This is a genomic window from Hirschia maritima DSM 19733, from assembly GCF_000378345.1.
Taxonomy (GTDB): domain Bacteria; phylum Pseudomonadota; class Alphaproteobacteria; order Caulobacterales; family Hyphomonadaceae; genus Hirschia; species Hirschia maritima.
In genome coordinates this window covers 922,745-1,038,087 of the sequence record NZ_KB899544.1, presented here as the reverse complement: position 1 = coordinate 1,038,087, position 115,343 = coordinate 922,745, and the positions used below count along the sequence as shown (strand labels likewise).

106 protein-coding genes and 2 tRNA genes (2 of these 108 running past the window's edge) are annotated in these 115,343 nt (G+C 44.7%); 41 read left to right on the top strand and 67 right to left on the bottom strand.

Translation table 11 applies throughout. The features are described 5' to 3' along the window. Nucleotides 1-1,050: the 3' portion of an ATP-dependent DNA helicase RecG gene (gene recG, locus F551_RS0104895; protein WP_018996372.1), read on the top strand. Its footprint begins 1,014 nt before the window's first position; only the last 1,050 of its 2,064 coding nucleotides appear in the window; the start codon falls outside the window, past its left edge; it ends in the stop codon at nucleotides 1,048-1,050. Here recG and F551_RS0104890 read toward each other — a convergent pair. Then, nucleotides 1,047-1,844 (bottom strand): DUF502 domain-containing protein, encoded by a 798-nt coding sequence (locus F551_RS0104890; RefSeq protein WP_018996371.1) that lies wholly within the window; start codon nucleotides 1,842-1,844, stop codon nucleotides 1,047-1,049. The two genes, recG and F551_RS0104890, sit on opposite strands and share 4 nt — an antisense overlap. 334 nt (nucleotides 1,845-2,178) lie before the next feature. Between F551_RS0104890 and F551_RS0104885 the strand changes: the two genes are divergently transcribed. Beyond that, the gene (locus F551_RS0104885) at nucleotides 2,179-3,441 is read left to right on the top strand and encodes a DUF3089 domain-containing protein (protein WP_018996370.1); all 1,263 of its coding nucleotides are present in this window, start codon (nucleotides 2,179-2,181) and stop codon (nucleotides 3,439-3,441) included. A gap of 73 nt (nucleotides 3,442-3,514) precedes the next feature. Beyond that, complete coding sequence (locus F551_RS0104880; protein ID WP_018996369.1) at nucleotides 3,515-4,306, top strand: glycosyltransferase family 2 protein; 792 nt, start codon at nucleotides 3,515-3,517, stop codon at nucleotides 4,304-4,306. 1 nt (nucleotide 4,307) lies between these two features. Here F551_RS0104880 and F551_RS0104875 read toward each other — a convergent pair whose 3' ends face one another. From F551_RS0104875 to folK, 9 genes are all read right to left on the bottom strand, one after another. Then, nucleotides 4,308-4,694 (bottom strand): hypothetical protein, encoded by a 387-nt coding sequence (locus F551_RS0104875; RefSeq protein WP_018996368.1) that lies wholly within the window; start codon nucleotides 4,692-4,694, stop codon nucleotides 4,308-4,310. Nucleotides 4,695-4,778: 84 nt separating this feature from the next. Further along, on the bottom strand, nucleotides 4,779-5,762 hold the full coding sequence (gene era / locus F551_RS0104870) for a GTPase Era (protein WP_018996367.1): 984 nt from the start codon (nucleotides 5,760-5,762) through the stop codon (nucleotides 4,779-4,781). Next, nucleotides 5,759-6,526, bottom strand: coding sequence for a ribonuclease III (gene rnc / locus F551_RS0104865; RefSeq protein ID WP_018996366.1), 768 nt, complete (start codon nucleotides 6,524-6,526; stop codon nucleotides 5,759-5,761). Before rnc ends, era begins: the two co-directional genes overlap by 4 nt. A 9-nt stretch (nucleotides 6,527-6,535) precedes the next feature. After that, a complete protein-coding gene (acpS, locus tag F551_RS0104860; protein ID WP_018996365.1) occupies nucleotides 6,536-6,937 on the bottom strand; it encodes a holo-ACP synthase in 402 nt (133 codons plus the stop codon). Further along, nucleotides 6,934-7,683 carry a pyridoxine 5'-phosphate synthase gene (locus tag F551_RS0104855; RefSeq protein ID WP_018996364.1) on the bottom strand — a complete coding sequence of 250 codons (750 nt, stop codon included), beginning with the start codon at nucleotides 7,681-7,683 and terminating at the stop codon, nucleotides 6,934-6,936. Before F551_RS0104855 ends, acpS begins: the two co-directional genes overlap by 4 nt. 1 nt (nucleotide 7,684) lies before the next feature. Continuing rightward, entirely contained in the window at nucleotides 7,685-8,266 is a 582-nt protein-coding gene (gene pyrE / locus F551_RS0104850; protein WP_018996363.1) for an orotate phosphoribosyltransferase, read from the bottom strand. A gap of 20 nt (nucleotides 8,267-8,286) precedes the next feature. Then, nucleotides 8,287-10,533, bottom strand: coding sequence for a RelA/SpoT family protein (locus F551_RS0104845; RefSeq protein ID WP_018996362.1), 2,247 nt, complete (start codon nucleotides 10,531-10,533; stop codon nucleotides 8,287-8,289). A gap of 19 nt (nucleotides 10,534-10,552) precedes the next feature. Continuing rightward, nucleotides 10,553-10,903 carry a DNA-directed RNA polymerase subunit omega gene (gene rpoZ, locus F551_RS17625; RefSeq protein ID WP_018996361.1) on the bottom strand — a complete coding sequence of 117 codons (351 nt, stop codon included), beginning with the start codon at nucleotides 10,901-10,903 and terminating at the stop codon, nucleotides 10,553-10,555. 118 nt (nucleotides 10,904-11,021) lie between these two features. After that, nucleotides 11,022-11,606 carry a 2-amino-4-hydroxy-6-hydroxymethyldihydropteridine diphosphokinase gene (gene folK, locus F551_RS0104835; protein WP_018996360.1) on the bottom strand — a complete coding sequence of 195 codons (585 nt, stop codon included), beginning with the start codon at nucleotides 11,604-11,606 and terminating at the stop codon, nucleotides 11,022-11,024. Nucleotides 11,607-11,612: 6 nt separating this feature from the next. Here folK and F551_RS0104830 point away from each other — a divergent pair, with 6 nt between their 5' ends. Both F551_RS0104830 and F551_RS0104825 read left to right on the top strand, forming a co-directional pair. Further along, on the top strand, nucleotides 11,613-12,170 hold the full coding sequence (locus F551_RS0104830) for a LabA-like NYN domain-containing protein (RefSeq protein ID WP_018996359.1): 558 nt from the start codon (nucleotides 11,613-11,615) through the stop codon (nucleotides 12,168-12,170). A 72-nt stretch (nucleotides 12,171-12,242) separates the two neighbouring features. Continuing rightward, nucleotides 12,243-12,911, top strand: coding sequence for a uracil-DNA glycosylase (locus F551_RS0104825; protein ID WP_018996358.1), 669 nt, complete (start codon nucleotides 12,243-12,245; stop codon nucleotides 12,909-12,911). A gap of 52 nt (nucleotides 12,912-12,963) precedes the next feature. Here F551_RS0104825 and kdsA read toward each other — a convergent pair whose 3' ends face one another. Next, the gene (kdsA, locus tag F551_RS0104820) at nucleotides 12,964-13,824 is read right to left on the bottom strand and encodes a 3-deoxy-8-phosphooctulonate synthase (RefSeq protein ID WP_018996357.1); all 861 of its coding nucleotides are present in this window, start codon (nucleotides 13,822-13,824) and stop codon (nucleotides 12,964-12,966) included. A gap of 159 nt (nucleotides 13,825-13,983) precedes the next feature. On the opposite strand from kdsA, the gene F551_RS0104815 reads away from it, so the two are divergent. From F551_RS0104815 to astD, 4 genes are read left to right on the top strand one after another with little or no spacing between them, the layout of a single operon-like run. Next, nucleotides 13,984-15,000, top strand: coding sequence for an arginine N-succinyltransferase (locus F551_RS0104815; RefSeq protein ID WP_018996356.1), 1,017 nt, complete (start codon nucleotides 13,984-13,986; stop codon nucleotides 14,998-15,000). Between the two features lie 12 nt (nucleotides 15,001-15,012). Then, the gene (astB, locus tag F551_RS0104810) at nucleotides 15,013-16,365 is read left to right on the top strand and encodes an N-succinylarginine dihydrolase (protein ID WP_018996355.1); all 1,353 of its coding nucleotides are present in this window, start codon (nucleotides 15,013-15,015) and stop codon (nucleotides 16,363-16,365) included. Beyond that, on the top strand, nucleotides 16,362-17,648 hold the full coding sequence (locus F551_RS0104805; RefSeq protein WP_018996354.1) for a hydrolase: 1,287 nt from the start codon (nucleotides 16,362-16,364) through the stop codon (nucleotides 17,646-17,648). Before astB ends, F551_RS0104805 begins: the two co-directional genes overlap by 4 nt. Next, the gene (astD, locus tag F551_RS0104800; protein ID WP_018996353.1) at nucleotides 17,648-19,063 is read left to right on the top strand and encodes a succinylglutamate-semialdehyde dehydrogenase; all 1,416 of its coding nucleotides are present in this window, start codon (nucleotides 17,648-17,650) and stop codon (nucleotides 19,061-19,063) included. The genes F551_RS0104805 and astD overlap by 1 nt, the downstream gene beginning before the upstream one ends. Before the next feature lie 80 nt (nucleotides 19,064-19,143). On the opposite strand, the gene hglS is transcribed toward astD, so the two are convergent. The 3 genes from hglS to F551_RS0104785 are packed head-to-tail and all read right to left on the bottom strand — an operon-like array spanning nucleotide 19,144 to nucleotide 22,831. After that, nucleotides 19,144-20,532, bottom strand: coding sequence for a 2-oxoadipate dioxygenase/decarboxylase HglS (gene hglS / locus F551_RS0104795; RefSeq protein ID WP_018996352.1), 1,389 nt, complete (start codon nucleotides 20,530-20,532; stop codon nucleotides 19,144-19,146). After that, nucleotides 20,532-21,626 (bottom strand): arginine N-succinyltransferase, encoded by a 1,095-nt coding sequence (locus F551_RS0104790; RefSeq protein WP_018996351.1) that lies wholly within the window; start codon nucleotides 21,624-21,626, stop codon nucleotides 20,532-20,534. The genes hglS and F551_RS0104790 overlap by 1 nt, the downstream gene beginning before the upstream one ends. Then, nucleotides 21,626-22,831, bottom strand: a complete 1,206-nt coding sequence (locus F551_RS0104785; protein ID WP_018996350.1) for an aspartate aminotransferase family protein — start codon at nucleotides 22,829-22,831, stop codon at nucleotides 21,626-21,628. Before F551_RS0104785 ends, F551_RS0104790 begins: the two co-directional genes overlap by 1 nt. A gap of 132 nt (nucleotides 22,832-22,963) precedes the next feature. Between F551_RS0104785 and F551_RS0104780 the strand changes: the two genes are divergently transcribed. Next, a complete protein-coding gene (locus tag F551_RS0104780) occupies nucleotides 22,964-23,395 on the top strand; it encodes an Lrp/AsnC family transcriptional regulator (protein ID WP_018996349.1) in 432 nt (143 codons plus the stop codon). Here the strand turns inward: F551_RS0104780 and F551_RS16275 are convergent. The 4 genes from F551_RS16275 to F551_RS0104760 all read right to left on the bottom strand — a co-directional run bounded on the left by F551_RS16275 (nucleotide 23,392) and on the right by F551_RS0104760 (nucleotide 28,165). After that, nucleotides 23,392-24,141, bottom strand: coding sequence for a 3'(2'),5'-bisphosphate nucleotidase CysQ (locus F551_RS16275; RefSeq protein WP_018996348.1), 750 nt, complete (start codon nucleotides 24,139-24,141; stop codon nucleotides 23,392-23,394). The genes F551_RS0104780 and F551_RS16275 overlap by 4 nt on opposite strands. Beyond that, complete coding sequence (cysN, locus tag F551_RS0104770) at nucleotides 24,138-26,063, bottom strand: sulfate adenylyltransferase subunit CysN (protein ID WP_018996347.1); 1,926 nt, start codon at nucleotides 26,061-26,063, stop codon at nucleotides 24,138-24,140. The genes F551_RS16275 and cysN overlap by 4 nt, the downstream gene beginning before the upstream one ends. A gap of 1 nt (nucleotide 26,064) precedes the next feature. Next, nucleotides 26,065-26,985, bottom strand: a complete 921-nt coding sequence (gene cysD / locus F551_RS0104765) for a sulfate adenylyltransferase subunit CysD (RefSeq protein ID WP_026296653.1) — start codon at nucleotides 26,983-26,985, stop codon at nucleotides 26,065-26,067. Between the two features lie 226 nt (nucleotides 26,986-27,211). Then, nucleotides 27,212-28,165: an ABC transporter ATP-binding protein gene (locus F551_RS0104760; protein WP_018996345.1), complete on the bottom strand. Its 954-nt coding sequence runs from the start codon at nucleotides 28,163-28,165 to the stop codon at nucleotides 27,212-27,214. Nucleotides 28,166-28,367: 202 nt separating this feature from the next. On the opposite strand from F551_RS0104760, the gene F551_RS0104755 reads away from it, so the two are divergent. The 3 genes from F551_RS0104755 to F551_RS0104745 all read left to right on the top strand — a co-directional run bounded on the left by F551_RS0104755 (nucleotide 28,368) and on the right by F551_RS0104745 (nucleotide 30,781). Beyond that, on the top strand, nucleotides 28,368-29,015 hold the full coding sequence (locus F551_RS0104755) for a chromophore lyase CpcT/CpeT (RefSeq protein ID WP_018996344.1): 648 nt from the start codon (nucleotides 28,368-28,370) through the stop codon (nucleotides 29,013-29,015). A 118-nt stretch (nucleotides 29,016-29,133) separates the two neighbouring features. Beyond that, nucleotides 29,134-30,483, top strand: a complete 1,350-nt coding sequence (gene glmM / locus F551_RS0104750; RefSeq protein ID WP_018996343.1) for a phosphoglucosamine mutase — start codon at nucleotides 29,134-29,136, stop codon at nucleotides 30,481-30,483. 100 nt (nucleotides 30,484-30,583) lie between these two features. Beyond that, on the top strand, nucleotides 30,584-30,781 hold the full coding sequence (locus tag F551_RS0104745) for a zinc-finger domain-containing protein (RefSeq protein WP_018996342.1): 198 nt from the start codon (nucleotides 30,584-30,586) through the stop codon (nucleotides 30,779-30,781). Between the two features lie 71 nt (nucleotides 30,782-30,852). Here F551_RS0104745 and F551_RS0104740 read toward each other — a convergent pair whose 3' ends face one another. Beyond that, nucleotides 30,853-31,767: a TraB/GumN family protein gene (locus F551_RS0104740; RefSeq protein WP_018996341.1), complete on the bottom strand. Its 915-nt coding sequence runs from the start codon at nucleotides 31,765-31,767 to the stop codon at nucleotides 30,853-30,855. Nucleotides 31,768-32,069: 302 nt separating this feature from the next. Here F551_RS0104740 and F551_RS0104735 point away from each other — a divergent pair, with 302 nt between their 5' ends. After that, nucleotides 32,070-33,080, top strand: coding sequence for an NAD-dependent epimerase/dehydratase family protein (locus F551_RS0104735; RefSeq protein ID WP_018996340.1), 1,011 nt, complete (start codon nucleotides 32,070-32,072; stop codon nucleotides 33,078-33,080). A 24-nt stretch (nucleotides 33,081-33,104) separates the two neighbouring features. Here F551_RS0104735 and F551_RS0104730 read toward each other — a convergent pair whose 3' ends face one another. Genes F551_RS0104730 through F551_RS0104720 form a run of 3 tightly spaced genes read right to left on the bottom strand, consistent with a single transcriptional unit; the run spans nucleotide 33,105 to nucleotide 36,714 of the window. After that, nucleotides 33,105-33,974 (bottom strand): DUF1295 domain-containing protein, encoded by an 870-nt coding sequence (locus F551_RS0104730; protein WP_018996339.1) that lies wholly within the window; start codon nucleotides 33,972-33,974, stop codon nucleotides 33,105-33,107. Between the two features lie 4 nt (nucleotides 33,975-33,978). After that, complete coding sequence (locus tag F551_RS0104725) at nucleotides 33,979-35,445, bottom strand: carotenoid oxygenase family protein (protein ID WP_018996338.1); 1,467 nt, start codon at nucleotides 35,443-35,445, stop codon at nucleotides 33,979-33,981. Nucleotides 35,446-35,487: 42 nt separating this feature from the next. After that, the gene (locus F551_RS0104720) at nucleotides 35,488-36,714 is read right to left on the bottom strand and encodes an acetyl-CoA C-acyltransferase (RefSeq protein WP_018996337.1); all 1,227 of its coding nucleotides are present in this window, start codon (nucleotides 36,712-36,714) and stop codon (nucleotides 35,488-35,490) included. A 109-nt stretch (nucleotides 36,715-36,823) separates the two neighbouring features. On the opposite strand from F551_RS0104720, the gene F551_RS0104715 reads away from it, so the two are divergent. Beyond that, on the top strand, nucleotides 36,824-38,701 hold the full coding sequence (locus F551_RS0104715) for an acyl-CoA synthetase (protein WP_018996336.1): 1,878 nt from the start codon (nucleotides 36,824-36,826) through the stop codon (nucleotides 38,699-38,701). A gap of 100 nt (nucleotides 38,702-38,801) precedes the next feature. On the opposite strand, the gene F551_RS16270 is transcribed toward F551_RS0104715, so the two are convergent. Continuing rightward, nucleotides 38,802-41,222, bottom strand: a complete 2,421-nt coding sequence (locus F551_RS16270) for a TonB-dependent receptor (RefSeq protein ID WP_018996335.1) — start codon at nucleotides 41,220-41,222, stop codon at nucleotides 38,802-38,804. A 390-nt stretch (nucleotides 41,223-41,612) separates the two neighbouring features. Between F551_RS16270 and F551_RS0104705 the strand changes: the two genes are divergently transcribed. Further along, a complete protein-coding gene (locus F551_RS0104705) occupies nucleotides 41,613-42,584 on the top strand; it encodes a winged helix-turn-helix transcriptional regulator (RefSeq protein WP_018996334.1) in 972 nt (323 codons plus the stop codon). Nucleotides 42,585-42,722: 138 nt separating this feature from the next. Here the strand turns inward: F551_RS0104705 and F551_RS17270 are convergent, their stop codons facing one another. Then, nucleotides 42,723-42,911: a membrane dipeptidase gene (locus tag F551_RS17270; protein WP_267878872.1), complete on the bottom strand. Its 189-nt coding sequence runs from the start codon at nucleotides 42,909-42,911 to the stop codon at nucleotides 42,723-42,725. Between the two features lie 298 nt (nucleotides 42,912-43,209). On the opposite strand from F551_RS17270, the gene F551_RS17085 reads away from it, so the two are divergent. Continuing rightward, the gene (locus F551_RS17085; RefSeq protein WP_018996331.1) at nucleotides 43,210-44,337 is read left to right on the top strand and encodes an alpha/beta fold hydrolase; all 1,128 of its coding nucleotides are present in this window, start codon (nucleotides 43,210-43,212) and stop codon (nucleotides 44,335-44,337) included. An 88-nt stretch (nucleotides 44,338-44,425) separates the two neighbouring features. On the opposite strand, the gene F551_RS0104685 is transcribed toward F551_RS17085, so the two are convergent. Further along, nucleotides 44,426-46,711: a PQQ-dependent dehydrogenase, methanol/ethanol family gene (locus F551_RS0104685; RefSeq protein ID WP_155825763.1), complete on the bottom strand. Its 2,286-nt coding sequence runs from the start codon at nucleotides 46,709-46,711 to the stop codon at nucleotides 44,426-44,428. Between the two features lie 634 nt (nucleotides 46,712-47,345). On the opposite strand from F551_RS0104685, the gene F551_RS16260 reads away from it, so the two are divergent. Next, a complete protein-coding gene (locus F551_RS16260) occupies nucleotides 47,346-48,878 on the top strand; it encodes an alkaline phosphatase D family protein (RefSeq protein WP_033404391.1) in 1,533 nt (510 codons plus the stop codon). 441 nt (nucleotides 48,879-49,319) lie between these two features. Beyond that, nucleotides 49,320-50,378 carry a helix-turn-helix domain-containing protein gene (locus tag F551_RS17080; RefSeq protein ID WP_051089136.1) on the top strand — a complete coding sequence of 353 codons (1,059 nt, stop codon included), beginning with the start codon at nucleotides 49,320-49,322 and terminating at the stop codon, nucleotides 50,376-50,378. Here F551_RS17080 and F551_RS0104665 read toward each other — a convergent pair. Both F551_RS0104665 and F551_RS0104660 read right to left on the bottom strand, forming a co-directional pair. Beyond that, on the bottom strand, nucleotides 50,375-51,454 hold the full coding sequence (locus F551_RS0104665; RefSeq protein ID WP_018996326.1) for a DUF2817 domain-containing protein: 1,080 nt from the start codon (nucleotides 51,452-51,454) through the stop codon (nucleotides 50,375-50,377). The genes F551_RS17080 and F551_RS0104665 overlap by 4 nt on opposite strands. A gap of 47 nt (nucleotides 51,455-51,501) precedes the next feature. Next, entirely contained in the window at nucleotides 51,502-52,899 is a 1,398-nt protein-coding gene (locus F551_RS0104660) for an aldehyde dehydrogenase family protein (protein ID WP_018996325.1), read from the bottom strand. A gap of 317 nt (nucleotides 52,900-53,216) precedes the next feature. Between F551_RS0104660 and F551_RS0104655 the strand changes: the two genes are divergently transcribed. Next, nucleotides 53,217-54,293 carry a winged helix-turn-helix domain-containing protein gene (locus F551_RS0104655; protein ID WP_018996324.1) on the top strand — a complete coding sequence of 359 codons (1,077 nt, stop codon included), beginning with the start codon at nucleotides 53,217-53,219 and terminating at the stop codon, nucleotides 54,291-54,293. Between the two features lie 175 nt (nucleotides 54,294-54,468). On the opposite strand, the gene F551_RS0104650 is transcribed toward F551_RS0104655, so the two are convergent. From F551_RS0104650 to F551_RS0104620, 7 genes are all read right to left on the bottom strand, one after another. After that, nucleotides 54,469-54,544 (bottom strand) — tRNA-Val (locus F551_RS0104650). 156 nt (nucleotides 54,545-54,700) lie between these two features. Next, nucleotides 54,701-57,112 carry an endopeptidase La gene (gene lon, locus F551_RS0104645; RefSeq protein WP_018996323.1) on the bottom strand — a complete coding sequence of 804 codons (2,412 nt, stop codon included), beginning with the start codon at nucleotides 57,110-57,112 and terminating at the stop codon, nucleotides 54,701-54,703. Between the two features lie 204 nt (nucleotides 57,113-57,316). Continuing rightward, a complete protein-coding gene (gene clpX / locus F551_RS0104640; RefSeq protein ID WP_018996322.1) occupies nucleotides 57,317-58,588 on the bottom strand; it encodes an ATP-dependent Clp protease ATP-binding subunit ClpX in 1,272 nt (423 codons plus the stop codon). A 202-nt stretch (nucleotides 58,589-58,790) separates the two neighbouring features. Next, the gene (locus F551_RS0104635) at nucleotides 58,791-59,411 is read right to left on the bottom strand and encodes an ATP-dependent Clp protease proteolytic subunit (protein WP_026296650.1); all 621 of its coding nucleotides are present in this window, start codon (nucleotides 59,409-59,411) and stop codon (nucleotides 58,791-58,793) included. A gap of 269 nt (nucleotides 59,412-59,680) precedes the next feature. Then, on the bottom strand, nucleotides 59,681-61,021 hold the full coding sequence (gene tig, locus F551_RS0104630; protein ID WP_018996320.1) for a trigger factor: 1,341 nt from the start codon (nucleotides 61,019-61,021) through the stop codon (nucleotides 59,681-59,683). A gap of 339 nt (nucleotides 61,022-61,360) precedes the next feature. Then, nucleotides 61,361-61,444: transfer RNA gene (locus F551_RS0104625), tRNA-Leu, on the bottom strand. A 44-nt stretch (nucleotides 61,445-61,488) separates the two neighbouring features. After that, the gene (locus tag F551_RS0104620; protein ID WP_018996319.1) at nucleotides 61,489-63,021 is read right to left on the bottom strand and encodes a bifunctional ADP-dependent NAD(P)H-hydrate dehydratase/NAD(P)H-hydrate epimerase; all 1,533 of its coding nucleotides are present in this window, start codon (nucleotides 63,019-63,021) and stop codon (nucleotides 61,489-61,491) included. 284 nt (nucleotides 63,022-63,305) lie between these two features. On the opposite strand from F551_RS0104620, the gene F551_RS0104615 reads away from it, so the two are divergent. The 4 genes from F551_RS0104615 (at nucleotide 63,306) to parE (ending at nucleotide 67,988) form a co-directional block, all read left to right on the top strand. Then, the gene (locus F551_RS0104615; protein WP_018996318.1) at nucleotides 63,306-63,644 is read left to right on the top strand and encodes a P-II family nitrogen regulator; all 339 of its coding nucleotides are present in this window, start codon (nucleotides 63,306-63,308) and stop codon (nucleotides 63,642-63,644) included. An 84-nt stretch (nucleotides 63,645-63,728) separates the two neighbouring features. Continuing rightward, entirely contained in the window at nucleotides 63,729-65,132 is a 1,404-nt protein-coding gene (gene glnA / locus F551_RS0104610; RefSeq protein ID WP_018996317.1) for a type I glutamate--ammonia ligase, read from the top strand. A gap of 151 nt (nucleotides 65,133-65,283) precedes the next feature. Continuing rightward, entirely contained in the window at nucleotides 65,284-65,892 is a 609-nt protein-coding gene (locus tag F551_RS0104605; RefSeq protein ID WP_026296649.1) for a transglycosylase SLT domain-containing protein, read from the top strand. Between the two features lie 134 nt (nucleotides 65,893-66,026). After that, nucleotides 66,027-67,988, top strand: a complete 1,962-nt coding sequence (gene parE, locus F551_RS0104600; protein ID WP_018996315.1) for a DNA topoisomerase IV subunit B — start codon at nucleotides 66,027-66,029, stop codon at nucleotides 67,986-67,988. A 111-nt stretch (nucleotides 67,989-68,099) separates the two neighbouring features. Here the strand turns inward: parE and F551_RS0104595 are convergent, their stop codons facing one another. From F551_RS0104595 to F551_RS0104565, 7 genes are read right to left on the bottom strand one after another with little or no spacing between them, the layout of a single operon-like run. Continuing rightward, on the bottom strand, nucleotides 68,100-69,800 hold the full coding sequence (locus F551_RS0104595; RefSeq protein ID WP_018996314.1) for a GMC oxidoreductase: 1,701 nt from the start codon (nucleotides 69,798-69,800) through the stop codon (nucleotides 68,100-68,102). Between the two features lie 14 nt (nucleotides 69,801-69,814). Continuing rightward, nucleotides 69,815-70,363 (bottom strand): gluconate 2-dehydrogenase subunit 3 family protein, encoded by a 549-nt coding sequence (locus tag F551_RS0104590; RefSeq protein WP_018996313.1) that lies wholly within the window; start codon nucleotides 70,361-70,363, stop codon nucleotides 69,815-69,817. Nucleotides 70,364-70,372: 9 nt separating this feature from the next. Then, nucleotides 70,373-71,260 carry a sugar phosphate isomerase/epimerase family protein gene (locus F551_RS16250; protein ID WP_018996312.1) on the bottom strand — a complete coding sequence of 296 codons (888 nt, stop codon included), beginning with the start codon at nucleotides 71,258-71,260 and terminating at the stop codon, nucleotides 70,373-70,375. 12 nt (nucleotides 71,261-71,272) lie between these two features. Continuing rightward, entirely contained in the window at nucleotides 71,273-72,103 is an 831-nt protein-coding gene (locus F551_RS16245) for a 3-keto-disaccharide hydrolase (RefSeq protein ID WP_018996311.1), read from the bottom strand. 14 nt (nucleotides 72,104-72,117) lie between these two features. Next, nucleotides 72,118-73,344 carry an MFS transporter gene (locus tag F551_RS0104575; RefSeq protein WP_018996310.1) on the bottom strand — a complete coding sequence of 409 codons (1,227 nt, stop codon included), beginning with the start codon at nucleotides 73,342-73,344 and terminating at the stop codon, nucleotides 72,118-72,120. A gap of 41 nt (nucleotides 73,345-73,385) precedes the next feature. Then, the gene (locus tag F551_RS0104570) at nucleotides 73,386-74,438 is read right to left on the bottom strand and encodes a sugar phosphate isomerase/epimerase family protein (RefSeq protein WP_018996309.1); all 1,053 of its coding nucleotides are present in this window, start codon (nucleotides 74,436-74,438) and stop codon (nucleotides 73,386-73,388) included. Between the two features lie 10 nt (nucleotides 74,439-74,448). Continuing rightward, entirely contained in the window at nucleotides 74,449-75,585 is a 1,137-nt protein-coding gene (locus tag F551_RS0104565; protein ID WP_018996308.1) for a Gfo/Idh/MocA family protein, read from the bottom strand. Nucleotides 75,586-75,793: 208 nt separating this feature from the next. Here F551_RS0104565 and F551_RS0104560 point away from each other — a divergent pair, with 208 nt between their 5' ends. Next, nucleotides 75,794-76,801 carry a LacI family DNA-binding transcriptional regulator gene (locus F551_RS0104560; RefSeq protein ID WP_018996307.1) on the top strand — a complete coding sequence of 336 codons (1,008 nt, stop codon included), beginning with the start codon at nucleotides 75,794-75,796 and terminating at the stop codon, nucleotides 76,799-76,801. 40 nt (nucleotides 76,802-76,841) lie between these two features. Here F551_RS0104560 and F551_RS0104555 read toward each other — a convergent pair whose 3' ends face one another. Continuing rightward, nucleotides 76,842-77,465, bottom strand: a complete 624-nt coding sequence (locus tag F551_RS0104555) for a trimeric intracellular cation channel family protein (RefSeq protein WP_033404629.1) — start codon at nucleotides 77,463-77,465, stop codon at nucleotides 76,842-76,844. Between the two features lie 254 nt (nucleotides 77,466-77,719). Continuing rightward, nucleotides 77,720-79,294, bottom strand: a complete 1,575-nt coding sequence (gene guaA / locus F551_RS0104550; RefSeq protein ID WP_033404626.1) for a glutamine-hydrolyzing GMP synthase — start codon at nucleotides 79,292-79,294, stop codon at nucleotides 77,720-77,722. A 95-nt stretch (nucleotides 79,295-79,389) separates the two neighbouring features. Here guaA and F551_RS16240 point away from each other — a divergent pair, with 95 nt between their 5' ends. Continuing rightward, a complete protein-coding gene (locus tag F551_RS16240) occupies nucleotides 79,390-80,553 on the top strand; it encodes an aspartyl/asparaginyl beta-hydroxylase domain-containing protein (protein ID WP_018996304.1) in 1,164 nt (387 codons plus the stop codon). A gap of 7 nt (nucleotides 80,554-80,560) precedes the next feature. On the opposite strand, the gene F551_RS0104540 is transcribed toward F551_RS16240, so the two are convergent. The 11 genes from F551_RS0104540 to F551_RS0104490 all read right to left on the bottom strand — a co-directional run bounded on the left by F551_RS0104540 (nucleotide 80,561) and on the right by F551_RS0104490 (nucleotide 92,809). After that, nucleotides 80,561-81,499 (bottom strand): threonine ammonia-lyase, encoded by a 939-nt coding sequence (locus F551_RS0104540; RefSeq protein ID WP_018996303.1) that lies wholly within the window; start codon nucleotides 81,497-81,499, stop codon nucleotides 80,561-80,563. 36 nt (nucleotides 81,500-81,535) lie between these two features. Beyond that, nucleotides 81,536-82,006, bottom strand: coding sequence for a hypothetical protein (locus F551_RS0104535; protein WP_018996302.1), 471 nt, complete (start codon nucleotides 82,004-82,006; stop codon nucleotides 81,536-81,538). 165 nt (nucleotides 82,007-82,171) lie between these two features. Further along, nucleotides 82,172-83,479, bottom strand: a complete 1,308-nt coding sequence (locus F551_RS0104530) for an RsmB/NOP family class I SAM-dependent RNA methyltransferase (RefSeq protein WP_018996301.1) — start codon at nucleotides 83,477-83,479, stop codon at nucleotides 82,172-82,174. Beyond that, nucleotides 83,472-84,008 carry a hypothetical protein gene (locus F551_RS0104525; RefSeq protein ID WP_018996300.1) on the bottom strand — a complete coding sequence of 179 codons (537 nt, stop codon included), beginning with the start codon at nucleotides 84,006-84,008 and terminating at the stop codon, nucleotides 83,472-83,474. Before F551_RS0104525 ends, F551_RS0104530 begins: the two co-directional genes overlap by 8 nt. A gap of 68 nt (nucleotides 84,009-84,076) precedes the next feature. Next, the gene (locus F551_RS0104520) at nucleotides 84,077-85,177 is read right to left on the bottom strand and encodes a hypothetical protein (RefSeq protein WP_018996299.1); all 1,101 of its coding nucleotides are present in this window, start codon (nucleotides 85,175-85,177) and stop codon (nucleotides 84,077-84,079) included. Nucleotides 85,178-85,422: 245 nt separating this feature from the next. After that, complete coding sequence (locus F551_RS0104515) at nucleotides 85,423-86,655, bottom strand: acetyl-CoA acetyltransferase (protein ID WP_018996298.1); 1,233 nt, start codon at nucleotides 86,653-86,655, stop codon at nucleotides 85,423-85,425. A gap of 193 nt (nucleotides 86,656-86,848) precedes the next feature. After that, nucleotides 86,849-88,315: an IMP dehydrogenase gene (guaB, locus tag F551_RS0104510; RefSeq protein WP_018996296.1), complete on the bottom strand. Its 1,467-nt coding sequence runs from the start codon at nucleotides 88,313-88,315 to the stop codon at nucleotides 86,849-86,851. A gap of 135 nt (nucleotides 88,316-88,450) precedes the next feature. Beyond that, the gene (locus tag F551_RS0104505) at nucleotides 88,451-89,203 is read right to left on the bottom strand and encodes an RlmE family RNA methyltransferase (RefSeq protein WP_018996295.1); all 753 of its coding nucleotides are present in this window, start codon (nucleotides 89,201-89,203) and stop codon (nucleotides 88,451-88,453) included. A gap of 38 nt (nucleotides 89,204-89,241) precedes the next feature. Continuing rightward, nucleotides 89,242-90,402 carry a Ppx/GppA phosphatase family protein gene (locus F551_RS0104500; protein ID WP_018996294.1) on the bottom strand — a complete coding sequence of 387 codons (1,161 nt, stop codon included), beginning with the start codon at nucleotides 90,400-90,402 and terminating at the stop codon, nucleotides 89,242-89,244. A gap of 166 nt (nucleotides 90,403-90,568) precedes the next feature. Next, nucleotides 90,569-91,738 (bottom strand): outer membrane beta-barrel protein, encoded by a 1,170-nt coding sequence (locus F551_RS0104495; RefSeq protein ID WP_018996293.1) that lies wholly within the window; start codon nucleotides 91,736-91,738, stop codon nucleotides 90,569-90,571. Nucleotides 91,739-92,260: 522 nt separating this feature from the next. Next, nucleotides 92,261-92,809, bottom strand: a complete 549-nt coding sequence (locus F551_RS0104490) for a MogA/MoaB family molybdenum cofactor biosynthesis protein (protein WP_018996292.1) — start codon at nucleotides 92,807-92,809, stop codon at nucleotides 92,261-92,263. 261 nt (nucleotides 92,810-93,070) lie between these two features. Here F551_RS0104490 and F551_RS0104485 point away from each other — a divergent pair, with 261 nt between their 5' ends. Then, nucleotides 93,071-93,292, top strand: a complete 222-nt coding sequence (locus tag F551_RS0104485; protein ID WP_018996291.1) for a hypothetical protein — start codon at nucleotides 93,071-93,073, stop codon at nucleotides 93,290-93,292. Between the two features lie 3 nt (nucleotides 93,293-93,295). Here F551_RS0104485 and dinB read toward each other — a convergent pair whose 3' ends face one another. The 3 genes from dinB to F551_RS0104470 form a co-directional block, all read right to left on the bottom strand. Further along, nucleotides 93,296-94,378, bottom strand: coding sequence for a DNA polymerase IV (dinB, locus tag F551_RS0104480; protein WP_018996290.1), 1,083 nt, complete (start codon nucleotides 94,376-94,378; stop codon nucleotides 93,296-93,298). 205 nt (nucleotides 94,379-94,583) lie between these two features. Next, the gene (locus tag F551_RS17075; RefSeq protein ID WP_018996289.1) at nucleotides 94,584-95,297 is read right to left on the bottom strand and encodes a helix-turn-helix transcriptional regulator; all 714 of its coding nucleotides are present in this window, start codon (nucleotides 95,295-95,297) and stop codon (nucleotides 94,584-94,586) included. Nucleotides 95,298-95,389: 92 nt separating this feature from the next. After that, nucleotides 95,390-96,289 carry a polysaccharide lyase family 7 protein gene (locus F551_RS0104470; RefSeq protein ID WP_018996288.1) on the bottom strand — a complete coding sequence of 300 codons (900 nt, stop codon included), beginning with the start codon at nucleotides 96,287-96,289 and terminating at the stop codon, nucleotides 95,390-95,392. 328 nt (nucleotides 96,290-96,617) lie between these two features. Here F551_RS0104470 and F551_RS0104465 point away from each other — a divergent pair, with 328 nt between their 5' ends. Then, entirely contained in the window at nucleotides 96,618-97,361 is a 744-nt protein-coding gene (locus tag F551_RS0104465; protein ID WP_018996287.1) for a hypothetical protein, read from the top strand. Between the two features lie 19 nt (nucleotides 97,362-97,380). Further along, nucleotides 97,381-97,911, top strand: coding sequence for an SRPBCC family protein (locus F551_RS0104460; RefSeq protein ID WP_155825761.1), 531 nt, complete (start codon nucleotides 97,381-97,383; stop codon nucleotides 97,909-97,911). A gap of 1 nt (nucleotide 97,912) precedes the next feature. On the opposite strand, the gene F551_RS0104455 is transcribed toward F551_RS0104460, so the two are convergent. From F551_RS0104455 to F551_RS0104445, 3 genes are all read right to left on the bottom strand, one after another. Further along, nucleotides 97,913-99,262 carry a pyridoxal phosphate-dependent decarboxylase family protein gene (locus F551_RS0104455; RefSeq protein WP_018996285.1) on the bottom strand — a complete coding sequence of 450 codons (1,350 nt, stop codon included), beginning with the start codon at nucleotides 99,260-99,262 and terminating at the stop codon, nucleotides 97,913-97,915. A gap of 11 nt (nucleotides 99,263-99,273) precedes the next feature. Beyond that, the gene (locus tag F551_RS0104450) at nucleotides 99,274-99,582 is read right to left on the bottom strand and encodes an ArsR/SmtB family transcription factor (protein WP_018996284.1); all 309 of its coding nucleotides are present in this window, start codon (nucleotides 99,580-99,582) and stop codon (nucleotides 99,274-99,276) included. 99 nt (nucleotides 99,583-99,681) lie between these two features. Continuing rightward, on the bottom strand, nucleotides 99,682-100,422 hold the full coding sequence (locus tag F551_RS0104445) for a DUF481 domain-containing protein (protein ID WP_018996283.1): 741 nt from the start codon (nucleotides 100,420-100,422) through the stop codon (nucleotides 99,682-99,684). 378 nt (nucleotides 100,423-100,800) lie between these two features. Here F551_RS0104445 and F551_RS0104440 point away from each other — a divergent pair, with 378 nt between their 5' ends. From F551_RS0104440 to F551_RS17070, 4 genes are all read left to right on the top strand, one after another. Further along, nucleotides 100,801-101,376, top strand: coding sequence for an NADPH-dependent FMN reductase (locus tag F551_RS0104440; protein WP_018996282.1), 576 nt, complete (start codon nucleotides 100,801-100,803; stop codon nucleotides 101,374-101,376). Between the two features lie 96 nt (nucleotides 101,377-101,472). Continuing rightward, nucleotides 101,473-101,925 (top strand): group III truncated hemoglobin, encoded by a 453-nt coding sequence (locus F551_RS0104435; RefSeq protein ID WP_018996281.1) that lies wholly within the window; start codon nucleotides 101,473-101,475, stop codon nucleotides 101,923-101,925. Nucleotides 101,926-101,936: 11 nt separating this feature from the next. Next, nucleotides 101,937-102,227 (top strand): DUF1971 domain-containing protein, encoded by a 291-nt coding sequence (locus tag F551_RS0104430; protein ID WP_018996280.1) that lies wholly within the window; start codon nucleotides 101,937-101,939, stop codon nucleotides 102,225-102,227. 18 nt (nucleotides 102,228-102,245) lie between these two features. Further along, entirely contained in the window at nucleotides 102,246-102,695 is a 450-nt protein-coding gene (locus F551_RS17070; protein WP_018996279.1) for a protein-tyrosine phosphatase family protein, read from the top strand. Here the strand turns inward: F551_RS17070 and F551_RS0104420 are convergent. The 3 genes from F551_RS0104420 to F551_RS0104410 form a co-directional block, all read right to left on the bottom strand. After that, the gene (locus F551_RS0104420; protein ID WP_018996278.1) at nucleotides 102,692-103,162 is read right to left on the bottom strand and encodes a DUF1203 domain-containing protein; all 471 of its coding nucleotides are present in this window, start codon (nucleotides 103,160-103,162) and stop codon (nucleotides 102,692-102,694) included. The two genes, F551_RS17070 and F551_RS0104420, sit on opposite strands and share 4 nt — an antisense overlap. A 73-nt stretch (nucleotides 103,163-103,235) precedes the next feature. Continuing rightward, nucleotides 103,236-103,853 carry a dethiobiotin synthase gene (gene bioD / locus F551_RS16225; protein WP_018996277.1) on the bottom strand — a complete coding sequence of 206 codons (618 nt, stop codon included), beginning with the start codon at nucleotides 103,851-103,853 and terminating at the stop codon, nucleotides 103,236-103,238. Nucleotides 103,854-103,866: 13 nt separating this feature from the next. Then, nucleotides 103,867-105,048, bottom strand: coding sequence for an aminotransferase class I/II-fold pyridoxal phosphate-dependent enzyme (locus tag F551_RS0104410; protein ID WP_018996276.1), 1,182 nt, complete (start codon nucleotides 105,046-105,048; stop codon nucleotides 103,867-103,869). Nucleotides 105,049-105,085: 37 nt separating this feature from the next. Here F551_RS0104410 and F551_RS0104405 point away from each other — a divergent pair, with 37 nt between their 5' ends. The 5 genes from F551_RS0104405 (at nucleotide 105,086) to F551_RS0104385 (ending at nucleotide 109,942) form a co-directional block, all read left to right on the top strand. After that, nucleotides 105,086-106,363, top strand: coding sequence for an adenosylmethionine--8-amino-7-oxononanoate transaminase (locus F551_RS0104405; RefSeq protein WP_018996275.1), 1,278 nt, complete (start codon nucleotides 105,086-105,088; stop codon nucleotides 106,361-106,363). 43 nt (nucleotides 106,364-106,406) lie between these two features. After that, nucleotides 106,407-107,153 (top strand): class I SAM-dependent methyltransferase, encoded by a 747-nt coding sequence (locus F551_RS0104400; RefSeq protein ID WP_018996274.1) that lies wholly within the window; start codon nucleotides 106,407-106,409, stop codon nucleotides 107,151-107,153. Between the two features lie 50 nt (nucleotides 107,154-107,203). Beyond that, on the top strand, nucleotides 107,204-108,232 hold the full coding sequence (locus F551_RS0104395) for a TIGR00341 family protein (protein ID WP_018996273.1): 1,029 nt from the start codon (nucleotides 107,204-107,206) through the stop codon (nucleotides 108,230-108,232). A gap of 126 nt (nucleotides 108,233-108,358) precedes the next feature. Beyond that, nucleotides 108,359-108,847, top strand: a complete 489-nt coding sequence (locus F551_RS0104390) for a hypothetical protein (RefSeq protein ID WP_033404604.1) — start codon at nucleotides 108,359-108,361, stop codon at nucleotides 108,845-108,847. Nucleotides 108,848-109,015: 168 nt separating this feature from the next. Next, entirely contained in the window at nucleotides 109,016-109,942 is a 927-nt protein-coding gene (locus F551_RS0104385) for an acyl-homoserine-lactone synthase (protein WP_018996271.1), read from the top strand. A gap of 95 nt (nucleotides 109,943-110,037) precedes the next feature. Here F551_RS0104385 and F551_RS0104380 read toward each other — a convergent pair whose 3' ends face one another. Together F551_RS0104380 and F551_RS0104375 are read right to left on the bottom strand one after the other, a co-directional pair. Continuing rightward, the gene (locus F551_RS0104380; protein ID WP_018996270.1) at nucleotides 110,038-110,286 is read right to left on the bottom strand and encodes a DUF3297 family protein; all 249 of its coding nucleotides are present in this window, start codon (nucleotides 110,284-110,286) and stop codon (nucleotides 110,038-110,040) included. 73 nt (nucleotides 110,287-110,359) lie between these two features. After that, nucleotides 110,360-110,782, bottom strand: coding sequence for a hypothetical protein (locus F551_RS0104375; RefSeq protein ID WP_018996269.1), 423 nt, complete (start codon nucleotides 110,780-110,782; stop codon nucleotides 110,360-110,362). 434 nt (nucleotides 110,783-111,216) lie between these two features. On the opposite strand from F551_RS0104375, the gene F551_RS0104370 reads away from it, so the two are divergent. Further along, nucleotides 111,217-112,131, top strand: coding sequence for a bile acid:sodium symporter family protein (locus F551_RS0104370; RefSeq protein ID WP_018996268.1), 915 nt, complete (start codon nucleotides 111,217-111,219; stop codon nucleotides 112,129-112,131). A gap of 74 nt (nucleotides 112,132-112,205) precedes the next feature. Further along, a complete protein-coding gene (locus F551_RS0104365) occupies nucleotides 112,206-113,759 on the top strand; it encodes a tannase/feruloyl esterase family alpha/beta hydrolase (RefSeq protein ID WP_026296644.1) in 1,554 nt (517 codons plus the stop codon). Nucleotides 113,760-113,834: 75 nt separating this feature from the next. Here the strand turns inward: F551_RS0104365 and F551_RS0104360 are convergent, their stop codons facing one another. Together F551_RS0104360 and F551_RS0104355 are read right to left on the bottom strand one after the other, a co-directional pair. Further along, the gene (locus F551_RS0104360) at nucleotides 113,835-114,305 is read right to left on the bottom strand and encodes a hypothetical protein (RefSeq protein WP_018996266.1); all 471 of its coding nucleotides are present in this window, start codon (nucleotides 114,303-114,305) and stop codon (nucleotides 113,835-113,837) included. A gap of 121 nt (nucleotides 114,306-114,426) precedes the next feature. Beyond that, nucleotides 114,427-115,107, bottom strand: a complete 681-nt coding sequence (locus F551_RS0104355; RefSeq protein WP_033404386.1) for a hypothetical protein — start codon at nucleotides 115,105-115,107, stop codon at nucleotides 114,427-114,429. A gap of 146 nt (nucleotides 115,108-115,253) precedes the next feature. On the opposite strand from F551_RS0104355, the gene F551_RS0104350 reads away from it, so the two are divergent. Further along, nucleotides 115,254-115,343: the 5' portion of an AAA family ATPase gene (locus tag F551_RS0104350; protein ID WP_018996264.1), read on the top strand. The gene runs 1,800 nt beyond the window's last position; 90 of the gene's 1,890 nt are visible here — the first part of the coding sequence; its start codon is at nucleotides 115,254-115,256; the stop codon falls past the right edge of the window.

Genomic DNA, 115,343 nt, shown 5'->3' with positions numbered 1-115,343 from the left:
CCTATTGGGTATCGCTGCGAAGCACTCACTGGCCGCGATAGCAAAAAACGACGACTGGAAATACTTGAAGGAGTCGCTGCAGGCGAAATACACTGCTTGTCTGGTACCCAAGCATTATATCAAGCGGGAGTTGACCTACCTAATTTAGGTTTAGTGATCATTGATGAACAGCATCGATTTGGAGTCGCAGATAGATTAAAGCTCTCGGAAAAAGGAAAAGCACCACATGTCCTGATGATGAGTGCAACTCCTATTCCTCGTACACTCGCGTCAGCTATCAATGGCGATTTGGACACTTCTATTCTGGATGAAAAACCCGCAAACCGGAAACCTATAACTACGCGCATAGCCTCTGAAGACCGAATAGAAGAAGTTATGGGTGCTGTCGCAAATGCCGCTGCACGCGGTGAGCGAGCATTCTGGGTTTGTCCTGCAGTAGATTCAGAAGGGGCTGAAGATGCTGCTGCAACCGTCCGTCAAGAAATCCTGCAGCAGCACGTTACAAGCCCAGTTGCTCTTGTTCATGGGAAGCTACCACCCACCGAAAAAGATGGTGCATTAGAAGCATTCAGAAAAGGTGATGCAAGCGTGCTTGTCGCAACGACTGTTATTGAAGTGGGCGTCGACGTACCTGAAGCAACGATAATGGTAATCGAGCATGCTGAGGGCTTTGGTCTTGCGCAGCTGCATCAATTACGCGGACGCGTTGGCCGTGGCGATAAACCCTCTTCCTGCCTATTGCTTTACAAGCCTCCATTATCAGAAAGTGGTCAGAAACGATTAAATGTATTGCGCGAAACTGAAGATGGATTCGCAATTGCGGAAGCGGATTTTGAACAACGCGGCCCCGGTGATTTACTAGGCTTAAAACAATCCGGGCTACCAGACTTTAAAGTTCTAGATCTTACTAAGCACTCTGATCTTTTTGCTATCGCAAGAGATGATATAAAACTGCTTTCAAACCATTCAGCTGAAAAAGCAAAACCACGCCGCGAAAGCTTAGAGATTTTAAAAGAACTCTTTTCTCAAAATATTGTATCAGAAACTTAGTCTGCTTTTTCCGGTGGTGCGGTCTTAGCATCACTGATTGCATCTTCAGCTAGTTTTAGATTTTCATCACCAGCAATAGATTCAATTGGCGGCTTTGGAGAATTTTGAGTTTTATTGACCTCAGGCACAACCAATCCAGCGGAAATGATCAACTTAGCACCTTCTTCAACACTCATATCCAAGACAACAAGCTCTTCACGTTTGACATAAATCAAGAAGCCAGATGTAGGGTTAGGGGTTGTCGGGACAAACACTCCGACCATGCCAGGCATTTTGCTAGCCATATCACCGCGCACTGATGCCGTTATGAAACCAACCGCCCATGACCCTTTTCTAGGATATTCAAGCATAACAACTTCTTTGAAGTTGTCCGTTTGACTCGCAGCTAACGTTTCGAAGATTTGTTTAATTGCCGTGTAAATATTCCGGACCAAAGGTACACGCCCAATAAGCCCCTCACTCGCCCCAACAAGTGAACGACCAATCAAGTTGGCAGCAACAATACCTACCAGCAAGACACTGATTACAACCACAATCACACCCAATCCTGGAAGTGCAAATTGTGTATAGGTTTCAGGGTTCCAACGGTCTGGAATTAATGGCTTCACCTTATTATCAATAAAGGTAATGGCCCCCCAGATAAGTCCAACTGTGATCGCTATTGGTGCAGTCACGACAACACCAGTAAAAAAGCGCGAGCGCAGCCAAGCAAGCGGCCCTGCTTTTTTCTTTGGCTTCACTTGAAACAAAGTCTCGTCCTTGTTCGATTTCTTCTTTTTTGAATTATTGAACATGTTACGAACTTTTCCTCTGCACACCTAGTCAGGTAATGAATCAAATGGAGATAGAACCTTCTCACTCATATAGTGATTGTTTTCACTTAGTACAGGAACATCTCTACCTTCTGTCTAAAACATCACAAATGCAGCCGAAATAAAGCAAAAACACAAAAATTGCTGATTTTTCATCCGAGTTGCGCCACACATTCTGCATCCCACAAAGGCAGCATACTTAATTACATCAATTTTCATGGATCAAATGACCATTTGGTGTATTAACAGAGGCATTCAAGATTACGTCTATTTAAGCCGAGTAGAATTGTAGATTTAAAGTTTGAGGAAAAACACAATGTCCACGAACACCAGCTCAACTTCCTCAAACATTGCTCATTCGAAGAAAGTTTTTGGGATCCCACTCATTCCTTTTTTGCTTATGCTGATAGCATTCTTTCTGACGTTAATTGGTATTTGGTATGTCATAACCGCTCCAGCAAGATATCACGATGCAATCACTCCTACAGCTTCCTTTGCTTTACCCGTAGGTGACGCACCCAATTATTCTGAGACCTTAAACTGGGCGCTGATCCCGTCTACAAAACCAGAAGGCGCGTGGGAAACACCTTGGGGTGTTGATGTTTTCTTTATTCACGGAACGACTTCCAACTCACCAGACGGTTGGAATTCACAAATAAACAATCCAGATGCAGAGCTGCAACTTCAATCAGCTATGTTACCAAATTACGCCGGACCTTTTCAAAAAATGGCTCCGATATATGCGCCAAAATACAGACAAGTCACCTTACATGGCGAGTACTCTCTAAATGAGAATTCTCAAAAAGCATTCAATCTAGCTTATGAAGATGTCGAGTTGGCATTTCAATCCTACATGCAGGAACACAATCAAGGGCGAGCCATCATCCTTGCTGGTGTTGGACAAGGTGGGATCCTCGCAAAACGATTATTGAGAGATCAATTCAATACCGATCAAATGAAGCGAAGGCTTGCGGTAGCTTATCTGATTGAAACCCCTACCAATGCCAACAATTATATTGGCGACAACAGCCAATTCCAGATCTGCAATCACGATGAACAGATCAACTGTATTGCGTCATGGAACACAATTGGTGAATCCGATGCAAAACGAACTCAGAATATTCTTTCAAGAGCAATAGAGTGGGGTTCAAACAACGCATTAAAATCTTACTCAGGGCAGAAGTTTATTTGTTTCAATCCAAGCATGGGAAACACCACTCAAGAACTGATTTCTGCTAAACTAAATCGAGGTGCCGCAAATGCAACAAACCTCAACATTGCAAGTAAACCAGACATTCTTGAGAATGCTGTATCTAGCCAATGTGTCGATGGATTTCTTGTTGTGAGCAATCCGGATCACAAAACGCTTAAATCGAAAAACAACGAACATTCCCGCATGTTCGCACCAGCCTTTAATCTATTCTATTCCGACATCAGCTTTGACGCCGCTAAGCGAGCAACTATCACGAGTGCTTGGTTAGATAAGCATGGTGCTAAACCCGCTCCTCCATTACCTCCAATGAAAACGATCGAAATTGCTCCGATTACCAAAATTGAAAAAATACTGGGAACGGAATAATCCTAACCAACTTGAGTTCAGCTTTAGTCTGCTCTAGCAGTAACTCATCCATTTTTGATTTCGGGCACATTAGATGAGTAAATTACCTATTTCAGTCTTCATCATCGCAAAAGACGAGGAAGACCGTATTGTGCCGGTTATCCATTCAGTCATTGACTGGGTTCATGAAGTCATCGTCATCGACAGTGGAAGCTCAGATAATACTGTTAAGGTTTCAGAGGCTGCTGGAGCAAAAACAGTATTCAACGAGTGGAATGGGTATGGGCCGCAAAAAGTTTACGGCGAAACACTTTGTTCGCAAAAATGGTTGTTAAACATAGACGCTGATGAAGAAGTTAGCGGTCAACTGCGCTCTGAATTGGAAAGCATGTTCGCAGAAGGAAAAGAACCTAGTTTAGCTGGCTATCAAATTCCCATTTTAATATGTTTTCCATTCGACAAGGGGCCTCGTCCTTTTGCACCGTCCAACGATCCAGTTCGCCTGTACCACCGGGATAAGGCGGGATTCAAACCCGAACTTGTGCATGATTCAGTTGTTTTAAATCAAGGCGAAAGCTCGGGTAAGTTAAAGCATCACATTAATCATCGCTGCTTTAGGTCACATCATCATGCACTTGAAAAAATTAATCGTTATAGCAGCATGCAAGCCGAAGATATGCTCTCCAAAGGACGCAAACCATCGGTTCTACGATTACTTACAGAGCCTATAACTGCTTTTCTAAAATCAATGATTTTGCGTCGCTATGGTCTTTTCGGCGTCAATGGGTTCGTTGAAAGCTGTATATATTCATTTGCACGCTTTATCCGCCTTGCTAAAGCACGCGAAGAGTGGGCAAAGCATGAAGCAGAAAAACGTAAAACTTAAACTATGCTCTAAACGCTAAACTTAGATCACTTGTATCACGCGGTAGATTTCCCCACTCCATTCCGTGAAGGATCCATTCTGCTAGGGACATCACAATGCCCCAACACAATGTTGGGATGGTGATGACCACAACAGCAACCACAATAGATCTAATGAGTGTTGAACCAGCTCCACCAGGGTCTTGACCACCCGCAACTTCCATAGCTCTCAGTAGTTTTTCCCCGAAAAACATGCAAAGCACACCTATGACTGGGAAAATCAGCCCCAATTCATACTGGTTATAATAAGACATTAGAGCAACAGAAAGTGCACACCCTAGAAGGATCAGCATGAACAGCATGGATCCTGACCAAAGTGCTCTGAATAATTGTTTCTCTAACATCTGCATGTGTTTTTCTCCGTTTCAGGAAAAAACCTAACACACAGATGTAAATATTGATTTCAAAGAGATTGTTGAAATTTACCGCTTTTCTTAAACGTCGAAATCCAACCCTATGGCAGAAAAGCGTTCGCGACTTTCAGCCCATTTTTCTGATACTTTCACACGCGTAAACAGGTGAATGTTTGTCTCAAAAATATCCTGTAGGTCTTTACGAGCTTGTTGTCCAATATCTTTAATCGCGCGACCGTTCTTTCCAAGAACAATTTTTCTGTGCCCTTCACGGGCCACATAGATTATTTGATCAACACGAATTGAGCCGTCTTTAAAGCGTTCCCAACTTTCCGTCTCAACAGTCATTTGATAGGGAAGTTCTTCATGTAAGCGCAGCATCAATTTTTCACGCGTTACCTCTGCTGCAAGCAAACGGGACGGCATATCTGCCGCTTGATCCTCAGGAAACAGGTAAGGTCCCACAGGCATACGTTCAGCTATAAAGTCTGCCAATTGTCGAACGCCGCCACCACGCAATCCGGAAATCATAAAGACATCTGAATACACGCCCTCAGCAAATAGCTCTTTAGAGATCGGAATAAGATCTTCTCGATCGAACAGGTCGATCTTATTCAATGCAAGAATAGCTTTGCGACCGGATGTTTTAAGATCATCAATAATTCTCTGATCATCAATGAGTGTTTTCTTGTCAGCACCATCTTCTTTATCGGACATTTTATTCGACCGAGAGGCAGCATCAACAACGTGGATAATTTGATCAGCGCCTTCTGCACCATCCCAAGCTGATTGCACCATCGCACGGTCCAGGCGTCGCTTGGGAGCAAAAATTCCAGGTGTATCAACAAGCACAACTTGCGAATTATCCCGCATCATCACGCCGCGCACCTGAAAGCGTGTCGTCTGCACTTTATGCGTGACAATAGACACCTTTGCGCCCACCAGCCGATTTACCAATGTGGATTTACCCGCATTGGGCGATCCAATAACAGCTACAAAACCAGCCCTAGTCTGCTCTGCTTCAGGTGATGTTTCTTCTTCAAATTCTTCTGGCATATCGCTCAAGAAGTTTCTCCAACTTTGTCTAACATTGCGCTTGCGGCTGCACGTTGCGCATCTTGTTTTGATGGCCCTTCACCACGTGCCGGTTCTTCACCGTCAACACGTACTTCCACCGTAAAAATCGGTGCATGGTCTGGCCCCTTACGACCTACATTCTCATATATTGGCGCAGGTCGTCCATCGCCTTGCGCCCACTCTTGCAAAGCCGACTTAGGGTCTCTAGGCACTTTCACCACGCCCTTGAAATACTCTTTCCAGTATTTGACAATAAACGTCTCAGCCGGTTTCAAGCCTGCTTCAAGATATATCGCCCCGATCAAAGCTTCTGTGACATTCGCCAACAATGATGGCTTAGTCGTTCCGCCCGCTGATGTTTCGGCAGCGTCTAGAATAAGAAATTGCCCTAGATCAAGTTCGGCAGCGATCTTTGCACATGTTTCACGGCTGACCAGTGCATTGAGGCGCGGAGCTAGACCGCCCTCTCGCTCTTTTTCAAATCGCGTAATAAGCTGACTAGCCGCGACTAGCCCCAGCACACGATCTCCTAAAAACTCAAGACGCTCATTGCTCCAGTCTGCAGCTTCACCAGCGACGGCACTAGAATGCGTGAATGCCCGATCCAACAAGCTAATGTCTTTGAATTTGACACCCGCAATCTGCTGTATCGCTTCACGTGATTGCTCACTTAATTTAGGCGGCGTCGAACGGCGCACTCTATCGCGATTGCGGCGACGCTTTCCTGTATGACTAGAATTTGGTCTCGGCATTCAAGCCCCTTAAATGACAATAGCTTCGATAATCACCATTGCTTGGGCATAGGGGTAATCATCTGTAATTGTCAGGTGAATATTCGCCTTCATACCTTCTGGTGTCATATTTTCAAGGAATTGTTTTGCGCCGCCGTTCAATTCCATTGCAGGTCGTCCATTTTCCTGATTGACGACTCCCATATCTTGCCAAGCCACTCCATTGGCCCAGACCCCGCTTCCCAAGGCTTTGGCGCACGCTTCTTTAGCTGCAAACCTTTTAGCGTATGTATCGGCACGTCTTTTACGAGTATCCGCTTTTTCGCGTTCGACTTTTGTGAAAACACGATGCGTAAAACGGTCACCAAACCGCTCCAACGATGCTTCAATTCTCCGGATATCCGTGAGATCTTGACCGATGCCAAGTATCATTCAGAACGCGCCTCATCAATCAAATCACGCATATGACGAACGGCAGCTTCCAATCCAACAAATATCGCTTCACCAACTAGGAAGTGACCAATATTGAATTCCGCAATCTCAGGAATTTGAGCAACTGGTTTTATGGTATCATAGGTTAATCCATGTCCTGCATGGACCTCTATACCACGTCGTTTTCCTTCAGAAGCTGCAAGCTTTAATCGATCCAACTCGAGTGCCGCTTCTTTCTCTTCGCCAGCAATAACATGCTCAACATACTTACCTGTGTGAAGCTCCACAACTGGTGCTCCAATCGCCTCAGCAACAGCAACCTGCACAATGTCAGGCTCTATGAACAATGACACACGCGATCCATTTTCACTTAGGTCACGCACAAATGGCGACACAACATTGTGGAGCCGCGCAACATCGAGCCCACCTTCCGTAGTACGTTCTTCTCTCTTTTCGGGAACGAGACAAACAGCATGCGGTTTAAAATCCATCGCGATTTTAAGCATTTCGTCAGTCGTTGCCATTTCCAAATTAATAGGCAAAGACATCGCGCCGCTAACTGCTTCAAGGTCTCCATCGCGAATGTGACGACGATCTTCGCGCAAATGAATTGTTATCCCATCCGCACCCGCATCTCTTGCTGCCTTAGCAGCACGCGCAGGATCAGGCCAAGCACCACCGCGCGCGTTACGAATAGTCGCAACGTGATCAATATTCACCCCAAGGCGCGCGTAAGGTAGTACCATATTACTTTAGTCCTCGGCTTCCCGGTTTGATTGCTGGTATGTCCTTGAGCTCGGCAGGCAAATCGTCCGGATCAAAGTCTGGAAAATCAACTGCAGCCAATGAAACCAAAGGCAAGCCAACTTCTGCTTCACCATTGGAGCGGTCCACCACGCATGCACCACCAATGACGTCACCATCAAACTTGTTCAATGCCGTGAATGTTTCACGCATGGAAAGCCCTGTTGTCACAATATCTTCAACTACAACAACTCGCTCGCCTTCTTTTATATCAAAGCCACGACGCAGGGTCATTTCACCATCTTGGCGTTCTGTGAAAATAGCGCGGCAACCTAAAGCACGAGCCGTTTCATAACCTGGTATCAAACCGCCAACAGCTGGCCCACACACGACATCGATTTGACCAAATTGGGCTTTCAGTTTTTCCGCTAAAGCCGCACACAATTTTTCTGAAGTTGCAGGATGTGAAAACACAAGCGCTTTTTGAAGAAACACCGGACTTCTACGTCCTGATGATAAAATGAAATGTCCTTCAAGAAGAGCATCTACTTTACGGAATTCACTTAAAACTTCTTCAGTGTTCACTTCACATTTCCTTACAATTTTTATTCTGACGCGATTTTTGACTCACCACGTAATCGCTCAACACTTTCTACTGCGCTCAGCGCTCTTAGAGCTGTCATTATTTGTGTCAGTCTTCGCTTATCTTCAACCTCTAAGTCAAATCGAAAATCTATAAAATCTTCACTTCTGTCCTGAATAGCGACGTTGATGATATTTCCATTCGTTTCTGAAATAGCTTTACACACCGTGGCCAACGACCCGCGCTGATTGGAAATCGTAATATTTAGTCGGCTAATGGCAAAGAAATCGGTAGAAGCAATAGGACGCCAATTTAGGTCCATCCAAGCATCAGGGCGATCATCAAATTCAATCAACCTCTGACAATCTATCGTGTGTACATCAACACCTTTACCCGGCATTTCAACACCAACAATTCGATCTCCAGGAAGAGGAGAACAACACTCAGATAGGTGCAAAGCTACACCCGGCATGAGCTTTTCACCCGACAGTAATGACTGGGTCTCACCATCATCAATTACATGCCGACCTTCAAGAGTTTCGCTATCGATCTGCTCTGGAAATGTTTTTGATAAAATTTCCTTCAGATCAACAAACCCACGACCGAGCTCTTCAAGCAGTTCTTCAGTGGATCCGATACCGTTTTGAGTTGCGATCTCGCGGAATTTGATATCAATAGGATCAAGGCCGATACGACGTAAGCCAAGATTGAGCTTCTGCCGGCCAAGCTTTGTAAACTCTTCCTGCTCTTTATCGCGTGTTAAACGACGAATTGCAGAACGCGCACGTCCAGTAACGACAAGATTACGCCAATTTGCTGGCGGCCCAACACGTTGGCCGCGAATGATCTCTATTGTATCCCCGTTTTGGATGAAGGTTCTCAATGGCCGCTCAATTCCATTAATGCGAACACCCACACATTCATCACCCACTGCCGTGTGAACTGAATAGGCAAAATCAAGCGGCATTGCGCCAACAGGCAATTTTACAAGACGACCACGCGGTGTAAACGCGAACACCGTATCGCGGTACATCTCCATCTTGGCGTGCTCGAGAAATTCTTCTGGATCCGCACCATGATCCAGCATGTCTGCAAAGCTTAACAAACTGTCTTCCGGATCTAGACCGGCTTCACGAGCTCCATCTTTATCAAAGCCATAGCTTTTATTTTTGTACCGCCAATGCGCTGCTATTCCGCGCTCCGCAATTTCATCCATCTGTTTGGTGCGAATTTGCAGTTCGACGCGGCGATTACCCGGCCCTTGAAAAGTCGTGTGGATAGACTGATAGCCATTTGGTTTGGGAACCGAAATATAATCTTTAAAACGGCTAGAAAGCGCTGCCCAATGCTGATGAGAAATGCCCAATGCCCTATAACAATCAGCCACGGATGGAACGATCAATCTAAAAGCAAAAATATCACCTAAGTCTTTAAATGATATGGCTTTATTTTCCAGCTTTCGCCAGATACTGTAGGGACGCTTTAACCGACCACGAATATCGCCATTTATGCCGTTGACGCTCATCAAAACTTCGATGTCAGATTTGATACGCTCAACATCCTCCACAGCATCTGCAGCCATTTCAGCTAGCCGTTTTTCAATAGACTCACGAGCTTCAGGATTCATCACCGAAAAAGCAATATCTTCCAACTCACCAGCAAATATATTCAATCCAGTGCGGCGTGCTAACGGCGCATAAATATCAATTGTCTCTTGAGCAATACGTATGCGGCTTTCAGGCTTCGGCATAAATTGGATCGTCCGCATATTGTGCAGGCGATCTGCCAGTTTCACCAAAAGAACTCGAATATCTTTGGTTGTTGCCAAAATGAATTTTTGAAAATTCTCAGCCTGTTTAGCCGCTCGGCTTGAAGCCTCAAGCTGAGTTAACTTCGTGACGCCATCCACGATATCCGCAATATCTTTGCTGAAGACTTCTTCTATCTCTTCAAGGGTAACATCTGTATCTTCTACAGTGTCGTGAAGAAGGCCAGCGATGATTGTAGAATAATCAAGCTTCAGATCAGTTAGAATGCCTGCAACGGAAACAGGGTGCGCATAATAAGGGTCACCGGAATGCCGCTTTTGGGCACCGTGCCGAACCATAGCGAAAACATAGGCGCGATTCAGAGCGTCTTCATCTGCGTCCGGCTGATAGGCAAGAACACGTTCGACTAATTCAAATTGACGCAGAAAACGCCGGCCTTTGCCTGTTGGAAGGCCGGGTTCGCGCAAGGCAGTATGGAGTTCTGACGTGTCGTCAGCCATTTCGCCTCACTTTCAGTTATTAGTAACGGTCTTCGCGCGCGTTCTCTAGCTCTGCTTGATATGCGCGGATAACATCTTCTTCCGAACGAGTTGGTGCAGCTTGAAGTGCCAGACGGTCTTCTTCTTTTTCCGCTTCCTCGTTTGGACGAACTTCTTGAAGCTCAGACACATAGCTCTCTTTAACAAGATCAAGGTCAACGCCGTCACCAGCAATCTCGCGAAGAGAAACAACTGGGTCTTTATCATCATCACGCTCAACAGTCATTTCTGATCCTGCGCGGATCATGCGAGCGCGGTGACCAGCTAACAAAACAAGTTGAAAGCGGTTTGGGACTTTTTCGATACAATCTTCGACGGTGACGCGTGCCATATATGTGTTCTCCTGCCAAACGACCTAGCTAAGCCAGTTCTCTCATCGACTCAACCCACTTATTTACAATAATTACTAATAAATGCGACACATCCGTGTCTATTTCCAATTTTTAATCTTAAAACTCGCCCAAAACAGTCGCCGGCCATTTTTTTTGGGCAATTGGTTCGAGTTCTTGCACTTTGTTGCTCATAACAGGATGCCCCCACTCGGGTGCAATTTCTTTTAAAGGTGACAACACAAACGAGCGCTCATGCATTCTTGGGTGAGGAAGTATAAGATCGCCATCTTTTTCTGCTTCCATTACCTGCCCACGAAAATCAATCAAATCCAAGTCTAATGTCCGCGAACCGTTCTTTTCGAGCCGCACTCGACCGAAATCATCTTCGATTTCAAGAAGAAATCGCATTAATACTTGCGCATTGTCACAAATAGAGTCTAACTCAACTACAGCATTTTGAAATTCATTAAGAGTCTGGTCTGGCCATGCGGGGGACAACCAAAGACTTGATTTTCGAAGTGTATTAAACCCGGCTCGCTTGAAAACGTGCAGGACTGATCGAAACAAACCCGCGCCTTCAAGCCGTTGACCACTATCATCAACAAACGCGGAATTGCTTCCTAGGGCGACATATATACCGCCCCGTCTGCCTTCTTTTACAGCGTTGTCGTCTACACTAATCCGTGTCGATGGGAGCGACATACTAATATGGCCTTTTACAAAGATGAGCGAATAGCTCTATTTATTGACGGTGCTAATCTATACTCAGCAGCAAAAACATTAAACGTAGAACTTGATTATCGCAGACTTTTAAGTGAATTCCGCAAAAAAGGCCGCCTATTACGGGCCAATTATTACACTGCTTTAGTTGAAAACGAAGAGTATTCTCCAATTCGCCCTCTTGTCGATTGGCTTCAGTACAATGGATACAACGTCGTTACCAAGCCCGCAAAAGAGTTTACCGATTCAGCAGGTCGTCGCCGCGTCAAAGGTGACATGGATGTTGAAATTGCAGTGGACATGCTTACTCTTTCGGAGAGACTCGATCATGTTGTTCTGTTTTCTGGAGATGGAGACCTCACTGTTTTAGTAAAATCACTCCAAGATCGTGGCCTCCGTGTTTCCGTAGTATCTTCAGTTAAAACCCAACCTCCAATGATTTCTGATGATTTACGACGGGCAGCCGATAATTTTATCGACCTCAATGATCTTGTGAAAATTATCGGCAGAGAAAATTCTTCCGATGAAGAATTGTCTGAAATTTAGATACAACTAGACATTCAAAAAACTTAGATTAGTGATTGAACAAATCGATTCCACCGACAATAGGAAGACGGTATGACGGCGCTTGACCAATTTACTTATCCACCTGAAGCACCGTTGGATTGCGACCGCTGCCCAAGATTAGTGGAATACCTCAACGACTGTCGCGCCAAAGAGCCTGATTGGTTCAATGCTCCAGTTCCTTCTTTTGGACCGGAAGACGCTGAACTACTGATCGTTGGTCTAGCCCCAGGTGTAACCGGGGCAAACCGTACAGCTCGGCCATTTACGGGGGATTATGCAGGCGATCTTCTATACGCGACCTTAGAAAAATTTGATTTTTCAAATGGCAAATACGACTCCCGCCCAGATGATGGTTTGGAACTTAAAAACGCAATGATCACTAATGCAGTACGTTGCGTGCCTCCTCAAAACAAACCAATAGGGGCAGAGATCACAAATTGCCGCCCATTCTTAATATCTAGAATGAACAATCTTCCAAATCTCAAGGTGATTTTAGCACTTGGAAAGATAGCACACGACTCAACTGTCAAAACACTCGGTGGAAAATTGGCTGCGCACAAATTTGCTCACGCAGCAGAACATTCTTTTCAATACAATGACCGAGAAATCACATTGGTCGATAGCTATCATTGCTCTCGCTACAACACCAATACGGGTAAACTAACGACTGAAATGTTTGAGAACGTTTTTTCTTTGATTGCAAACCAACTCGACAAATAAAAAGCCGCCCCAGAAACTGAAGCGGCTTAATATCGTTCTTATTCAAGTCTACTTAGAAACTTTTCACCAGCTTATCAATTTGGATCAATTCACTCATCAGTTTTTCAAGCTCAGATAAAACAACCATGTTTGGTCCATCAGATGGTGCTGCATCGGGATCTTGGTGAGTTTCCATAAACACACCAGACACACCAACAGCTACAGCAGCTTTGGCAATCACAGGCACGTATTCACGTTGACCACCTGTGGAGCCACCCTTACCGCCTGGTTGCTGAACCGAGTGAGTCGCGTCAATCACTACAGGAGCCATCGCTGCCATTTCAGGTAAACCACGCATGTCTGTGACGAGTGCGTTGTAGCCAAATGATGAACCACGCTCTGTTAAAAGAACATCCTTAGCGCCCATGGCTTCCAGCTTGTTTACAACATTCTTCATGTCCCAAGGCGCAAGGAATTGCCCTTTCTTGACCTTCACAACAGCACCCGTCTCTGCAGCAGCCTGAAGCATGTCAGTTTGACGGCACAAGAAAGCTGGTATTTGAAGAATATCAACAACCTTTGCGACCTTCTCACACTGCTCAGGTAAATGAACATCAGTGAGCATTGGTAGGCCCGTTTTTTCTTTCACTTCAGCAAAGATGTCTAAAGCCTCGTCCAGCTCCAAACCACGATATCCGGAAATACTTGTACGATTAGCTTTATCAAAAGAGGTTTTGTAAACAACTTGTGCGTTAAGCTTATTTGCAATTTCTAAGATTGCGTTAGACATGAACAAAGCATGTTCACGACCTTCCAAGGCACAAGGCCCAAGAAAAAACGTCAAGGGAGCATCTGGTCCAATTTTGATTCTACCACGTGGACATTCAATTTCGACAGTAGAATTCAGTGAGTTAACACCATTAACGTCGCTCACGGCAGACTCCTCAATTAACAATATTTCTAGTCGCTATGTAGGCACTCTCACATCAAATGGCCAGCGAAACCGACATAATAAGATCAGAAACGCCATAGAAAGCGTTATTCAAATGCCTATCATAAATCATATCCAAGCTTGTTTTAAAGGAATCATTGCGTGAATATTTTCAGATTAGCAAAATCTGCCGATATTGAGGGCTTAGCAGCCCTGACAGCTTCTGTTGGTGCAGGACTGACTACAGTTCCGCGTACCCCTGAAAAAATCGCTGCATATATTGATGAAACAGAACGTTTTTTAAAGGGCGATGAAACAGCAAATCGCCTGTTTTTCGTCGTTGAGATGGACGGCAAGGTTGTGGGAATGTCCGCTATTTTACCGCGACTTGGTAGAGAACGCCCATATTGCAGCTTTAAAATCAGCCGTCACTCGCGCCACTCAACAAATCCGGAATTAAAGACTGCACACGATTCTTTGCAGTTCAGCACCGAATTCGACGGAAACACAGCGCTGGCAACACTTTTCCTGTCTAAAGATGTTCGAGGTGGAGGTGTTGGAAGGTTGCTTTCACTTGGTCGTTTGGCTTTTATCGATCAACATCGAGATCTATTTTCTCAAACTCTTATGGCCGATATTCGTGGGTGGCTCGATGAAAATGGAGAGGCTCCTTTTTGGAACTTCATCGCATCCAAATTTATTAATCTACCATTTAAAGAAGCAGATGAATTAAGTTCAGAAGATGGACGATTTATCGCTGAACTAATTCCCAGCCTTCCGATCCTTTTGAGTTTGTTGCCTCCCGAAACGCAAGACTATATCGGACGCCCGCATAAGCTATCCAGCAAGGCAATGGCATTGCTAATGAACGCAGGTTTTAAACAAACCGATCTCTGCGATGTGTTCGATGGTGGTCCGGCAATCAAATGTGATGTGAGTGATACGTCGATTGCAAGAACCGCTGTCAGAACGCAAACGCTAGCCGATGATGTAGATGGTGATTACGCCATGTTGTTTACAGGCCATAAGCACGACTTCAAAGCAACAATCACGAAAGCGGACATCCGCAATGCGGTTGCACCTGAGAAGGTCGCAAGCTCATTTGAACTAGAAGACAAATCAAAACTATGGATCGCCGCTACGCGTCATACAGACCGTTTAGCCGATCAATTGAAATAAATAGGGACAATCATGACGAGAGAAATCAACATTGATGGTCTTGTTGGACCAACACATAATTACGGCGGAATGTCATTTGGAAATCTAGCTTCTGCAAACAATAAAGGGCAGACTTCCAACCCACGCAGCGCAGCGCTTCAAGGCCTTCAGAAAATGCGTCAACTGATTGATCTGGGTCTTACCCAAGCCGTGATGCCGCCTCAAGAACGTCCGTTTATGTCTGGACTGAAAAAGCTCGGTTTTACTGGCAATGACTCAGATGTATTGCAAGCTGCCTATAAGGTCAGCCCTGCGCTTGTAAGTAATTACTCTTCCGCTTCATGTATGTGGACTGCAAATGCAGCAACCGTGTCACCAAGCCCTGATACCGCCGATGGAAAGGTGCACTTTACGCCCGCTAACCTAACAGCAATGCCTCACAGATCTATTGAAGGGCCGCAGGCTGAAACAATCTTGAAAGCAATCTTTGCTGATGAAAGCGCGTTTACTGTTCACGCACCGCTTCCCGCCAACACCTTGTTTGGTGATGAAGGTGCAGCCAACCATAACCGCCTTAGCGCAACACATGCAGACAAGGCGTTGGAAGTATTTGTTTATGGCCGCGAAGCGCTAAACGCAGACGATAAGCCCTCAAAATTCCCCGGACGTCAGACCTTAGAAGCGAGTCAGATAGTTGCGCGCTCCCACAGACTAAAACCGGACAACACATTATTTGTTCGACAAAGTAATTCGGCCATCAATGCTGGCGCATTCCACAATGACGTTGTGTGTGTCGCTAATGGTCCTGTATTGTTGTTCCATGAGACAGCATTTGACGATTACATCGGACTAGAAGAAACACTAAAACGAGCTGCTGAACCTTTAGGCTTTGTCCCTCAAATGGTGATGGCAAAAAATGCTGAGTTCCCAATCGAAGACGCCATCAAATCATATTTCTTCAATAGTCAACTTTTAACGCTGCCAAATGGTAAAATGGCTTTGGTTCTTCCTGCCGATGCCGAAGAAAATATGGCCTCAAAGCAATTTGCAGATGCATGCGTGTCTGGCGACAATCCAATTGACCAAACCATCTTCATGGACCTACGCCAAAGCATGCGAAACGGTGGCGGCCCCGCTTGTCTTCGCCTTCGTGTTCAACTCACCGATGATGAACTCTCAAAAATGCATCAACCCGTGATCATGTCTCATCAAAAAATTGATCGCTTAGAAGATTGGGTCAAAACGCATTATCGCGACGCACTCATTGTTGAAGACCTTGGAGATCCAAAATTATTGGATGAAGCCCGAAGCGCATTAGATGAACTTACTCAAATTCTGGAACTGGGTTCTATGTACGAATTCCAAAAAGATGGAGCTTCAAATTGAGCCTCTCCCAAAAAGACATTTTAAATATATCTTCCAAAAAACCTGAAGATGAAGCCGCCCTAGCTTTGATCGAAACACGTCGCGACGCAATGATAGAGCAAACTATTGAATGGGCCAAAATCAATACGGGGAGTTGGAATGCAGACGGATTGCAAACATTCGCTCCAATCCTTCAAGAGGCTCTTTCTCAATTGGGTGCAGAAGTCGTGTCTCACCCGACCAAACCAATTGAGAAGATCAATGATCAAGGCGAAAAGACCTATTTCCAATCAGGTCCAGTTTTCACAGTCACTGCAAGACCTGAAGCTCCAGTCAAAATAATTTTCACTGGTCATTACGACACAGTATTCCCGCCCGGAACATTTGAAGAAATCACCGACATTGGTGATGGCAAGTTGAACGGCCCAGGACTTGCCGACATGAAAGGCGGTATCGTCGTCATGTTAGAAGCGATTAAAGCTTTTGAAGCTGGGCCGCATAAAAGTAAACTAGGTTACTCCATCGTACTTAGCCCTGATGAAGAAACTGGGAATTTTGCTAGCGCGCCATTCATTGCAGAAGCCGCAAAAGATGCGCACATTGGCCTAACATTCGAACCTTCAATGGAATCAGGTGCCATGTCTGGGGCGCGTAAAGGTTCAGCGATTTACGACTTCATTTTTAAAGGTCGCGCCTCTCACGCTGGCCGCGCACCTGAAGCCGGTCGCAGCGCTCTCTTGGCCGCCGCCGAATTTGCACTTGGCATTGAAAAGCTCGACGCAGCGATGGATACAGTCACTTTCAATGTTGGTGCAATCGATGGCGGAAACGCAGTCAATATTGTTCCTGATAACGCGGTGCTTCGCCTAGGTATCAGAGCACCAAACCAAACATTGGCTGATCTTGCAGTACGTTCGCTTGAAACACTCATGAAGAAGGTTCTTCAACGTGATGGTATCACTGCTGAAATGGTTGGCAGTTTTTATCGTCCACCCAAACCTCGCAATGCCGCCCAATCCGAACTATTCGAAGCGGCAGCTGCAACAGCCCATGTAATTGGTCAATCTCTCACATTCCAAGATACTGGCGGCGTGTGTGAAGGAAACAACGTCTTCAATGCAGGCACACCTAATATTGATACGCTAGGTGTTCGCGGCGGCAGCATCCACTCTCCAGATGAATTCGTTGTGCTAGACAGCTTTACTGAACGCGCAGGACTAACGGCCCTACTTCTAAACCGCCTTGCTGATGGGCGAATAGATGCTGCGCACATCAAATCACTCATGAAAGAAGATCAGGACTAATGACACAAGACACATATATCAATGGTGTTTGGGACCAAGGAAAAGGTCCTTCTTTCGACAGCATATCGCCTTCTGATGGGAGTATTGTTAATTCCTTTCACGGTGCAGATACAGCCCAAATTGAACAAGCCGTTTCAGCAGCTCACAACGCTTTTGAAAACTGGTCACTGACACCTCAAGATCAGCGCGACACCATCCTGAAGGCATATGCCGATGCATTGGGCAAGCGTAAGCAAGCCATAGCCGATGCAATAAGCAAGGACATGGGTAAACCGGCCTGGGAAGCCCTGACAGAAGCTGGGGCCATGGTGGCGAAAGTTGCAGGCTCCATGACAGCACAAACTGAACGCGCGGGTAGCTGGACTAAAGAAGCGGACTTTGGAGCATTGTCACTGACACACCGCCCATTCGGTGTCATGGCTGTGTTTGGCCCGTTCAACTTCCCCGGACATTTACCCAATGGTCACATTGTTCCAGCGCTTCTTGCTGGAAACACAATTGTGTTCAAACCATCAGAGCTAGCACCTAGTGTTGCAACTTTGATGATAGAAGCATTTGAAGAGGCAGGTTTACCCACTGGTTGTGTGAATGTTGTTCAAGGTGGCCGCGATACTGGACAGGCTCTTTTGAATGCAGACATCAATGGTTTGTTGTTTACAGGATCACACCACACAGGAACCGCCTTCCATCGCCATTTTGCCGGTCGTCCTGATGTTATGTTGGCGCTCGAAATGGGCGGCAACAATCCACTAATCGTACACAAGCCCGAAGATGTAGAACAAGCTGCTGAAGTTATATTCCAATCCGCTTTCATTACCACAGGGCAGCGTTGTACTTGCGCGCGTCGTTTGATCCTTCCCACAGGCGAACAAGGCGATGCGATCCTGAATGCTGTTATAGCCAAAATTGAAGCGGTCAAAATTGGCCCTTGGGATGGCGAGGATGTCTATCTTGGACCTCTAGTTTCCGCTCGTGCCGTAGAGCAAGCAATAGCATTTCAAAACGAACGTGTTGAGCTAGGTGGCAAGCTCATCAAACCACTATCTGATATGGTAGAAGGAACAGGAATTGTCCGTCCGGGTATTATCGACATGACAAATGCCCAAAGACCACCAGATGAAGAATTATTTGGACCATTCTTACAAGTCTACCGCGAAGATGATTTGGACAAGGCGATCCTCATCGCAAACGATACGCGTTTTGGACTTTCTGCCGGAGTAATCACAGGAAATGATGAAGTATGGGAATACACTCAAGCTCGTCTTCGTGTAGGTATTCTCAATAGAAACCGTCCAACAACAGGTGCCTCTGGCGCAATGCCATTTGGAGGCCCAGGTCTATCAGGAAATGCACGTCCGAGCGCATATTATGCTGCGGACTATTGTGCATGGCCACAAGCGCGGCAGATCGGCTAGCACCTCTAATTTAAATACATAAAAGAAGGGCGTTGGAATCACACCAACGCCCATTTAGTTTTCTCTGGGGAGAGTATGAATTATTCTGCCAACACATTCATGAAGCGATCCTGACATTCACGAATTGACGCTAATTGCTGTTTTTCATAAAGCTCAAATGGATCTAAGACGGCCGTTCCAAGGTCTTTTTCAAATTGCTCTTGATTGGAGTCAGATGCGTACAAATCTGAATCATCCGATGACAGGTTTGACCTAAAAATACCTGCTGCACTTACGGGCAAAAAGTCCTGATAAGTTATTGGTTTAGCTTCAATAACACCGTCTGCAATTAGCTGTTTTAAATCAAAAGAAGCACCTGGTTCAATTTTACCTTCACATGATGGAACAACTTTCAGTATGTAGCTGAAGTAAGCCAATTCTTGTTCGCGCAGTTCATCCCAGCCATCTGGAAACTTAGAAAACTCTTCAACAAGCAAATCTTCGTAAAGACCATCACCAGATGACGCCCTGTTTTTTGCATTTGCGAGTAACTCATCGTACAGGCCGCGCCCTTTAGCAGTTAAAGCTACGCCACGCTGCTCGATCTCACCAAATCTCGCAGTGTGTTCCCCCGCATCCGATGCACCTTGTTGATCAGGAAATTCAACTTTCTCAGTCAAAGCCTTAAACGCTGTTTGACGCAACAATATTGCACTTTTTCGGAGCGGCGGTCCCTCAATCGTTTCTTTGGGGTTTAACCCCTTTTCGGGCATCATCGCTTGCGCTGCGTCTATATCTAGAACTCGCGGTGTCAGATGATTGATATGTGGCCCCTTAAAACTCACAATGTCGGCAATCAATGGATGTTGAGATTTTAGTTTCTGATAGGTTTTATGATCGACATTTGCTGTTGAATGCCACCGAAATGTTTCCAACATTTCTGCAACAAACTCTCTAGCATCCGCTCTAGTCAAACCATTTTGTTTTTCAGCCTGCTCTATCAGCTCAACGGCTCGGTCTGAAACTATCTGACGTTCGCTAAGAATTTCCTCTGCTACCGCCCTTAGCTCATCATCTTCTATACGCTCTAAACGAAGAAGTGACGTAAACACTCGAAAAGGATTTTCGGCCAATGCATCCGCTTTGACTGGACGAAACGCTGTTGAGTGTACGGGCAACCCAGCTACAGATAGATCATAATAACCAACGGGAAACATTCCCATAATAGCAAAAGCGCGGCGCAATATATTAAGCTCTTCTGCCTTACCGATGCGAATTGCACCGTGGCGCTCTGCTCTAAGCGTTTCTTGACCACCTTCAGATTCAATTTGGGAAGCTAAATCAAGATTTCCGGCAAGAACTCTGTCGTTTACTTCATCAACCAGATCAACAAGGCCCGCATAAGCAGGAACCTCTTCGCGGTACATGTGTGACATGGCGTCGGTGAAATAACTGCGTACTATGTGTTCACTTACATATTGGGTCGCCATTATTGCAACTCCTCTGCTTTTTTAGAGTCACTCACACGCTTTGTTTTTGAAGAAGATCCGTCGAAATTCTGTTTCGCTGTCCATGACTTAACTTGAGAATCATCTTGCACATTTAGCGCAATGGCCGCCTCAGCAGTCACGGAAACTCTCTCACTTTCTGATTCAAACGAACCAATAACAGCTCGAAAGTTTGATAAACTGTCCACACCAATCATGACCGTATCTGAACTTTGAACTTGTCCTTTTATATTTAAACGACAATCAACACTTTCTCTGATGGTACTGATGTTTTCAAAATCCGACATCAATATAGGTCCGGCATCAAACAAATCTACAACACCAGTTTTTACAAAACCTTCTTTTCGAAGTAGATGATATGCCCCAACGCCACTTCGATGAGGTTGTCCGATACAATCACGTACCTGAGGGGGAAGATTTTCTACGACTATTGGGGACGTTGGAACGACGGACTTCCACGCTTCAGTATCTGCATTCGTAATAAATTCATCTGCTTCTTCAAAGGTCTTTTGAAGCCTATCTCTATGTTGATGAGTGTAGAAAGGTGATTTCCCATCGACATCCTGCATACCACGAAGTTCTGCTATAATTGGGCTGGAAAACACTTCAGGAGAAGTTCCAATAAGCAAATAACGTGACTTCGCCAGATAACGTCCTAAACCGCCCTTTCGATGATCGGGGTGCATGAAAAGTGAGCCGACCTCTGTTGCTCCGTCAAATGTACTCGCAGGGTCCAAGTAGACCGCTTGACGCTCATCATTTACCGGCTCTCCCCGTCCATCTTTCATCACCAAATCAACAAAAGGGGTTTGAGTGCCAATTTTTGTTTTTACGGCTGCACAACCGATAATTTTCCCAGAAGAAACTTCCTCCATCACCAATAGGAATTTCTGAGCCAAATTCACATCTGGATTGGCGAAGCTTTCCCCTGATGCTTGGATGTATTCGCTTAAGTATTTCCGATCAGCTTGCAAACTGGTAAAGCCGGGCCCGGAAATCTCCGCCAACGCAAAGAAACCTTCAAGGTCTGATGCCTCAATGGGCCGAACTACATGAATTTCCGGGCTCGTACTCATTAAGCTGGAGCCTTTTCCGCTTCAGCTTCTTTTACCTCTTGCAACGCCTTTTTAAGACGTGACATTGCTTCGCTCACTTCTTCAGAAGTCACATTTAAAGCTGGTGCGAGACGAACAACATTATCGCCGGCAACACCTATCAATAATCCGAGATCACGCGTGGCATTGCGAACTGCGATATTTGGAACAATTAGTTTGGCTCCAATCAACAATCCTTTTCCGCGAATTTCTTCAATTGTGCCGGGGACTTCTTTTTGAATTGTTTCAAATCCAGCTCGTATTTGGTCAGCAATAACCTTCACATTGTCTAAAAATTCTGGCTTGGAAAGATGATCTAAAACAGCATGTCCAACCGCAACTGCCAAAGCGTTACCGCCATATGTTGTTCCATGTGTTCCAGGAAGCATAAATTGTGCAACTTCTTCTGTCGCAAAACACATTCCTAGTGGAAATCCACCACCAACACCTTTGGCAGTCGCCATCAAGTCTGGTGCTGCGGTTTCAGCCCACTCATGCGCAAACAATTTTCCCGTACGACCGGCACCACACTGGACTTCATCATAAATGAGCAGCGCTCCAACTTCATCACATAACTTGCGTATCAATCTCAAGTTTTCCGACGAAACAGGTCGCAAACCACCTTCACCTTGAACGGGTTCAATGATCACTGCGGCTGTCTTTTTTGAGAGAGTGCTTTTTAACGCATCCATGTCGCCAAATGGTAGTTTGGTATAACCCGGTAGTGCTGGCCCGAAGCCTTTAAGATAGTTTGGATTTCCTGCCGCGTTGATCGTAGCATATGTACGTCCGTGAAACGCACCATCAAATCCAATTATTTCGATGCGGTCAGCATCGCCTTTTTCAAAATGATACCGCCGTGCAGTCTTCAACGCACATTCAACAGCTTCTGCTCCGGAATTGGCAAAGAACACACGGTCAGCAAAGGTCAACTCGCAATACCGGTCTGCCAATTCAGATTGTCCGGGCACATCGAACATATTTGATAAATGCCAGAGCTTTTGTGCCTGATTTTCGAGCGCTTTCACCAAATCTGGATGAGCATGACCTAATGTGTTGACAGAAATACCTGAAATAAAGTCAAAATACTCACGTCCGTCCCGATCCCAAAGGCGAATGCCTTCACCTCGTTCAAATTGGATCGCTGGTGGTGCGTAGGTTGGAAAAATATGATTGCGACGTTCCATGAAAATCTCCCATTTGAATCAATGAGAGCAAATTTCAAAATCGAATTACAGTATACTTTTGATCATTTTAGGGTAGATTTTTAATCTATTTAATGCTTTTAACATTCGTAATGCAAAAAAACGAGGATTCGAATGTCAATTACAGAGAAAGACGATCAGCTCATAAATGTCCTGCGAGAAAACGCACGTATGAGCGTCACGGATATTGCGGCCACTTTGGGTGTTTCTAGATCTACTGCGCAGAAAAGACTAGAAAAAATAGAAGAAGCTGGCGTTATCTCTTCCTATACCGTTGTTTTGTCTGAAGCCTATCAAAAAGCGCGCGTGAGAGCACACATCTCAGTCACACTGGATGCAAAGAAAACTCACAGTGTGATTTCAAAAATTAAAGAAAACTCTTCTGTTGAAGAAATTCACTCTGTTAGCGGTGATTTTGATCTCATCGTAATTGTGTCATCAACAACTGTCGAAATGCTGGACAAAGCCATTGATGCTTTAATCGAAATTGACGGAGTTGAACGTACAAGTACGGCTGTAATTCTTTCAACTAAGCTGAAGCGCTAATCTGCCAAATCAAGTTCATCTATCGCCTTACGAGCTGCTTCGGCTAGCTCGGGGCGGCATATGAGAAGATCTGGCAAGTAAGTGTTATCACAATTATACTTAAACTCTGAGCCATCTAAGCGAGATGTGTGCAGGCCAGCAGCAGCAGCGACTGCGACAGGCGCACAATTGTCCCACTCATATTGGCCGCCTGAGTGGAGGTAGATATCTGCCTCACCACGCACAACTGCCATAGCCTTGGCACCAGCTGACCCCATCGGTAACAATTCCGCGCCCATGGTTTCCGCGACTGCGACTGCTTCTTTTCCGGGACGCGAACGCGATACCAACATTTTGGGTGGATTGTTTATCGGTTTAAGCGCAGGTGGCGTATCCGAACGCAAGACTAAATCCATTCCTGGCAATGCCACTGCCCCAATGGATGGCTTACCGTCAATGGACAATGCAACATGCACTGCCCAATCAGTGCGCCCTTCACCATATTCACGCGTGCCGTCCACAGGGTCGATGATCCAAACGCGGGAGGCATCCAATCTGGATTTATCATCCTTACTCTCTTCAGAGAGGATTGCGTCATCAGGCCTTTGAGCTTGAATAGCTTGCATCAAAAAAGCATTCGATGTCTCATCTCCCGCTTTGCCGAGAGCTTTGCCTTCGACAAGGCCAGATGCACGCACTTCCAGAAGAATTTTACCTGCAGCTTCAGCTAGCTTTGCAGCCAATTCTGCATCACTCAAATCACTCATAGCGCCATCAACTTTTCAACAATTAGATCAGCAGCTTCTTCAGCAGACATTTCCACTGTATTCACACGAATTTCAGCATTTTGTGGCTGTTCATACGGACTATCAATCCCTGTGAAGTTTTTGAGGTCTCCAGCTCGAGCCTTTTTATAAAGCCCTTTGACATCACGCTCTTCAGCTACCTCCAAAGGCGTATCAACAAAGACTTCTATAAACTCACCATCTCCAAACATATCTCTCACCATTTGCCGTTCAGCTTGGAATGGTGAAATAAATGCCGTCATGACGATCAATCCAGCATCTGTCATTAGTTTAGCAACTTCACCAACGCGGCGAATGTTTTCAACGCGGCATGCATCGGTAAATCCAAGGTCTTTATTCAACCCGTGGCGAACATTGTCTCCATCAAGAAGGAAAGTGTGCTTACCTTCGGCAAATAATTTCTTTTCTACTAGGTTTGCAATTGTTGATTTTCCAGACCCTGACAAACCCGTAAACCACAGCAAGCGCGGTGTCTGGTTTTTCTGAGCGGAGTGCGCGTCTTTATCTACGTCAACTGCCTGCCAGTGGATGTTTTGAGATCGGCGCAATGCAAAGTGAATCATGCCTGCGGCTACTGTCGCATTGGTCATCCGGTCAATCAGGATAAAACCACCCATGTCCGGATTGTCCGCATAACATTCAAACGTTACCGGTTTGGATGTTGCAATGTTGCACACACCAATAGAATTCAACTTCAGTGTCTTGGAGGGTAATTTACCCGCCGTATTCACATTCACCTCGTATTTAGGCTCTGTGATTGTGGCTGACACTGTTTGAGAGCCAATTTTAAGAAGATAGGGACGTCCAGACAGCATTTCTTCTTCCGCCATCCAAACAATTGTCGATTCAAACTGATCTGCCACCTCAGGAGGCGCGTCAGAAGTTGCAATAATATCCCCGCGAGAGCAATCTATCTCATCCTCAAATGTAAGTGTGATAGATTGGCCAACGCGCGCCATATCTAAATCACCATCCATTGTGACAATAGACTTCACGGTTGATGTCTTACCTGATGGAAGCACACGGATAGCATCGCCCGGACGCACTGTCCCTGATGTGACTATCCCAGAAAAACCTCGAAAATCCAGATTTGGACGGTTCACCCATTGAACCGACATGCGAAAACCACGGTCCACCATTGAAGAGTCACTCACGGGAGCTTCTTCAAGGTGAGAAAGAAGTGTTGCCCCTTCATACCATGGCGTTGCTTCGCTCTTGTCGACGATATTGTCGCCCTTCAAACCTGATATTGGAATAGCTGTAAAACTCTCCATCCCAATAGAGTCTGCAAACTCTTTATAATCGCTGATAATCTCTTTGAAGCGATCTTCACTATAATCGACCAAATCCATTTTATTGACAGCCAGAACAATGTTCTTAATGCCTAGAAGATTGACCAAATAAGAGTGACGCTTGGTCTGTGTCAGCACCCCCTGACGTGCATCAATCAAGATTACAGCTAGGTCCGCAGTCGATGCGCCTGTCACCATATTACGAGTGTATTGTTCGTGTCCTGGTGTGTCCGCAACGATAAATTTGCGTTTTTCAGTCGCGAAGAAACGGTAGGCAACATCAATCGTTATGCCTTGCTCACGTTCAGCAGCCAAGCCGTCAACGAGAAGCGCAAAATCAATTTCCTGACCTTGAGTTCCAACGGATTTTGAATCATTTTCAAGACTCGCCAATTGATCTTCAAAGATCATTTTTGAATCATAAAGAAGACGCCCGATCAGAGTAGATTTTCCGTCATCCACCGATCCACACGTTATGAAGCGCAGCATGCTTTTATGCTGATGCTTCTCTAGATAGGCATCAATGTCCTGCGCGATCAAAGCTTCTGCTTCATACGCTTTATCAGAATGAGTATTTGTTGAATTTGTCATTTTAGAAATACCCTTCCTGCTTCTTCTTCTCCATAGAGGCCGCCTGATCGTGGTCAATCGCACGCCCTTGGCGCTCTGAAGTTGTCGTTAGAAGCATTTCTTGAATAATTTCCGGTAATGTCTCCGCATCACTCTCAACAGCACCAGTCAACGGATAACACCCCAAGGTTCTAAATCGAATGGAGCGCATCACCGGCTCCTCACCTTCTTTTAAAGGGAAACGATCGTCATCAACCATCAACAACATTCCATCGCGTTCCACAGTTGGACGTTTGGCTGATTTATAAAGCGGCACAATATCGATATTTTCCAAGTGGATGTATTGCCAGATATCTAACTCCGTCCAATTGGAAATCGGGAATACACGAATGCTCTCATCCTTGGCTTTACGCATATTATATTGCTTCCAAAGCTCTGGACGCTGGTTTTTAGGATCCCATCTGTGATTAGATGTTCTAAACGAGAATATACGCTCTTTTGCGCGCGATTTTTCTTCATCACGACGCGCACCACCAAAAGCAGCGTCAAATCCATATTTAGTGAGAGCTTGTTTTAGTCCCTCTGTCTTCCACATATCAGTGTGAAGTGAACCATGATCGAATGGATTAATCCCTTTTTCTTTAGCTTCAGGATTTTGATAGACAATCAACTCCATGCCAGCATCTTTCGCTGCCTTTTCACGCAGCTGGTACATGGCTTGGAATTTCCAAGTTGTATCCACATGCATCAAAGGAAAAGGAGGAGGCGATGGATAAAAAGCCTTTTTCGCCAAGTGCAGCATTACCGCACTATCCTTCCCCACAGAATATAGCATGACCGGCTTTTCAGCTTCCGCTGCCACCTCACGCATAATGTGGATGCTCTCAGCTTCCAGGCGCTGAAGGTGCGTTAGACGAGTCGCTGATAATTCGCTTTTTGACATCAATTCATCAATCTTTTCGGCATGTTGCTTGAAAAAGTTCAAATCAACAATTCAATTTGGGAATAATTCTATAGAGATGAAATAGTCAGTCAAAGAGAGCTTCACAACTAGAATTCACGTGATGCGGCTCATCTGTTCTTTTAGCAGAACTTAACATAAGCAAATTCGAGCTTAATCAAAATCGTATTGAGCTATTTCATGAGGCTCAATACGCCTCATGAAATAGCTAGTTGCTCTCAGATGTCATTGAAACAAACACATCCTCTAGATCAGCTTCCTCAGTCGCAAGATCACGAATTCGAATGCCTGCTTCTCGAATACGATTCAGCAAATCCATTACGCGTGTTTCATTGGCTCTGAAAGTGACAACTAAAGCATCATCGTTACGCACTTCTATATCTAAATCATTGAGTTCTTCAGGAAGTGAACTAATCGATTGCTCTGGATGAACGATCAATTTCTTTTGGTCTAGTCGAGCTAGTAAAGTATCCGTTTCTTCACACGCAATAACCTCACCATGATTAATGATTGCAATCTGATCACACATTTCCTGCGCTTCTTCCAGATAATGCGTCGTTAAAACAATGGTCGTGCCTTGAGCGTTTAGTTCTTTAACATACTCCCACAGCTGACGTCTCAATTCGACATCTACTCCAGCTGTGGGTTCATCAAGAATAAGGATGGGGGGAGTATGAACCATTGCTTTGGCAACCATCAGACGGCGTTTCATTCCGCCGGATAACTGGCGCACGTAGGCATCTTTTTTATCACCCAGCCCCAACGCCTCTAGAATTTCATCGGAATGACGTTCTTTTTCAGGAACCCCATAAAAACCTGCCATCAGCTCCATGCTTTCACGAGGCGTGAAGAACGGGTCCATGTTGATTTCTTGAGGAACGACGCCTAACGCTGCAGCCACTTCACGAGGCTTTTTATCCAGATCATACCCCCAGACATTCACCTGTCCTGAAGTTTTATTCACAAGGCCAGATATTATGTTGATCATGGTCGATTTGCCGGCCCCATTGGGACCTAGCAACCCAAATATTGAACCACGTGGAATTTTTAGATCAACACCCCTTAGTGCTTTCTTTTCTTCAACTTTGCCTTTTGCTCCGTATGTCTTTTTTAAATCTCTAAGTTCAATAGCGAAATCAGGAAGCGTCTTTTGGTCGTTCAATTCGATCTCCACTATGAAATGCACTACAGTGCAGTAGACAAATTTGGTGTTCGCACAAAGTTGGGAACTCTTAAAGGTTTAGAAAAGGGATTTCTACAGATATCTTTTATTCATCTCATCTATCAACTCAGAATATAAACTATAGACAGAACCCCAAAAGATATACCATTATAAACTGACGACAATTTATTGGAGAATAAAGATGAAACAACTAATCGCTGCTACGACATTATCTTTAATAGTTTCATCATGTGCTTCGACTCAAATAAATCAGCAAAATTCTCCAGATGAAAATTTGAATGAATTGTACCAAATGTCATTGAGACAATTTAAAACGCTGCCTGCCGACACCGACACAATAATCACCGATAGACGCGCAGAGGTTACTTCTCCTCATTTGGACGGTAAATGGTTCTACAGCCAATTGAACACTCGAAAAGAGCAAAAGTTATATCGTCAGAGATTAAACAAGTTGGAATTATCTGCCGATGGGAAATCGGTTTTACAGCTAACCTACCTCCTGAAATCCCCCGACGAATTTGAAAACGCATGGGATTTTCCAGATAAATTACAAAACATTACTCAAAACGACATTGAAAAGTTCTTCAATGCTGGTTGTGAACTAGTTTGGACACCAAACAAAGATGCTTCTTGGACAGGGTATGTATCTCCCGAAACCTGCCGTATTTATTCAGGAAAACGAGACACCCACATAAGAATTGAATCTGATGCTTATATGTCTCCAGAAACGTACAAAACAACTGAACGAGGCTTCTCTGACGATATGGAATTTTTATGGGGATCTAAACCCGGAGAATTCATTACGCTAAAACCAATAGCCTCTGAATAATTTTTTTACACAACGAATCAAAATTTTCACTTTCATCCAATCATATGGCTTGTTAGTTGCACATTAGCGGCAAAACCAATGACAATTCCCGTCATTGTACCGAGAAGGGATTTTTTGAGTGACTCGTAAGTATTTCGGAACTGATGGTATTCGCGGCCCAGCAAACACAGGAAACATGACACCTGAAGTCGTTATGCGTCTGGGAATGGCCGCAGCGAGTTATTTTAAAGATGATAGCGACCGCCGCCACACTGTCGTTATAGGAAAAGATACGCGACTATCAGGTTATATGATTGAACCTGCACTGACCGCAGGTTTCACAGCTGCTGGCATGGATGTTGTCCTTTTTGGACCACTGCCGACGCCTGGGGTCGCAATGTTGACGCGCTCTCTACGCGCTGACCTTGGCGTGATGATTTCTGCTTCACACAACGCCTACCAAGATAACGGAATTAAACTATTCGGCCCCAACGGGTTCAAGCTTTCAGACGAAGCAGAAACAGAAATTGAAGCTCTTATGGAGCGTCCAATGGATGCTGATCTTGCAGCCTCCAACAAATTGGGACGCGCAAGCCGTATCGATGATGCGCAATCACGTTATGTCGAAATAGTAAAAGCCACTTTCCCTCGCCGCCAACGCTTGTCCAACTTAAGAATTGTTGTGGATTGTGCAAATGGAGCTGCCTATAAAGTTGCACCCAAAGTACTCTACGAATTGGGAGCGGAAGTTATTTCACTAGGTGTTACTCCAAATGGTTACAACATCAATGAAGAATGCGGTTCCACTGACACACGTGCGCTTTCTGAAGCCGTACTAAAATATCGCGCCGACATCGGAATTTCATTGGATGGTGATGCAGACCGCGTTGTATTGTGTGACGAAAAAGGTGCCGTCATTGATGGCGACCAGGTTTTAGGACTCATAGCGAAAAGTTGGAAAGAAGAAGGCAAGCTTTCAAAGCCCGCTATCTCAGCAACTGTTATGTCAAATCTTGGATTAGAAAATTTCCTAAAATCAATTGATATTGAACTACGTCGTACAAAAGTTGGCGACAGATATGTTGTCCAAGACATGCGAGAAAATGGTGTAAATCTTGGCGGTGAACAATCCGGCCACGTGGTTATGAGCGACTATGCGACAACGGGAGACGGTCTTGTCGCAGCCCTGCAAGTTTTAGCTGTTGTGTGTAAAACAGACAAGCCAGTGTCAGAAGTAGCTCACGTGTTTGATCGCGCACCGCAACGCCTTGATAACATCCGTTATTCAGGAAAAGATCCATTAAACTCCAAGCTCGTAAAAACTGCCATGAAGGAAGTTGAAGCTGAGCTTGGTGACAAAGGTCGCTTGGTCGTTCGCAAATCCGGTACGGAACCATTGATTAGAGTCATGGCAGAAGCTGAAGAAGAAGCCATGATGAACAAGGCTGTCGAAGACGTCGTAGCAGCTGTGAAACAAGCTATCGGCTAAACATTAAACTCAGCGTCATTGAAAACCACCATTGACGCTGACTACCAACCCACCTTAGCAATGTTAGGAAACTTCATTTCTACATTGCGTGGTGTTTGTTATGACAAATTTACAGCATTCTGAAATCCCTCATGACGTTATCGTTATTGAAGGCCATAAAGTATCATGCGATGGCGGTGGAGGCGCATTGGGTCATCCTGTTGTATGGTATGATCTTGTCGAAGACGACGTCGTGCAATGCAAGTATTGCGACAAACGTTTTATTCGCAAGGGCAGCCCAATGGACCCATCAACCTAATCCGCCTTCATGCAACTAAAAAAAGACACACCAATGCGGTGCGCCTTTTTCAATTTCAAAATTTAATCTGTTTATTGAATGCGCTTCACTTCAATCCCTGAATCTTCCAGCATTTTCACAACTGAGTTATCACCGATCAGGTGAGCTGCGCCAACAGCAACAAAGAAAACACCCTGTTCTTGCTCAATAACTTTATTGAGTTCAACTACCCAGTTTTCATTGCGTTTAGTTAGCATCACATCCATCAACTCTTCAGAAGCCATTGACGGGTCGGACATCACAATCTCTTCCAATCCTGCAATGTCGCCAACCACCCAAGCATTATCCATTTTGACGATCATCTGACCTAGCACATCCAATTGACGCGCAGTTTCCATCAACATGTCAATTTGCGTTTCTTCTTTGAGGTTCGCCATAAATGACAATTGTTCTTCAGCAGTCTCAAAATAGCGCATTCTCATCCCTTCAGCCTTTGCTTCAGGCGCTAAGACTTGTTCAACCCCAGCCTCAGGGTCCTGCCCATTTGCTTCAATCGCCCGCATTGTCAAAGCAGTTGCAGCGAGCCAAGGTCTCATTTTAGAAAGAGACGCCGTTGGCATTTCCAAACTAAGAGCGGCCTCTTTAATTTCCTTAGAGCGTTTTTCTCCCAACTCTGAAAAAAGGTCTTTTCCCAATGGCATAAAACCAAGTTGAGCCACCGCTCGCATTAAAGAAGCATCCTGCCCAGAGACATCAGCCTCTAAATACAAAGTATCAGCTTCTTTAAAAGCTGAGTTAAATTTTTCATTGCGCCAAACTAAACTTGCTGGAAGCACATGTACTGTTCCAAAAAGATAAACTTTAGTATCTTCGTCGCCAGTTTCCCAAAGCGCTGGTCCTACAATTTCTGTAGCCCCATTAGATAGCTCAACCTTTTGCTCAGAACATGCAGCTGGAAAAAGAAGTAGGGCCAAAGAAGCACATAGACCCTTCATTTTAATATTCATAATTTTTCCATAACTCCTCAAAAAATTTGTTCTATCCAAACTAATTCAGTATTAACACAACCAGAATCGAATGCGACCATTACTTGAAAAGGTCCACACACAAGTTCACCCTAACGTCTTTTTCTTATTTCTGGCTTTATGAAGTAACGAAATTACTGCAGACTATTCAAATTGGACAAATTATTGTTTATGCATCAATTGCTGTATAGAGCACTTAAGTGGGACCTGACAAAACCAATGAATCCCCCTTCCGCTAGTGTCGTGTCAAAAGAATTTCGATAGAAACTGAGTTGTAATAGAATATGCGCGTTCTTATCACAGGTGCCGCCGGATTTATCGGCTTTCATTTGAGCCAACGATTGCTTCACCGCAATATTGAGGTGGTCGGCTTAGATTGCATCTCAACCTATTACAGCGCTCAATTAAAACGAGATCGATTATCTATCCTTGAATCACTGGATGGTTTTAAATTTTACGAAGAAGACCTTGGAAATGCAGATGCTGTCTCGAAGATTTTCGGTGATGAAAAACCAACTCATGTTGTAAACTTGGCTGCCCAACCCGGGGTGCGATATAGCAAAGAAAACCCACGAGCTTATGCCCATTCAAATATATCTGGATTTTTGAATGTATTGGAGTCTTGTCGAGCGAACCCCGTCGAGCACTTAGTGTTTGCATCAACATCGTCAGTTTATGGGGCGACCCAAGCCCTTCCGTTCACTGAACAGGACGGTACTGAGCATCCACTCACTTTCTATGCAGCATCTAAAAAAGCAAATGAATTGATGGCGCACAATTACGCGCATTTATTTGATATTCCTGCCACGGGTGTTCGTTTCTTCACTGTCTATGGACCTTGGGGACGACCAGATATGGCACTCTTCATTTTCACTAAGGCAATATTGGAAAACAGACCCATTCCACTTTTCAATGGCGGGAAAATGGCCCGAGACTTCACCTATGTGGAAGACATAGCGAGAGGTTTGGAAAGCTTACTGCCATTGCCTCCAAGCAAAGATGACAATTGGAACAGCAAATCTCCTGATCCATCATTCAGCGGTGTAGCACCTTATAAAATATTGAACATCGGCCGCGGCAAATCAGAAGAATTGATGCGCTATGTGTCGGTGCTAGAAGAGAAGCTTGGAAAAAAGGCTATAATAGACAATCAACCATACCCTGAAGGTGATCTTCAAGCGACCTGGGCCGACACTACTGCCCTTGAAAGCCTTACTGGTTTTAAGCCTCAAATCGATATTGAAGAAGGCGTCTCAAACTTTGTCGATTGGTATATGGATTACTTTAAACAATAACAATAGTTTGAGACCAACAGGTATTTAGCGCTTCGGTGGCAGCGGTATGAGTTTAGAGGTACGTCGAGAGTATTCTTGATATGCTTCATCTTCCCCCCATCTTTCCTTTGCTTGCTTGTCCAATAAAGGAATGCCGCTAACTTTCAGAAGCAAAAAAGCAACAAAGAATGGTGAAATGTACGCCAACATAGCGGTTCCACTCAGAATCGGAATCGCGATTACGGCTATACCGCTCCAAAGCAATATCTCTCCAAAATAGTTTGGATGTTGTGACCATGCCCACAATCCAGAATTTATAAACCTTCCTTTGTTCTCTGCTTGAGCTTTGAACGCCAGTTTCTGATTGTCTGCGACGACTTCACAAACAAAACCAATTATCCACATTCCCATACCGATATATGTGAAAAGACCTATTGTTTTTTCTTCTTGGGATACAATGATAGCCAATGCGCAAATGGCAGTTACAACTACCCATACCCCTTGGATTGTCCATGCTCCAAAGAAACGTAATGGATTGTTTCTAATCTCTTTAAAACGTTTGTCTTCACCGTCTCTACTAATGCGTGAAAACAACATGGAACCAAGACGTCCACACCACACAAGCACCATACCCGCAACGATCAATCTAAGCAGATCCATACTGCCCACCATCAACACAGCTGCAAGCGTGACAACACCATAGGTAATAGAACCCGTCAGATCATAGAATTTCTCTGTCTTAGCGATAGCTGAAGGAATAAACGCCAGCCAATTGATTATGATTGCAAGCCCCGCACAAATGAAAAGAACAGGAAGACCACTCCATTGCGCACCATCTTTTCCGGTATACCATGCAAGCGCCAAAGAGAGACAAGCTATAATCTGCACTATAAAAAACCGAACAATACTGGCCATAGAATTATGCCTCACTACTCAGTTCTGACGCCTGCGCCCAAACAGCATGCGTGCCACTACAAATACGATGTGGAAGAATAATCTGGCATACTGGCCCAGCTTCAATGTTCTTTGCATCCAAAATAACACATTCGGATCGATTTAACTTCATATCCGTGATGAAACTAATCAAGTATCCATCATCTTCAGAAGTAGCATCTTTACGCGGAATGAAGGGCGTTTCAGAACCATATCTCTGCTCACCAAACATGTATTTTTGTACCGAACGGTTTTCCAAATCATGTTTGACTAACCCACTAAAAAGGAACCAGCCTTTTTCACCTAGAGCGGAATAAACATATCGGTTTTTTTGAGCATAATATTGCGGATTAATCGTACCAAATTCCACATATTCTTCATCGCACAAACGCTCTTCTTGTGTCTCACCAGTGTCCATGTTGAAACGCCAACGATGCAGATGAGGTTGAAGCGAATGCAAATCCAACCCTGCACCAATAATTTTATATGCATCCGGCATGCTTTCCAAGGGAGCTGGCCATGGCTTTTTCTGGAAGTATCCATCCAGCACCACTTCATCACCATCTTCATAGCAATTTGTGAAGTGCAAGACATATGTTGGATCAGCCTCAAACCACTTTACATCTTCTGTTTTCCCAAATCTTGGAATAATTCCAAAACGAGATTTTTTATCTGGATAATAGATTGGCACATACCTATCCATCTTCAAAAGCTCTTCCGGCCAATACAATGGAAAGTCATTCACCACGGAGAAATTTTTAGAGAAAGCCATGTCATGTGGCAGTCTTAATCCTGGAATATCTATCGGCACATAATGCTTTAGTTTGTTGTCAGCACCGACCACACCATAATGCATGTAGGGCGCATGTTTGGAATAATTGAAAAACAGCAGCTCGCCTGTTTCCAAATCCACTTTTGGGTGAGCCGAGATACCATCATAAGGCACCCACTTTTCAAGCCCCAAGGTATCGAGATCCTTCGCCGACAACCGGTAACCTTCACCACACTGCCAAAAAGTCGATAGTATCTCTCCTGCGTGAACAACAACATCAGTGGAAGAGCTATCCTTCACATGCCCATGCGCACCCCAACCAGCTCTAGTAGATTTTTTTGGGTTTCCGGTGAAACCAATCCACAGGGATTCTTCTGCTTCTTGCTCAGCGTTAAAACCACGTGTCCGGATGAAGCGGTTTTTATAGGATGCTTTTCCGTTTTCAATTTTCATCATGTGCAACATGCCATCACCATCAAAAGGGTGGTATTTGCCTATTGCATCGTGAACTGGGTTCTCTGTGTTTCGAACATATATGCCATCAATATCAGCTGGGATTTCACCAATGACTTCCATGTCGTCAGCATCATATTCTTCGAAATTTGGTGTCCATGCTCCATTAAGGTATGGATGGTCATTTTCCGAAAGCGTTGACTTAACTTTGTTTACTAGCTTTGCCATGTAGAGTTTTCTCCCCGTCTTTTTTTATCTTGAATTCGATGTTTATACGCGACGAATAATGAGGGCCGATCCCACTCCGGTTGCCCCTAAGGTCACAACCATACCCGTTTCTTGATTTCTTCGGATCAGTTCATCCAGCAAGGTGCTAAGCAATACCGCGCCAGTTGCTCCCATCGGATGTCCCATTGCCAAATGCCCACCATTCACGTTCACCTTGTCCATATCCGGCTTGTAAACACGTTCGAAACGAAGCGGCGGAGCAGCAAAAGCCTCCATAAACTCTATTAGGTCTAGATCACTCAATGACATGCCGGCCTTAGAAAGCACTTCTTCCATTGCTTCAAAACCAGCACCAAATTGTAAGATAGAATCCCCGCCTACTTCAGCCTGCGCCACTATCTCAGCTATTGGCTTAAATCCAGTTTTCAAACCTACTTCACGATCACCAAGTAGCGCCAAAGCAGCACCATCAGAATATCCAGGAACATGCCCAGGCGAGTGATTGAATTGAACGCTTTCCAAGTCAGGAAAACGTTCTTTCATCTTGCTTTCTGACAAGCGATTCATTGTGGCATCAGGAAACAATGCAGGAAGCCGCGCCAGTTTTTCTAATGTTAGGTTTGGTCGTATCCATTCGTCTTGTTCGAGAGCAACACTGCCGTCTTCCGCTTGAACCGCAATTAAACTTCGGTCAAAATTACCATTTGCTTGTGCAGCAGCAGCTCGCTGATGAGATCGAAGCACAACTTCATCCAAATCATTTCTGGAATAACCTTCCAATGCCGCAACAAGTTCAGACCCCATAGGAGCTGGCAACCATCCTAATTTCTCACGAGTTTTTGCATCGGTATAAAAATGAGCTTTATCTGCTAAGAAAGGCACCTGAGAGAGCATCTCCACTCCACCAGCAAGGATGAACTTATCTGATTGGCTCTTCGCCCATGCTGCTCCTAAATTCACGGCACTCAATCCACCAGCACAGTAATTGTTGAGCGTAATAGCAGCGGAGTTTTGATTGATCCCTGATGCCAATTTGGACACTAACGATATATGTCCACCTTGAGACCCGACCTGTCCAACGCAGCTCAACATCATCATGCCGATTTGATCGCGTAGATCCGATTTAGAACGTTGCGCCAGCGCACTAACCAACTGACTTATCAATTCTTGCGGTGCAAGTTCACTTAATCCACCACCAGCTACACCATCTGTTGCAGGTACACCTTTACCACGCGGTGTTCGCACAACGTCATAAATGAAAGTTGGCATTTTCTAACCTCACATCATTCTCATTGACCTTTTTATAACCACCAAGTAACTTGCAATACAAGACCTACAATAAAGATGATCGCTTTAAGACGAGATTGACGGGGAGAAAATGGTTAGTTTTTCAGATTACGAGAGTAGAAATGCTATTGAAAATGAATGCAATTTCTTGGATCGAGATATTCCTCAAACAATTTATTCTGGCATTCACAACGCCGCACAAAAATGGCCCGATAGGCCCGCATTTAGCTTTCAAATGGAATCAAAAGAATCTTGCAAAGCCAAAACCCTCAATTGGCGCGAAGTTCACAATCATTCCGTCCAATTGGCCAATTTCTTCCGAAGTGAAGGTCTAACAGAACGAGACGCTGTGGCGTATATTTTGCCCAATTGCAATGAAGCAGTTCTCACCTATTTAGCGGGGATGGTTTCGGGAATTGTCGTTCCCATAAATCCGCTATTGGAAGCCGATAACATTGCATCCATACTTAATGCCACAAACGCAAAAATTGTGGTGACCCTCGGCAAACTTCCCAAAATAGATATAGCCGAGCGCGTTTCCAAAGCCGTTCAAAACACGCCCAGTGTAAAAACAGTGATAGAAGTCGACCTCGTTCAATATCTTCCTTTATTGAAAAAAACAGCAGTAAAAGTCCTGTCCAAGCAAGCTGTTCAATACAAAGACATTAAACAAATATCTTTCAATGACGCTCTGACTTCTCAAACACCGACACTAAATTTTGAAGACATAAAGAATGATAGGGTTGTCGCAAGCTTTCACACAGGTGGAACAACTGGAACTCCTAAAGTTGTCGACCATATGCAAACAGGAGTTTTGTACATTGGCTGGCTAGGAGGAACTTTCCTACTCAACAACAAAAGTGTAGCGATCTGCCCTCTTCCACTTTTTCATGTTTTTGGAAGTCACGGGATGGTTTGCAGCGCCGTCATTTCCGGAGCTCATGTTGTCCTGCCAACTGCTGCTGGTTTCAGAGGGGATGGAGTTTTAGATAACTTTTGGAAACTCATAGAAAGATGGAAAGTTACATTCATTCTTGCTGTTCCTACAGCGATGTCTGCCCTTATGGAACATCCAATAAATGCCGATGTTTCATCTGTTGAGTTACTTCTGTCAGGTTCGGCTCCTCTCCCCGTCGACGTCTTTAACAGATTTGAAAAAACAACGGGCATCGAGGTCGTGGAGGGTTATGGACTAACTGAAGCCACTGCCGTTCTGACAGGCAACCCGATCGGAGGCATGAAGAAAATAGGCTCAGTTGGAATCCCTTTTCCCTACAGCGATGTTCAAATCCGAACTTCTGGCAACGGCCACACAGCACTAGCTCAAGTAGGAGAAGTGGGTGAAATCTGTGCGAAAGGCCCTGGCATTTGCGACACTCAAATTTACAGAAATGCTTCAGATAATGACAGTGTGTACACGGATGATGGGTATCTCAGAACAGGTGATAGAGGGTATGTGGATGAAGACGGTTACATTTGGATAACAGGTCGCGAAAAAGATCTCATCATAAGGGGCGGACACAATATTGATCCCTCAATCATTGAAGAAGCACTTGATAGCCACTCTGATGTTGAATTGGTGGCAGCGATAGGACAGCCAGACAAACACGCTGGTGAAACACCATGCGCATATGTGTCACTGCAAAAAGGCTCTAAAACGACGGCGACTTCACTCATTGAGTACGCAAAAAGCAAGATAAGTGAACAAGCTGCCTGGCCGAAGCACATCGAAATACTGGAACACTTGCCGCTCACTCCTGTTGGCAAAATCTCCAAACTAGACTTGCGGAAAATCGCAATACAGCGCGTCTTCAACGAGACGCTTAAAGCCAATGGAATTGAAGCTCACGTCACCAATATTGAAGACGATAAGCAAAAGGGATTAGTTGCGTCGGTTGCAATCCACTCCCAAGACCAAAAAGAGCGAGTAGCATCGGCACTTAACGGTTTCATTTACGAATGGAAGTAAACGCTAAAAAAAGCTCTAGTCCGATATAAGGACTAGAGCTACAAAAGTTGGGAGACAACTTAACTTCAATATCTCCCTTCCCCAAATTCAAATATATTTCTTAGAAGTGCACTTTGAATTGAGCTGAGACTTTCCGGCCCCGAGTATACAGGCCATAGGTCGTTTTGGATCCGAATGTTGATCCTGCCAACGGTGCGTCTCCATTCAATGTCAATCGTTCATTGTCTGTGAGGTTTTCGCCTAGAACAGCAAATTCCCATTTGCGGTCCACTGGACGGAATGCCAGCCTCAAATCAGCTTCAACATATCCATTCTCTTTTCCAAGAGGATCAAAAGTGATGGAAGCATCATAGTCACTTGCAAAATTCAAAGCAGTAAGCCCCGCAAGCTCATATCTCTCACCGAGAGGAATATCAAAGTCGGCGGTCAAATTTCCTGCAAACTCAGATACCAATTGATTGCTTTTTCCAGTGTAGTCGCACAACCCGTTTGCAAAATCAGGTGTTTGCCCGAAATAACATTGACCATTTTTAAAGTCAGTAAATTCAAAATCTGTGTAAGCAAACGCACCTGATAGACGTAAATGGTCTGTGACCGCCCAACGCCCATCTAATTCCAACCCAAAGATCTCTGATTCAGCTGCATTTCCGACGTTAAAGCCCAATGCACCATCAAATATCGAGATTTGAAGGTCCTCAAACTGTGTGAAGTATGCCGCCGCATTTAACTCAACATTTCCGCCAAATGAGAACTTTCCACCGACTTCATAGTTGGAAGCGATCTCCTCATCAAATACGAAACCCTCCTCAAACGTCGCAGCAGAACCTTTATTGTTTGCCAGGAAATCGAAACCTCCCGCTTTACTCCCACGTGTCCAGCTCGCATACATCATCACGTCATCACTTGGCGTGTAAACTAGCTTCACATCAGGAGAAAAAGACGTTTTTTCAAAAGATGCCGAAACCTGCCCTTCACCTAGAGCACCAACAAATGGCGCACCAAAAGGACCAAGCGCTTCAAGATTGGTAGAAGTGATCTGAAACAAAGCCGCGTATGTTAAGGGTGCCGCTGCAGCTTGAGAGGCAGGTAAATCACCGCCGCCCAGCGCTGTAACGATCATACGTCTAAATCCATCACGTTCATCCCTAGTTACACGTCCACCTAACTGCAATGACCAATCATCATTAAAAAGGACATTTCCTTGGGCAAACACTGAGAGCACTTTTGAATCCGCTGTGGAAAGACGGTCAGTTCCTGTTCCTGCAATACCCAATCCTGCTCCCGGTGATGCAGCTTCTAAAACAGGTACCAAAACAGATGTTGCGGCAATGTTTAGGTCAGCAGCGTATTCATGATCAGAGGATTGGTAATAAGCTCCAAGAATGTAATCAAAGCGATCATTTTTTGGAGATGTTAGTCTAAATTCTTGAGAGAACTGCGAGTATTCTTCACTCTGAAGGCCGGAGAGGACATCAGCACCTGTATAATCCACATCCGCTAATTCATCGTATTCAAAGTTTTGAAAATTCGAAGTCGCTTTAAGCTCAAACCCGTTAAGGTCATAATCCAATACTAATTGATAGTTTTGGCTATCATTGTTGCTGTTGTCACCATTTGAAGAACGAACATCATCTTGAACTACATTTAGCACACTCGGATGCTGATTAAACAAAGGACTGGCGAGTATCTGACCATAATGCAATCCAGCAAAAGGCCCAGCTACTGCAGGCGCGCTATTATCAATTTGAATGTGACGCCCTACACTATCAAAGCGGCTTACCTCAGCTTTGAGGGTTGCCAATAAATTGTCCGTAACATCGAATTCCAAGGTTCCGCGAATGGACAATTCTTCTTTTTGGGGTTCATCCTGATTGAGCGTTGTGTTTTCTAAATAACCGTCCGCATCTTTAAATCTTGCCGCAACGCGCGCTCGAACACGGTCACTGAGTGGCCCAGATACGACTCCCTCAATTAGGCTTTCACCATCTAAAAACTCATATGACCCAAGCATTGATCCTTCAAAACTGTCTGTAGGTTTTGCAGACACGACACTGATTGCACCAGCAACCGAGTTCTTCCCAAACAGAATTGATTGCGGTCCCCGCAACACTTCGATCCGTTCTACATCAAAAAAAGGTGCACGCACCTGCTGTCCACGAGGGAAGTTGATGCCATCAACATACACGCCTACAGACTGCTCAAACCCTTGATTGATGCCAGATCCAATTCCTCTCAGAAAGAAGCTCGTCGCTATTCCTGTTTCTGTATAAGTGAAATTGGGAGCCAAATCAGTCAGATTTTCAACATTCGATAGATTGCGGGCCGAAATAGTTTCTGAATCAACTGCGGACACCGACACAGGGACATCCTGCAAACTCTCTTGTCGAGATTGCGCTGTTACAACAATCGTTTCTAACTTTGGTCCATTATCCGTCTCAGTTTGATCTTGAGCGATTGCCGCTCCGACTGACACCAGTGAACTTGTTCCAAGCAGGACAATTCTTGTCCACAAATTCCTCATAATTTCCTCCCTCAAACGCTGCGACAATTGTCATTTATTATTTTGAACTAAATTCGCGTTGAGTAAAAATCCTGCACCGCCATAGTAGGTATGTCAATGCAAGTTACTATATGATGTCATTGAAATACTTAAAATAGAAACAATATCAGACTTATATTTATTTTTCCCAAATATTTGAAATATAAATCAATTTTAGTGAAACCAAATCGCTTTTTCACGCCTAACCAAAACACGTACATTAGTTTTATTTTGCAAGTTTAATTGAGTTTGTTGTATATTTTGTACATACATAAAGACTAAACTATAGATTTTCTTGAGTCTAAGCATTTGCCTATATACAGTATAACTTCTTAGTCTAAACTTACGTCTCCAAAAGTAATCCGATTTGATATGCAGCCTATACAACCGAACACGCCTCCAGAGACAGCCCAAGACGCTCCTAGGTTAATCAAAACATGCTCTATTTGGCGTGCCCTCAATGATATCGGCGACGTCCCCACTTTACTAATTCTGGAAACAATCTGGTTAGGCGAACGCCAATTCAAGAGCATTCAAACTCGAACAAAATTGCCTAAATCAGTCGTATCAGATCGCCTAAAAAAACTGATCGCAGCAGACATCGTTTTTAAGGAACCCTACAGCCAAAAACCTCTCCGCTATGAATATAGATTCACTCCGAAAGGGTTGGACTTGGAGTGGGTTGCTATGATGTTGCTTCGTTTTGAAAAAAAATGGTCAACTAAGACGACAAAATTCGATGTGCAACTAGTTCACACTGCTTGCGGCTCTCCTACAAACCCTGAACCTATTTGCGGTCATTGCAAGCAAATTATCAAATCCAAAGATTTAGAGTGGAAAGAAGGACCAGGTGTTGGCTTGATGGAAGCCAGTTACATCAGACGCAGACAAAACAGAAGCCGAGACAACCTATCGGAATTGGACCTTTTGTATACGGATTCTGTTGAAATTTTGGGCGACCGATGGGCCAGCTTAATTCTTCGCTCTGTGTTCACGAACATTCGCAGATATGACGATATTTTAAACGATACTGCAATCGCCACAAACATTCTTTCTGAACGCCTCAACTGGCTTGTTGAAAACAACGTTCTAACTGAGGTGTTGTACCAAACACGACCAGACAGGTTTGAATACTGGCTTACTCATAAAGGATATGATTATTACACCGTATTGCTCATGTTGATGCGCTGGGGCGACAAGTATTACGGTTCCACCGAAGGCCCGCCTGTCTTACTTCATCATAAAATCTGTGGGAACGAACTCGACCCAATCGTAGGATGTTCGCACTGTAAAGAACCACTCATCTCTTCGGAACTAAAACAATCACGAACAGATACTAAATAGATCTCAGAAAAATTCGAATTTGAGCTTGAGCTTGAGCTTGAGCTTGAGCTTGAGCTTGAGCTTGAGCTTGAGCTTTCAAGAATAAGTTCAATTTGAACACGATATCGGCCAATATTGAGCCAATATCTTCATAAAAAGTTATGCGCGATAAGTTTCTTTAAACGCCTCAACTTCACGCATCACACGCATCAAATTACCTCCCCAGATTTTGGTAACATCCTCAAAACTATATCCAGCATTCAATAACTCTTGGGTGATTTTGGATACTGATGTCACATCTTTCATGCCATCCACTCCTCCGCCAGCACACCACTGACTTTTGCACACCCCAATAGCGACAAACGTCTTAAAATGTGTCTTGAAGCATAAAACTTGAACCGAACGGACAATTCAATTCGATACCGCAAAGAAAAGCATCATGATATTCTTATTTCATCAGAAAAGGCGTTTATAGAGAATAACCAATTACTCTTTATGCTCTGTATAATTTGGAACAAATCCGAGTATTGAACATCAATTTATTGTTTTGAACGCTCACTTAACTGGTTGGGTAAACTAATACTTTTTTTTCCAAATATTTCAGGCGCGTAATTTCAATCTGCCTTGCAACTGGAGAAGCATTTTCATGATCATTAAACTTAACGCTCGTCAGATACTCATGTCAGCATCAGCAAGCTTATTCTGCCTTTCGGCTTGCGCAACACCACCCAAGCCCGAAGAAGCAACGACATCAGTAGTGCAAACACCTAGCTATCTCAATTTTGCAGATACAACTGAGAATCGCAAAAACTTAGAACTGGCAATTCAAGAATACGAACAGGTTCGCAAAGACCATGGAAAATCAATTACTGTGAACGGAATTGATATGTTCTACCTCGAATGGGGTGAACCTGGAGGAATTCCACTAATCTGGTCACATGGCTATTCAAGTCGCTCATTTGGACTAATGCAAGTGGGAGATGACCTAGCAAAAGCAGGTTTTCATGTGATTGCCTTGGATTCTCGAGGACATGGTGAAACGAAAGTTTCTAACTACGATTTTTCACTTTCTCATCTAGCTGATGATATTCGCGCAGTTATGGATGAACTAGGTATGGAAAAGGCCGTTATAGGCGGGCTCTCACTTGGTGGTTTTATCTCCACCACCTTCTACGATCACTACCCAGAACGCACACTTGCGCTAGTGCTTGAAGATGGGGGATCATACTATGTTCAGGGCCATTTGGAGAAAAATTATCATTTGGTGAAAGACCTAGATTTATCGTACGGCCCTAATAGTGAAAAACTATTTCCAAGCTTTTTTGACGCGTTCAAGGAATTAATAGAACTGTTTCAAATGATGTGGCCGGAGGAGATTGAAGCAAGCAAGTACGCCATGCTAGCGAGTTTAATTGTCGAAACTGAAGAAGGCAAATTTAAATATCGTCACGATGGACTTAAACTTTGGGGAGATGGCACCAAAGCAGCATTTAATCCAGCAGAAGCTCACGTTACTCCTATGCTGCATCAGTCTTGGAGACGTGTGCATCCGTTGATTACTTTCCGCAATCTGCACGTGCCAATGATTGTGATTGATCCAATTGGTGATCACATTCACTTGTCAGATCAAAATGAAAAACTTCGTCAGCTGCACCCAGAACTTATTTCAGTCATCGAATATCCTGGTGCCCCACATTCTGCCCACCAATTCCGTCCTGAATGGTTGGTTAGAGATCTCACCAATTTGCTTGAACAATTAGAACAACAAAAATAGCATCTTAGACAGTTATTCCTAAATAAAAAGCCTCTGACTTTTCGAAAGTCAGAGGCTTTTTTGATAAATTGATCTCTACTTTTATGGATCATTCTGCGTCCGGTTGATGTGGGGCAGGTTGATCTACCTCGCTTTCGTAGTTTTGCCATGCTTTATCAATGAGGAATGTGTGAATAGCTTCTGCTTCATTCTGATCAATTACCCCCTCATACGATCCCATCCCTTTATCTGCTCGTGCTCCCTTCAGAACGATGTCTAGAAACGTCTCATGAGCGACGAGATCCATTTTAGTCAGGTCTGGTGCCGCACCTGCATTGGCATGACAAATTCGACAAGTTCTATCAAAAAGGCCTTCTCCCATTTCGATAGTTTGCGCATCCCCACGCCGAGAAACTGGTGGCATCAAGGTATTAGATTGGGAATGAATTTTTGCTTTTCGCATGGGCACTTCCCCTCCACCAAGCTCCAATGCAACAATTCGACCTTTGTTTCCAAATTCATACGCAGCGGTACCTGGCAAATGTTGTTTTCCAAGCGCCCCGCCTAGCCCAGCCATTATAGCGACGTATTGTTTGTCTCCCAATTGATAGCTCATCGGAGCTGCCATCATGCTTGTGCCTATATTGACTTCATGAAGTTCACGTCCCGATTTGGCATCTAAAATCGCCAATTCACCGGTACCACGCCCCTGAAACACAAGGTCTCCTCCAGTGGTCATAACTCCACCACCATTCCACACAGAAAACAATTGTCCTGTCCAACGCGCAGAAGTATCAACTTCCCAAACAACCTTCTTTTGCACAGGGTCCCAAGCTTTCAATATCCCCTTCACAGTAGGGTCAGGCTGGCCCTCGGATAGTTCAGAAAATGGTGGCAAATCTGATGCTATTTCCGACCCGAACCCCCATGGACCCGGTACAGGGAAAATGTATTTGGCGGCAAAATGAGGTTGCCCTTTTTGGTATGAATACGGAGCATCAACCATCGAAAAAATCGCTGGGGCTTCCATGGCCGGAATATACACCAACCCAGTGCCTGGATTATAAGCCATTGGTTGCCAATTGTGCCCCCCTGCAGGCCCCGGGAAAACAAGTTTAGGTTCTTCGAAATACTCCCCTTGCCCAGTTTCAACGGGACGACCTGTTTCGAGGTCGACATGACTAGCCCAATTGACTTGAACATAAGGGTCTGCAGAGATCAATTCACCCGTTTCTCTATCTATCACATAGAAAAAACCATTCTTGGGAGCTTGCATGATAACTTTCCGGTTTTCACCTTCTATCACCATGTCGGCCAATATCATTTTCTGAGTAGCTGTATAATCCCAATTCTCACCAGGTGTAGATTGATAGTGCCAAACAAGTTTTCCAGTTTTGGGGTTTATTGCCAGAATGGACGCAAGAAACAAATTGTCTCCGCCTGAAGGACTCCTCAATTTTCTGGGATAAGGTGCTGAATTTCCTGTCCCAACATACAGTAGATCCAGCTCAGGATCATAAGCCATACCATCCCAAACGGTGCCCCCCAAACCAGCTTCCCAAAGACTGTTTTCATCCCAAGTTTTTGCTGCCATTTCCAATTCAGGATGCTCAAACCCATTTGAAGGATTGCCCGGTACTGTATAAAATCTCCAGGCCTCTTCACCAGTTTTATAGTCGTATGCGGTTACATAACCTCTCGCGTCGAGCTCTGCTCCGCTATTTCCGATTATAACCAAATCACCGGCCATATAAGGTGAACCTGTAACGGAGTAACCTCTTTCACGGTCAACAATTGTATCGCTTTTCCAAACAATATCTCCTGATTTGGCATCAAGCGCATAAAGGTAACCATCCAAAGATGCTACATACACATTGCCCTTCCAAACGGTTAGACCGCGATTGACCACGCCACAACAAACCTTGCGATAAATTTGGGGATCTATTTCTGGGAGAAATGTCCAAATTTCCTCACCAGTTTCTGCATTCAAAACATACACCGATCCACGAGGGCCACTAGCGTACATCATACCATCGACAACTATTGGCGTTGCTTCAAAACCATCTTCTGAATCAATATCATAAGTCCAAGCGACACCGAGTTGATCGATATTGCCTTCATTGATTTTATCAAGAGGAGAATAATAGGATTGTTGATAGTCGCGACCACCAGTCAACCATTGTTCTGGCTCCGAATGGGCACCCTTCAATCTTTCATTCGTAATGGCACCAGCTTGCGAGAAAGCTAGTTTATTCGCGCTAGATTCAGATGCTTCAGGAGTGGAAATATTTTCTCCGGTACAAGATGCCAATAAGAAGGCTGAACTAGCTAACAATACTGTCCTAATTCGCGACTGCTTAGTCGAAGAACGGGTGGCTAAAACTGTACTGATCATCTAATTCCTCTGACATTCAAAACGCGATGCTTATCGCTGTGGTGACTGTTGTTTGATGTCAAAGTATACGTGAATGGACCGTTGTAAATGATCGCCAATTTGCAAAATTACACCCCAATTCTTCCAAAAATCGAAAAAACCTGCGACATGGGAAAAGAAGATTGCCACATTTAATTCGGCTTGCTCAATGCTTCCATTTAGTCTTGTGGAAATCGATAATCCTTCGTCACTTCAATTCCTACCAAATAGATTTTTTCAACGATAATGTATTTGTCTAAACGTCACAGAAACAATAATATGCTATTGTTTTTATAACTAATTATTTAGCACAACAAAACTACGTTGAATTGAGCAGCGCACGAAAGAAGTACTTCTTCACACCGCTCTAGTTTCAAGCCCCAGCAAATACTACTTCTCCATTATTTCCGTAATCATTTAATGTAAAACAGCTAAGTTTTTAATGGAATTTACCCAATTATATCGGTAGCGCCGTGAGAGCTTGGAGACTAGTTTTACTACCTCACGGGCAATTTTTTCTTACCAACAAACATGGTTGTTACAAATATGGTTGGGCAATATCACTCGGCGGAATGAATTGTGATAATGGAACACTGGCTGATTTAGAGAGATAATCATGTTTAGCAGGAGACGATTTTTTACAGCTTTAAGTGCTCCACTTTGGGTACCTCTCGCTTCAGCGGGAATTAGCACTAATTACCACTTCACTCTGGGCGTTGCTTCAGGTTGTCCGCGCTCAAGTAGCGTTGTGTTGTGGACACGCCTTGCTCCAGATCCCTCAATTGGCGGCGGCATGCCAGAAGGCGCAGTAGAAGTAAGATATAGAGTGTGTTCGGATAGCGCTATGAGGAATACCATTTTGGATGGCCTAGTGCGAACAGATGAATCCAAAGCTCATTCAATTCACGTAACAGCCAAAGGCCTCGAGCCTGGACGAGAATATTGGTACCAATTCTACTTCGGAGAAGATGACAGCCCTATAGGCCGTACGCGAACAACTGACCCAAATGCGGATTCCGTAAAATTAGCATTTGCAAACTGCCAGCACTACGAAACTAATTTCTATGCTGCCTATAAAGACTTGGTACAGTGGAATCCAGACGCTATTATTCATTTGGGAGATTACATCTATGAAGGTGCCAAACATGCTTTAGGCAAACACCAATTAAAGCTCAAAAATAGCACTGTGGCGTACGAAATTGTCCGGCAACATGATGGTCCCGAGGCAGCTACTCTTTATCAGTACCGCAATCGACATGCTTTGTATAAAGGCGATCCGCAATTGCAAGCAGCCCATGCGGCAGCGCCATGGATTGTCTCACTCGACGATCATGAAGTTGATAATAATTGGGCGGGAGAATTTCCCGAAGACCCCAAAAAACAAACGCCTCTGGAATTTGCAATTCGAAAAAGAGCTGCACTGCAAGCGTTTTATGAGCACATGCCAATAGAGCGACCGGTACTATTAAATGGAGTGAATGCTGACCTCCCACTTTATGATGAGTTTGAAATGGGACCAGCTTCAGTCAGTATGCTCGACACTCGGCAATACCGCTCCCAACCGCCATGCGGGCAAGGCTTCCCATCAGAGGAAGCATGCGAGGAAATGCATGACCCGAATCTGACCATGACAGGAAAAACTCAAGAAAATTGGCTGCTAGAGCGGATTAAACGATCAGAATCTCCATTCAATATCATCGCCCAGCAATCTTGGTTTGCGCCATTCAATTATGGTTCAGAAGAAGGCGACCGATTCAATATGGATCAATGGGACGGGTACCCAGTTCAGAGGCAAAAACTAATAAATGCTTTTGACCATTCCACAAGCGAATCCATAGTTATGAGTGGTGATTGGCACTGCGCTGCTGCTATGGGAATTCACAAAGATCCAACGAATTCTAAGACGGCAAGAGTCGCTCACAATTTCGCAGCGACTTCAATCTCTTCATTGTGCCCTTGGTTGCCCGTTGTGCAGAATGCAAAAAATCAAAACCCACATGTTGATTATATTGGCGAAGATCAACGAGGTTACATCAGATGCGAAGTTTCAAAGAAGCGAGCAATCACTTCGTTTCGAACCGTGCACAATCCGAAAGATCCTCATTCACACAGCACGACAGAAATGCAGTACAATATTAGCTCTAGTTAAAGAGCTATAACTATCGCTTCACCATAGGTTTGGCATTCTACATTCGTCTCAACAGTCATTGAAGGTGTTAAATGCGTGCCATTGCGCCGCACAACCGAAAAGACAAAAAATTGGACCGAGATGATCGGGACAATACTGCTTCTGGATGCAATTCTAATCACGCTATCAAAGCTCTAATTGTCTTGACCTAGGGAGGAGGCATTCATTCTGGCTTTTAACAATTCAAAACTTCGGACCCCAAGTTTTGCCCATTTGCTAGAGATTCAGCCTACCCATTCTGTTGACGAAGCCTCCCCTTTATAGGCCTCGATTAAACTGCTTCCGGGCTTAGGTCCGGAAGCACCTTTTTTAGCCACAATAGGAAGCAATCACAACAAAACTAGACACTAGCCAAATTTGATTTTACCCTCTCTTAGCAGAACAACCACATGGTGGATGAGCATGAGTACAGCGCAAGGAATTGATTATAACGATCTTTTTAACAGAAGCCTCGCAAAACAGGTCTACGGTGCTGAGCCTTATCCCAAAGGCATGTATTATGATGATGACCAAGGCTTTCTCATTACAACCGAAGAAGATGGTATTCGTTATACCCAGGATCTCGTAAGATTCAGCAGTGATTGCTTCATGCTAGCAAGTTCAGCTATTCCCGCTCCACTTCCAGCCGTTGCACGTCATCGACAATTGATTGGGGAAGAAGATTGGTTGCACATTCAATTTCGATTGGGTGGCGATGGACATGAAGTTATCACCGGGCAAGAAAAATTTGAAACTTCTGACAGGTCGTGCACAATCACACGATATCCAGCCAATTCCGAAATAGATCGTGTAGCCTATGAAACGGAGAGTTGGCGAGTAGCCTGTTTATGGCTCAAACCCAAAGCATTTGCATCGTTGCTTAACATCTCCTCCAAAGATATTCCTGACAACTTTAAATGGTTATCAGACAATCAAAACTCCGGTGTTTTTCATTGCGCCTTACCGTTGGATGCCAACATGGCACTTGCTGTAAATGACATCACTTCGTGTACGTTTCATAACGGGCCCCGCCTTACATATATGCTGGCCAAATTTTTGGAGCTGCTATCATCCGCTTATCAAAAAATGATAGAGCTTGAATCAAATCAAGAATCCCCCCCCCTGAAACTATCCGAAAAAGATTTTGACAGAATCAAAGAAGCAGAGAAAATCATTACCAACGACTTGGAAAACACCATTTCTTTAGCCGAATTAGCAAAACAGATAGGTATAAACCGAACTAAGTTGATCCTCGGATTCCGTTATGTGTATGGAACATCAGTTCAAGCTTATTGGCGCGATCATAGGTTAGTTATCGCACGTGAATTGCTAAGCGAAACAGGATTATCAGTGAATGAGACCGCCTACAAAGTAGGGTACTCAGAAGTGTCCTCTTTTACACGCGCCTTCATAAGAAAGTTTGGGATCAGACCTAAAGACTGCAAACTCATTTCAAGTAAGCCAAATATCGCAAACAATTAGGTGTTGTTCATCAGATAATTCTTGGCTTCCTCAAAAACTTGTTCTGACCGCCCAATGATGGCTCGCTGCCAGTGCTCATTTCCTTCACAGTAAAAGGCTTTCTTTAACTGCGCTCGAGCATCAATCAAAAGAGGGTGCCCTTCTGAAAAATACCTTGTTGCCCAGTTTTCGATAACTAAAGCCCAAACAACATCCTGAAGCGGGCACGTTCCAAACTCAAGCGCCGCAGCTAACACATCTGATTGAGGAACCTCATCTGCAATGGAGCTGATAAGTGGGCCGGTTACTTCAGACGAAACCGAATCTTCAGCCCCTGCAATACTTAGTGGCCCTGTAAAGATAGACTCAATCTTTTTCGTGACTTCCCTTTGATGAGGACTTACAAATATAAGTTCTCCAACGCCCGTCTCTCCCAATCCTGTATGATAATCTATCGCAACTATATTCTTTGCATCCGACAGATATTTGGAGCACAATTTGCGAAAAGTTTCGTGGGACCACGATGGCTCACGTCCACCATAGAATAAACCCGCTTCATCCTGAAATTGACCAGGCTGTAAATCACTCGCGACCTGATAAATTTTATTGGTATCCAGCAAGAGTTGAATGTATTTCTCAGTTTTATGATATGCTTCTAATGTACCATTTATAGGCATCAAGTTAGCTGCGGCTTGAATTGCCCTATCATTGTCCGGCAAAGGCTGCGAAAAATCTATAAAATTCCTATTTAGATCAATGTTGTCTTCATTGACTCGCCTACCATTGGCAAACCCAAACGGATTTATTGAGTGGATCAATACTAGCTTCAAATCCGATCCAAAATCTTCATCGATCAGACGCTCTAGTATATCAATTTGGCAGGCTGAACCTGCAAAACCTTCCACCCCGTGTGTTCCCGAAATACAAAGGATCACATTTGGTGCGCTCTTGGAGCCAATGGAAGCTATATCCACAAATAAATCGTCGCCGTTTTTTGTACTTCCGTTTGGAAATGCGATAGTTTCTAAACGTGCATCAGCAATGGAAACAGCCTTAAGAAAAGCGTCCCTTGCTTGCAAATAGGTGCTAGCAAACACAATTTTATTCCTAGTTTTATTTAAAACGCCAATGCCACAAAAATTGGCTAGCCATTGACCACATGCAATTGCGCAAACTGCTTAAGGCCTTCGTCGCCTAGTTCCACACCAATTCCAGATTCCTTGCACGGACTCATTGGGTAATCAAAGTTCAAGTCCAGATGCTTGTTTATCCAAACAGTTCCGGCATCTATTTGACGGGCAATTTGACGAGCGAGCTCAATGTCTGAGGACCATATTGATGCTGTAAGGCCATATGCAGAACTATTCGCACGTTGAATGACTTCATCTTCATCATCAAAACGAAGAATTGGTAATATTGGGCCAAATTGTTCTTCACTCACGAGTGGCGAACTATCATCTAAATCCGCAATCACAGTGGGTGAAATAAAATACCCGTTTTGATTTGGAACTTCTCCGCCTAACAATACGCGCCCCGACTGCTTTGCGTCGGTTAAAAGACTAACGAGTTTTTCATATTGGCTTAGGTTCTGTACCGGACCATGTGTGCTTGCTGGATCTAGTCCATCCCCTTGAACAAACTGGTTAACAACACCAACCACCGTATCGCAAAATTCATCGTAAACATCATTATGCACATATACGCGCTTGATCGCGGTACACACCTGCCCAGAATTTAGAAAAGCAATTGTAGCAATAGTTGCCGCTGAAACAGCAACATCCGCATCTGCCAAAACAATCGCCGGATCATTGCCTCCTAATTCCAGATTGAGTCGTTTCAGATGTGACGCTGCTGAACGCATCACTTTTTTTCCAGTGGGTGTAGAACCAGTAAACGATATTTTGTGGACATCGGGGTGCGACACCAGTTTTTCTCCCACACTGCCGTCATCTCCCAATATTTGTACCAATCCTGGCGGTACTATCTGAGCGATCAATGCTCCCAAACGCATGGTAGACAATGGAGTCGTTGGCGCTGGTTTAAGGATGACCGAATTTCCAGTAATTAATGCTGGAGCGAGCTTACTAATAGCTATTGCAAAAGGAAAATTCCACGGGATAATTCCAGCGACAACCCCATAGGGTGTATAGTGTTTTTCAACTTTCAAATTATCAGTTTCTACGAGGCTCTCAGAGTCTAACCGTTGCTCCGAGTAATGATGCAATGCTGCGATCGACATATCGATTTCGCCAACGGCTTCAACAAACGGTTTTCCCTGCTCCATCGTAAGCAATTTTGCGAGTTCATTTTTGTTATTTGATACAATTTCAGCAATTTCTAAAAGCAACTTCTTTCTGGTATCATAGTCCGTGTTGCACCATTGACTTTGAGCAATGTTTGCGGCTTTCACCGCAATATTGAGCGCCTCTTCGTTGGCCACATAAAAATCAGCAATTACCTCTTCTGTCGAAGGATTTATGACAGGATGTTTTTTATCAGTCGCGACAATTTTACCGTTTACCAATGCACCAAACGTACTCATTTTTTCGCTCTCAATTATCAAGTTTTCTTTCAATCGAAGCTTGCATATTCTGAATGGTTTTCACTTGATGGAACGGTCTTTTTTTTTGATACCTTGAGCATTATGCTTACAGATACAATTTCAAATTTATGATTGCGCCGCATACAATCACATTCAACTATACTGACCGTCATACATAAAACTCTAATCAAGGAATTACGCTAATTTCAAATGCATTCAAAATTGAAAACCAAACTGCGCGTAGGCTGTGGTTAGACGCGCAAGGTCTAAGCGGCTCCCCGACCGGAGAATTAGATCTAAACCTAATCATCAAACGTTTGGGGTTTGTACAACTTGATACAATTCAAGTTGTTGCTCGTGCACACCACCATATTTTGTGGAGCCGAAATCAAAATTACCGCGAACCAATGCTCGACAAACTATTGCGCGATGAAAGAAAGGTTTTTGAACATTTCACGCATGATGCGTCAGTGATCCCGATGGAGTTTTATCCATTTTGGACCCGGCAATTTGAAAGATTGGAAAAGCAAACTCGGCGATGGGGTTGGCATGAAGCATTGCCGAACATGAATGAACTAAAGAAGCGAATTCAATCCGAAGGACCACTGAGCACAAAGGCGTTTGATACCAAGATTACCGGTCAAAAGAAGATGTGGTCTAGACCGCCGCACAAATTAGCCTTGGATTATCTATGGTACTCTGGAGAGTTGACCACCTCGCATCGAGAGAATTTCACGAAATTCTATGGTTTGGCGAAGAGTGTAATTCCTCATCATTTCATTAGCCAAACCGTTGCAGACAAAGAACAAATAGCTTGGTTATGCCGCAATGCACTAGATCGATTGGCTTTCGCTTCAGAAGGAGAAATTCAGCGCTTTTGGGATGCTGTCGATTTGTCTGAAGTGAAAAAATGGAGCGCAAAATCTAGCTCTTCTCTCATGCCTGTTTCTGTTGAAGGCAAAGATGGGATATGGCGCGATGTATACGCTCCAATCGACATTGAAACACGTATAGAAAATCTATCATCGACCAACAACAGGCTTCGAATTATCAATCCTTTTGATCCAGCCATTCGTGACAGAAAGCGCCTCAAATACCTGTTTGGGTTTGACTACACGATTGAAATGTTTGTTCCCGCGAAAAAGCGGCAATGGGGATATTATGTTTATCCATTGCTTGAGGGCGATAGATTTATTGGCAGAATTGAAATCAAGGCAGACCGCAAATCCAATGCTCTGAGAATCCTAAATCTTTGGTCTGAGAGCAATCTCAAATGGTCAAAATCACGAACACAAAGATTAAATGCCGAATTGAATCGTATTGCTCGATTCATTGGAATTTCAAACGTTGAGAACTTTGACAGCAACACAATTAACTTACTGTATCCCAAATAAACTCCACTCAAGCTTAGGGAAAGATAATATGTCGATCCCAAACGTCCATCGATTATGGCAAACCATCCAAAGTCAAATTTTGACATTCAGGACAAAAATTTCAGGATGAATTTGTGATACTAATTTTCGTGAAGAATAATTATAATTCAACAGAACTAGGTCTATTGATTTCAAATGGTGGGCGGTAACGGTCTCGAACCGCTGACCCTTTCGGTGTAAACGAAATGCTCTACCAACTGAGCTAACCGCCCTCTCCATCTGAGGAGCCATGAAATATACATGTTTTCCAAAGACTGCAACGGTTAATTTCAAAAAAAACGAATAAATCTCATAAAAAAACCTCCATCAAATTCTGACGGAGGTTTTCCTTAAATTTACCTACCTAAAACGGTAGAAAATATTGCCGTTTAATGCGCTGGCGGGATGTTGGAGCCATCCGTAGGCGGTGTACGTCCAAAGCCAGCCCGAAGTTGAGCATCATCTTCTTCAGTCCAATCAATTGCAGCAATTGGACGAGTCAGAGCACGCGCCAAAACTTGATCAATTGACGACACAGGAATGATCTCCAAACCTTCTTTGACATTTTCCGGAATGTCATCAAGGTCCTTTTCATTCTCTTGCGGAATCAATACTGTTTTTACGCCACCGCGAAGAGCAGCCAAAAGTTTTTCCTTAAGTCCACCAATCGGCAAGACACGGCCACGCAATGTAATCTCTCCAGTCATCGCCACATCACGAGATACAGGATTATTAGTCAGTAGAGATACGATAGCCGTTGTCATGGCAATACCAGCTGAGGGACCATCTTTCGGAGTCGCCCCTTCAGGCACGTGAACGTGAATATCGGTGTTGTTGAACACCTTCGGACTAATTCCAAATGATGCCGCGCGCGCTTTTACTAGAGAGTTTGCCGCTGAAATCGACTCTTTCATTACATCGCGCAGATTTCCTGTAACTGTGACTTTACCAGGTCCCGGCATCTGAACAGCCTCGATGGAAAGAAGGTCGCCACCGACCTCGGTCCAAGCAAGTCCAGTTACGGCACCCACTTGATCATCCATTTCTGTGAGGCCAAAACGATGCTTCCGGATACCCGCATAATGCGCCAGATTATCTTGAGTAACAGTGACAGACAAAGATACGCCCTGCACAATTTCACGAACAGCTTTACGTGCTAGACGAGAGATTTCACGCTCTAAATTACGCACACCTGCTTCACGTGTGTAGTAGCGAACAAGATCGCGAAGCGCACCATCAGTTACACTCCACTCACCATCCTTCAGACCATGATCTTTTACAATCTTTGGAATGAGGTGACGTTTAGAAATCTCAAGTTTCTCATCCTCTGTGTAACCAGCAATGCGAATGATCTCCATACGGTCCAACAATGGCTGCGGCATGTTCAGAGAGTTTGCAGTGGTTACAAACATGATGTCCGAAAGATCGTAATCAACCTCAAGGTAATGGTCGTTAAACGTACCGTTTTGAGCTGGATCAAGCACTTCCAACAACGCCGCAGATGGGTCACCGCGATAGTCTTGCCCAAGCTTATCAATCTCATCCAAAAGGAATAACGGATTCCCCGTTTTTGCTTTCTTCAATGATTGGATAATACGCCCGGGCATTGATCCGATATATGTACGTCTGTGCCCACGTATTTCTGCTTCATCCCGCACACCACCTAGTGATACGCGCACAAAGTCGCGGCCAGTCGCTTTAGCAATTGAATGCCCAAGCGATGTTTTACCAACACCGGGAGGACCAACTAGACACAATATAGGACCGCGCAATTTTTTCGTACGTGATTGGACCGCTAAATACTCAAGAATACGCTCTTTGACCTTGTCTAGACCATAGTGATCACCCTCAAGGATTTCTTCAGCAACGCTTTGTTCTGTATTGATTTCCTTACGTTCTCCCCAGGGCAACGCCAGAACCCAATCCAGATAATTGCGAACCACTGTTGATTCAGCAGACATAGGGCTCATCTGACGAAGCTTCTTAAGCTCAGCATTCGCTTTCGTCTGCACCTCTTCGGGAAGATCAAGAGCATTTAGCTTTTCTTCTAATTCAGCTAATTCGTCTTTTTCTTCATTCTGATCGCCCAACTCACGTTGAATGGCTTTCATTTGCTCATTCAAATAATACTCGCGTTGAGTTTTCTCCATCTGACGCTTTACGCGGTTACGGATCTTGCGCTCCATTTGAAGCATTCCGATCTCGCCTTCCATAAGCGAATAGACTTTCTCAAGGCGCTCAGAAACGCTCGCAAGTTCGAGTAATTCTTGTTTTTCTGTGATCTTGATAGACAATTGCGCGGACACAGCATCAGCCAAACGTCCTGGGTCAGTGATTTGCGATACATTGCCGACAGTGTCAGGCGGAATCTTACGGTTTAGTTTTACATAACCTTCAAACTGCTCAACAACAGTTCTCATGAGAGCTGACGCTTCGCCTTCTTCTTCCTCAAGAGGCTCTTCGATTGTCTCAATATTGGCTGTATAATAATCCCCTTGATCAACAAGCTCGCGCAATTTCGCACGTTGCTTTCCTTCAACCAAGACTTTCACCGTGCCATCAGGCAATTTCAACAATTGTAAAATGGTTGCGATCGCACCTGTTTCAAATAGGTCCTCAGCAACAGGATCATCTGTTCCAGCATCTTTTTGAGCTACTAAGAGTATCTCACCGCCTTCGCTTCCCACCTCCTCAAGCGCACGCACAGACTTATCGCGTCCAACAAATAGTGGAGCCACCATTTGAGGAAACACAACAATATCACGCAGTGGGAGGACTGGGAGGGATTTGCGTTCAGACATTTACTTCTCCTGCAAGACATTATCACCCAATATCGGCATGACACATCTTGATCTTATATTTCTTAGGCTGAATGTTTCTCCGCAAACGGATAATCATTCCATGCCTTAAATGTGGATGCGTCCGCCACAGGCTTCAACCCATGACGGACGCATAAAATCACTTAAATACAGTTTTTACTGCATATTTATCACGAATTAACTCAATTAAGAGGCTTCGCCCGTTTCTGCAGCATTCTCGCCATGTACATAAAGCGGCTTTGCACGCCCTTCAACAACTTCAGCATTCACCACCACTTCTTCGATTCCACGAAGATTTGGCAATTCAAACATTGTGTCGAGTAGAATACCTTCCAAAATTGAACGTAGACCACGTGCACCTGTACGGCGTTCAATAGCTTTATTTGCAACAGCCATAAGCGCATCTTCTGAGAATGTAAGCTCTACACTCTCCATGTCGAATAGGCGCTGGTACTGCTTCAACAGCGCGTTCTTCGGCTGAGTAAGAATCTCAACCAATGATTCAGCATCTAGATCTTCTAGAGTCGCGATAACTGGTAGACGACCAATAAATTCAGGGATCAAACCAAATTTCACTAGGTCTTCCGGTTCACAATCTTGAAGAACAGCACCCACACGGCGCTCATCAGGGTCTGATACTTGAGCACCAAAACCAATCGAAGAACCTTGGCCACGATCAGAAATCACTTTATCTAGGCCAGCAAAAGCACCACCACAAATGAACAACATGTTTGTTGTATCCACCTGTAGGAATTCTTGTTGAGGGTGCTTACGTCCACCTTGTGGAGGCACAGAAGCTACTGTTCCCTCCATGATCTTCAAGAGAGCCTGCTGTACACCTTCACCTGATACATCTCGTGTAATAGATGGATTATCAGACTTGCGAGAAATCTTATCGATCTCATCGATGTAAACAATACCGCGCTGAGCACGTTCTACATTGTAATCAGATGCTTGAAGGAGTTTCAGGATAATGTTTTCAACATCTTCACCTACATAACCTGCTTCGGTAAGTGTTGTTGCATCTGCCATTGTAAACGGCACATCAATAATACGAGCAAGTGTTTGCGCTAGTAACGTCTTACCACACCCCGTTGGACCCACGAGTAGAATGTTAGACTTCGCCAGCTCTACATCGCTACCGTTCTTAGAAGCATGGCTCAAACGTTTATAGTGGTTATGAACTGCAACCGCCAGAACTCGCTTAGCTTGGCCCTGTCCGATAACATAATCATCAAGAACATCGCAAATCTCTTGAGGTGTTGGTACACCTTCAGAAGACTTAACAAGCGTCGTCTTGTTTTCTTCGCGGATGATATCCATACAAAGTTCGACACATTCGTCACAGATGAAAACGGTTGGCCCCGCGATCAGCTTTTTAACTTCGTGTTGGCTCTTACCACAGAAGGAGCAATACAATGTGCTCTTACTATCGCCACCTGATGCGTTCTTGGTCATAGACACCTCAACTTGTGGGGCCGCCGGCGAGGCCTATCTCACCTTTTGCGACCCAATACGCTATTTTAGCTCACCAATCGTTTCCGAGAGGTTTCTCCCGATTTACGAGAGTATACACTAAAGCTTTGACTAATCGATTAACACAAAAACCGAGATTCAAAGCTAAATTATGACGTTTTAAAAATACAAACGCCTTGAAAAACTATTCTTCCGGACCGGCACGCTTCTCGAACACACGATCGATAATACCAAAATCCACTGCCTCAGAAGATGTCATGAAGCTATCACGGTCTAGCTTTTTCTCAATCGCATCATACTTCTGACCAGTGTGCTTCACATAGATATTGTTCAAATTCTTTTTGATACCTTGGATCTCATCAGCGTGACGCTCGATGTCAGAAGCTACACCGCGATATCCGCCAGATGGTTGGTGAACCATGATACGCGCATTTGGCGTAGCAAAGCGCATTCCATTCTCTCCAGCAGCAAGAAGCAATGAGCCCATGCTAGCTGCCATACCAATACACGCTGTAGACACAGGTGCACTAATGTATTGCATCGTGTCGTAGATAGCCAAACCTGATGAGACAACACCGCCCGGCGAGTTGATATACATCGAAATTTCTTTTTTAGGGTTTTCAGACTCAAGGAAAAGCAATTGAGCAGTGATCAAAGTCGCCATGCCATCTTCAATAGGACCAGTCACAAAAATGATACGCTCTTTAAGAAGGCGTGAAAAAATATCGTAGGCGCGCTCACCACGGCTACTTTGTTCCACCACCATCGGCACTAGGTTCATCGCGGTCTCAATTGGATCGTGCATAATCTCGCAGTCTTTTGGCTATCGTCATATCGATTGATACGACTCGTAACATTCAGGCTTCAATATTTGATCTCAAGCGACTTCGCGCAAGCCCTCAAATATTAATTTCTCCGTGCATAAGGCAATCATTACCTTAAAAATTGCACATGATTGCTCACTTATACAGAAAAGTCCTAATTCTTAGTGAGCAAATCAAGTAAATTCTACAAATGAAAAAGGCTATCAACTTCAGTCGATAGCCTTTTAAAATTCAAAGAACAAAAAGTTCCTTATTCTTCTTCAAGAGCTTTTTCTAACTCTTCACGTGTCACTGTTTTGTCAGTCACTTCCGCGCGTTCGATAATGTAGTCCACCACCTTCTCTTCAAATAGTGGTGCACGCAGCTGAGCCATTGCAGCAGGGTTCTTAGAGTAGAACTCAACAACTTGCTGCTCTTGACCAGGGAAACGTGCAGCTTCCTGGTTCAATGCACGTGAAACTTCTTCTTGCTTGATTTCAACTTTGTTGATGCGGCCGATTTCAGCAAGGACGAGACCCAAACGCACACGACGCTCAGCAATCTTACGGTATTCCACCTTAAGATCGTCTTCACTCTTCTCTTTGTCTTCGTCATCCAAACGGCCAGCTTCTTTTTCTTGCTCAAACTGTTTCCAGATTTGATCAAATTCAGCTTCAACCATGCCAGGAGGAAGCTCAAAGTCATGACGCTCATCAAGTGCATCTAGAAGAACACGCTTCAAACGTTGACGTGATCCACCAGCAAGTTCTTGCTCGATGTTTTTTGAAAGCAAGTCTTTAAGAGTAGCAAGATCTTCAATGCCCAATCCTTTAGCGAACTCATCATCAATCGTTGCTTCTTTAGGAGCACGAACTTCGTTCACTTTAGTCTCAAACACAGCATCTTTACCTGCTAGGTTTTCTGCTGGGTAATCCTCAGGGAATGTAACTTTAACTTCAACTTCTTGATTCGTTTTTGCACCAATCAATTGGTCTTCAAATCCCGGGATGAAACGACCTTCACCTAGAACAATTGTTTGACCTTCAGCTGTACCACCATCAAAGGCTTCACCATCGATAGAACCAGCAAAGTCAATCACAACCGCATCGCCTTCGCGTGCTTTTGCTGTTTTTCCACGTGCTTCATACTGCTTGTTTGATTCAGCCAGCTTACTCAAAGCCTCATCAACTTCTTCGTCTGTCACTTCCACAACAAGACGCTCAAGCTCAATTCCGGTCACATCAGCAGGCTCGAATTCTGGCATTACTTCTACTTTCATAGAGTATTCCAGGTCAGCGTTACCTTCGATCAATTGCTCTTGATCACAAGTCACTTCAATTGTGGGCTGAGCCGCAGGACGGATTTCTTTGTCTTCCAGAGTTTTCTGAGAAGTAGAATTCACTTCTTCTTGAATGATGTCACCAAGAATGGACTTTCCGTAAGTCTTGCGAATGTGAGACACAGGAACTTTACCAGGACGGAATCCTTTTAAGTTCATTTGCGGGCGAAGCTGAGTAATTTTAGCTTCAAGCTTTTCCGCCAAGCTGTCTTTAGAGACAACTACATTATATTCGCGAGTCAGTCCTTCGGACTTGGTCTCAGTGACGTTCATCACAGATTCCTCAAATTCTGTTTGCCCCAATTGCACACGCAGGCAGCTCGGGAGTGTTATGACATAAAAGGCGGCTGCCTGAGCTAGTTTAAAAGCTAGCGCCGCGCAAGTTTGGCGGGTGGTATGTCACACCGAAGAGCCGCTGTCCATCGTAGAATCGAGATGAATTGAGCCGATTATCCAGATTAAGCGATCTAACCCCATCTATATCACTTATTTCAAAGAAAATTTTCGTTCAATCGCGCAGGTATCTTCTAACTTGATTGGCTCACAATCAATGCATTCGGCAACCTATTTATTGGAAGATTTTTTGTAGCGAAAGCTAACATCATCTCTGGTTGGTGCGGGTAGAGGGACTCGAACCCCCACGCCATAAGCGCTGGTACCTAAAACCAGTGCGTCTACCAATTCCGCCATACCCGCCGAACCAGAGGAGAAGCGTCTCTACACAAAGTTTACCCTATAGTTCAAGAGCTAAAATCAATTTTTCTTTCCCAAAGTGCATTTTTTGGTCCTTTTTCCTCATAAAACCTTGTGAGTATCTTTGGAAAATATACCATCAGGTCTTCTGAGATTAGCCCCGCGCCACCAGATAGCGAAGCCTCACCATGTAACCACACCGAGGCAGACGCAGAATCATAAGCGCTCATTCCTTGGGCCATCCACCCAGCAATCATACCCGCAAGCACATCTCCAGATCCCGCCGTTGATAAAAATGAGGATCCGTGAACATTTACCCGCGCTCGCCCGTCGGGTGTTGCAATGACTGTATCTGCACCTTTCAATACAATAACGCACCCTGCTCTTTGGGCGGCAGCTCTTGCTGCACTTATCTTATTGTCAGCGCTTGCAAGAAGATCGGGAAATATACGCTCAAACTCACCAACATGCGGTGTAAGAACACAATTTTCGTGCAACAAACTAAAGAAATACGATGGATCATTGGCAAACACCGTCAATGCATCCGCATCCAACACCATTGGAAGACCGCTTTGCAGCAATGTTACCACTTTGAAGCGCGTTAACTCATTCACTCCCGCCGCAGGACCAACGACCAAACTGCTCATATTTCGGCCAAGCAAGAATAATTCATCGACGTCAGTATATGATTTAGTCATCACAGCTTGCATATCAGCAGCCATTTCGGGAATCGCTGAAGGTTCACCCAATATTGTGACTACGCCCGCCCCCATCCTCAATCCAGCTCTAGCAGCTAATCTTGCAGCTCCAGTTGAACCGGCGGGACCAGCAACGACTCCCACTCTCCCTCGTTGATGTTTATGACTGGTACGATTAGGCCAAGGCATTTCGTCGGCCCATTCTTTCGGCCTATTCAGAAAGACTTCCTCCCCCACTTCCATCAAAACTTCATCAGTGATCCCAATATCAATAACCTTAATCTGACCACATAAGCTAGCAGCGGGCTCCATCAAATGGACCGGCTTTAGCGCCTCGAACGTCACCGTGACATCGCTTCTAATAGCGTCACCATTGATTTCCGCGCTGTCTCCTGACAATCCGGTAGGAATATCCACACTCAACACACATACATTTGAGGTATTGATTGAACGTACAAGTTCAGAAATCTCACCATCTAATGATCGAGAAAGCCCCGCCCCAAACATGGCATCAACAACTATATCTTCACGATGGAAGGTGAATTCGCCTGTGTTTTCGTTTCTTAATTCCGAGATCGGCCTTATTTCATCTAAAACCAACTCAGCAGCCCCCTCTGCATCACCAGTCAATTGATCAACTTCGCCTGCCAAATATAAGTGCACGTCCCGATCAAATTGCTCTAAATAGCGATAGGCAACAAAACCGTCACCGCCATTATTCCCTGGTCCGCAAAGGATAATAACACGCCCTTCTGGCCAAGTTTTGTGCACCATATCGGCACACGCTCTCCCAGCGGCATCCATTAGGCTCGCACCAGATACACCAAGATCAATCATACGCTGATCAGCCATATACATCTGTTTTACGCTTAAAACACGCATTTCACGACCCTTTTTAAATCACCGTTCACACACAGGGACGGTCTGATTGATTTAATTTCCATCCAATATTGATGCCAACCAACTTCATTCACAACCACACCGCGTCAACGCACAAATAATGACCACCAACGCACAAAAATTAAGCACCACCATCAAGACACACAAAAACGTATAGATTTCACTACTCAACAACAGCAAGTTCGCGCATACATCTCCACGGACTAGTCCCCACAGAAATTAAGGTTCAATAGAGACCTACGGGATCAATTAAGGTGTGATTGAAAATGAAAAAAATTGAAGCGATCATCAAACCATTCAAACTCGATGAAGTAAAAGAAGCTCTTCACGAAGTCGGCCTGCAAGGCATGACAGTTTTAGAAGCAAAAGGTTTTGGTCGCCAGCGTGGACACACCGAACTCTATCGCGGCGCTGAATATGTCGTAGATTTTCTACCTAAGTTAAAAGTTGAAGTAGTCGTAGCAGACTCACAACTGGAAGCCGCCCTCGAAGCAGTCTCTAGTGCCGCCCAAACAGGAAAAATTGGGGACGGAAAGATCTTTGTATCAGATGTTTCTGAAGTCGTTCGTATCCGGACAGGTGAAACTGGCGACCAAGCGATTTAATTCCAACCACTATTAGAATTCGAAGACCCACAGACATGATGCGGTCACACAAACAAAAGCTTACACAAAAAGAGGAGTGACCCCGTGTCCGAAAGTGTATTAAAATTAATCAAAGAAAAAGATGTTCAATTCGTAGATCTACGTTTCACTGATGTTCGCGGTAAATGGCAGCACGTGACATTCACTGCAGATGCAGTTGATGAGAGCCTATTCGAAGATGGTACAATGTTCGATGGTTCATCTATCTCTGGATGGAAAGCAATCAACGAATCAGACATGGTTTTGATGCCTGACGCTTCTACAGCCCACATCGACCCATTCTTCCAACAAACAACAATGGTTATTAACTGTGATATCCTGAACCCAGGCACTATGACAGCTTATAACCGTGACCCACGCATGACTGCTAAGAAAGCTGAAGCTTACTTGAAGTCTACAGGTATCGGTGACACAGCATACTTTGGCCCAGAACCAGAATTCTTCGTTTTTGACGATGTAAAGTGGTCAACAGCCCCACACAACACCGGTTACTCTTTTGACTCAACTGAGCTTCCTGCAAACACAAACCGCGAATACGAAACAGGTAACATGGGTCACCGCCCAGGTCCTAAAGGTGGTTACTTCCCAGTACCTCCAGTAGATTCATGTCAGGACATGCGTTCTGAAATGCTTTCCGTAATGGGTGAGCTAGGCATGAAGCCAGAAAAGCAACACCACGAAGTTGCGCCTGCTCAACACGAGCTTGGAATGGTTTTCGGCACATTGATCGAAATGGCTGACCGCGTACAGCAATATAAATATGTTGTGCACAATGTTGCAGCTTCTTACGGTAAAACAGCGACATTCATGCCTAAGCCAATGTTCCAAGACAACGGTACGGGTATGCACGTTCACCAATCAATCTGGAAAGATGGCGCGCCAACTTTCGCAGGTGACGGATATGCTGATCTTTCAGAAACATGTCTTTACTACATTGGTGGTATCATCAAGCACGCTAAGGCATTGAACGCGATCACAAACGCTTCAACAAACTCATACAAGCGTCTTGTACCAGGTTATGAAGCTCCAGTTATGCTTGCTTACTCTGCACGTAACCGTTCTGCTTCTATCCGTATTCCTTACGGTTCAGGGCCAAAAGCGAAACGTATCGAAACACGTTTCCCTGACCCAGCCGGTAACCCATATCTAACATTCGCAGCCCTTCTAATGGCTGGTCTTGACGGTATCCAAAACAAAATTCACCCAGGTGACGCTTTGGATAAAGACCTTTACGACCTACCTGCTGAAGAAGCAGCTGCAATTCCACAAGTTTGTGGCTCTCTTCGTGAAGCTCTAGAAGCTTTAGACAAAGACCGTGACTTCCTAAAAGCTGGTGGCGTATTCGATGACGACCAAATCGATGCATACATCGAGCTAAAAATGGAAGAAGTGATGAACCTTGAACTTCACCCACACCCGGTTGAGTTCGACATGTACTACAAGTGCTAATCGCTTAGAGTTCGTTAGAACTTAGAGATTACTTTAAACGCCGAAGCTTAGCTGCTTCGGCGTTTTTTGTTTTCAATGGAGACCTAAACGCAATCACACTTTTTAAATCTGTAACTTGCATCATTGGGCATTAACGAAGAAAATGGTTGATATGAAAAAGCTTACTTGTTCACTTCTCCTTACTAGCACACTCTTTTTGGGAGCTTGTGCATCTTCTCCTCCCAAGCAACAAGACAATGCCTGCGTCTTCCTAAAAGAAAACAAATCTTGGTACCGAGCGACACGTGCAACCGCCAAAAAGTGGGGTGCACCGATAGGATTACAACTCGCGATTATTCGCCAGGAAAGTTCATTTACACATGACGCAAAACCCGAGCGCGGCAAACGTCGTGTGCTAGGATTATTGCCTGGTAAACGCCCCTCAACAGCCTATGGTTACGCACAAGCGCTAGATGGCACTTGGGATGAATACAAAAGATCTACCGGAAACAATGGCGCTGAACGCGATGACTTTGACGATGCCACGGACTTTATAGGCTGGTATGTAGCGCGTACTGGAAAACGCACAGGTATCGGTCAATACAATTACAAAGCTCATTATTTAGCTTATCATGATGGGGCTGGCGGTTATATTCGTGGAACTTGGAAAAAGAAAAAGTGGCTCATCGATGTCGCTAATAAAGTTCATCGCAATGCAGACCGATATGAAAAGCAAGTAAGAAGCTGCCAGAAAGATCTAAAAAGAAAATGGTTTTTCTAACTGTTCATTTGTAGGAAACGGATTTTTCTCAGCGAAACAGCTAATAAATTTCATTAACCATCTTTCCGCATGATGCAAATGCGGCCATGTTCGCAAATCAAAATAAGACCAAACTCGCGTAGACAGGAATAGCAATGGCAGCCAAAGGACAAGCAGTTCAGCAAGAATATTCAGCCAAGGATATTGAAGTTCTTGAGGGATTAGAACCAGTCCGCAAACGCCCCGGTATGTATATCGGGGGGACCGACGAACGCGCATTTCACCACCTGTTTGCAGAAATCCTCGATAACTCAATGGATGAAGCAGTCGCGGGCCATGCGTCACGAATCGACGTTCACTTACGCGCCGATGGTTTTTTAAGCATTCGAGATGATGGTCGCGGTATACCTGTAGACCCTCACCCCAAATTCCCCGGAAAGTCCGCTCTTGAAGTGATTATGACGACTCTTCACTCGGGTGGTAAATTTTCAAATAAAGCTTATCAGACCGCAGGTGGTCTTCACGGGGTTGGTATATCCGTCGTAAATGCTCTTTCCGAACGTCTTGAAGTTGAAGTAGCACGCGATAAAAAATTACACTTTCAAGCGTTTGAACGCGGGCACTCGATGGGTCCAGTCAAACAGATTGGGAATGCTCCTAATCGTCGCGGGACGGTTGTAAGCTTCAAACCTGACTATGAAATTTTTGGAACCAAAATCCAATTTAAGCCCGCCCGCCTTTTCCAAATGGCAAAAGCCAAAGCTTACCTCCATCAAGGTGCGCAAATTCATTGGAAATGCGACCCTGAGCTCCTAAAGGAAAATGACAAAACACCGGCAGAGGCAGTCCTTCACTACCCCAATGGTCTGGCGGACATGCTTAAAGAAATGTCCGAAGGCAAAATCATGGTCACGGCGGATATATTCGCTGGTCGCGTGGATATGGACAATGGAGCTGCTTGTGAATGGGCAATTTGTTGGTCTGCAAATGGTTTTGGCGAAGAAGATGGTATCACGCGCTCTTACTGTAACACTGTACCAACCCGAGATGGAGGTACGCACGAAGCAGGAATGCGCGCTGCCATCACCAAAGGTTTACGCGCCTATGGCGAACTAACGAGCGTAAAAAAGGCTTCTCAAATTACAGCTGATGACATTTTGGGGTCAGCTGGTGCGCTTTTGTCAGTCTTCATCCGCGAACCTGAATTTGTAGGGCAGACGAAAGATAAACTTTCTTCTCCTGAAGGGCTTCGCGTTGCTGAAGGCGCACTACGTGACCGCTTTGATCACTGGCTAACAACGTCACCTAAAGAAGCGACCAAACTTCTGGAGTGGGCGATTGAGCAATCCGACCTGCGTATGCGCCGCCGTAAGGAAAAAGAAGTTTCCAGACAATCTGCAACGCGTAAATTGCGCTTGCCCGGCAAACTTGCCGATTGTTCCAGCAATTCCAGTGAAGACACTGAAATCTTCATCGTTGAGGGTGACTCAGCGGGTGGTTCTGCAAAACAAGCCCGCGACCGTAAAACACAAGCTATTTTACCTCTACGTGGTAAAATCTTGAACGTAGCTTCCGCGGGTGCTGATAAGTTGCGTGCCAATCAAGAACTGAACGACCTCTCTACCGCGCTTGGAACAGGCATTGGTCGGAAGTTCAACATCGAGGATTTGCGTTATCAGCGTGTCGTTATCATGACCGATGCGGATGTGGATGGTGCCCACATCGCCGCCCTCTTGATCACCTTCTTTTATAAACAAATGCCCGAATTGATCACTTCTGGTCGTTTATTTATGGCTATGCCGCCACTGTACAAGTTAGCAGCAGGTGCAAAGTCAGCATACGCACGAGATGACGAACACAAAGACGAGCTTTTGCGTACAATGTTTAAAGGCAAAAATGTTGAAGTATCTCGCTTTAAGGGTCTTGGTGAGATGATGCCAGCTCAACTAAAAGAAACGACAATGGATCCCAAAAAACGTTCTATGGCTCGCATTGCGCTGCCTGACGGCCTTGAAGGACCTGGCGAGCTTGTGGAAACACTTATGGGCAAAAAAGCAGAGCACCGCTTCAAATTCATCCAAGATAATGCTGAATTTGTTGAAGAGTTGGACGTTTAATCCACAAATCCAAGCTGAGCTTCCCAATATGGAGGAGGCTCAGCAATTTTCACTCTCTGCCCCGCATTTGAATGCTTTTTGATTTCAATTATGCGGAGCAGTCAATTCACTTTACAGCTTTCCTTGCTCAAATAAATCAGCTGCGTAATTGGCAGCTCTCGCTGAAAACGCCATGTAAGTTAAAGATGGATTTTGGGCTGCAGATGACGTCATAAACGATCCATCCGTTATAAACAGATTGTCTATGTCATGAGCCTGATTCCAGCCATTTAAAACCGAAGTACTTGGGTCGCGCCCCATACGCGCAGTACCCATCTCATGTATTCGGTTGCCCAAACGGGTTGGATCTATCTCTGGAGCAACAATATCCTTACAACCAGCAACCTCCAACATCTTGATCGCTTCTTTGCGAGCTTCCTTTAAGATGGCTATCTCGTTTTCACGCATGCCACCATGGAATTGAGCAAGAGGAAGCCCCCATTTATCTTTTTTGGTTGGATGTTGAGTGACGCGATTATCTGGATAAGGAAGCACTTCTCCAAATGCATAAAGCCCGACATTCCAAGGGGTTGGCTTATCTTTGTTACGATCTTTAAATTCTTGTCCAATCCCCTTCAAAGCCGCTCTACGGTCAATCACAGGAGTTGAATATCCTTGATATCCATATCCTCTCAGATGCGGCTTATCGAACTCAGTCGTATTAGCAAAAGGAGGAACATAAATCCCTGTTGGTCGTCTTCCATATGTCTTTACATCGTGAAACATATCCAAAGTTCCACTGGCATAGGCACCGGAAACATGATCCATTAGGTTTCGGCCAACCTGATCGGATCTGTTCGCCAACCCAGTTGGGAATGCATCTGATTTTGACTGCAACAATATCATCGTTGAACCGACCGTTGAAGCATTCAAGAATATGATCTTAGCGGTAAACCGTTTCTTCTCATTGGTATTTTGATCGATCGTATTTACTGCCGTAACCCGCTTAGTCTCTTCATCGTATTCAACTGAATGCACGATTTTATCATGTACGATTGTGCAATTACCCGTCCGTTCAGCGGCCGGTAATGTCGCATGTAGTGAAGAGAAATAGGCTTTAAAACTACATCCTTCATGACACTGATTTCGAACCTGACACTGACCTCTACCCAGCTCTAATTGTTCATCAGTAGGATCTGTTAAATGCGCTGCTCGCCCATGGATAACATTTCTAGTTGGAAACGCTTCCTGCACTTTTTCTCGCAAGTGTTTTTCAGCAGGCGTCATTTCAAATGGCGGCTGAAAAACTCCATCAGGTAGGTGAGGAATACCTTCTTTTTGCCCCACAACCCCCGCAAACTTTTCGGCGTGTTCATACCATGGGGCAATGTCCTCATATCGAACCGGCCAATCTACACCATGCCCGTCTTTGGCATTTGCTTCAAAGTCATTCGGTCCTAGCCTCCAAGATAGGCGGGACCACATAATGGAACGACCTGCGGTGTGGTACCCTCGCAACCATTCAAAGTCTGCTCCCTCGGCGTTCTCATAGGGATGATCAGAATCTTTCACCCAATATTGTTTGGTGATTTCACCAAAAGCATAGGTCGCCCCCTTTGACTGAATTGCATAGTCTTTCTCAGCCTCATCTTCGGGAACTCTGTTTAAGTTTGGACGCTCCCAAGGCGGTGTAAGGTCTTTGTAGTCACGTTCGGGAACAATCTCATTTCCTCGTTCGATGACCAATACTTTTAAACCACGTTCACTTAGTTCTTTCGCTGCCCAGCCACCACTCATGCCCGAGCCCACAACAATTGCATCAAAATCTGCCATGCTTCACTCCCGCGCTATGAATAATCTTTTGGAACATTTGGATCCCAATACCCAGGAGGTGCATATGACCACCCAGTTGCTTCAGCTCCCAATTCAGTGGTGCTATAAACAGTCGCGAGAAGATCCTTAAAACCTATATAGTCTGAGAAGTTTTTCGGCTCTGCAAAAGCTAGTTCGTCAAAGTCTTTGATGGTCTGCAGAGCATTTTCCTGAGACACTTTCAGGAAATCACGCTTTGCCAATCCCTGTAACTGATTACTTAATTCCGACAGAAACGCACGGTGACGCAGACGGGTCGCATCACTGGCCCAATCTGCCATCAATCCGTCCATGTAGGATGGCACCCCCGCACGAATAGCTCCAACAGAACTCGTTTCCGGTATCAAGATATCGGCAAACCTGTTTAGTAGTTTGTATTCGTCTTCGGTATAGAATCTAAGCCCACTCTCAACATCGTCCGTTGGAATAATAATAGCTTCAGGTTCGCTACAAGATGATAAAGCTGTTGCTCCACCGACTGCCACTATGGCGGCAACAAGGAACTTTCGGCGATCTATGCTCATCTGCCCCTCTTAAGATTTCAATGTTGGAATTTTTGAACCCAACTTTTTCATGTGTTCAAAACTCGACTGCATTTCAGCCCAGAGCTCCACCGGGTGGTCATGCTCATAATAAGCGTGCTGCAATCCAGCCATTTCTGCTTTTTTGAAGATCTCTTCGAAAGGTACAACACCCAATCCGACAGCGCACAATTTCTTGTCTGCGGTAATATCTTTTACGTGAAATTGACTAAATCGCCCCGAGTATCGATCGATGTACTCAACAACATCTTTACCAGCCGCAACAACCCAAGCCAAATCCATTTCAAAATCAACGATGGAAGAATCTGTTTCTTCCAGCATTAGATCGTAGGCAACTTTTCCATCAAACTCATCAAATTCAAATTCGTGGTTGTGATAGGCTAATTTGTATCCAGCTTCAGAACAGGCAGCACCAATAGTGTTGAGGTGTTCAGCTACTTTTTTATAGTCATCCAAAGATTCACGATCTTCTTCATTCAACCAAGGAATTGTCACATAAGACTGACCTAGTTTTTCAGCACTTTCAAAAACCTCTTCTCTAAATTCAGGTTTGAGAAGATCATGAAGTTGGTAGTGGGCTGAAGGCGTTGTCAGCCCTTCGCCGTCTAAAATTGTCTTCCATTCAGCTACAGATAGCCCCTTAAACCCAGCCATCTCAATTTCTTTGATACCAATTTTCGCAATACGCTTAAGAGTATCTGCGACCCCGTGCTCTTCGATCCAATGCCGACATGTATAAAGCTGAATACCCGCCCTGTTAGTCCACGGCTCGAAAGCAGAAGCGGTTGCCGCCTGTTTAACAACACCTCCACCGGATTGTTGACACGCCGCTAGCGAAACGAATGCGCCGGATCCTAAAAGAAAGTCTCTACGTTTCATTAGTCGTTTCCTCTATTGAGTGATCATTGAAAGATCTTTTATTTGTATGTTTCGAAATTCAATTGGCTGGCTTTCAGCCTGCAATGCGATAAATCCGGAAGAAGCGACATTTCCTGGAGCAGCGTATCCGCCTCCAAATTCTTCCTCGGGATTCCACATCAATTCAGTCACTTTCATCGCTTGTTGGCCGTTTATTGAAAGTGTAATGAACTCACTCCCTTTGACATGAGCCTCAAATTCCACCCAATCCCCAACAGGTAACGCAGGTGTATTTGAGTTGATGCAGTGGTTTTCATTCACAACGCCTTCAAAACTTACTTTCGTTCCTGGCGTACAAAAATTTGCGGTAGTTCGATCTTCAGCTGCATTGGACAAAGCTAAGAACTGAGCTTCGATGGATGCAGGAAAGCCTTGGTCATTTTTCATCGAACTTGGAGGCTGGGAATGAAGCATTACGCCGCTATTGAACTTCGCCCAGACAGGAGCATCCTTCATTGGCTCACCAACAAACCGATACTCCAATCTCAATTTGTAATGAGATAACTCCGTGTCAAAAAAGAGATGTCCAAATTGCCCATCAAACGCATCATAATCTTCATAGGAAACTACAATCTTGTTATCCCTCACACTGAACGTGTTGTATGGGTCTGTGCCGACTGATTGCCCTGCTAGATTTACTGTCCAACCATCCAAATTTTTTCCATTGAAGATTGCTTCCCATTCTGATGCAGGGTCTACTTTTTTACCAACGACTTCATCGTCTGCAGAGTAAACGCATCCTGTCGTTCCCAGCGCTAAAGCACTGATACAGATAGACATCGAGATATATCGAAAAGTACGCATGCCTTCGTCTTTCTCTATAGGTCTGCTTGCTGATTAGTCGCGCCACCCAATTCTTCTGGGCGCTTAATTTTGAGCAAAAACAAAATCAAAAATGCAACAATCAAAAACACGGGAAAGATATTTAGAAAGCTCAGTGCTTCTTGCCCTGCAAGAATATCGGCTTCAGCTCCAGTTGCACCTGAGGCTATAGCGCTATCACGTGCCTGATCCATTTTGCTCCCAATAACTGGGTTCCAAAGGCTAACACCAAACATGCCCGCACCGCCGACAATGGACAATCCAAACGCCCCAGTTCTCGGAAGATATTCGCTTACAAAACCAAGCATTGTTGGCCAGAAATATGTAACTCCAAGTGCAAAAACGATTGCTGCGATATAAACCATAGGCCCAGTAAATTGACTGAACAGATAAATGCCTATTGTGGCCAATACTGACGATCCCAATAACACACCAATTGGATTAAATCTGTGAACCACTGGCCCAGCAAAGTATCGACCAATCGCCATTAATCCAGCAGTGAGAGCCAGCACTAACAACCCCGATGCACCGGAGCCCGCAAGAATTTTTTCAATCCATTGTCCAGTAGCTAATTCTGTTGTTGCTGTGACCGTCATGAGTACTAACATCACCAAAAACAATGGAGCCATCATGGCCTTTATGTTTTCAAGAGTATTGCTTTCAGTGTGTTGCGTTTCTGGAAAACTTTCTTTGAAGACCATCAGGCCGTACGCAATTGTAATTGGTATCATAGTCGCAATCTGAATTTGCCAACTGATACCTGCATCCCCAAGGAATTTTGAAATCAGCGCCCCTATCACGATCCCACCTGGGAACCATACATGAAAGCGGTTCAGCATGGTTGTTTTGTTCTTGTGATACATGTCTGCAATCATGGGATTACAAGCAGCTTCAACCGCGCCATTTGCGAACCCGATGCAAAACGTTGAGATCATTAACGTCCAAAAACCATTGGCCCAAATCGTGAGCAATAATCCAAGTAGATGCCCTACAAAGGCTACGATCATCAGATTTTTAGGTCCGACAGAATTGTATATCAGACCGCCGAAAATCATTGCCACGGGGAACCCAAAAAAGGCCATGGCCGCAACCATTCCCAATTGGGCATCATTTAATCCAAAATCTGCACCCAACTGACCTAAAATTCCGGCCCGAATTGCAAAAGTCATGGACGTTACAGTCAATGCCAAACACGACATCAAAAATAATCTATTCGCGTTCATATTCCTCTCCCCATCGGAGCTACAGGGTCTAATGCCCTTGTTTAAAGTCCTAATACTCTTTGATTGAGTTTTGCGTCCGCTTCTCCACCCGCAAAGTCATCGAATGCCTTATCAGCCGGACGAATAATATGATCAGCAATGAAGGGAGCCCCTTCACGCGCGCCATCTTCTGGGTGCTTAAAACAGCACTCCCATTCCAATACTGCCCAACCGTCGAAATTGTGTTTGGTCAGCCGAGTGAAAATATCTTTGAAGTTTACTTGCCCATCACCCAGAGATCTAAAACGACCCGGACGATCCGCCCAATCTTGATATCCACCGTAGACGCCTGCTCGTCCATTTGGAATAAATTCGGCGTCCTTAACATGGAACATTTTTATACGTTCATGATAGATATCTATAAATTGAAGATAGTCTAATTGCTGTAAAACAAAGTGACTTGGATCATACAATATGTTCGCACGCGAGTGCCCATCCACAGCATGTAGAAACCTTTCAAACGTCACGCCATCATGCAAATCTTCGCCAGGGTGAAGCTCGTAACAAACATCAACACCCGCTTCATCAAATGCATCTAGAATTGGTCTCCACCGGCGAGCCAGTTCCTTAAACCCATCTTCGACAAGCCCCTGCGGGCGTTGCGGCCATGGGTAAACGGTATGCCACATCAAAGCACCAGAAAAACTAGCGTGCGCCTTTAACCCTAGCTTTTGACTTGCTTTAGCAGCCATTCTCAATTGGCTCTCAGCCCATTCAGAATAAGCTTTAACATCTCCCATGATGGCATCTGGGGCGAACCCTGCAAAAAGATCTGCATACGCTGGATGCACTGCAAGCAATTGTCCTTGCAGATGAGTAGATAACTCAGTTACCTCCACACCATATGATGCACACATACCTTTGATATCAGCACAGTAGGCTTCACTGTTAGCAGCCGTTTCAAGGTCAAAGTACTTGCTATCCCATGTCGGTATTTGGATACCTTTGTATCCCAATTCCGACACCCATTTCACCAAAGCTTCCAGTGAATTGTAGGGTTCCTTGTCGTCAAAAAATTGCGCCAAAAAAATGGCTGGGCCTTTGATTTTCTGCATTTCTCAATCCCTACATTTCAGTCCATTTTTCAGAGCTAATTGCGTTCGTGAGAACTGCATCAACAAAGCGCATCACCCGCTCTCCAGCTTCAATTCCAACACCTTCTCCTAATTCACCATTTCCAACTATTGCATCAGCCATTTGACCATAAATATTTGAAAACGCTTCTATAAAGCCTTCAGGGTGGCCTGAAGGTGTTCTCAACAATTGCTGAGTTTGCGCGGACAAATACCCGTTATCTTGTCCAGCTCGTAGAATTTGTGTGGGACCATTTAGATCCATGTGAATGAGCGTGTTGGGATCAGAATGTGACCATTGAAATCCACCTGTTTCACCATAGACCTTGATTGTCAGCGCATTTTCTTCACCAGCCATGATCTGACTAGCTAGCAATACTCCCGAAACATCGTCTGACATGCCCATCAGCACTGACACATCATCATCGACAAGGCGCCCATCAACAAAACTGCGTATATCCGCGCAAACAGAGTTTACTTTTTTTCCAGAAATAAATTCCGCCAATGAAAAAGCGTGCGTGCCGATGTCGCCTAAACATCCAGCCGGGCCCGAAAGCGCGGGATCAGTTCTCCAACTTGCTTGCTTGACTTCTTCTTTTTCCAGGGGCGTTGACAACCACCCCTGAGGATATTGAACAAACACTTTTCGTATCTTTCCAATATCTCCATTCAGTACTCGAGAACGCGCTTCATGTACCATAGGATACCCAAGGTATGTAAACGTAAGCGCATATAAAGATGGACTTCCAGCTAACAACTCTTTTAGTGCTATTGTTTCTTCCAACGTCCTTGTTGGAGGCTTGTCGCAAACAATGTGAAACCCATTCTCAACCGCTAGAGCACATGCTTCATAGTGATAGGCATTCGGCGTCACAACGCTAATGCATTGAATTCGATCTTCCACGGGAAGTAACTTTTCCGCTTCCATTAGTTTGTCCGCTGAAGTGTGTGCGCGATCAGCGTCGACACCAAGCTCAGCTGCCATCTGTCTGGATTTTTCCGCATCTCGACTAAACGCACCGGCTACAATTTCAAATCTATTGTCTAGCCACATCGCGCGACGGTGAATCGCTCCAATAAAAGCCCCTGGGCCTCCACCAATCATTCCGACGCGGATTTTTTTTGTCATCGACAGACCTCTCCCCAGCCAGATTCACTAGCTTAATTTTGAGTAATGTAATCGATTACATTTTTCAGCGCAAGTTAAAATATTTGAATTTCTTTAAGTTGGAATTTGCCCTTTCAGGGAAACCCAATATCTTCAGCAACAAAGCAAAGAGATTCCTCATTAGAATTTTCGACCGCACGGAACGCTAATAAAAGAACAGGCCTATTCAATGTCGAGCATCAAAGACGTAGCGCGCCATGCCGGAGTTTCGGTTGCAACAGTATCAAGAACCATCAACTCCCCTAACAAAGTGTCAGAAGACACTCGCAAAAGCGTTGAAAAGGCCATTCTTGAGCTTAATTTCACCCCCAATTCTACAGCAAGAGACCTTCGCACCTCGCAAACGAGACGGGTGATTGTATTGGTTCCAAACATATCAAACCCGTTCTTTTCTAATGTGATTAAAGGGATTCAGAACTACGCAAATACGTGTGGATATTCAGTGCTTCTTGGGGAGACACATAATCAAATTAAACTGGAAAGAGATTACGCCAATATGGTCCTCAGACGCCAAGCCGACGGTATCATTCAACTTAGCGCCAGAAACCCTTTCAGTGAAATCAAATTGCAAAACGAAAAAGCGCCTCCGCCTTGGGTAAATGCATGTGAGTGTCTTGGGGAAACAAGCAGTCCGATAGTTAAAATCGACAATTATCAAGCGATGAAAGATCTTACCGAACACATTCTGGAGAAAGGCCACAAAAGGCTTGGTGTGGTATTAGGCCCCCAAGAAAGCCCTCTGACCCAAGAACGTTTAGAAGGCATTCTATCATGCCTTGATGACTCACCCGAGCAATCTCATTCGCTCATTCAGTACCAAGGAGATTTCAGTTCACATTCCGGTGCCCTCATTTCGCATGAAGTGGCCTCCTCACCCAAACGCCCTACAGCGATTATTTGCATGAATGACGAAATGGCATTTGGATTGATTCACGGCCTAAAACAGAAAAACATCAAAATTCCCCATGACATATCCGTTGCAGGGTTTGATGATATCGAACTAGCGCAATATTGTGACCCGCCACTCACAACCATTCAACAACCATCTATTGATCTGGGGCGCACTGCCATGAAAATACTCACTCAACAAATCGAGCGCACTGACCAGCACAATACAATTGCGACTTTTTCAACTCAATTAATTCCTAGAGAGAGCATTCGGCAAATAGAGAATTAGGCAAATTTTCCACTACCGCTGCTACACCTTCTCTGAGATATCAGTGATCTTTGTTAAATGGCCTTGGAAGGTTCAATTCAAACCTGATTGCACACGCCCTAATCACGAAGACGATCGAGGCACCAACGATCAAGCATAAAACAAGATCCATCCCCATAATCACACACCCAATAAACACTGCACCTCCTATTAAGGAAGCTGTCGCGTAGATGTCCTCCTTCAAGAGCATCACTTCCCGCCCACACAACAAATCGCGCACAACACCACCGCCTGTGGCTGTAATCGCCCCCATAATGGGAGCAACAAACGCAGCATGCCCCAATGAATACGCTTTATAGGCCCCAACCATTGAGAATAGCGACAACCCAATAGCGTCTAACCAAACGACTGTTTTCAATCGAGACCAAAAATTCGGAGCTGTTAACGCACAAATCCCACCCAAAAGGGCAAACAATAAACTCATTGGATCAGTTAGCCAGAAAACAGGCTGATCAAGAAGCAAGTCTCGTATCGTCCCGCCGCCAACTGCAGGAAAAAACGCAACCACTAACACACCGAAAACGTCCATATTCTTGCGCACGGCAGGAATTCCACCACTCAAGGCAAAGACGAATACGCCAACCAAATCGAGTGCGCGAAGAAATATAAGAGGCTCAATAAGCATTGAATGAACGTCCCAGAGAATAAATCTAGAAACATATAGGCGAATATCAGTTTCTGAACTGCTTATTGCCCCAATATGCAGCTTTGGAAAGTGCGGTGTGGTCTTACTTGGAACCGATAATTCCACAGATGACAACACAACGTCTCACTAAAAATAAATAGTAGCCTTCAAAATCGCTCCAACGCTGAATCGCCACCACTCTTGCCCACACGTTCAAAATTTTCGCTTAATAGAAAGACTATAAAATCAGCCTATTATTCCCATTCAATCGTGCCGGGTGGCTTTGAGGTAATGTCGTATGTGACGCGGTTAATCCCTTTGACCTCGTTGATTATACGAGTGGCTGTTTCACCGAGGAACTCGTGTGAAAATGGGAAATAATCCGCTGTCATGCCATCTACAGATGTCACTGCCCGCATAGCACAAGCATAATCATAAGTACGCCCATCACCCATAACGCCAACCGTCTTCACAGGTAGGATAGCGACATAGGCCTGCCAAATCTCGTCATAAAGGCCATGCTTACGAATTTGGTCGATATAGACAGCATCAGCCTCACGAAGAATTTCTAATTTTTCGCGTGTGATTTCACCTGGACAACGGATTGCAAGCCCAGGCCCAGGGAAAGGGTGACGCCCAATAAAGCTATCAGGCAAGCCAAGCTCACGTCCCAGCGCACGCACTTCATCTTTGAAAAGCTCACGAAGCGGTTCAACTAGCTTCAAACCCATTTTTTCTGGCAGACCACCAACATTATGGTGTGATTTAATAGTGACTGACGGACCACCAGAAAAACTAACTGACTCAATCACATCAGGATACAAAGTCCCTTGCGCAAGAAACTCTGCGCCTTCTATTGTGTCTGCGTGCTTCTGGAACACATCAATAAAGAGCTTACCAATTATCTTTCGTTTGGTTTCTGGATCAGATTGACCATCCAACTCACCGAGGAACAACTCACTCTCATCGGCGTGAATGAGTTTAATATTGTAATTGTCTCGGAACATCGCGACGACTTCTTTTGCTTCATCTTTACGAAGCAAACCGTGATCTACAAATACACATGTTAGCTGATCACCTATCGCTTGGTGCAGCAAAATTGCCGTGACAGAGCTATCAACCCCACCAGACAATCCACAAATAACGTTCTTATCACCAACTTGCTCGCGGATCCGTGCAATCGCCTCTTCACGATATGCACCCATCGTCCAATCGCCTTTAAAGCCAGCAAGCTTCAAGAAATTCTTATATAGCTCGCCACCTTTGGGGGTGTGGTGAACTTCAGGATGGAACTGAACCGCAAAGAAATTACGCTCTAAATCCGCTGTAATCGCAAATGGCGCGCCCGGTGATGTCCCGTAAACTTCAAACCCTGGAGCAATCTCAGCCACATGATCACCGTGCGACATCCAAACTTGCTCATCGCCGTCAGCAAACCATCCATCCAACATGCCCAGCTTTGATTCCGCAGGCGTTACGAAAGCGCGCCCAAATTCTGCTGTTGCATGCTCTCCAGCTTCTACACGCCCCCCAAGATCATGCATCATCACTTGCTGTCCATAACAGATCCCAAGAATTGGCACACCCAACTCATAGGCTGCCTTAGGAGGCCTTGGAGACCCTTCCCGCATGACTGAATCCGGCCCACCTGAAAAAATAATCGCCTTAGGATCATAGGCTTTCAGGCTTTCATCCGTCACATTTTGATAAGGATGAATTTCACAGTAAACACCGTTTTCACGAAGGCGGCGCGCAATAAGTTGAGTCACCTGACTACCAAAGTCGATGATCAACGCTTTTTCATGGTGGGAATCTTGTAAATCAGTCATGGCAAGCACATAACCGATGTTTTTAAGTTTGCACAGTCTATCAAAGCGTTTCAAAGTAAGTTTAAATAGAAAAACAGCCAAGACAACATGTGATCATGAATTCAATCCGCCCCAATGCTTCGGCCCAACAAATTGCACAAACTGGTTTCCAACTATTCAGAAGTGGCAATTACACTGATGCTCGCAACCATTTAGAGTTAGCAATTCAGAAGGGATTCATACACCCCGATTCTTATGTTGTATTAAGTCATTGCCACCGCAACCTCAATGACATTCAAAACGCTTTGAAGGCTGTAGAAACTGCGTTAAGCGCCGCGCCAAAACACATGAGAGCATTGCTGGCCAAAGGCGAACTCTTGGAACTACAGCAAGATTTAGATGAAGCAGTTCGTTTTTACAAAAGCGCGATTTCTGTCGCTCCATCACCAGATGAAATCCCTGCTGATATTCGACCCAATTTTTCAAAAGCATTTGAATTAATTGAGTCACAAGCTCAAAAGCACGAACAAAACCTACTTCGTTTTCTACCTTCAAAAAAAGAAACTCTCTCTCAAAGCAAAAGATTCGCAGAATCGATAGAAATATTACTGGGAAAAGCTAAACCTTACTTTCAGCAACCAACACGCTTTTTCTTTCCCGGCCTCGCTCAAAAAGCTGTATATTCGCGAGATGAGTTTGATTGGGTCAAGGAATTAGAAGATCAAACCGCAAATATAAAAAAAGAACTTCTCTCCCTTATACAAGATCAAAACAACCTTGCCCCTTATGTACAAGCCGATGACAAGGATCTAATTTTACGAGACAACAAACTCATAAACAATTCAGACTGGAGCGCTTGTTACCTCTGGAAAAATGGAAAACTCCAAGAAGACATGGCCGAAAAATGTCCTCAAACGGTTTCTGCGCTAAGCTCTCTGCCGTTGGATTTTCTAGAAAATCAAACCCCTTCAATTTTATTTTCAGTCTTGAAACCAGGAACCCATATACCTCCGCACCACGGAATGTTGAATACTCGTCTAATTTGTCACTTGCCTTTAATAGTCCCCCCAAATTGCGGCATACGCGTGGGAAATGAACATATCAACTGGGAAGAAGGAAAAGTAATTATTTTCGATGATAGCATTGAACATGAAGCGTGGAATAACAGTCAAGAAACTCGCGTCGTATTACTCTTTGAAATCTGGCACCCCGAATTAACTGAAAATGAGAAAGCTCTAATTCAACAAACTTTCTTGGCTATAAATGCGGCAAAAAGCTAACTGAAATTCACCACGGCAAATCATCCAAGTCTACGTTACCACCTGTGATAATAACGCCAATCTTCTCGCCTTTTATTTCTTGTCTGTGAAACAATAGCGATGCAATTGCTACGGCACTGCTAGGTTCAATCACAATTTTCAATTCTGACCAGATCAGTCGCATGGACGCCACGATATCTTTTTCAGAAACCTCTATCAGTTTATCCAGATATTTTTGCAGTATTTCAAAAGGGTTGGGACCCAAATTCCCACGCAAACCATCAGCTATTGAATTAAGCGTCGTGTTTCCAACTAATTCACCACTAGCCAACGAACGTGCGGCGTCATTTACCTCTTCAGGTTCAACACCGCAGGTATAAACATTAGGTTTTGTAGCTTTGGTAATAAGCGCAGTTCCTGCCATTAAGCCTCCACCGCCTACAGGTGCGACTATAGCATCTAAATCTGGCATCTCATTTAACAACTCTAATGCGACAGTAGCCTGCCCAGCAATTACCAAAGGATCATTATATGGATGCACTATTTTAGCGCCTGTTTCTTTCTGAACTTTAGCCGCCGCTTCTTCTCTAGCCTTCGTTGTTGGCTCACAATACTCAATTAAGCCACCCAACTCTTCTACTTGAGAAATTTTCATTTTATTGGAATTGTTTGGCATCACAATTCGTGCAGAAATCCCTCTATTTTTTGCAGCTAAAGACAAAGCCGCCGCATGATTGCCTGATGAGTGCGTAGCAACACCTTTGGAGGCTTCTTCATCTGACATTGCAAACACAGCGTTGTGTGCACCACGGGCCTTAAACGCACCTATGTGCTGAAAATTTTCGCATTTGAAATACACATCAGCTTCAAACAACGAATTCAATTTTTCAGATTGAAGAATTGGGGTCGATTTCACAAAAGGAGATATTCGTTCCGAGGCCTCATAAACATCTTTTTCCGAAATCATAAAACCACCCCGCGCAACAATTTATCTCTTTAAAGGCTATAACGAAGTAAAACGTTCTCCAATGGCCCGCTGCCTAAAACGATTTAATAGGTCGGCTAATGCCTCGGGGTTTCTTGCACCCGCTTCAATCAAGATATCATCACCTGTATCGCCATCATCTTGACGGCACCACACACCCGATTCACCTTTATATGTATCCGCACGAAAACTGGATACATCTTTCCACGACCAAGTGTGAACTACGCCATACACACCACGGGTAAATTGATGAGGCTCCAAATAAACATAGGAGCCGCCGGTCTTCACGTGCTCATACCCCATCCATATGCCGGGGATGCATACTAAAATGGCTATAACTGGTAATAAACCGTGCCCGGAGGCTACATACCAAATCGAAACCAATACAAGAAGAATGCAAAGCCCAGTCATCAATAGACTATAAATCCAACCATTTCTCAATTTAATGGTTTCCGGCAAAGGGGCTTCTATTGGAGGAATATCAGACATTTGGCTCACGTCCCATGATTCACTTCAAACACACGAGATACAGAATGCACCAATTTTCTATTTTCGAATAGTCTGAATTCCTCCATCCCCTCATGTATTTGAGGAATAGCCAAGTAAATAACATGATCCGTACTAACGAATACGGATTATCTTCTCATTCCAATATCAGCTTTCTCGGCGCATCAACGCCATGAAGAAGCCATCCGTTCCAGCTGAACGGGGCGTCAAACGAACAGAACCTCCTAGACGTTTATTTCGCGCTAGAATGGCTTCACCTTCTTCTGTCAGTTGTCCAGATCGTATAGCGCTTTCAACGACGTCCTCTTGAGTAAAGTCGCTGCGGTCGGCGAGAAATGCAGCGACCTGATCCTCATTCTCTTCCATCAAGAAGGAACATGTAATGTAGAGTAAACGTCCACCCGGCTTCACGAAATTACATGCCTTGTGAAGGATTTCAGCTTGTTGCCTGCGACGAAGGTTAAGTGAATTCTCCTTTAACCGCCATTTCGCATCTGGACGCCGTCTCCATGTTCCTACTCCTGAACATGGCGCATCAATTACAACAAGATCCATGTTCAATTCGAGATCATTCAACCCCAAATCCTCTTGTGGATGGCGCAATTGTACATTTCTCGCGCCCGCACGCTTCAATCGAGGTATCATCGCGGAGAGACGACGCCCTTCGATATCATAGGCGTAGATTTGCCCTTTATTTTCCATCGTTGCAGCCATAGCGAGTGACTTACCGCCGCCACCAGCACAATAGTCTAGCACTTGCTCCCCAGGCTGCGCATTAGCTCCAGCTGCAGCCATTTGGCTACCCGCATCCTGAACTTCGACCCACCCCTTGGAATAAGCCGGAATACTCTCTACAGAATTGGCGCGCACAGATGGGTCAGGGGCAGGAATACGAAAACCATTTTTCAACGAAGGAATAGGTTCTGCCTTGACCGAACGAAGCGCTTTTTCAGCCTTCTCCGGCTCGGCTTTCAGTGTATTAATACGCAAGTCGACGGGCGCTCTTACAGCCATTGCCTGCGCTTCAATCACAGACTCTTCGCCGAAGGTGCGTTCCATTAGACCCGCCATCCATTCTGGGTAGTCACCGCGCACATGCGCAGGAGCCACAGGGTCTGGTGCCATCACAAGACGTTCACGCTCATCGAGCGTCAAAGCTGAAGGCGCATGCTCTTGATCAAAGGCCTCATCCACACGGCCAATATCCCAGTTCCAAACGTGGGTAAGCGCACCCAATACCAATGCGCGCGGCTCATCTGAGCCCATTGCATGCGCAAGGCTTAGCTTATTGCGTAAAGAATCTAGTACCAAACCTGACACCCATGCGCGATCTTTAGAGCCCGCATAACGCGCCCGCTTACCCCAATCTTTTGCCGCTGATTTTACAGGTTGGTGACGTGTTAAAACGTCAGTGAGTACTTTTATAGCCGCGTCGATTTTTCCGCCGTCACGCATTTGGTTTAAACCTTTTAAATTTCACAATTGTATCCCGCGTCACACCTTGTGAATTAGCTAAGCGCGTCTCAATGCTTCCTGTGAACCGACCCGCATGCATAATCCCAAGAGCATCAGTGAGCAGATACAGGTGGAAAGAAGCTGTGGCGCATGCTTTCTCAAATTCATCAAGATAATGCAATGCGTAGAGACGAATTTCCTCGCTATTGTGTATTTCCGATGCATCAACAAAGAATGTGTGCGCCAGATAATTTCTACAACGAATAAAGGCTTTGATATTGTCAGCCCAAACAGGATCTTGATCTCGAAATATTTTTTCCACTCGCCGATAGATCATTCCCAATGATTGACCTTCCAGCTCGTCACGCCTTTCCCGGCTTGATTCTCCTTTGGCTTTCAGCATCCCCCAAACAGTGTTTTCTAATGTTTGTTCAAATACTTGCGCACGAAAACTAACCTCGCCAAACCTACGAAGGACTTCATCTGCATTGGCTTCTGATATGGATTTTTCGGGAATACCATCGCGCATGGGTTAACACCTGTTATACGAGTTTCTTCGCTAACAGCTTTAAAGAATTTGATTGAGAATTAAAGATCTTATTCGGATGTGTTGTTAGAAGCAGATAACATCCCATAATATGGACTTTCAGGATGCAACACGCCTACAGCTGCTCCAAGCCCCAACAGCAACACCACTAAAAACACAATTGGTGTTATAAACGTTTTCTGCTTTGGTATTTTTATTGTCGTTGGTTGAGCAGCGTTCAATTCACTAAATTCAGGAACGTCTTCTAGGACATCTTCAGCAATCTTAGCTTCATCCGCCTCAACCTCAACGTTCGGAATTTCTATATTTTCTGTCGCCAGTTCTACTTCTTCAACCTGTTGATTTAACTGCGGCTCTTCGATCGCACTTAAATCTTCAACCACCTCTTCCAGTCGAGCTTCTTCCAACACCTCAACTTCTTCAAGCGGAATTTCGTCTGGAACTATTCCTTCAACTTCTAACTCTTCAGCTTCTGGCAAATCATCGGGAATTTCATTTTTCTGCGCCTTAAGCTCAGCGGTATCTGATAAACTCTGCTCTTCTATGTTCTCCGCGAGCTGAACTTCCTCAACTGTATCTTCAGGTAATTCTGAAAGATCTGAAGTTTCTATAAGCTCTTTTACTTTTGGAATATCTAAGTCTTCAGGTTCAGGGAACGAAGGTTCTAACTCAGGCAATTCATCCAAAACATTGGGAAGTTCAGTTTCAACACTCTCCACGTCAGGAAGAGTTTCGCTTTGCAGCTGAACATCTAGTTCATCATTCGACGCTGTGGGTAAAGCGCTCTCATCAATTGCCAATCCAGCATAAACATTTTTAACGTCACGGCGCACAAGCTGAGACACGGCACGCCAAGACTTGCTCTCGCGACTTCCAATTCCCTTGGCATTCACAAAATCTAAACCTGACAATTCAGGCGGTATTATCGCATTATCCAACAAAACCAGTGTTGAATCCGGAAGGTCCTTTATACGCTTCTGATAAGGTGAAAGATGCGTCGACCACAATACGATTTGATTTGCGCTATTTGCAAACTGTCCTGCACCTGATGCATATCCTATGTTCGCCGGGACATTTTGTTTTTTGAGATATCGGGCCAATGAATTTGCAGCGGCTTTATCCGCTCTTGCACAAACAATACGAACAGCCATTTTAACGATCCCAATATTCCATCACATTACGTTTTGTATTTTGTCGTAGCATGAAGTATTCAGATATGAAATTGCACCCGATTTTCTCGACCAATTTTCAAAATCCGCCTTCTGCTTATTTTTTTTGCAACTACGCCACAAATTTAAGCACCTCGACGACCTACATCATCAGGATTTTGATCAACGATTTGACTGGTACATACCATTTTTTGCGCGGTATCTTCGTCTAAATTCAAGATTAAAAGCTAATCCACTCCCACCACGAATGAACAATTTGTCGTGCCTGACCCTCCAACATTATAAGTGGCGACTGTCTTGGCACCTTCAACTTGGTAATCACCAGCGGTACCAGTTGTTTGCTTGTATGAGTCCAACAGCATACGTACACCCGTCGCACCGACTGGATGTCCCAACCCAATTAATCCTCCAGATGGGTTAACTGGGATTTTGCCGTCAAATGCTATTCTGCCATCTTCAATTGCCTTCCAAGCCTCACCTGGAGCGGTGATGCCAAAGTGCTCAATCGCCATGTATTCCGTCACAGAAAAACAATCATGTGTTTCTATTGCGTCAAGTTGCTCGGGGCCCACAATTCCTGCTCGTGAATAAGCATCCGTAATCGCCTTTCGTACCCAAGGAAAAACATACTCTTGGTTTTCGCTTTCTTTCATCTTGGTTTCAAACAACATGGGGGCAGTTGTGTGTCCCCAACCTTTGATACGCGGTAGATCCTCCAACGTAAGGCCTCGTGCTTTCGCGTATTCAACTGCTCGTTCTTCAGATGCAAGAAAAACGACTGCTGCACCATCCGTCACTTGACCGCAATCCTGACGTCGCATCCACCCCTCAATGATCGGGTTGGCTTCAGCATCAGCGGTAAAACTACTATCTGTGAACTTCCATTTTCGGGTCTGCGCATTTGGATTTCGCGCACCATTTTCAAAATTGATTTTCGAGATTCCCATCAAATGCTCGTATTTCAATCCGTAACGTTGGTCATAGACTGCAGCGAGATTTGAAAACATATGCGGCCAAACATATTGTGCTGAAGTTGCTTCTTCACCTCGCCAGCACGCAGCCCCCAAATGATCAGCTGCAATATCACCCGACACATTTCTCATTAGCTCAACACCGGCGACGCAGGCTAAATCATAACGACCGCTTTCTATATCAGCCATTGCAGCCAAGGCCGCCAATGAGCCAGATGCACAGGCTCCCTCGTGTCTGGATGCAGGCATTCCCGAAAAGTCAGGATGAACATGACCGAAAAATCCCCCCAACATCCCCTGACCCGCAAAAAGTTCTGCAACGAAATTTCCAACATGACTCACTTGAATATCTTTGGGTGCCAATTTGGTGTTTTCGAGCCCGCTTTGAACTACAGAAGAAAAAATATCGAAAAGGCTACGATCATTTCGTGTCCAATTAAACGAAAAGTCCGTTTGTGCACCACCTAATATATATACTGATTTAGACATTCTCTTCCCCGATATTTCTTTGCTTTTTATCCATCGCCATTTGACGCCTATCTGGCCTGGCAATTGAATCTATTAAAACAAGTTATTTCAGCAGGTATCGTTTTGCAAGTTACTATTGAAATGATTACCCCGCAAACAAAAAAGGCCGAAGATAATATCTTCGGCCTCAATGCTATTTTCAATTTCAAAAACGCTAATTGCTAGTGAAAGAATAATTTGGCGCTTCACGTGTCATCTTCACATCATGAACATGGCTTTCACGTAATCCAGCACCTGTAATCTGAATAAAGCGTGCTTTATCATGCAGCTCAGCAATATCAGCGGCACCCACATAACCCATCGCTGCGCGAAGACCACCAATCACCTGATGAAGAATTGCGCCTACAGGACCTTTGTAAGGCACTTGCCCCTCAATCCCCTCTGGCACAAGCTTCATTGTGTCTTTTACTTCACCTTGGAAATATCGATCAGCTGAACCGCGACCCATCGCTCCAATAGAACCCATTCCTCGATAGGACTTATATGAACGTCCTTGGAACAAGAACACCTCGCCCGGCGCTTCATCTGTACCGGCCAACATAGAACCAAGCATTGCACAGTTTGCTCCAGCAGCTAGCGCTTTTGCAAAGTCACCAGAGAATTTTATTCCACCGTCAGCAATGACCGGCACACCAGAATCGGCTGCGGCCTTTGCAGCGTCAGAAATAGCTGTCAATTGTGGAACACCAACACCAGCGACAATGCGGGTTGTACATATTGAACCTGGTCCAATACCCACTTTCACTGCATCTGCACCTGCATCGATCAGTGCTTTAGCAGCATCATAAGTTGCTATGTTTCCGGCGATTACTTGAGTATCACCAGACATTTTCTTAACTTGCTCTACAGCTTTCAAAACACCTGCCGAATGGCCATGTGCGGTATCAACAACCACCACATCAACGCCAGCTTCAATCAAAGCTTCAGCACGTGAGATACCATCAGCTCCAACACCGGTTGCAGCCCCCACAAGCAAGCGCCCTTGAGAGTCTTTAGCCGCGTTTGGGTTTGATGCGGCTTTCTCCATATCTTTAACCGTTAGAAGACCAACACAACGCTCTTTGTCATCTACAACAATCAGTCGCTCAATACGGTGTTGATGTAATAATTTACGCGCTTCATCCTGCGAGACACCTTCGCGCACTGTCACCAATTTAGTTGTCATCAACTCAGAGACAGGAATGTTTAAGTCATCAGAAAAACGCACATCACGGTTTGTGATAATACCGACAACTTTACCGTCACCTTTTTTCTCAACTACTGGAATACCTGAAAAGCCGTACTCATCCTTGATACGCTTAACGTCTTCCAATGTTGCATCGGGCGTCAGCATAACAGGATCTGCAACGACACCACTTTCGAATTTTTTCACGCGCGTTACATGCTGCGCTTGCTTTTCGATCGTCATGTTCTTGTGCAGAATACCGATACCACCCGCTTGCGCCATTGCTATAGCAAGTGGAGATTCAGTCACTGTATCCATCGCTGCGGACAGAATTGGTGCGTTTAGTTCAATTTTTTTTGTAAGTCTGGATTTGATTCCAACTTGTGCAGGAAGAACCTGCGAAGGACCTGGCTCGAGTAGAACATCATCGAACGTAATGGCCTGGCGAATTTTCATGGATGAAGCTCCCTTTTTGGCCTAATAATGGAGCTTACCACATATGTGAAGCCCCCAAATTGAAAATGAGGGCATTTCTTTTCGCCTTTTTACCCATGTGTTGAGAAAAGGACCATCTTTCAATTCTGACGCGAATTAACGTTTTTTGGTTTGCTTGAAACCCAACGCAACCGCAAACATCTCAGGACTACCTGCACGAGATGAAGGCGGCTTCCAATACCGGACATCAGCAAAATTTTCGTCCATCAAGGCTTTGAGGTCACCTTGTGCTCCCCCTTGGAAAACCTTAGTGCAAAAATTTCCACCAATTTCCAAGTTGTTGATAGCAAACTGTACGGCCATTTCAGCAAGTTGTACCGTTCGAATGTGGTCTGTTTGCTTATGACCAGTTGTCGCCGCCGCCATGTCTGACAAAACCAAAGTCGGTTTGCCTTGCAGCGCCGACATCATTTCCTTCATCGCTTCGGGATCATTTACATCACCCTCGATAAGGTGCGCACCTGCAATTGGTTCAACCGGTAACAAGTCGATCCCTACAACATAGTGAGCTCCTCGCTGCATCAAAACTTGAGTCCAGCTGCCCGGCGCACATCCAAGATCAACAACACGTTGAGTGTTTTTAAGGAGGCCAAATTTTTCATCCAGATCCAGCAATTTGTACGCAGCTCGAGCGCGCCACCCAGCCTCTTGAGCCCGCCGCACATATGGATCGTTCAATTGACGCTCAATCCAAGCTCTTGACGACTTTTTGGTGATGCCACCCTTTTTGATTTTCTTTTTAGTATTAAACGTTTTCTCACGCGCGCGTTCGGCATCAGCCGCACTTGGGCCTTTCCATCGACGTTTACCGTCTTCAGTTTTCGAACGTTCTGTTTTCTTGTCAGTCATCAAAATCTCTAAAAAAGAACTTTATCCGTTCATTTCATTTATTTGGTGGTTTCAGGTATTGGCGCTTGTATTTCTTGTGCAGCCTTGTTTTCAACTTTCTCACCTTCAGTAGGCTTAGGTTTTCCATTTCCACGCTTGCGTTTCTTCTTACTCGGTTTTTTGCCATGTATCAAAGATAGCAAAACACCTTCCCTCAAACCTCGGTCAGCTGCTCTCAACCGCTCTGAAGGCCAAATCTGCCAAACCGCATCTAAAATAGCACACCCTGCGAGTACAAGTTCAGCTCTATCGGGCCCAATACATGGCTCCGTTGCTCGTTTTTCCCGAGAAGCATATCGCAACTTATCCCTTGCTGCTTCCATCCCTTCTTGAGAAACCCATTTTCCATCAACCGCAGCACGTGTGTACTTAGGTAACCCCAAATGCACAGCTGCCAAACTAGTGACGGTTCCCGAGGTTCCCAACATCTGACCACGCCCAGCTTTGAACAAAGGCCCAAACCGCTTAGCTGCGTCATTCTCATTCAGCAATTCCATAACGTACTGAACTAGATCATCGTACCAATCTGGATCTTCTTCGGGACTTTTTTCAGGAAACATCTCTGATAAAGTGACCACCCCCACAGGGAAAGACGCCCACCCCAGAATAGGAGGCCGCTGAGCACAACCAGAAACTCCTCTTCGTTTGGCTGCCCTAGCATCAACCCAGCTCAGCTCTGTTGACCCACCTCCAATGTCAACAACAAGAGTAAAATCCTTAGTCTCATCCACCAAATCAAGAGACCCCAAGAGCGCAAGTTTCGCCTCTTCTTTTGGGCTGATCGTTTCAAGCTTAATTCCAGTTGCACGCTTCACACGCTGCAAAAAAGCGGGACCATTACTCGCTGCCCGACAGGCTTGCGTCGTGATGCATCTAACCTGACAATTATTGTATTTTTTGAGCTTTGTTTTACAATCTTTCAGCGCAGCGACAGCTCGATCCATAGCGGCGTCAGATAGCTTTCCAGTATTGGCTAAACCTTCCCCCAATCGCACGACTCGGGAAAAACTATCCAGCACCCGGAATCCATCTCCCGTGCGTTCTGCAACTAGCAGCCTACAATTATTCGTACCAAGGTCCAACGCAGCAAAAGTCGCAGACCTTTTTTTAGCTCCAGAACCCTTTGAAGGCTTTCGTGGAGCTTTGTGATTTCTTGCCATTGGGCAATCCAAAATTTTAAGTTGGAATCAGCATATCAATTTTCAAGAATATGAACACCTTAAGATATTCCACATATTCAATTTTTTTGATTTTAAAATAGTTCAATAAAAAAAGGCCCGAAAACAAAACAGTTTCCGGGCCAATTATTAGATTAGTTTGCTAAACCTAGCGAACCGTAAGCACGATTTGAGCGCGACGGTTTAGAGGCTCGCGAACGCCATCAGCTGTTGCTTTAGCTAAGCCTTCTTCACCTTTAGCATCTGTAGAAACCAAAGATGCATCAACTCCGCGTGCAACAAGTGCATCACGAACAACTGCCGCACGACGTGCAGACAGACGTGCGTTATATGCTCTGTTACCTGAAGTATCTGTGTAACCATCAATTGTTGCCACTGATACCGCACAACCGTTCTCTAGAGCACGGCGCGTAGCACTGTTCACAACTTCTTGAGCTGGACCAGTAAGAACTGAACTATCCCACTCAAAGTAAACAGCAAAGTCTTGCGACTGAGCAGCACAGTTAATTACTGGAGCCGTCTCAACCAAAGTCTCCGGAGGTGGAGGTGGAGGAGGAGGAGGAGGTGGTGGAGGCGGAGGTGGTGGAGGCGGAGGTGGTGGTGGTGGTGGCGGAGGTGGAGCCGCTGGCGCACCAAACAAGAAGTTCAACCCAGCCATAACTGAGTGTTCTTGGTATTCACCTTCATATGTTGCGTCTTTTCCAGCAAATTCAAATTCATCAGTTGCTAGGAATTTGTATCCAACATCAAATGACAAACGATCTGTCAGATCCATGTTTATACCTGCAAGAATGTTTCCAGCAAATCCTGTGTCCGAGTCATCTAGACCGTTCACTGCATTTCCGCTAGTCGCATTATACAAGTTAGACGCACGAGCGCTTAATGTAGCAACACCTGCACCAATACCAATGTATGGGTGTACATCTCCTTCGCTGTTGAACTCTTTTAATGCATTAAGCATCAAAGTTGTTCCACGAAGAGAACCATTACCTTCTGGACCCAATCCTGATTGCGTACCAATAAAATAGTCGCTTACGGATAGCTTTGTGTTGCGGTGATCTAGAGCGCCTTCCAAGCGAAAGCCGTTAGCAAATTCATAACCGATCGCACCCAAAAGGACTGCATCGGAATCCGAACTCGCATCTCCACCCAGTTGACCTGTAGAGCTAGTTGAAGGAGCATCAGGGTCAAAGGTCCCGTCTGCAATCATTCCAACACCTACACGGCCATACCAGCCATCATCTTCTTGTGCGTGAGCCACAAATGGTGCCGACATACATGCGGCGGCCGCAGTGGCGCAAAATAGTGCCTTTTTCATACCCATCCCCTATAAGCTGAGGTACGTTAGAATTCGCATTAGGCAATGCAAATTCAAGAATCAAGAACGCGGTCGCCCCGCATTCCGTTAACCCCGATACACTCTTTTTTACTGAAAAGCGACACTTCTTACTGCATGTTAGCGGCTCTTATCCCTCTTTTTTTGAAAATCGCGTCCTATAAGCAACAAATTTCAACACATATCTATTGAGGCGAATTGTACAGTTTCATAAAATTCAACTTCAACCGTAGGACGCAATACAAGCGAGTATCCAAGGAAGAACAGAACCTAAAACCCCCTATTCTACAAGACATGTAGTCAAACCATACTTTATAAGGCCCCACTCACTCGGTGATGAAAACAAATAGATCTAGAAACAAACCATTGATCGATCACCTACTCAAAATGATCGTTACTGTTAAAAATCAGAAACATTCGGTTTTAGAAGGATTTTCACCGTTTTAATTTAGAAAAACACTTCAATTGAGACGAGTTGAGTTTAATAGAACTCATTTAATCGGACTATTTTGATATCAAATCGATCAAATTGGCGGGGCGGTAGCGTGAATCCAACATTGATGACACAACATCGTTCCACCCCATAATACACGCCTGTTCTCCCCCGGGAATTGAGAACACAATTGATGAATTTGCGACGCCTAAACAAACCCGAGATAGCGCGGTAGATAATCCAAATTTTTTCAGCCCGATTGAATGCCAAACAGAGTTAAACCCCTCTAGTTCAGTTTCCAACAAAGGACGAACCGCATTTAGCGTGATATCTTTTTGAGTGGGTCCAGTTCCACCAGAAACAATAATCGCATCAATTCCAGGGTCATTGATCCAACTACCGACTATATGTTCAATAATTGTCTGGTTCTCATCGATAATTTTTCGATCTGCTAGCACATGCCCCGAAACTTCAACTCCATCTGCCAAAGCACTACCAGAAACATCTTCTTCGATTGATGCAACAGAAGTTACACTCAACACCGCTATATTAATCGGCTTAAAATCCAGTGTTTCATCTATATAACCACCCATCTTTGATGTTTTTGGAGATTTCGACATTTAGACTTCCTTTCAAGCCTGACTCGTAAAGGGAATTAATTCGTCAGTATTCACAAGAAATGTGATGTGAATTGAAACAGTCTAACCTATTTTCAATATTACCGTCAGGGGTGTCGCTAAATTATCGAGCTAAGAAGAATGTGATTGATCACCCTCTGCCTCAATGAACTGAACACTCATAGCAATTCAATTTCAGCCATTTTATTGCTGTTAACCACAACATGATTTAGTCTCCATATTATCCAATTGGGAGCAATTTGCATGAAACGATCTTTAGCTACAGTCTTTGTCTGCGCGGGCTTCATCACCTCAACAGGGTGTGTATCAACTGCTATTGGAGTCGCTGGCAACGTCGTAGAAGGCACCGTCAAAGCTCCCTTCAAAGTCGCAGGGGCTGCCGTGGATAAAGTCACAACATCTGAAGAAGAACAGATGAAAAAAGACTGGAAAAAAATGAAAGAAGAAGAACGCAAAAAGAAATAAAACTCAAAAAGGCAAACTTAATTGCCCGCTGCCGGTTTCTTCTTCCCTCTCTTCTAACCCAGCCAATGTCAAACCTAAGAGTCGTATTGGCTTTGGTGGCTGCGGAAGCATTTTGAGCAATAATTTACTTGCTCTTCGAATGGCATCTTCACCTCCTATTGCTTGGGGGTGAGTGTGTGAGCGCGTGATTTGTTTAAAATCAGAGTACTTAACTTTTAAAACTAGAGTGTATCCGATGGATTGGGTTCGATCGATTCGTTCCCATAACATGGTGATAATTTTCTCTATTGCATCATGGATGGCATCATCTCCAACTAAATCTTCAGAATAGGTTCGTTCCACTCCCACAGATTTTCGAATTCTATCTGGTTTAACCTGACGATTATCTATTCCACGCGAAGCTCCATAAAAGTACTCAGCGTTAGATCCAAAATTCTTTTTCAACCAAGCTAATTCAGCTTTTCGTAAATCAGCCCCAGTATAAATGCCTAACCGCTCCATTTTTTTTGCTGTGACCGGCCCCACTCCATGAAAACGACGCACCGGCAGGCTCGCAACAAAGCTGGGCCCTTGATGAGGAGCGATTACACATTGCCCATTGGGTTTGTTCTGATCTGATGCAAGTTTGGCTATAAATTTATTGTATGACACGCCAGCGGATGCAGTGAGATTTGTCTCTTCCCAGATAGCTTGCCGAATTATACTCGCTATCTCGGTTGCGGAATCAATTTTTAGCTTATTTTCTGTTACATCCAAGTAAGCCTCATCTAGGGATAATGGCTCTATCAAATCAGTATGTCGTGAAAATATTTCACGAATATGCGCGGAGACCTGTTTGTAGACATCAAACCTATGAGGCACAAAGATCAGTTCGGGACATTTTCTCTTTGCCGTCACTGACGGCATTGCCGAACGAACACCAAATTTGCGAGCTTCATAACTAGCAGCCGCAACAACGCCTCTGGCTTCACTCCCCCCAACAGCAACTGGTTTGCCCTGCAAGTTCGGATTATCTCGTTGCTCAACCGACGCAAAAAAAGCGTCCATATCAACATGTATGATTTTTCGGACTTGCGCCTTATCCACCGAAAACTCCTCTTACATAGAAACGTTTCTATGAGAGGCCAAACGATATACTTGTCTAAAAACAAGTGCAATTAGACAATCAAACGGTACTGACACATCTGTGCAGTCACCAAAAAAACAATTGCCTCGTCCCCCACAATCCCAGGACACAATCACATTACAAATATGATGGAAAAATCGATATAGTAGAAAACTACTAATCTCATCAAAGATGAATTAAACCATCCACCAGTGCTTTCACCGCGGCAGCAGTTCTATTTGGTGCATTTATACGAACTTTGATGTTTTCAACGTGGTTACGAATGGTATTCGGAGACAAACTCATTATTTCTGCAATCTCGCGATCTGTTTTACCAACAGCAACCCATTGCAAAATTTCTTTTTCTCGAGGAGACAATTTAACGCTTCGCTGTTTCTTTTGCCTCTCAAATGTCAGAAGTTTAGTCATCCCGGCCATCCCCAAAAGGGAGGCAGCGTGGAATTGCGTTGGCAATATATCCGATTGAGTTGTTGAAGCACTCAATACACCAAAGCTTCCCAAAACAGGCACTGGAATAGCAATTCCGTCTTTCATCTTATAATCTTGGGCCAAAGAATGAACTTTTTCAGCCCCTTTAATATCACTTACATTATAAGCAGAAGACCATGTAAAAGCACTAAAACTGTTTGCACACTGCTCAACAACAGGATCAAAACCTGTCATGTCCTGCTCGAAATACACGGTAGCAAACTCACTATTTCTTGAGTTTATATACATGTTATCTTCCATAGTCTCATTAGGACCTGGAAGTTTCAAAGCAACGACTGATTCAAAACCGAATTCTTCAAATCCCATTTGAATCGTTTTGGCCAAGCTTTCTTCGTCTATTGAATTTTCTACATCCTCGATAAAATCGAAAGCTTTTAATTCTATAGACATAACGGCACCTCAACTCAGATATTCACCGATGAAAATCAATGAGGCCTTATCTAATTTCAATCAATAGTACGCAAATGACTTATTTTGCGGAATCAAGGTTTTACGTGCAAATTTTTGAGCTCATAGAATGTTGCTTGGACATAGTCGTCCGCTTCGCCAGTTCTGTTCTGATTATAAACACCGGCTTTGAAATACAGATATTCATTCTTATCATCATAACCGCTCTCACTCATATCCACGCGATTACGACCGATAACTTTTCCATCTTGAGAAATGGTCACCTCAAGCGCATGTCCGAAAGCTACAATTTTATAGGAAAACTTCTCCCCCAGTCCGATCCCGTTTGTAGGGTCGGGCGCATCATCCTCGCGGCTGCCTAGCAAGCCGTAATATACATCTTCCTCACCTCTAGGCTCATGCGCAAAATACAGCGAACCACGCTCATTGCCGGGCAATTTTCTATAATAAATTCTCACGGGCTCATCATCTTCGCCATGAATTTGACCAATAATCACACGCCCGATTTCATGAGGTTCACCCGTTGTTGTCACATGATTTACCGCAAGCGTGGCCGTAAGTTCTCCATCCACACCACCTGCTTTTTTGCGTGTTTTTTTCGGAGCTGTAGATAAAACCCAATTATTCTTACCCACGCCTTGTGTGGAATGTTTTGTATTTCCACGGCGCAACATTTCTCGCAACTCTGTGCGGACATATTTAGTATTCGACGATGTAAGGGCACCTCTGACCGGCGCTCTAAAGACAACACCCCCATCTTCAGAATAGTAGAAAAAACGATCATCGGTCCAACCGGCAGCCAATTGTTTTTCACTGATATTATCAGACTTGCCATCGCCATTTTCATCGATAGGCAATCCTAAATACCAATCACTCAACTCAAAGGGCGGCTTCTGCTTTTCTGCATGCACAGGCAAGGCAATAACACTAGTGACACAAACAATTGCCAAGCTCTTATATATTTTCTCGATCATCGTTAATACTCCCAGCTCACAACGCTAATCGAGCTAACCTTATTGTCAACCAATTTGAACCATTACTCAATATTGGTCCTACCAATAATCTCGATATCTCAACCAAGAAAAAGCCATAATGGCGTGAGATAGACTATATTGAATTGCTAACCCCAGACCAAAGGAGAAAATGATGCAGACGATCGCCCTTAAAATCATAGCTAAAATTCTTCTCAAAAAACGGGTTTATCCCTTATGGGCAATTCCAACGCAGATGCATTCCCGCATCTAAATTCACACTTATTCATTGAACCAATCCTTGGCCACACCTCCCAAGTTGGAGGCTGTGATGCGTGAGGATATGTTTAAAGTCATCATCAACCGACCACGTTGGGCCAGCCGTCATGCGCCGCGCTCAAAAACACGGTATGATAAATGTCCCGATCGCCAACGCGTGACCGGGCACCGTATGATGCTCGAGGCAAGCTATACCAAGCATCTCAATGAAAACCTTGCGCCACTAAAGCGCTATCTACACAAGCAAAAAGGACGCAAATGGAATGATGTGTTCAGCGAAATATGTGAACATCTAGATACTGGTAGCACAGTTAAAATGCATGTGCGCGAGCATGTGGAAGATTTCATATATATCAAAGTCAAAATCTCACCTAGAGGCATGCTCTATAGCAACACCAAGTGGGGTGGATTGGTTGAATTAAAAAACTGGTTTGCCGAGCTTTATGTTGATCCCAGTGATGGCACGATCAAAGAAACACGCGAAGCCTGCCGCAAATTTGGTGTCACATTTCGTCGGGATTTTTATAAAAATGAACGCAGAAAGGCTTTCAATCAAAAACACCCATTTATAATTCATCTCGATGGATTTAAATGGCGAGTTCGACTTGAAGAAATTTGGTACGAAATCGAGCTTTCTGGTCGTCCAATTAGTGAAAGTGGATATGAAATAGGGCTTGATGAACTATACACATCCTTGCAAACTCACAATTGGCGTAGGCAAGATGGCTTTAAAGTAAAAACCAAACGCCAATTGTCTAAAAAGGAACTGAAACAAGCCAAGCTTTCAAACGCTTAGCATGAAAGAGGAAAACACTATGTATTTCAATAAAACGAAACTTGGTGCTTTCCTCGTTTTTTCTACCTTGATTAGCACGCCTGTTCAGGCTGAGGTCCTGTCTTCATCTCCATCAGAATACACTTTAAAACAAGAAGCAGAAACTTCGCTCTCACCTGAAGAGTTATGGGATAGACTTATTCATCCTGAAACATGGTGGCACCCAGATCACACATACTCATCCTCATCTCAAAACCTGTCTCTGACATTGGAAGTTGGCGGGAAGTGGCTTGAAAAATGGGAAGCAGGAGAAGTCCTGCACGGAACCATCACTTCATTTGAACCCAATAAAAGTTTGATTTTGGATGCCCCTTTTGGCCCTTTAAAAGATCTTGATGTGACCGTTACATGGTCTATTTCCATTATGCCCAATGGCACAGGTTCCAAGGTCGTATTCCATGAAACTGCATATGGAAACGAAGATGCAAAGCTAAACGAATTGGCTCCAGCCGTGGATTTCGTAAAAACAGAAGCGATCAAGCGCCTTACCCAAACGAGCAATAAACATTGAATTAAAGATGTCGGTCGATAACCGATAACAGTTTTCTAACGTGGTACGATTGCGTCCGCCATGATGACACACTTATGCGAAATACTGGTCGCCCCTTCCAAACACTTGGCCCAAACCAAACCTCGCCACTCCTTTGAACTGCATCAAGAAATTCGCGGGTTTTCTCATCTGTTTCTAAACTACATAAAACCTGATTTAGAACGACGCGATTATGAACCGTTATACCCAGCTCTTTTACACCAGCTGCAATTTCCATTGCGTGATCACAGTATTGATCTACCAGTTTTTCAACGCCATCACGCCCGAGTGTTCGCAAAACAGCCCAAAACCCCAATCCCTTTGCTTTGCGTGAAAATTCCAAAGTGATATTTTTCTGCGCGTCATCTTCAGCCGTTGAATAAACAGCATCTGCATTCAATGTTTTGGCCAATAACGACTTGTTCCGACAGATAGCGACAGCACTTTCATAGGGAGTGTTCAACCACTTGTGCCCATCTGTTGTCCAACTGTCAGCTAATTCAACCCCTTCGGTCAAACTCCGTTTTTGTCGCGATGCCCGTGCCCACAATCCAAACGCGCCATCAACATGGACCCATGCACCCGCCCGTTTGGCTGCCGGTATAATTTGATCAAATCTATCAAATTCCCCCGTGTTAACCTCACCAGCTTGAAGGCACAAAATGGTTTGAGCATCTATTGGAGGCAATTTTTCTGGAACAACACGCCCCTGATCATCAACAGTGGCATATTCCACATTGGACATTCCAAAGCCCAGCAATTTCAATGCTTTTTTCACTGTGACATGCACTGTTTCTGGCACTACGACACGAATGACCGGCGCACCCGCTAACCCTTGCTCGGCTACATCCCATCCTTGAGCTTGTAAAAGACCAGCGCGAGCGGTTGCCAGGCATGACATTCCACACGCGGTAGCGCTTGTGCCAAAACCAACTCCTGATTCAATAGGTAGCCCTAATACATCAAGTAACCATTCTCCGGCTACCTTCTCTATTTTCGCCATCGCAGGTGAGTTAACATGACTAGATGCACATTGATCCCAAGCAGCTGCCAACCTGTCTGCCGCTGCTGCAACTGGCAGAGTCGCCCCTATCACAAAGCCATAATAATTGGGCCCATTTGAAGTGACAGTTGCTGCTTCTCCAACACTTGCCAGCAAATTCAAAGTCTCGAATGAATCAGCACCGTCATTGGATAGTTTACCTCCTAGTTGATCCAAATTTAAAAGCGCCGCTTGGTCAGGAAATACGCGCCTATCTTCAATAGATTTCAGATAGTTTCTAGCACTTTCGTCTGCTTCACTTATCAAACTGATTTCTTCGGTTTTATTCATAGCGCAGCCCTTTAGACGGTTTGAGAAAGATCAGCCATCGAACGAGAGATCTCCACCTCTTGGCGCTTGTAAAACACCCAACCCTTAATCTTTTTGCCTCGAACAAGCCCGGCGTCGACAAGCAATTTCATGTGCGCAGACAAAGCGGGCGCACTGACTTCTAATTTGTCGGCTATGCGCCCACTGCACACTCCATCCAACACCAAGTCCCCATCGACTTGTGGCTCAAAATGTTCTTCCGGGTCTTTCAGCCACTCCAAAATCTGAAGTCGACTTTCATTGCTCAGCGCTTTGAGGAGGATTATGTTTGTACTTTTCATAATTTAGCTATTTAACAAATAAATTAAATAATACAATAATAAAAAAGCGCAGCACCCTAAGATACTGCGCTCACCAATTGTATTTCAATCAGTTGGAAACTAGAAACCGTACACGAGCGATAGACGCGTCGCAGTGTCAGTTTCCTCAAATCCTGCAGGAGGGTTTGTGTCGTGGCGAACTTCATAAGAAGCACGGCCCGACAAAGCATCGCTAAATTTAGATGTTACAGCCAACACGTTGGAAATCTGAGTAGATTCCTCAGCATACAAAACACCCGTCGTATTTGAGAGAGTTACACTGTCATTGAATGCGTGTGAAAAATCTGAACCAGCAAGAACAGAAAATGAAGTCACGCTATCAGCTTCAGCTGTAACAATACCATTTTCGATTATTGGCTTAACTTCATCATATTTCACACCAGGGCCACCACGAACTGTCCAAGTAGTACTGTCGCCAGTCAAAACGTGATATCCAAGGCCTGCACCTAAGAATGAACGAGAATCAAATCCTGTAAACTCGTCGCGTTCATGCGATACTTTTCCGAACGCAAACAAACGGTCATTAAACGCGCGGTCTACATTGAGCGCACCGAAAATACGATTTTTGGATTCTTCCCCATCAATTTCGCCATAGTCAGCTGATAGATCACCGCCGACAGCCCATTTCCCGACTGTGTTGGTTAGCTTGATCCCCAAGCCGATATCGCGAGTGTCTGTGTTACCAGAAGTTTGCCCAGCACTGAGTTGACCTTCACCCGTCCAACCAGATTTGGCTTCTTCAGCTTGAGCCACTCCAGATACGCTAGCCACTAAAGCAGCTGAAAATAAAACGTTTTTCATAATAAAAATCCTAACATCCGCTCTAAAACAAAAAAGCGGCGCAGACACCTATCACGCCAACCTGAACCGTAAACTAACTTATCATTCACAAAGCAGTTCACATCACATATTCATTGATTTTGCCTAGTTATCTATTCTTTTTAGCTGTATTCATTGCACTAGAGTGACAATTTAAGCACACTCAATTGATCAGCACATTCACACTTTCTCCATGTAGATTGCACCAAATTGAACGAATTACCGCGTTCAAATGAAACAAATTTCAAAACTTCGAAATTGCCAGTTGATTGCTAGAAAAAGCTCATCATATTAAAATTGAAACATTCTAAATACACTAGGAAGTCGTCTTCCTGCCAAATTGAAAGAGAAACTCACGCCATGGCCAAATTACTTTTTCTCGCGGGAAGCGCACGCAAAGAATCTTGCAATAAAAAACTAGCAAAGTTTGGCAGCGTCCTTGCCAATGAACTGGGCGCAGATGCCACATTCATCGACCTTAAAGACTATCCGCTTCCTATTTTTTGTGAAGATTTTGAAGCGGAAAACGGCATGCCCGAAAATGCTCAAAAGCTAAAACAGCTCTTCAATGATCATGATGGCTTTTTTATCGCTTCTCCAGAGTATAACAGCGCTTACTCTCCACTTTTAAAAAATACGCTGGATTGGATCACGCGCCCCAGCCCGGAAGCCGAACCAAAATGGGTGCCGTTCAAAGGCAAAATCGCTGCTATAGCAGGAACCTCTCCAGGTGCTTTGGGGGGCATGCGTGTATTAGTTCCTCTTCGCATGTATCTTGGAAACCTTGGAGTTCATGTTGTTCCAACACAAGCCGCAATAGGACACGGCTTTCAAGCTTTTGATGAAACTGGCCGCCTGAAAGAAGATAACCAACTTCCATTGTTCACCAGCGTCATTCAAGAACTCATAACGGTTACAACGAAGCTTTCAGCTTAGTCATAGAAAGTGACAGATCGTCCCACGGCCAAATCGTCACGTGGGATGATCTTGTGAAGTTTGCTAACTTGATTGCCAAATTAGGAGTTTATGCAAATGACACGCATTCAAAGAACAGCAGACGAGAGGCGCGCTGAAATAAAAGCCAACGCTGCTGCCATGGGCATTGACGACGCCTACATCTCGTTGCTCGTCGATACGTTTTATGCATCAATACGACAGCATGAAACACTTGGGCCTATTTTCAATGAAAAGATTGGGGATGAATGGGATGAACACCTCATCAAGCTTAAGGCATTTTGGTCCTCCGTTGCCCTGAACAGCGGAACATATTCCGGACGCCCTGTTCCAGCACATATGCAATTAACTGAAGTACGCCCACCACATTTTGAAGAATGGCTAGGCCTCTTCAAAAAGACCTTAGAAGAAACAGCACCGAGCCCCGGTGCCGTGTTGTACTTTTACGAACGCGCTGAACGCATCGCCAAAAGCCTGCAACTAGCCATGTTCGGCTTAGATAAAATTCCCGGCCCCATTTCTTCTCAATAAAAGTATTCAACATGAAACCGATATTACCCGATTACGTAAAACCATACGCCAAAACAGATGTTTTCACCGAAGAAACCGTCCCCAACAAACTGATCAACGAACACAACACCAAAGCCAATGTGTGGGGTAAACTGCATGTTTTAGAAGGCGCTTTGGATTATGTTGTGCCTGCATCTGAAGCGCAATCGAAACAATTTGAATATACTATATCTGAAGGCGAACATATAATTATCGAACCTCAACTGACTCATTTCGTAAGAATGACGGGACGAGTTCGATTTTTTGTGGAGTTTCACAAATAATCAGGCTAATTTCTCTATATGCTCAAGAACTTCCAGATTTTGATAGGTCCCCGCCCAGGCAAGAAATCTAAAGATGCCATCAAAGAAATGGGAACAACACATATTCTCACCCTGCTTGGTGACAATGAACAACCCAAAAACATTGCAAAAATCGCAAAAGAGATTGGAGCAAGCTGGTTACATTTCCCTATTGAAGGCGGCAAACCAGAAATCCTACAAACTATTAATATTAATGACTTTTTTGATTACCTTCTTCTACAGAAACTATCAGAAAAAGACAAAGTATATGTGCATTGCTCAGCTGGCATTCACCGCACAGGCTTCATAGTATATCTTTTGCTCAGAAAACGCGGTCTCACTGATCAAAAGGCGCGCCTTGAATTAGCGAATGTACGCGCTGTCACGGCTGAGCAAGTTGGTGAAAATCGCTTGGAACTTGCACAAACCATGTTCGATAACAGCAATTAATTTCGAATTGCCTTCGCTGCAAAGCATCCAGGCGCTGCGAAATGAAAATGAATATAATCTACTTTTTCATTTTCAAAAAATGCATCTACCACCGACTTAACATCTCCATTTTTGGGAACAACACACGCATCGACCATTATGTGATTGGCATCAAACGCTCTGACAGAAATATCTCTATGTTTAAAGAAGTCAGGAATTTCATCCACTTTCAAATCAGCTTGATCAACGCCTTTACGGACATAAATCGCATGACGTGACTGATAAGGAGAGGTTTCCGGCAAATGCGCGTGGTTTACAAGAATCAATTCCTCTCCCACTTGCGCATCTTCCAAACTAATTCGACATGGAGCTCCTGGAAAGGCAGTAGCAATTCGGCGCTCAGCTTGAATTTTCGCTAAAGCTACATCATCCAAATCAAAAAGTTCCTGATAAGAACTCACTGGCAATCCTGATACCTGAAATGTCATAAGTACAACCTTCTATTTGAGGTGAACTTTATCCAGCTTCAGGATATCGTCTCGCCGAAAACGGACCTTGAAACTAGGTGCTTTCAAACCATACATTACTCCAACGTGACATCTCATCTATGAATGCCTGTGGCTCTCCATGCTCCAGTGTCGGACGTGTTACGATTACGCGCTCAACGGGAATACCTCTTCGCTCCATAACATCTAAAGCTGTAAGTGTATGACTAATAGAACCCAAATAATTTGCCGTAACTAAAATGGCCGGCATGGCTAAATCCGAGATCAAATCAACGTGTAACTTGTCATCAGTAACTGGCGACATAATCCCGCCCGCACCTTCAACGATTGTTGGAGCACCATTCGCAAGCAAAACCCGAGAATTTACGAACGCCAATATGTCGTCATAGTCCAATGATTGCCCAAGCTCCCGCGCGGCTTGATTGGGTGCAACCGATTTTTCAAATCGCTTCATACAAATGCGGTTCACATTTTCAGGCGTCGCATCTTGTCCAATAGCATTCAATAAAAGGCCAGCATCAGAATTAGCCAAATCACCTTCACCAAAACCACTCATCAATGGCTTTATTGCATGAGGATTTTTCTCTTGCTCTTTCCATTGCGATAATAGCTTGCAGGCAACAAATGTCTTCCCGATCTCCGTCCCTGTGGCGGTGATGAATACGCTACTCATCCTTATGTCCCGTCTATTTTTCTAATACATCTTTAGGCAGATGTTTTTTTAGACTTTCGGCCAGAGCTAAGACATCGTCAAGTTCGTGAGCGGCAGAGAATGCCACACGCAGACGCGAACTACCTTCAGGAACTGTCGGCGGACGAATTGCAGACACATGAAAACCATCTTCAAGCAATTTCGCCTGAACGTCCAATGCAACACTTGCTTCACCCAAAAGAATGGGCACGATCGTACTCGATGGTTTCGGCAACCCAAGCGCGTTTGTGAATGCAGTTGTTTTAGACATTACATCTTTAGCAAGTTGCGTATCATCCCTTATAATCGATACCGCCTCGACTGCCGCCCCCAATACTTGCGGTGGCAGGCCAGTTGTAAAAACTAGCGTTCTTGCACGGCTAATCATCAATTCTACAAAAGCAGCAGGCCCACATACATAGCCACCATAAACACCTACGGCTTTGGACAATGTTCCCATTTGAATAAGTGCAGGGTTTTCTTGTTTAATCACACCAAAACCGTGAGCATCATCGGTCATCATCCATGCGCCAAATTTCTCGCACAAAGCCTGAAGCTCTTGCAATGGTGCTAAATCCCCATCCATGGAGAACACTGTTTCCGTCATCAACAGAATACGTCCATGCTCGGGACCGTTCGCCAGCTGGGCACGCGCATCTGCTACGTCATTGTGTCTGAACATACGCACTTCTGCGCCAGAAAGCTGAGCCGCAGCTCTCATGCAAGCATGAGATAACTCATCCATTACAATTAGATCTTTGTCCCCTACCAAGCACGGCACCGCGCCCAGATTTGCCATATAACCAGATCCAAAAACACGGCATGCTTCCGTACCTTTTATTTGGGCGATCATGCTTTCAAGCTCATGATTTAGCGGGCTATCCCCAGATACTAAACGAGACGCCCCTGCACCTGCGCCGTGGCGAATAGCCGCCGCTCCTGCAGCCGCGACAACACGAGGGTTTTGCGATAATCCTAAATAGTCATTGTCACAAAAAGATATCGCAGCTTCACCATCGCGAACGACCGAACAACCAACTCCGCGGGTTGTCGGCACCAACCCACGTTTTAAATCTTTTGCGGCTAATTTATCGAGTTTTGCTTGCGCAAATGCATTCAATTCATCAATTTGGCTAGAAATAACAGGCCTCGATTGTTTAAAGCGGAATGTTGGCAAGATAGCCTGACATTCATTGTAATAGAAAGTGCGTCAAATGAGTTCAGAAAAATCCAAAATCGACTGGCTTGAAACAGGTCTGGATCACATTTGGCTTCCCTACACTCAAATGCAAACCAATCCCAAACCGGCTGCTGTTTCTCATACAGAAAACGCAACCATTTATCTAGAAGATGGTACACAATTAATAGATGGAATTGGCAGTTGGTGGACCAACGTACACGGATATAATCATCCCAAGTTGAAAGATGCATTAGTTAACCAGCTAAACACTATGCCACATATCATGTTGGGCGGATTAGGTCATAAAGCTGCATATGAATTAGCGACTCGTCTAGCCAAGATAACTCCCGGTGACCTTTCGCGCACTTTCTTTGTTGAATCTGGTTCAGTTGCAGTTGAAGTCGCAATGAAGGTTGCAGTTCAGTACTGGATGAACACAACAGGTAAGACGCGCACAAAATTTGTAGCATTTAATGGTGGGTATCATGGCGATACTTTCGCCGCCATGTCCGTCTGTGACCCAGAAGAAGGCATGCATTCATTATTTGGCCCAGCACTGAATAAACAGATAATTCTTGATGTTCCTACCGATGAAGAAAGCCGTAATGCACTTGATGACGTGTTGGGCAGCCGCAATGACATTGCAGCCGTGATGATAGAACCCCTCATACAAGGTGCAGGCGGCATGCAGATGCACCCTCCAGAAGCACTTCAATACCTTCGAGAGGTTTGCGACAAGCACAACACTCTTTTGATTTTCGATGAAATCTTCACAGGTTTTGGCCGCACAGGCCACATGTTCGCCGCCAACGCTGCAGATGTTACACCCGACATCATGACAATGGGAAAAGCGCTGACTGGGGGCGTCACACCCTTGGCAGCTACAACTGTTACGACGCAAGTTTATTCAGCTTTTCACGATGATGATCCTAATAAGGCACTCATGCATGGCCCCACATTTTCAGGCCACGCACTTGCCTGCGCTGTCGCAATGGCAAGCATTGATTTGTTGGAAGAAGAAAACACCCTTGAACGAGTAAAAAAAATAGAAGCGCAATTTGAAAAAGAACTTCGCCCACTTGAAGCACGCAAAGATATCAAAGAAGTGCGCATTCGAGGCGCAGTGGCAGCGGTTGAGCTTGTCGAAAGTTTCGATCTTGCCGCAATCCGCCAACGCTTTATCGACAATGGAGTGTTTATACGACCACTTGGCAATGTGTTCTATCTTTCACCCTCTTTTTCAACCACATCGGACGAGATCAAAACACTCACTAACGCTATTATTGAAATGGTGGAGCACTTGGCCAACTAACCCTATGATTGCATTTTCCATACTGATGAAATAACCTCAATTTATGGAAAATGCAGTTTCTTTCGGGTCACAGGCCCAAACATACGCCGCCGCGAGACCATCCTATCCCAAAACACTTTTTGAATGGATCGCCGAACAATCCCCATCTCGCAACGCCGTTTGGGATGTCGGAACAGGCTCTGGTCAAGCTGCGATGTCATTGGCACAAGAATTTGCGCACACACACGCAACTGACATTGATGCCAACCAAATTGCTCACGCCAAACAAAATGAACGAATTTCATATTCTGTGTGCGAAGCTCATAACTCTGGTCTACCAGACAATTCAGTCGATGCAATAACGGTTGCCACAGCACTTCATTGGTTTGATTTCTCGCTATTCTGGAACGAAGTTAAGCGAGTAGCCCAACCCAACGCGTTCTTTTGTGGATGGTGTTATCAATTGCCTCTGGTGGCCCCTGATCTTCAGAAAATTCTGATCACACCTATTGAAGAAATTATCGAGCCGTATTGGTCTGAAGGGAATTATATCTGCATGCGAGGTTATTCAAAAGAAGAGCTCAAAATGCCTTTCGATTCAATTTCTACTCCTAGTTTTTCATGCGAATTAAGTTGGTCTCCAGCGCAATTGGCACATTTCATCAGGTCTTGGTCTGCCCATAAAAAAGCTAGAATTGATGGTCACGAAAAAGCATTGGATGATATTGAGAAACAAGCAATTGCCGCTTTGGGTGATGAAATACGGAAAGTCGTATTACCGCTAAGTTTATTGGCTGCTAGAATCGATTAACAATCCAAATTTCGAGAACTTCATACATTCATTTTACAAAGGGGTAGCAGATGAAAAACATCAAGCTCACCTATCCTGCCTCTTACCGAAAACGCGTTGAAGTGGCGATAAAGCAAGCTGATCCAATAGATTGGTCACGAGAAGAAGAGCCTGAAAAAGAACGTGAGACAGTTCACGTTCTTCTTGAAGATGGTGAAGGGCAATCATTGATGGATTCTGCCCAAAACATGTTCTCAACCAAAGACAAATGGCGCCTCAGCCTATTTGATGTAGAGGCCACACTCCCTCGCAACGAGAAACCAGAACCGGAAAAATCAGACGAAAAACCAAAATCTCCGAAGCAAGCCATGCGTGAAACTCTAGTTGAGGAAGTCATGAGTGGCAGCAAACTGACGACGGATTTTATAGTGCTCACTATTTTGTCGGCTATTGTGGCAGCCATCGGCCTAAATGAAAACAATGTCGCCGTTGTTATCGGAGCAATGGTTATTGCTCCTTTATTGGGACCAATATTGGGATTTAGCCTCTCATCTGCATTAGGCTCTGGCAAAATGATGGTTCAATCTGCGCGCACCGCGGTGACAGGCCTTTGCATCGGTTTTGGAACAGTTTTCGTATTGGCAATGATATTCCCCATTAATCTGCAAAGTGAAGAACTGATAGCTCGCACAAATATCAATCCAGAAGTAATAGCTCTCGCGCTCGCATCAGGCGCGGCGGCGGCTCTGTCTTTGACTGGTGGTCTTTCATCATCACTTGTGGGAGTGATGGTGGCTGTCGCCTTACTTCCACCGTCTGCTGCATCTGCGATGTATCTCGGAGCGGGTGACCTTAAAAATGCTATTGCTGCCGCGGTATTGGTACTTCTAAATGTGGTCTGCGTTTTGTTATCCACTCAAATTGTTTTTGTCTGGAAAGGGGTTCAGCCCAGAAGGTGGTCGCAACAGGAAAATGCTGAGAAATCCAGACGCAATAATATTGTATCCTGGATCGTGCTTTTAGTTCTCCTATTCACAATTGGCCTAATGATATCCTCAGGTGAAGGAACTGCCGCAAGCTCTGCGCATAAAGTCCTATAGAACAAAATCAATGATCTTCTATCTTCACGATTATTCACATTTTGACGTTGAGGGCTTTTACAGCGTCGAGTCTTCACGCATACTAATACCCAAGGCACATACATTTTTATCACACGGAGTATGACTATGAGACATTTTCTAGTGGGTATTATCAGTGCGGCTTCATTGGGCTTTGCAAGCCAAACAGCATTGGCGCAAGAAATCAATATTTCCTATTCCGAAGATCTTTTGGAAGAATTTGAAGACTCATACGGAGAAAAAGAGAAAGCCGTTCTCGAAGAAGCGCTAACCTACAGACTTATGAAAACCGTCGAGAAAGACGATCTAGATATATCTCGCATTGATATTGTAATCGAAGACGTAAGCCCTAACCGACCAACATATGAGCAGGTTAGAACTCGACCAGGACTTGATCAGTTCCGAAGTGTTTCAATTGGAGGCGCAAAATTAACGGGAAGCGTTTACGGTGAGGATGGAGAAATCCTGACTGAGTCCAAGTATAAATCGTATTCTCATTCAATTAATGATGCTCGTTTTGGTTCCACATGGTGGGATGCCAAAAGAGCGTTTTGGGGCTTTTCTAAGCGAGTTAGCAAAGACATCAAAAGCAGTTAAACCTCAGAATTACAAAACTTAATTTCAAAAGCCGTTCGTAATAATTGTGAGCGGCTTTTTGTTTGAACGAATATCTCTTCTCATTTTTACAACTTAAAATATATATTAATTCTTGATTAACAAAAATTACTCGCATAAGTTGCAATTTAGAATAGAGGGAATTCGAAAATGATCCACGTTGTAACCGGCGAAAACCAACACCTTTACGGAGCCCAATTGGATGAAATGTTCCGAATGCGGCATGACTACTTCATCGAAGCTCAAGGATGGGATGCCCTCCAAAGCATCAATGGAAAAGAAACCGATGAATTTGATGATGGTGATGTGGTCTATCTCCTTAATTTGGACTTTGAAGGCCGCGTTGCATCCGCATATCGGCTCAACCCATCAACCGGCCCAAACCTTTTGGCAGACAAGCTTTCTGATTATGTTGAAGGTAATGCCCCCAAAAGCGAAGAAATTTGGGATTTAACCCGTTGGATAATCGCATCCCGCTATCGCCGTGGAAAAGACTACAACCGCGCCATAAGAATTGCCCGCGAAACAATTATCGGCGTTCAAGAATTTGCAGTATCTCGCGGAATCTCTCACGTTTCGACAGTATGCGATCCAGACTTCATAGAACGAATGAAGCGCGTAGACATGCATTACGAAACGCTCGGCTCACCAACCAAGTTTGATAATGGAAAAGGTGTTGCACAAGCATTCTTACTCGATGTTGGCCCGACAGCGCTTGCACGTGCAAGGAATGCAACTGGGATAACGCAAAAGCAGTTGTTCGAAATTCAACCCAAGCCTTTCTATCTCAGCCCAGACGAGATCGAAAACGAAGCAGCCCAAGAATTAGCTGTAGCGAAAATGAAGCTAATGAAGAAAACGAATGCTCAGCAAATCGTTCAGTCACTAGCAGATGAAATGTCTACGCGTGCCGCCACGAACCCAGCGGGCGCTATCGCTCTAATTCATTCTTTTAATGAGATCCTGCAAGAGCGTTTGCACGAGCACTCAATCGAAGACTTTAAGTCGATAGAAAGACTACACGTTCAAGCGAATGAAAACGTCTCGCAATCAATAGATATTGAGAAACGCGCTTAGGTTGATCTTCTATGCCAGACAAACAAAAAAGCACTCCTTCATTATCGAAGGGGTGCTTTTCAATTCTTAAATCACAATAGACCTATTTTGAAGGTCTACTCTGTTGTTTCATCCTGATAATATGCTTCCACTTCACCCTGCAGCTTCATCTGCATTGGGCGACCTTTACGATCTAGTGTTTTGGGAACTGACACTTTGATCCACTTTTCAGAAACGCTGTATTCTTCAACATTCGTTTTTTCCACACCCTTAAAACGAATTCCAACACCGCGTTGAATAACGTCAGCATTAAAGTGTTCAGAACGAGGATCAAGCGATAGGCGATCTGGAGGCGTGTCAGTCATAGCAATTCTCACAATTCAAACGCGGCGTTCAGGAATGATCCCTTTCCACGTTTCTTGATTAATTTTGTAATTGCTATGTCTCTTGTTTCGCGCCGTCTGGCAAGATGTTCTGCTTCCAATAAGCCGAATGAGTAGACCTATTTTCGGTTCTTGGGTTTATCTCTTCATTCTCGGTCAGAGCTTTGCTGGCATGCTCATCATAGTTAAGTTCACCAAAGTGAACGAATTTGCCTACCATTCTAAACAAGAATGCTCCAGCTAAACTACTAATGACAGCGTTCAAAGCCCCCACCAACAGAGCCCATGGAACGACCATTAACGCCTCCCAACTTGTCTCTGCTCTGTTACCTTGAATTGATATTTTGTCTGGAGAAATTAATGCTACAGTCGCCAACAGACATGCAAACAGAAAAGTGCAACACATCATAGCACTGAAAAAGAGCTTAAACAGCGAGCCAAACTGGATATGCTCTAAATATATACGGCGCTGTTTCATGAATCCCCCCCTCAGAATACTATGATCAGACTGAAGCTTTCAGCCCAACAATGCAACCCAAGAGAGAGATGTATCAGAATTACTTATGAATACCAGATACCAGATAAATCTGACACATTCACCAACGCTATGCCCCCTCCTCACAACCGCAAAAGATATAACGATGTTGAATAATTAGCGATTGGACTTTTTTATACGGCCGCACATTGTGACTTTTTGGCAAAAAGTTTTGCACAAACCCCAACAAGAAAAATAAATGCGCAATTTTCCACAATTTCAGCAATACAATAGAATTGCATTAAATATTTTACAGGAATTATTTGCGCAATTTAACAAAACTTGACAAATTTATTTCCCCGACCATACGCTAATTTTGTGACAACGTGAGTGGTCACTTATGTGCCGGAACTAACAATTCTCTTGGGGACACATCGATGGGGCAGACCACCATGTCATTATTCATCCGCTTCTTTCCAGCCTGGGCGATCGCAATTTCGCTGATTGCCTATCATAATCCGAGCTATTTCAAAGGGAGTGCAGTTTTCATTACTCCACTTCTAATGTTCATTATGCTCTGTATGGGGCTCAGCTTACAAATAAAAGATTTTGCACGAGTCCTCACCGTTAAGCGATTTATCGCAGTAGGCGTTTTATTGCAATTTACCGTTATGCCAATCGCTGCATGGCTGCTTGCAACAGCTTTCATGTTAAGTGATGACTATAAAATTGGAATGTTGTTGGTGGGCTGCGTTGCAGGCGGCACGGTATCCAACGTGATGTGCTTCATTGCAAAAGGGGACGTCGCTCTTTCGATTTCCATGACAGCTATCAGCACGCTCCTGAGCATTGTATTAACACCTATCATTATTTCCGGTCTCGCGGGGCGAACAGTCGATATTCCCATAGATTCAATTACTTTCAGTTTGATACAGATCGTGGCGGCTCCCGTTTTAATTGGAATTCTCGTGCGATCTTGTGTGCCGAAATTAACGGACGCTCTAAATGACTATCTACCTCTCCTATCGATCATAGCCATTCTCGCCGTTATTGCGATTGTGGTTGGCTTGAATGCCGAAAGAGGAGCAGCAATCAACCTTCTAGTATTACCTGTCGTGATTTTGCATAACCTCATCGGACTAACTGCCGGCTACGGCGCGTCAGCAATTCTGGGATTTGACGAGAAAGTCCGCCGAACAATTGCCTTTGAAGTCGGGCTTCAGAACTCAGGGCTTGCGACCGCACTTGCAGTGAAATATTTCTCCGCCGGCGCGGCTGTACCTAGCGTCGTCTTCAGTATTTGGCACAACATATCTGGATCGTTCCTAGCCAGTTGGTGGAGCCGAAAGTGAAATAAGAAGTTCTGGATTTCAGCTATATTAGCAACGAGTTTATTGAGTTTTCGACTATCCCAAGGAAGAAGTTGATGAAGTTAGATTTATCTAAATTAGTTGGTATTTGGGCGTGCACACTTAGCGTGGCGGCATGTACTCAATTAGCCGATACAGGTTCGTTCTCGAAAACAACACCAGCATCAAAATGCACTCGAATGGCAGCAATGAAATTCGATGAAGGCAATGTTGTGCGCGCCGAAGTTGTAAGCTCTGGAGACTATCGGTCTTCTTTTGACCAACCATATAAAATTCCGGCTCTGTGCCACATTGAAGTCATCTCACAACCAACTCCGGTATCACATATTGTGAACACCATTTGGCTGCCACTGGAAAATTGGAACGGTAAATTTGTAGGATTTGGAAGTGGCGGTGCTGGCAAACACGCCGATTACGCAGCACCTGCGATGGCCGCCGCCACAACCGAAGGTTACGCAGCCGCATATTCTGATCTAGGGTCAGATGGAAAGTCCGGCAAACAGGTTATGTTCACTTTTGGAAATGGGAATCCTGAAAAACAGACAGATTGGCTCTATCGCGCAACCCATTTGATGACGCGCGTTTCCAAAAAAACCATACAAGAATATTATGGGGACTCACCATCGAAAAGTTATTTCAGCGGGTGTTCGACAGGCGGACAACAAGCGTTGGAAGAAGCTACACGTTATCCCGAAGACTATGATGGCATTATCGTCGGCTCTCCGGGAAGCAATAGAACAAACATACACATGGCTATGGTTTGGCACTACCGCACATTATTTGGCGACCCATCAACGGCTCTGACAAAGGATCATTTAGCTCTCGTAAACAAAGCCGTGCTCAACGAATGCGATGAGCTTGATGGAGTCATTGACGGTGTTGTGGGCAATCCTGCACAATGTCAATTTGATCCGGCATCCCTAATTTGCGAGGCCGAAGAAACTGAAGCATGTCTTTCGGCACCCCAAGCTCAAAACATGTCTCTAGCATACGCTGGTCCACATAACCCTCGCACTGGAGAACGTTATTTCCCAGGCCTTCCGCTTGGAGCGGAACTTCAAGCAGCGGCGGTCAACGCAGATGTCGCGGCATGGGGCGCGGAACTTCTTTCATGGTCTCCAGGCTTTGCATTTGATGGCGACTTGATGGCGTTCGATTTTGATAAAGATGCACTGAAAGTAAATGCTGTACTTGGTCATCTCAACACCTCAAGTGATCTTGAAGCGTTTCGGAACAAGGGCGGTAAACTTCTATTTTGGGGAGGTACCTACGACGTACTTACCTGGGACATGATCGATTACTATGAACGTGCAACATCCCCCGCCGAAGATGAAACAAACGCATTTGCCCGATTGTTCTTAGCTCCCGGTGCTGGCCATTGCTTCGGTGGACCAGGACCGAACAAGTTTGACTCAATCGGGGTGCTTGATCGCTGGGTCGAAAATGGCGAGGTGCCAAAGCGGATCATTGCTACCAAATATGAAGATGATGACCCTAAAAAGCAGATCATCCGCACAAGGCCTCTATGTGCTTATCCCGCTCAAGCTGTTTGGACTGGAACTGGCGATACAGACGATGCACAAAACTTTGAGTGCCGCCAGCCACTCTAAATACACAAATCACAAGATAGCGATCGACCTCAATTTGACTAAGCCGATCGCTCATTTAAACGAAACTATAAGCTCTTACGAATACCGGCGGCTTGCCAATTCAGATACTGTCACAGACGTCACAGGTGCCCCAGCCTCAGCCCAAGCTGCGTGAACATCTTCAAAAGTCTGGCTTGGTTCTTTTTCGCCAACAAGCTGCACAGTGCTGCGCTTAAACGCACTTAGTGACAGGCTCAGATACGGCATGTCCGCGACCACATCAGCCGCATTCGCCGTCTTGATCAATCCCTCGACCTGACCATGCACCACAATCGCACCATTCACGCGCTCAACCTTGTTCACAACAAAGAAACCATTCGTGACATTGCTACCCGCCAACGTCCACACTTGGCCCTTTTGCGCACTTCTAGATTGCTTCACCAAAGGCGCTTCGCCCATGCTAGCGGGTTTGATATTTGCATCGGCCTGCCCCATACGATCGCCCATCGCAAATGGAATTGCGACCATGGCAGTTAGCAGTGCTAGGATGATTAATGTGCGTTTCATTTTGGCCCCTTATGGTCTTGTGCGCCTGTTTTCGGCGTTTCTAACCAATACGGTGCATAATCCGGGCCAACTCACCCCTCACAGTAGAATTAACGACGCTATCTGGTGCATTTCCAAAATTTCACCCCTCACGAGCGACCTTTTCAAACAATTCGCGGCCACCATTCTCCATGACATATTCGGCATAAAACTCCTTGATATACTCCTCTCCAGCCACGGTCTCCAATCGCCGAAACAATATATCACGCAACTCTTCCATATCCTCTCCACCATCTTCTGGCTCTGGTTCTGGTTCTGGATCTAACGACACGCCCACACCATCCAGCCCCTCCAGACCAGATGCCAACTTTACAAACCGCTCCGCCAGACGCGCCTGTGCATCGGCCAGCTTCACCTCGCCAATCAATTGATAGCGCGCCGCCAATTCGCCCGCCTTTTGCGCTGCCTGTTTCATATCTGTGATATCAAGGCTTTCCGGCAATGCCTCTGCCTGTTCTTTCAGCTCCCCCAAACGATCCGGCTGATTGACCAATGCGCGGTCCACACCCGACGGCACACGCGCCAGCTCCGCCCTATATTTGACCAACCAATCCGGCGTGCCCGCATTCTCCAGCCCAGCCGCCTGCGCGTCTTGATCCTTGCGCCGCCAACCTTGCTCCACCTGCGCGCGATACAAAGTCGCCTTCGACACAGGCAAGCTTTCCGTCAAATCATCCAGAGTCTCCCCCGCCACATACCGCGCCCGCGCATGGTCCAGCAATCGCTGTTTCTCATCAAATGTCAGTCGTGAATAATAGCTCATTCACCGGAGTATGATGGTGGAGCGCTTGGGTGGGATTATTTTGATAGCTTTCGTCCATATACAAACAAAAACTACTATGAGTTGCTAGATGTTAAGTGATAACCTTAGCCTGCATAAAATTTGAGTCGAAAAGTCTAAAAAACCTAATGAATATTCAAAAAGTGATAATTAAAGATGCTCAACAAATATTTGGGCTACCCGACGGTGAATTAAGCAGGCTAAAGCAAACGGTATTA

Excerpts from the sequence above, each read along its gene's own strand:
- F551_RS0104450 (WP_018996284.1), bottom strand. The coding sequence starts at position 99,582 with ATGAAAAGTACAAACATAATCCTCCTCAAAGCGCTGAGCAATGAAAGT.
- F551_RS0104720 (WP_018996337.1), bottom strand. The coding sequence starts at position 36,714 with ATGCCAACTTTCATTTATGACGTTGTGCGAACACCGCGTGGTAAAGGT.
- F551_RS0104420 (WP_018996278.1), bottom strand. The coding sequence starts at position 103,162 with ATGACATTTCAGGTATCAGGATTGCCAGTGAGTTCTTATCAGGAACTT.
- F551_RS17070 (WP_018996279.1), top strand. The coding sequence starts at position 102,246 with ATGCTCAAGAACTTCCAGATTTTGATAGGTCCCCGCCCAGGCAAGAAA.
- F551_RS0104495 (WP_018996293.1), bottom strand. The coding sequence starts at position 91,738 with ATGAAAAAGGCACTATTTTGCGCCACTGCGGCCGCCGCATGTATGTCG.
- acpS (WP_018996365.1), bottom strand. The coding sequence starts at position 6,937 with ATGATACTTGGCATCGGTCAAGATCTCACGGATATCCGGAGAATTGAA.
- F551_RS0104445 (WP_018996283.1), bottom strand. The coding sequence starts at position 100,422 with ATGAAAAACGTTTTATTTTCAGCTGCTTTAGTGGCTAGCGTATCTGGA.
- F551_RS0104780 (WP_018996349.1), top strand. The coding sequence starts at position 22,964 with ATGTCAATTACAGAGAAAGACGATCAGCTCATAAATGTCCTGCGAGAA.
- F551_RS0104635 (WP_026296650.1), bottom strand. The coding sequence starts at position 59,411 with ATGCACGATCCAATTGAGACCGCGATGAACCTAGTGCCGATGGTGGTG.
- guaA (WP_033404626.1), bottom strand. The coding sequence starts at position 79,294 with ATGACTGATTTACAAGATTCCCACCATGAAAAAGCGTTGATCATCGAC.
- F551_RS0104505 (WP_018996295.1), bottom strand. The coding sequence starts at position 89,203 with ATGACTGACAAGAAAACAGAACGTTCGAAAACTGAAGACGGTAAACGT.
- bioD (WP_018996277.1), bottom strand. The coding sequence starts at position 103,853 with ATGAGTAGCGTATTCATCACCGCCACAGGGACGGAGATCGGGAAGACA.
- F551_RS0104660 (WP_018996325.1), bottom strand. The coding sequence starts at position 52,899 with ATGAGTACGTTTGGTGCATTGGTAAACGGTAAAATTGTCGCGACTGAT.
- F551_RS0104360 (WP_018996266.1), bottom strand. The coding sequence starts at position 114,305 with ATGAAACGCACATTAATCATCCTAGCACTGCTAACTGCCATGGTCGCA.
- F551_RS0104845 (WP_018996362.1), bottom strand. The coding sequence starts at position 10,533 with ATGGCTGACGACACGTCAGAACTCCATACTGCCTTGCGCGAACCCGGC.
- F551_RS0104365 (WP_026296644.1), top strand. The coding sequence starts at position 112,206 with ATGAAGTTAGATTTATCTAAATTAGTTGGTATTTGGGCGTGCACACTT.
- F551_RS16240 (WP_018996304.1), top strand. The coding sequence starts at position 79,390 with ATGAATTCAATCCGCCCCAATGCTTCGGCCCAACAAATTGCACAAACT.
- F551_RS0104785 (WP_018996350.1), bottom strand. The coding sequence starts at position 22,831 with ATGGAACGTCGCAATCATATTTTTCCAACCTACGCACCACCAGCGATC.
- F551_RS16270 (WP_018996335.1), bottom strand. The coding sequence starts at position 41,222 with ATGAGGAATTTGTGGACAAGAATTGTCCTGCTTGGAACAAGTTCACTG.
- guaB (WP_018996296.1), bottom strand. The coding sequence starts at position 88,315 with ATGAAAATTCGCCAGGCCATTACGTTCGATGATGTTCTACTCGAGCCA.
- F551_RS0104565 (WP_018996308.1), bottom strand. The coding sequence starts at position 75,585 with ATGACAAAAAAAATCCGCGTCGGAATGATTGGTGGAGGCCCAGGGGCT.
- F551_RS16260 (WP_033404391.1), top strand. The coding sequence starts at position 47,346 with ATGTTTAGCAGGAGACGATTTTTTACAGCTTTAAGTGCTCCACTTTGG.
- cysN (WP_018996347.1), bottom strand. The coding sequence starts at position 26,063 with ATGACAAATTCAACAAATACTCATTCTGATAAAGCGTATGAAGCAGAA.
- F551_RS0104725 (WP_018996338.1), bottom strand. The coding sequence starts at position 35,445 with ATGGCAAAGCTAGTAAACAAAGTTAAGTCAACGCTTTCGGAAAATGAC.
- F551_RS0104755 (WP_018996344.1), top strand. The coding sequence starts at position 28,368 with ATGAAACAACTAATCGCTGCTACGACATTATCTTTAATAGTTTCATCA.
- F551_RS0104400 (WP_018996274.1), top strand. The coding sequence starts at position 106,407 with ATGGAAAATGCAGTTTCTTTCGGGTCACAGGCCCAAACATACGCCGCC.
- F551_RS0104855 (WP_018996364.1), bottom strand. The coding sequence starts at position 7,683 with ATGGTACTACCTTACGCGCGCCTTGGGGTGAATATTGATCACGTTGCG.
- F551_RS0104500 (WP_018996294.1), bottom strand. The coding sequence starts at position 90,402 with ATGGCAAGAAATCACAAAGCTCCACGAAAGCCTTCAAAGGGTTCTGGA.
- F551_RS0104455 (WP_018996285.1), bottom strand. The coding sequence starts at position 99,262 with ATGAATAAAACCGAAGAAATCAGTTTGATAAGTGAAGCAGACGAAAGT.
- F551_RS0104875 (WP_018996368.1), bottom strand. The coding sequence starts at position 4,694 with ATGCAGATGTTAGAGAAACAATTATTCAGAGCACTTTGGTCAGGATCC.
- F551_RS0104370 (WP_018996268.1), top strand. The coding sequence starts at position 111,217 with ATGGGGCAGACCACCATGTCATTATTCATCCGCTTCTTTCCAGCCTGG.
- F551_RS0104830 (WP_018996359.1), top strand. The coding sequence starts at position 11,613 with ATGGCCTTTTACAAAGATGAGCGAATAGCTCTATTTATTGACGGTGCT.
- F551_RS0104740 (WP_018996341.1), bottom strand. The coding sequence starts at position 31,767 with ATGAATATTAAAATGAAGGGTCTATGTGCTTCTTTGGCCCTACTTCTT.
- F551_RS0104540 (WP_018996303.1), bottom strand. The coding sequence starts at position 81,499 with ATGATTTCGGAAAAAGATGTTTATGAGGCCTCGGAACGAATATCTCCT.
- F551_RS0104790 (WP_018996351.1), bottom strand. The coding sequence starts at position 21,626 with ATGAGTACGAGCCCGGAAATTCATGTAGTTCGGCCCATTGAGGCATCA.
- lon (WP_018996323.1), bottom strand. The coding sequence starts at position 57,112 with ATGTCTGAACGCAAATCCCTCCCAGTCCTCCCACTGCGTGATATTGTT.
- F551_RS0104390 (WP_033404604.1), top strand. The coding sequence starts at position 108,359 with ATGAGACATTTTCTAGTGGGTATTATCAGTGCGGCTTCATTGGGCTTT.
- astD (WP_018996353.1), top strand. The coding sequence starts at position 17,648 with ATGACACAAGACACATATATCAATGGTGTTTGGGACCAAGGAAAAGGT.
- astB (WP_018996355.1), top strand. The coding sequence starts at position 15,013 with ATGACGAGAGAAATCAACATTGATGGTCTTGTTGGACCAACACATAAT.
- F551_RS0104890 (WP_018996371.1), bottom strand. The coding sequence starts at position 1,844 with ATGTTCAATAATTCAAAAAAGAAGAAATCGAACAAGGACGAGACTTTG.
- F551_RS0104435 (WP_018996281.1), top strand. The coding sequence starts at position 101,473 with ATGACACGCATTCAAAGAACAGCAGACGAGAGGCGCGCTGAAATAAAA.
- F551_RS0104590 (WP_018996313.1), bottom strand. The coding sequence starts at position 70,363 with ATGAGCATAGATCGCCGAAAGTTCCTTGTTGCCGCCATAGTGGCAGTC.
- rpoZ (WP_018996361.1), bottom strand. The coding sequence starts at position 10,903 with ATGGCACGCGTCACCGTCGAAGATTGTATCGAAAAAGTCCCAAACCGC.
- F551_RS0104470 (WP_018996288.1), bottom strand. The coding sequence starts at position 96,289 with ATGATCGAGAAAATATATAAGAGCTTGGCAATTGTTTGTGTCACTAGT.
- F551_RS0104395 (WP_018996273.1), top strand. The coding sequence starts at position 107,204 with ATGAAAAACATCAAGCTCACCTATCCTGCCTCTTACCGAAAACGCGTT.
- F551_RS0104605 (WP_026296649.1), top strand. The coding sequence starts at position 65,284 with ATGAAAAAGCTTACTTGTTCACTTCTCCTTACTAGCACACTCTTTTTG.
- F551_RS0104880 (WP_018996369.1), top strand. The coding sequence starts at position 3,515 with ATGAGTAAATTACCTATTTCAGTCTTCATCATCGCAAAAGACGAGGAA.
- F551_RS0104885 (WP_018996370.1), top strand. The coding sequence starts at position 2,179 with ATGTCCACGAACACCAGCTCAACTTCCTCAAACATTGCTCATTCGAAG.
- F551_RS0104525 (WP_018996300.1), bottom strand. The coding sequence starts at position 84,008 with ATGCGCGATGGTATTCCCGAAAAATCCATATCAGAAGCCAATGCAGAT.
- F551_RS0104825 (WP_018996358.1), top strand. The coding sequence starts at position 12,243 with ATGACGGCGCTTGACCAATTTACTTATCCACCTGAAGCACCGTTGGAT.
- F551_RS16245 (WP_018996311.1), bottom strand. The coding sequence starts at position 72,103 with ATGCGTACTTTTCGATATATCTCGATGTCTATCTGTATCAGTGCTTTA.
- F551_RS0104520 (WP_018996299.1), bottom strand. The coding sequence starts at position 85,177 with ATGGCTGTTCGTATTGTTTGTGCAAGAGCGGATAAAGCCGCTGCAAAT.
- F551_RS0104620 (WP_018996319.1), bottom strand. The coding sequence starts at position 63,021 with ATGCGTGTTTTAAGCGTAAAACAGATGTATATGGCTGATCAGCGTATG.
- F551_RS0104745 (WP_018996342.1), top strand. The coding sequence starts at position 30,584 with ATGACAAATTTACAGCATTCTGAAATCCCTCATGACGTTATCGTTATT.
- F551_RS0104705 (WP_018996334.1), top strand. The coding sequence starts at position 41,613 with ATGCAGCCTATACAACCGAACACGCCTCCAGAGACAGCCCAAGACGCT.
- F551_RS0104375 (WP_018996269.1), bottom strand. The coding sequence starts at position 110,782 with ATGAAACAGCGCCGTATATATTTAGAGCATATCCAGTTTGGCTCGCTG.
- F551_RS0104575 (WP_018996310.1), bottom strand. The coding sequence starts at position 73,344 with ATGAACGCGAATAGATTATTTTTGATGTCGTGTTTGGCATTGACTGTA.
- F551_RS0104490 (WP_018996292.1), bottom strand. The coding sequence starts at position 92,809 with ATGTCGAAATCTCCAAAAACATCAAAGATGGGTGGTTATATAGATGAA.
- clpX (WP_018996322.1), bottom strand. The coding sequence starts at position 58,588 with ATGACCAAGAACGCATCAGGTGGCGATAGTAAGAGCACATTGTATTGC.
- F551_RS0104530 (WP_018996301.1), bottom strand. The coding sequence starts at position 83,479 with ATGCGTGACGGCGGAAAAATCGACGCGGCTATAAAAGTACTCACTGAC.
- F551_RS17085 (WP_018996331.1), top strand. The coding sequence starts at position 43,210 with ATGATCATTAAACTTAACGCTCGTCAGATACTCATGTCAGCATCAGCA.
- F551_RS17075 (WP_018996289.1), bottom strand. The coding sequence starts at position 95,297 with ATGTCTATAGAATTAAAAGCTTTCGATTTTATCGAGGATGTAGAAAAT.
- F551_RS0104465 (WP_018996287.1), top strand. The coding sequence starts at position 96,618 with ATGCGTGAGGATATGTTTAAAGTCATCATCAACCGACCACGTTGGGCC.
- F551_RS0104730 (WP_018996339.1), bottom strand. The coding sequence starts at position 33,974 with ATGGCCAGTATTGTTCGGTTTTTTATAGTGCAGATTATAGCTTGTCTC.
- F551_RS0104560 (WP_018996307.1), top strand. The coding sequence starts at position 75,794 with ATGTCGAGCATCAAAGACGTAGCGCGCCATGCCGGAGTTTCGGTTGCA.
- F551_RS0104440 (WP_018996282.1), top strand. The coding sequence starts at position 100,801 with ATGGCCAAATTACTTTTTCTCGCGGGAAGCGCACGCAAAGAATCTTGC.
- tig (WP_018996320.1), bottom strand. The coding sequence starts at position 61,021 with ATGAACGTCACTGAGACCAAGTCCGAAGGACTGACTCGCGAATATAAT.
- F551_RS0104355 (WP_033404386.1), bottom strand. The coding sequence starts at position 115,107 with ATGAGCTATTATTCACGACTGACATTTGATGAGAAACAGCGATTGCTG.
- folK (WP_018996360.1), bottom strand. The coding sequence starts at position 11,606 with ATGTCGCTCCCATCGACACGGATTAGTGTAGACGACAACGCTGTAAAA.
- F551_RS0104380 (WP_018996270.1), bottom strand. The coding sequence starts at position 110,286 with ATGACTGACACGCCTCCAGATCGCCTATCGCTTGATCCTCGTTCTGAA.
- F551_RS0104535 (WP_018996302.1), bottom strand. The coding sequence starts at position 82,006 with ATGTCTGATATTCCTCCAATAGAAGCCCCTTTGCCGGAAACCATTAAA.
- rnc (WP_018996366.1), bottom strand. The coding sequence starts at position 6,526 with ATGCCGAGACCAAATTCTAGTCATACAGGAAAGCGTCGCCGCAATCGC.
- F551_RS0104715 (WP_018996336.1), top strand. The coding sequence starts at position 36,824 with ATGGTTAGTTTTTCAGATTACGAGAGTAGAAATGCTATTGAAAATGAA.
- F551_RS0104515 (WP_018996298.1), bottom strand. The coding sequence starts at position 86,655 with ATGTCTAAATCAGTATATATATTAGGTGGTGCACAAACGGACTTTTCG.
- F551_RS17080 (WP_051089136.1), top strand. The coding sequence starts at position 49,320 with ATGAGTACAGCGCAAGGAATTGATTATAACGATCTTTTTAACAGAAGC.
- F551_RS0104685 (WP_155825763.1), bottom strand. The coding sequence starts at position 46,711 with ATGATCAGTACAGTTTTAGCCACCCGTTCTTCGACTAAGCAGTCGCGA.
- F551_RS0104615 (WP_018996318.1), top strand. The coding sequence starts at position 63,306 with ATGAAAAAAATTGAAGCGATCATCAAACCATTCAAACTCGATGAAGTA.
- F551_RS0104430 (WP_018996280.1), top strand. The coding sequence starts at position 101,937 with ATGAAACCGATATTACCCGATTACGTAAAACCATACGCCAAAACAGAT.
- F551_RS0104405 (WP_018996275.1), top strand. The coding sequence starts at position 105,086 with ATGAGTTCAGAAAAATCCAAAATCGACTGGCTTGAAACAGGTCTGGAT.
- F551_RS0104385 (WP_018996271.1), top strand. The coding sequence starts at position 109,016 with ATGATCCACGTTGTAACCGGCGAAAACCAACACCTTTACGGAGCCCAA.
- F551_RS16275 (WP_018996348.1), bottom strand. The coding sequence starts at position 24,141 with ATGAGTGATTTGAGTGATGCAGAATTGGCTGCAAAGCTAGCTGAAGCT.
- F551_RS0104595 (WP_018996314.1), bottom strand. The coding sequence starts at position 69,800 with ATGGCAGATTTTGATGCAATTGTTGTGGGCTCGGGCATGAGTGGTGGC.
- F551_RS0104555 (WP_033404629.1), bottom strand. The coding sequence starts at position 77,465 with ATGCTTATTGAGCCTCTTATATTTCTTCGCGCACTCGATTTGGTTGGC.
- parE (WP_018996315.1), top strand. The coding sequence starts at position 66,027 with ATGGCAGCCAAAGGACAAGCAGTTCAGCAAGAATATTCAGCCAAGGAT.
- F551_RS0104460 (WP_155825761.1), top strand. The coding sequence starts at position 97,381 with ATGTATTTCAATAAAACGAAACTTGGTGCTTTCCTCGTTTTTTCTACC.
- F551_RS16250 (WP_018996312.1), bottom strand. The coding sequence starts at position 71,260 with ATGAAACGTAGAGACTTTCTTTTAGGATCCGGCGCATTCGTTTCGCTA.
- F551_RS0104570 (WP_018996309.1), bottom strand. The coding sequence starts at position 74,438 with ATGCAGAAAATCAAAGGCCCAGCCATTTTTTTGGCGCAATTTTTTGAC.
- cysD (WP_026296653.1), bottom strand. The coding sequence starts at position 26,985 with ATGTCAAAAAGCGAATTATCAGCGACTCGTCTAACGCACCTTCAGCGC.
- F551_RS0104735 (WP_018996340.1), top strand. The coding sequence starts at position 32,070 with ATGCGCGTTCTTATCACAGGTGCCGCCGGATTTATCGGCTTTCATTTG.
- hglS (WP_018996352.1), bottom strand. The coding sequence starts at position 20,532 with ATGGCGACCCAATATGTAAGTGAACACATAGTACGCAGTTATTTCACC.
- F551_RS0104485 (WP_018996291.1), top strand. The coding sequence starts at position 93,071 with ATGAAACGATCTTTAGCTACAGTCTTTGTCTGCGCGGGCTTCATCACC.